Raw genomic sequence first — 111521 nt, 5'->3', positions numbered from 1 at the left:
GGAGACCTGCGAAGGCGAATACTTCTGGCTACCATCGGAGAGCCAGGCGTCGCCGTTGTCGCCCTTCACGATCTGATAAGGGACGAGCTTCTTGTCCTTCTCGACCATCGGGTCGTCGTAGCGGCGGCCGATCAGGCGCTTTACGGCGAAGAAGGTCTTTTCCGGATTGGTTACGGCCTGACGCTTCGCAGGCTGGCCAACGAGGCGCTCGCCGTCATTGGTAAACGCGACGATGGACGGCGTGGTGCGCGCGCCCTCGGCGTTCTCGAGAACTTTCGGCGTCGTGCCGTCCATGACGGCGACGCAGGAATTGGTGGTACCGAGGTCGATTCCGATGACCTTGGACATGGCTTACCTCTCATTTCCGGCAGGCCGACCGGGTCCTGATCAGGCACCCTGTGGAAACGGGTTTCGCACCGTTTCCCCTCGGCCCCCGCGTTGGGGATTTGCCGCGGTAATTCCCGCGGCTGTTCGCGAGGCATATAGGCAGGGGGCCTATATGCCGCAAGGCTTTCTGGCCCCTAAAGCTTGGTCGAATCCCGTCCCGGCCGGGGACGGTAAAGGGGAAGCGTCCAGCCCCAGACCAGCGTTCCGGCGCGCACAAGGAAGGCAACCAGAAACCCCGCCGTGGCCCCGGTCCAGAACGGCGCACCGGCCAGCGCCAGCAGGACGAAGGTCAGCGCCCCGGCAAAGGCGCAGGTGATGTAGAGGTCGCCCCGGAGAATGACGGAAGGCTCGCCCGCCAGCACGTCGCGAATCACGCCGCCGAAAGTCGCGGTCAGGATACCGAGCGCCAGCGCATCCGCCGCCGACGCGCCGACCGCAAGCGTCTTCGCTGCGCCCACCACCGCGTAGGCCGCAAGCCCGACCGCGTCGGCCCACAGCAGCACACGATAGCGCGACTCGAGCAGATGCGCGGTGAAGAAAACCGCGACCGACATTGCCAGCGGAATGGCGAGATACAGGGGATGCCGCACCCAGAACACAGGCACGTCGAGCAGAATGTCGCGAAGCGTGCCGCCGCCCAGCGCGGTGATGGTCGCAAAGAAGACAAAGGCCACGATGTCGAGTTGCTTGCGCGAAGCGGCGAGCGCGCCGGTCGCGGCGAAGAGGGCGATGCCGGTGTAGTCGAGAATCTGGAGAAACAGGGAAAGCTGGGTCATAGGCTCGAACGGAATTAGACGGCCAACCCATCGCTGGGTAGAAGGAAACGCGCGATGCGCGGGGACAATAGGGGCGGGATCGCATGAGCGCCAGCAGGCATCACTCGAAGGGACAGGAGGTCGTCGCCGGCCTGACCACGTTCGCGGCGATGTCCTACATCATGTTCACCAACCCGCTGATCCTGAAAGACGCGGGGATGCCGGCCGGCCCGGTATTCCTGTGGACCTGCATCACCGCCGCCGCCGCATCCTTCATGGCGGGCTGGCGGCTGAACACGCCGACCGCCATGGCCTGCGGCATGGGCCTCAATCTTTTCGTCGCGGACTACGCGATCAAGCGCGGCGTGCCCTGGCCCTATCTCCTGCTCACCTGCAGCCTTGTGGCAATCGCGGTGCTCGCGCTTTCGATCCGGCTGCAACGCGGGCAACCTTCATGGCGGCAGAAACTCATCACCGACATTCCCCCGGAAATCTTCGCCGCCATCAAGGGCGGCATCGGCGCGCTGCTGGCGGAGGCCGCGATCCGCGAGATCAAATCGCTGAGCGAGCGCGTCGAGTTCTGGAAGGTGATCCTCGCTTTCGCAGCCGGCGTGCTGGTGATCGTGGTGATGAAGTGGCTTTACGCCACGAAGGTCGATGCGCTGAAGCCCAGACAGCAACCGGGAAATGCTTTGCGGCTTCTCGATTCCGCGCCCTTCATCGTTTCCATCGCTGTGATGATCCCGTTCGCGCTGGCGCTGGGGCTGACGCAATCGCTTGCGCCGGAGCCGCAGCTTTACTGGGTATGGGGCGAGAAGGGACTCGGCTGGTTCGACAGAACGCCGGATCACCTGCTGGAGCTTTGCGTCGTGTTCGCGGCTGCTGCGTTCTTCGTGCTGCTGCTCGATATCGCGGGCAGCCCCTATGAGTATGTGACCTCGGAAGAAGAAGGGAAAAAGCTCTCCCCCGAAACGAAAGAAGCGATCATCGACCGCAGCCTGAAAATCGATTCGGTCGCCAACGTGCTGGCCCCGGTCGCGGGCGTGACGCCGCTCGTTTATTACGCCGAGAACCACGCAGGCTGGAAAGCCTACGGCAAGACCGGCCTTGTCGCGCAGGTGGCGGCGGCCTGCTTCGCCGTCTTCGCCATCATCGCGATCATCTCGATTTCGCTCGGACGCGGCATCACCGAGTTCATCCCGAAGTTCGCGATCATGCCGACGCTGTTCTTCATCGGCCTTCTGGTCACCGCGGAATCCTTCGTGCCGCCGGTGCCCACGCCCGGCTCAAAAGAAAAAAAGAAGAAAGAGACGCCGACGGGAAGGATTCTCTATTTCGTGCCCGCGGCGCTGACGGTCGTGATGGTTCCCGCCACGCGCTTCGACTATGCGCTCGCGGCGGGCATCCTCAGCCACGCCGTGATTTCGATTTTCCCCGAAAGCTATATCGGCACCAAGCGCGCGAGTTCGAACGCGCTGATCGGCATCTACATCGCCGCGTTCATCGTGCTGGTGCTCAGCCTGCGATAGCTGCTGCCTGTAGTTCTATTTGCGGCGCAGGATCAGAATATCGTCGATGACGGCAAGCTCGCGATACTTCGCGAGTTCGTTTGCCAGCGCCGCATCGGCGTTGGCCCATTTCAGCCAGTCGAAACGGATACGATCGACGAGGATGATGTCGGGCCGCTCGCGGGCAATGTCCTCGACCAGCATGGCGCGGTCGCGCGCCTCGAAGGATTTGAGCCGCGCGATTTCCGCGGCATCGTTCGTTTGCAGTTGCAGGATCAGCGAACCGGCCGCGATCCACTGGCTGCATACGCGCCCTACCCATTTTCCGTTCAGCGCCCTCGTCAGCGGATGGCCGACTGCGATGTCGGAGGAGATGGCGAGAATTTTCGGGTTCTTCACGTTCGCGCGGATGGGATCGAGCAGCGCGCGCGTATCCACATGGAAACTCATCCAGAGGAAGGCCGCGGCGGCAAGCAGCCCGGTCAGCGCCGCCGCGCCGAGGCGCTTGCCGCGTTCGCCGGGCGATTCTTCTTTCATGTCGAGCGGCCAGCGTTGCACGAAAGCAATCGCCACCGCTGCCACGATCAACGCCAGCATCGGGTACGAGTGATAGGCCCAGCCTTTCAACTGCGCGTAATACGAGATCGAGAAACCTGCCGCCGCGGCGAGCAGAACCGAATACGGCGCCGCGAGCATCGCGCGGCCCTTTAGCATCCAGATCGTCAGGAGCGCGAGCGCGAAAACCGGCGTCGCGAAATGAACCAGAAACTTCCAGAGTTCGGCGCGCACGGGAAGATAGATCGCGGAGACGAGCGGCAGCACGTCGGAAATGAATACCGGATACGCGAGCCAGACCAGCGTGGCGTAAGCGATGGCCATTGCGGCCGCGACCCAGTTTTCCGGAGCGAACAATACGCGCCAGTCGCGCGTCGAAGCCGCAGCAGCAGCGGACGCAAACACAATTCCGAATACGAGATGCGGCTTGATGACAACCGTGATGCCTGCGCCGACCCCTGCGATCAAAGCAAACATCAGCGCGGGAGATTTTCCCGCAGACCGGGCGGCATAGACCGCAAGCGCAGGCATGAAAGTGATCAGCGCCACATGCTCTCGCTGCGCGAAGGCCTGTGCGGGCAGAATCAAAAGGGCGGCAGCGAACAGCGCGGCCAGTCGCGAGGCTGCGTCTTCCGAAAACAGTTTCGCCTGCCGCGTGATCGCGCCCGCGATTAAAAGCGCGATGCCGGTACCGACGAACACCAGCGCACCGACAACAAACTCCGGCGAAAGATGCAGCAGCCGAGCGAGTGCGACCGCGGGCAGATAGATCAGGATCGAGGCGGGCGGATTGACTTCGAGAATGTCGCGGTAAGGCTGCGCGCCATCCAGCACCTTCTCGCCGACCGTAATCAGCCAGCTCACATCCGCGGTGGTCGGAAATATCGCGCGCACCAGCAATGCGATTACGAGAACCATGAGCAGCGGCGCATGGAGGCGGAAAAATCCGCGCAGCGATTCGATATTGCTTGCGGGCGCGGCCCGCACGCCACCCGTCGCGAGCGGCGGCATGGTCAGACCTCGCCGCAGGTCATGTATTGCGCGCCGAGCGGCGTCCACGAGAACGCGCGCTCGACGGCGCGCGCCGCGCGGTTGGCCCACGGCAACATCAGGAAGAAATCGGTCTCGATGTTCTTCAGCCCGGCTTCCTGCATGAGGCTCATGGTCTTGCTCGAACGCAGCAGGACCGCGTCGGCATCGAACTCGCAGCGATTCACCGCGATGCGGGTCAGCGGATTCCACGGATTATGCTCGATGATGCAGACGAGCCCGCCGGGGCGGATCACGCGCTTCATCTCGTTCATGAAACGCTGCCACTGCATCGGCGGAACGTGGTGCATCACGCAGATCGCGCTCACGAAATCGAATGACTTGTCCCAATAGGGAATCGCGGCGCCGTCATAGGAGACATATTCCACGTCGCGCTTCGCGGCCATCGCCTGTTCGATGCTTTTCGGCGAAATGTCCACGCCGCAGTAGCGCGTGAAGTATTGGCGCACATAGGGATGAAACGCGCCGACGCCGCAGCCGACATCGAGGCCGTCCGGCTTCGTATGCTCGCCGAAATGCGCGGCGATGCGCGCGCGCATCAGATCAGCCTTCGCCTGCAAGAAGAAATCGTGCTTCAGGCCGGAGAAGTCGATCGAGCCTTGCACGACCTGTCCATAGGAGCGGTCGTAATTGTCGAACAATTGGGTCATGCGGCCCTCACATCGTCGCGCGATGCTTTTTCTTCCGCGCGGAAGCCAACTTTCTTCGCGACGACATAGAGCGGGCGGCGCTTCACTTCCGCATGGATGCGGCCGACATAAAGACCGACCATGCCGGTCAGCAGCATGTTCAGCCCGCACAGGAACGAGACGATCACCACCGTCGAGGTCCAGCCGCGCACCACGCTGTCGCTGAACAGCCCGGCGAAGATCGAATAGACGCCGTAGAGCACCGCGAGCGCCGATACGGCGGCGCCGCACCAGATCGCGGCCTTCAGCGGCGCGTCGGAGAAACTCACCACGCCGTTCACGGCGAGGCGCACCATTTTCCAGAACGGATACTTTGTTTCGCCCGCTGCGCGCGCGGGGCGATGGAACGCGACTTCCGTTTGCTTGAAGCCGAGCCACGCGAACATGCCGCGCACGAAGCGGTCGCGCTCCGGCATTTCGCGGAACGCTTCCAGCACCTTGCGGTCGATCAGGCGGAAATCGCCAACGTCGCGCGGAATGTCGATCGAGGAAAGTTTGCCGAGCAGGCGATAGAAAATCGCCGCGGTTTTTTTCTTGAAGGCGCTTTCGCCGTCGCGCGAGAGTCTGCGCGCCTGCACGATGTCGTAGCCTTCCTTCCAGCGCGCGATCATCTCAAGGATCACTTCCGGCGGATCCTGCAGGTCGGCATCCATCACGATGATGGCGTCGCCGGCCGCGACATCCATGCCCGCGGTGATCGCGATCTGGTGGCCGAAGTTGCGCGAGAGGCGAATGAAGCGAATGCGCGGATCGTCCTTCGCCTTCGCTTCGAGTATAATGGAAGAAGTGTCGCGCGAGCCGTCGTCCACGAAGATTGCTTCCGCCTTCGCGTCGAGCTGCGCGAGCAGCGTGTTCAACCGGTGCAGCAACAAGGGCAGCACGGCTTCTTCGTTGTAGACGGGGATGACCAGGCTGTAGCGGACGCCTTCGGTCGGATTCGGGATCATCAGCGCGTTCCGGCTCGGGCGGCGAAGTTGCCCGAACTTAGTGAAGCGCCGTTAACAAGCTGTTTCGGAAAAGGACCGGAAAAACCGCCTGAAATCAGGCGGTTTTATCGACTTCGGCGCCTTCCGTGGGGGCGGCTTTCGGACCGCCCTTGGCGACCCCGACCATCGCCGGGCGCAGCACGCGCTCGCCGATGCCGTAGCCGGGCTGCACCACCTGCACCACCGTTCCGGCCGGAACCGACTCGTCGGGAACCTCGAACATGGCTTGGTGGAAGTTCGGATCGAACTTCTGGCCCTTCGGGTCGATGCGTTTCACGCCGTGCTTTTCGAGGGACTTCAGAAGCTCGCGGCCGGTAAGATCGACCCCGTCGAGGAGCGAGCGCAACGTGCCTTCGGCGGCCTCGCGCGCCATCGGATCGACCGCGTCGAGCGCACGGCCCAGATTGTCGGCGACATTCAGCATGTCGCGGGCGAAACCTGCGATGGAATAGTTGCGCGCATCCGCCACGTCGCGCTCGGCACGGCGGCGGGTGTTTTCCATTTCGGCATGGGCGCGCAGGTACTTGTCTTTCAGCTCCGCAGCCTGCGCTTCCAGTTTCACGACCTGCGCTTCGAGCTGGGTGCGCTCGTCGATATAGGCGCCCTGCGGCGCATTCTCGTTCGCCGCGCCGGGCCGCCCTTCAGCCGTATGTTCTGCCGGTTTTTTGGTTTCGTCCTGCATCGCCGGGTTCTGTAATTCGCGAGATATGGCCCGCATATCAGGTCGCGGGCCGGAAAAATCAAGTTTTCAAGCGCGGCTAATTGCCGAGGAGCTTGCTCACCACCTGCGCGGTGTAATCCACCATCGGGATCACGCGGGCATAGTTGAGCCGGGTCGGGCCGATCACGCCGAGCACGCCGACCACCCTGCCCTCGCTGTTGCGGTAGGGCGCAACGATGGTGGAGGAGCCGGACAGCGAGAACAGCTTGTTCTCGGAGCCGATGAAGATGCGTAGGCCCTCGGCTTCTTCCGCCTTGCCGAGCAAATCCGCGACCTCGCCCTTCTGTTCCAGATCGTCGAACAGAAGCCGGATGCGCTCCAGATCCTCTGCCGCCTTCAGGTCTTCCAGCAGCTTCGCGTGGCCGCGCACGATCAGGCGGCGCGAACCGGCGTCGCCGCCGGACCAGCTTGCCAGTCCCGCCGAAACGATGCGCTGCGTAAGTTCGTCGAGTTCGGCTTTCGCCGCCGTGAGCGAGCGCTCCAGTTCGGATTTCACCTCGCCGAGCGTGCGGCCGCGGATGCGGGCGCTGAGAAAATTGGTGGCCTCGACCAGCGCGGAATCCGGCACGTCCTTCGGCAGATCGAGCAGCCGGTTCTCGACATGGCCGTCCTCGGAAACCAGCACCGCGAGCGCACGGCCGCGATCGAGCCGCACGAACTCGATCTGCTTCAGGCGCGGATTGGTTTTCGTTGCGGTCACGACGCCCGCGCCGCGCGAGAGGCCGGAGAGCATGGTGGACGCCTGCCCCAGCACCTCGTCGAGGGTGCCGCCGCGCGCCGCCTTCACCTGCGCCTCGATCTTGTGGCGCTCGGTTTCGGCGAGGTCGCCGATTTCGAGCAGCGCATCGACGAAGAAGCGCAGGCCCCGCTCTGTGGGAAGGCGGCCCGCGCTGGTATGCGGCGAATAGATCAGTCCCGCGCCTTCGAGGTCCGCCATCACGTTTCGCACCGAGGCGGGCGAGAGCGTCATCGGGATGATGCGCGCAACATTGCGCGAGCCGACCGGCTCGCCGGTCGCGAGATAGGACTCGACGATGCGCTTGAAAATCTCGCGCGAGCGCTCGTCCAGCTCGCGCAGGCTCTGGCCGGCAGGGCGGATCGGGATTTCGGCGGACAAGCGCGGCTCCGGTTCCAAAACGCTAAAGTCTTGCCGAATCTGGCGCTTTCACAGGGTCGCGGCAAGGGCGAACTGCCTCTTTGCTTTCTTGTTTGCTTGCTTGCGCCCGCGCCCTGCCCCTACAAGGACCGCGAATCGAAACGGAGAGAAATCATGCGGCCGAGCGGGCGGGCGAACGACGAGATGCGGGCGGTATCCTTCGAGCGCGGCTATTCGCGCCATGCGGAAGGCTCCTGCCTCGTGCGCTTCGGCGACACGCATGTGCTCGTCACCGCTTCGCTGGAAGAGCGGCTGCCGCCGTGGCTGAAGGGACAGGGCCGCGGCTGGGTGACGGCGGAATACGGGATGCTGCCGCGCTCGACGCATGACCGCACGCGGCGCGAAGCGGCGGGCGGCAAGCAGTCGGGACGCACGCTGGAAATCCAGCGCCTGATCGGACGTTCGCTGCGCACCGTCACCGATCTCGTTGCTCTGGGCGAACGCCAGATCACGCTCGACTGCGACGTGATCCAGGCGGACGGCGGCACGCGCACCGCGTCGATCACCGGCGCATGGATTGCGCTCTACGACTGCATCGCGTGGATGAAGAAGCGCGGCATGATCACAAAGCCCGTGCTGACCGATCAGGTGGCGGCGATCTCCTGCGGCATCGTCGAGGGCACGCCGGTGCTCGACCTCAACTACGAGGAAGACTCCAGCGCCGAGACCGACATGAACCTGGTCATGACCGGCTCAGGCGGCATCATCGAGATTCAGGGCACCGCCGAGAAAAAACCGTTCACCAACGAAGAAATGAACGCGCTGATCGAACTGTCGCGGAACGGCATCCGCAAGCTGGTTGATCTCCAGAAGACGACGGTCGCGTAGCGAAATGGCGCGCAAACTTTCCGGACGAGTCGTGCTTGCGACCCACAATGCCGGGAAGCTGAAGGAAATGCGCGAACTGCTCGCGCCCCACGGCGTCGAGGTCGTCTCCGCCGGAGAACTGGGGCTGCCGGAGCCGGAAGAAAACGGCACGACATTCGAGGCCAACGCGCGCATCAAGGCGGAAGCCGCCGCGAAGGCCGCGAACCTTCCCGCCTTCGCGGATGATTCCGGCCTGACGGTGGACGCGCTGAACGGCGCGCCGGGGATCTACTCCGCGCGCTGGGCGGGATCGTCGAAGAATTTTTCGCAGGCCATGCGCATTGTCGAGGAAAAGCTGCACGAAGCGAACGCGAAGACGCCCGCGCAGCGCAAGGCCGCGTTCGTTTCCGCGTTGTGTGTCGCGTGGCCCGATGGCGAGACGGTTACGTTCGAAGGCCGCGTGGACGGCACGCTGGTCTGGCCGCCGCGCGGGACCGCCGGCTTCGGCTACGACTCGATGTTCCTTCCCGACGGAAAGGAAAAAACCTTCGGCGAGATGACGGCGGAAGAAAAACACGGCCTGCCGCCGCACGGCGAAGGGCTGTCGCATCGCGCGCGCGCGTTCCTCAAACTCGCGGAGGCGTGCCTTGGCTGATGCCTTCGGCGTCTACGTGCACTGGCCGTTCTGCCTCGCGAAGTGCCCGTACTGCGATTTCAACTCGCATGTGCGCCACGAGAAGCCGGACGAAGCGCGCTATGCACGCGCGATCGCAACCGAACTCGCCTACATAAAGCCGCGCACGGCCTCGCGCGAAGTAAGCAGTATTTTCTTCGGCGGCGGCACGCCCTCGCTGATGCAGCCCTCTACCGTGCAGCACGTACTCGACGAAATCGCGAAGCACTGGACGATTTCAAAGGACGTCGAGATTACGCTGGAAGCGAACCCGACCAGCGTGGAAGCGGAACGCTTCCGCGGCTATCGCGCGGTAGGCGTGAATCGCGTTTCGCTCGGCGTGCAGGCGCTCAACGATATTTCGCTGAAGAACCTCGGCCGCATGCATACGGCAAGCGAAGCGCTCGCCGCGGTGCAGGTCGCGCGCGAAAACTTCCCACGCATTTCCTTCGACCTCATCTATGCGCGGCCGGACCAGTCGCCGCAGGCTTGGCGCGACGAACTGGCGAAGGCGCTTACCTTCGCGCCCGAACATCTCTCGCTGTATCAGCTCACCATCGAGCCGGGCACGGCGTTCGAACTCCTGCATCGCGCAGGAAAACTGGTGACGCCCGACGCCGATACTTCGCGCGCCCTGTGGGACGTGACGCAGGAACTATGCGAAGCGCGCGCGATGCCGGCCTACGAGATTTCCAATCACGCCGTTGCCGGCGCGGAGTCGCGGCATAATCTCGTCTACTGGCGCTATCAGGAATATGCGGGCACGGGACCGGGCGCGCATGGACGGATCGGCGCCGATGGCGCGCGTATCGCGACCGCGACCGAAAAAAATCCTGAACGCTGGCTCGCGCAGGTCGAGCAGCAAGGTCACGGGCTGGTCGAGGAAGAAAAGCTCTCTCAACTCGAACAGGCCGACGAGATGCTGGTGATGGGCCTGCGGCTTGCGGAAGGCATCGACGTCGCGCGCTTCGAGAAGCTCACCGGCGTTTCGCTGAACGAGGAGCGCATGACGTTTCTGGAGAGCGAAGGCCTGATCGAGCGCGGCGCGAACGCAAGGCTGCGGGTAACGCCTTCGGGCTTTCCGTTGTTAGACGCAATAGTTGCAGACTTGGCAGCGTAGTTCGCTTTATTTTTGCGCGTGGCCTTATCCGAAAACCGGTATCCACTTTTCGGGGTCGCGCGCTGACGCGATCGTCGCCGATCTGGCCGCTTGAAAAATTAAAGTGCAGCGCTCGTATTGAAGTTCGGCGGCGCAGCCTGCACGGTGCGCGCGCCGCCGCCGCGGATTTCCATGATCGAGAGCGAGCGCTCGCAGGTGCCGTCGTTGCGGAAGCGGAACACGCCGTCCACGCCCGCAAAGCCGGAACGGCTGGTCAGCACATCCTCGGAAAAGCGATTGGGGCCTTGCGTCTTCACAAGCTGTGCCACCAGCGACACCGCGTCGTAGGCGAGGCTCGCGGTGCGCGCGGGCGCATTGCCGTAACGCGCCTGATAGCGTTGCGCGAAGCCGCGGAAACCCTCCGTCGCGGGCGCAGCAAACCACGCTCCTTCGAGGTCGCGGTTCGTAAATACATTCTGGTCGTCCCACAATCCGGTGCCGAGCATCTGCACGCGCTTCGTGTTGACGCCACTCGCATTCAGCGCCGCGACGATGGTGGCGGTCGCCTCCGCACCGTCGCCGATCAGGAACATGTCGGCCATGCGTGCGCTCGTGCTGGCGCGGCGCGCGGCCGCCTGCATTTCGGAAACGCTGTTCGGATAGCGCTGCAACGTGATGACGTTGATCTTGTACTGGCTGCCGTATTGCTTGATCGCACCTTCGACCACGTTGCCGTAGGCATTGTCGGGCACGAAGGCGATCATCGATTTCTTGCCGCGCGCGGCGGCATAGGAAATCACGCGGTCGACATCGTTCTCCGGCTGGAAGCTGAGCAGATAAATGCCTCGCGCCGCAACGTTGGTGTCGGTCGAGAACGCGATCATCGGCACGCTGCGATTGCGCGTGATCTGGCCGGCGGAAGCGACCGCGTGGCTGAACAGCGGGCCGAGCATGATCTCCGCGCCTTCGGAGATCGCGGCCTGCGCCGCATTCTGCGCGCCCTGCGCGGTGCCGCCGTCGTCCTTGACCATGAGCTGAATATTCGGATTGGCGAATTCGGCGAGCGCAAGCTCGGCGGCGTTGCGCATGGACTGCGCGGCGGCGCCCGCATTGCCGGAACCGCTCAGCGAAAGAATGAGTCCGACGCGGATATTGCCTTGCCCGATATTCTGCAGCGGCTGGACTTCGATCTGGTTATTGGTCGGGTTGGCATCTGCATTCGGCGACATCGGCGAGCGGTCGTCCATGATGCTCGACATCGTCGAGCAGCCGGTGACGAGCGCGGAAGCGCCGAGCAGCAACGCGGTACGGCGCGACAGCATGGCTGCGCTCCATTCCGGCCTGTTCGGGTCTGTCTTGTTCCGCACGCTACTCGCCTCTCGCCCGCTGCCAGGGGCAATCTGGGGGACGCTGGCGTCCCTGTCAAAAACCGCTTAAGCCTTGATAAGCCTGCGATTTATTGCCTCGTCAGGATCTCGGGCGGGATTCTCCGCGAAGCCGATTAAGAAATCATGCACCATGATGCGATGGGCGACAGACGCAGTTCCAAAGAGGCGGAAGTGAGACCGGCGGATACGGCGAAACCCGCCCGCCTTGCTCCTGGTCTTTATGTGGTCGCGACCCCGATCGGCAACCTCCGCGACATCACGTTGCGCGCACTCGATGTGCTGCGCGCGGCAAGCCTCGTGTTATGCGAGGACACGCGCGTCACGCGAAAACTGTTCGAGCGGCATCAGGTCAATACGAAGCTGCTCGCCTATCACGACCACAACGCCGAAAGCGTGCGGCCGCGCGTGCTGAAGGAGCTGGAGGAGGGCGCTGCCATCGCGCTCGTTTCCGACGCAGGCACGCCGCTCGTTTCCGATCCGGGTTACAAGCTGGTCGCGGCCGCAATCGAAGCGGGGCATAAAATATTTCCTGTGCCCGGCGCTTCGGCCGCGCTTGCCGCGCTGGTCGCGGCGGGATTGCCGACGGATCGTTTTTTCTTCGAGGGTTTTTTGCCGCCCAAATCCGGCGCGCGGAAATCGCGGCTTGTCGAGCTGCAGAAAATTCCGGCGACGCTGGTGTTCTACGAGAGCGGACCGCGGCTCGCAGAATCGCTTGCCGACATGAGCGCCACGCTCGGCGCGCGCGAAGCCGCGGTATGCCGCGAGCTGACGAAGGCCTTCGAGGAAATCCGTCGCGGCACGCTGGCCATACTTGCCGCGCATTACACTGAGACGGGCGCGCCGAAAGGCGAGATCGTGGTGATCGTTTCGCCGCCCGGCGAAGAAGCTGTCATCGACGACGCCGCCCTCGATGCAAAAATCGAATCCGCGCTGAAAAAGCTTTCGCTGAAAGACGCGGCGGCCGCGATTGCGGCCGAGACCGGCTTGCCGCGCAAGGGAATCTATGCGCGTGCGCTGGCGTTGGCCGAGAAAAAGAAATGACAACCCCGACGAGCGCGAAGCGGAACCCCGATACCAAGCGCAAGGACGCCTTCCTGCGCGGCGTCTCGGCGGAAGGGCGCGCTTCGCTTTATCTCGCGGCAAAAGGCTACCGCACGCTGGCGCGGCGTTGGAAAAGCCCGGCCGGCGAGATCGACCTCGTGGTGAAGCGCGGCAAGCTGATCGTGTTCGTGGAAGTGAAGACCCGCGCCACGCTCGATTCGGCAGCCGAGTCCGTGCTGCCCCGGCAGCGCAGGCGCATCACCGCCGCGGCAGAAGCCTGGCTGGCAACGCATCCCGGGCATACGAGCCATGATTTACGTTTCGACGTGGTGCTGATTGCACCGAAGCGGCTTCCGCGTCATATCGAGGCGGCATTCGAGGCCGAGTACTGAACGCGGAGGCGGATTTGGCACTGAAAGTCGCCGTCCAGATGGACCCGATCGAGCGGATCAAGATCGCGGGCGATTCCACCTTTGCGATGCTGCTGGAAGCCCAGAGCCGCGGCCACGCGCTCTCTTATTATACGCCGGACAGGCTCTCGCTTTCCGAGGGGAAACTTTACGCAGGCGTGCAGGCGCTCAGCGTGCGCGACAAGGCCGGCGATCATTTCACGCTGGGCGCGCCCGTGCGCACCCACCTCTCCACGTTCGACGTGATCCTGCTCCGGCAGGATCCGCCGTTCGACATGAATTACATCACGACGACGCATCTTCTGGAAAAGCTCGATCCCGGCACGCTGGTCGTGAACAACGCCGCTTCGGTGCGTAACGCGCCGGAGAAAATGTTCGTGATGGAATTCGGCGACCTCATGCCGCCGACGCTGATCACGCGCGACCTCGAGGAGATCAAGGCGTTCCGCGCGAAGCACAAGGACATCGTGATGAAGCCGCTCTACGGCAAGGGCGGCGAAAGCGTGTTCCGTGTCGCGCCGGACGACCTCAACTTCGGTTCGCTCTACGACCTGTTCTCGGTGACCTTTCGCGAAGCCTGGGTGGTGCAGAAATTCCTTCCCGAAGTGAAGGACGGCGACAAGCGCATCATTCTCGTCGACGGCGAATTCGCGGGCGCGGTGAACCGCGTTCCGGCGGAAGGCGACCTGCGCTCCAACATGGTGCGCGGCGGCTCGCCGAAGAAAACCGATCTCAGTCCGCGCGAACGCGAAATCTGCGACCGGCTCGGACCCGAACTGAAAAAGCGCGGCCTCATCTTCACCGGCATCGACGTGATCGCCGGCTGGCTCACCGAAATTAACGTCACGTCCCCCACCGGCATCCGCGCGATCAAGAACCTCGGCGGGCCGGATGTGGCGGCGATGCTGTGGGACACGATCGAGAACAAGCGCAAATGAACATGCAGAACAACACGGCGCAGGCCGCGCCCGCCGGGTTCGTCGAAATCCGTTTCGACTCGGTGGAAAACTTCATCACCCATACCGGCGCGCTATACGGCAAGCGCGACGGCGACAAACTGGTGCTCGGCTTTCGCGTCGCGCGTCATCATTGCAACATCGGCGGCGTGTGCCACGGCGGCATGTTGATGACCTTCGCCGACATGCTGCTCAGCCTCGGCGCGCGCTTCGAATCCGAGAGCGAGTTCGGCTTCATGCCGACGGTGAGCATGACCGCGGATTTCCTCGCACCCGCGCCGCTCGGTGCGTGGGTGGAAGGCCGCACAGATCTTCTGCGCGCGACCCGTAATTTCCTGTTCGTGCAATGCCTGATCACGTCGAACGGCGCGCCCGCGCTGCGCGCGAGCGGCATCATGAAAAGCGCCGGCGCTCCCGCGGAAGTAAAAGGGCTGCCGAACCTGCGCGCGCTCCTGAAGTAGCGGTTATTTCGGCGAAGCCCGCTCCAGCGCCGTGCGATCCCACTTTGCATCCACGGCAGCCGCTTCGTATGCCGATTGCAGAAAATCGAGGACGGCTTCGTCCGGCGACTTTGCAGCGCGCGCATCGTCGTAGGGCAGAAGAAACTGGCGCAGGTTCTCGTCGTAGTGGGCGGCGGCCGGTTTCACTTTCGTGCTCTTGAATCCTTCCGGCTCAGGATAGGCGTAGCAATAGAACGCCGCGCGGCCATAGCCGCCGTTGCCGGGCCAGAAACCGGCACTGCTCACTTCGTGCGAGTAGGCTTCCTGCATGACCCAGAGGCCGAGGTTCGGCGCGGTGTTCATCATCGGCGGCGCGGTGCGCCCCGAAAACCGCGTCACCGCGAGATCGAAACTGCCCCAGAAGAAATGCACCGGGCTGACCTTGCCGAGCCAGTGCGAGCGGAAAATGTTGAGCACGCGATCCGCCTGCGAAAGCTGCCGCCAGAATTTCGTGACCGCTTCCGCGTCATAGGATTTGTGTTCGTTATCGCGCTCGAACGGAATCGCTCCGGCGATTTCCACCGGCATGGTCCAGATGTGAACGTCCACGCCGAGCGCGCGCAGCTTCGCCATTACTTCGGCGTGGAAGTCCGCGACGCTGCGCGGCGCCAGCGCTATTTCATCGCCCTTGCCATCGCTACCGGTCAGTTTCAATTTATGGGCGAGGAAATCGAAATCGATCTGCACGAAACGCCCGCGATAGGGCATCGGCGAGGTCGTCAGTCCGCGCGACGTGACGTAGAGCGTCGAGTGCCACCAGTGGTTCACCGGTGCGGCGAGAGCCAGCCGGATCTTGCCGATCACCTGCGTCCAGAGATGCAGCGTGGCACAGGTATCCTTCCAGTCATCGTAGGCAAGCATGGGCCATTCGTTGGCCGGGCAATATGCGGTTGCCGGGACGGCAAGCTTCGGTTTTTTCTGCATAATTATGTTCACGAATTGTTCTTGTGTCCGGGTTGCGTCCAGCTTAGGCTATTCGCAGCAGGAGGGGGCATGGTTCAGCGGGTTGCGACCGTTGCATTCGAGGGCGTGGAAGCGCGGCCCATCGACGTGCAGGTGCAAGTCGCGCCGGGCCTGCCCGCATTCAATATCGTCGGCCTTCCCGACAAAGCGGTTTCCGAAGCGCGCGAACGGGTGCGCGCGGCACTGATTGCATCCGGCCTCGCGCTGCCTGCGAAGCGCATCACCATTAATCTCGCGCCCGCCGATTTGCCGAAGGAAGGCAGCCACTACGACCTGCCGATCGCGCTTGGGCTGATGGCCGCGATCGGCGCGGTTCCGTCCGATGCCGCGCAGGGCTTCATGGTGGTCGGCGAGCTTGGCCTCGACGGTTCGCTCGCGCCGGTGTCCGGCGTGCTGCCCGCGGCGGTCGCCGCCAATGGCCGCGAGCTTGGCTTGATCTGCCCTGCTGCCTGCGGCGCGGAAGCGGCGTGGGCTTCGCCGGAAATGGAAATCGTCGCGCCGCGTTCGCTCCTGCAACTCGTCAATCATTTGCGCGGCAAGCAGGTGTTGCAGCGGCCCGCGCCGAAGATCCGCGAGTTCGGCGACAGCCCGCTCGACCTTCGCGACATCAAGGGACAGGAAAGTGCGAAGCGCGCTTTGGAAATCGCGGCCGCAGGCGGACATAATTTGCTGATGGCGGGACCGCCGGGTTCGGGCAAATCAATGCTGGCCGCGCGGCTACCGACAATCCTGCCTCCGCTCTCGCCGTCCGAACTGCTCGAAGTCTCGATGATCGCGTCCATTGCCGGCGCAATCGAAGGCGGCGCGCTCACCAATCGCCGTCCGTTCCGCAATCCGCATCACTCGGCGAGCATGGCGGCGATGGTCGGCGGCGGCTTGCGCGCGAAGCCCGGCGAAGTCTCGCTGGCGCATCTCGGCGTGCTCTTTCTCGACGAATTTCCGGAATTCTCGCCGCAGGTGCTCGACTCGCTGCGGCAACCCCTGGAGAGCGGCGACGCCGTGATCGCGCGCGCGAACCATCGCGTGACCTATCCCGCGCGCTTCCAGCTTGTCGCCGCGATGAACCCCTGCCGTTGCGGCCACGCGACCGAACCCGGCTTCACCTGCAAGCGCGGACCGAACACGCGCTGCGCGGCGGAGTATCAGTCGCGCGTTTCGGGTCCGCTGCTCGACCGCATCGACCTGCATATCGAAGTGCCCGCGGTCTCCGCCGCGGATCTTGTATTGCCCGCGCCGGCGGAAGGCAGCCGCGAAGTCGCAGCGCGCGTGGCCACTGCGCGCGCAATCGCCATGGCCCGCTTCAAATCGCTCGGCCGCGAAGACCTCCGCACCAACGCGGAAGCCGACGCCAATCTGGTCGAGCGGCTCGCCGCGCCGGACGCCGCCGGTCTCGCGCTGCTGCGCGACGCCGCGGACTTAATGCGGTTGTCAGCGCGCGGGTATCATCGCGTGCTGAAGGTCGCGCGCACCATCGCCGATCTCGGCGGCGCGGAAACCGTGGGCCGCCCACACCTTGCGGAAGCACTCGCATACCGTGCCGCGCATGATCGCATCGCGCTTGCGGCGTAGGCGTTAACCTTCCCTTAACCAGCGAAGCATTTTCGCTTTGTAACGGCCGCGCTCTTCGCTCCCGTTAAGACGCAAAATGCCATCCTCGACGAAAGAGTAATGTGTCGAAGGAAATCCGCGTGCTGACCCCTTCCGCGTTCCGTTCCTCTCTTGTCATTGTGGCCGCCTCGCTCGCGGGTACGGTGCTGTTGCCTGCGGCAGCGCAGGCACAAGAACTCGCGCTTAGCGACAGCGAGCTTGGCTGGCTCGCGCTCGGCGGCATGATCGCGGGGGCCATCGGCATCGTGTTTGGCGTACTGAACCGCCGTTCGCTCGCGCTGAAAGAAAAAGTGCAGCGGTTGGAAAGCGAGATCGAATCGCGCGACGACCGCATCTGGACGCTGGAAGAACGCAACGCACATCTCACCGCGCTTGCCGACGGACAGGGCGATCTTGTCATCCGCGAGGACGAGCACGGCCGCATTACTCACGCGAACTGGGCGGTCTGCTACCTGCTCGGCAAGGAATTGAACGAAATGCTCGGCCGGCCGCTGCGGTTCGACGCGCTTGAAACCGGAGCAACCTCCTACCTGCCCGATGGCGGACGCGCCTATGACCAGCAGATCGTCATGCCGGAAGGCCCGCGCTGGATTGCGTGGAAAGAGATCACGGTGCGCGACGCTTCTGGTCACGTCGAAATCCAGCGCACGGGCCGTGACATCACCGCTCGCGTGCAGACCGAACGCGTACTGAACGATGCGCGCGAACAGGCAGAAGCGGCGAGCCGGGCGAAATCGCGTTTTCTCGCGGTGGTCAGCCATGAAGTGCGCACGCCACTGAACGGCATTCTCGGCATGACGCAACTCCTGCTCGACACCGCGCTGTCGCCGGAACAGCTCACCTATGCCAACGCCGTGAAATCTTCCGGCGACGCGCTGCTCGGTCTGATCGAGGAGATTCTCGACTTCTCCAAGATCGAAGCGGGTCGCATCGACCTTGATGCCGCGCCGTTCGATCTGCGCGAACTCGTAACCGACGTGGTCGAACTGCTCAGCCCGCGCGTACAGGCGCGCGGCACCGAAATCGCCGCGTGTTTCGACGAGCGGCTGCCGAAGATTGTCACCGGCGATGCCGCGCGGCTGCGCCAGGTGTTGCTGAACCTCGCAGGCAATGCCGTGAAATTCACCGAAACCGGCGGTGTCGCCGTGGAAGTGGAATTGCGCGAGCATCGCGTGCGCTTCTCGGTGCGCGATACCGGACCGGGAATTGATTCCGACGCACAGGCGCGCATTTTTCAGGAATTCGAACAGGGCGACGCCACGCTCGCGCGCCGTCATGGCGGCACCGGGCTCGGTCTCGCCATCGCCTCGCGGATCGTGGAACGTATGGGCGGCGAGATCGCACTGGTCAGCGGCAAGAACGGCGGAACGACGTTCTACTTCTCCATCGAACTGCCCGCAGTGGATGAAACGCACGAAGCGTTGCCAAATCTCGAAGGCGCGGATGTACTTCTGCTTTCGCCATCGCCCATCGTCGGGCCAATGCTGGCGCAGCAGCTCGCACAGTGGAATACGCGCGTTGCGATCGGCGATAGCCGCGAACTCGCGGAAGCGCTGCTAAGCGAACGCGACTGGACGCATGTCATCGTGGATCGCGCATTCGGTTTTGAAACTGCGTCGGCACTCGGCGAACTTGCGCGTCATCACGCGCAGCATTGTCACGTCCTGCTTGCGCCCGCGAACCGCGGCGAGATCGCGGCCTTCGCGAACAAGGGTGTCTCGAGCTATCTCATCAAGCCCGTGCGTCCGCATTCGCTGGCCGCACGTCTGGCCTCACCCGATACGCCGCCCGCCGCTGAAACCGCCACGGAAATGCAGGACAGTGCCTCGCGCGGTAACCTTTCGATTCTCGTTGCCGAGGATAACGACATCAACGCGCTGCTGGTGCAGGCGCTTTTGGCACGGATGGGTCATCGGGTGACCGTGGTCAGCGACGGCGCGGTCGCGGTGAACGCGGTCGCAAGCGCACACACCATGAACGCCGCTTACGATCTGGTCCTGATGGACCTGCACCTCCCCGGCATGGACGGGCTGGAAGCGGCGCGGCGCATCCGCGCACTGGGCGACCCTGCCGGTCGCATCCCGGTCGTGGCGCTCACCGCCAACGCTTTCGAGGAAGACCGGGCGGCGGCGCTGGCCGCGGGGATGAACGGCTTCGTGGTAAAGCCGGTCGAGCGGCGGGGGCTGGAAGCGGCCATCCGCGAGGCCTGCGGCATGAGCGCGGAAGCGGTCGAATCTGCCGCTTAGGGGTGGATTTCCCAGTAATCCTACATACTTAGATTACCGGATCGGGGCGACGGCGTTTGTCACGATGCCGTCGAATCCTTATGTTGTAAGCCTGCCCCATGGCGATTCACGAATTGCTTGCCGATCCAGTCGTTGTCGAGTCGGGGAAAGATCGAACGATGATCCGTCTGGAAGAAGCCTCCACCTCCCGCATCCTGTTCCCACGCCTGCGCGCCTATGGCGGCATCCGCGTGCGCGGAGCAAAGAGCGGAATCACGGAACCACTGGCGCGCGCCGGCGCGCTCGAAGTGCGACTCGCGAACAAGGCGCATGAAGTGCGCAGCGCGCAGCGGCTTCGCTATAACGTCTTCTACAAGGAAATGCAGGCGATCCCCGACAAGACCACGCTGCTTGCGCGGCGTGACATGGACGCTTTCGATCCTATCTGCGACCACCTGAACGTGGTCGATCACGAATGGCCGCGCAGCGTATTCGGCCTGCTCCGCCCGCGCGTGGTCGGCACCTACCGGCTGCTGCGTCAGGAAATCGCCGCGCGGCACGGCGGCTTTTACACGCAATCCGAATTCGACGTGGCCTCGCTGATTACGCGACGCCCCGATCTTCGTTTCCTTGAGCTGGGCCGCTCCTGCGTGCTGCCGCCCTATCGCACCAAGCGCACGGTCGAACTGCTCTGGCACGGCATCTCGCATTACGTCGCGCAGCACCGCTGCGACGTACTGATCGGCTGCGCGAGCCTTGAGGGCACGAACCCGGACAAGCTGGCGACCCAGCTTTCGTTCCTGCATCACTTCGCGCGTGCGCCGGAACAGTGGCGCGCGCAAGCGCTGCCTTCGCGCCATGTCGAGATGAACCGCATGCCGGTGCATGCCATCAACAAAAAGCAGGCGCTTCGCGAATTGCCGCCGCTGGTGAAAGGCTATCTCCGCCTCGGCGCGTTCATCGGCGACGGCGCGGTGATCGACCATCAGTTCGGCACGACCGATGTGCTGATCGTGCTGCCGATGGCGGGCATCAATGCGCGCTACATGGACAAGTTCGGCGTCTCCAACGAGACGCCCGAGCCGAAACTCGCAGCCTGAAAATCCGATTTAAAGTTTTCGCAGCGCGACCGCTTCGATGCGGTGATCTTCGCCCTTGCTGAGAATCAGGCTGGCGCGCTGGCGCGTGGGCAGGATGTTCTCACGCAGGTTCACCAGATTGATCCGGGTCCAGATTCCGAGCGCGATTTCCGCCGCCTCTTTGTCCGTCACCTGCGAGTAGCGGTGGAAGTAGGAGAGCGGATCACGGAACGCAGTCGAGCGCAGCGCGCGGAAGCGGTTGACGTACCACTTCTCCAGCACCGGCTCCTCGGCGTCGATGTAGACCGAGAAGTCGAAGAAATCGGAGACGTAAGGAATCGCCTTGCCGTCCTTCGGCGGGCGTCCCGTTTGCAGCACGTTCAACCCTTCCACGATGAGAATATCAGGACGATCGACCTCGATGCTTTCGCCGGGCAGCACGTCGTAGGAGACGTGGCTATAGATCGGCGCGCGCACCTTGCGGCGGCCTGCTTTCACGTCGTGCAGGAAGCGTAGCAGCGCGGGCAGGTCATAGCTTTCCGGAAAACCCTTGCGCTCCATCAGCTTTTCTTTTTCGAGCACCGCGTTCGGATAGAGAAAACCGTCGGTGGTGAGCAGCTCGACCTTCGGCATGTTCGGCCAGCGCGCAAGCAATGCCTGCAGCACGCGCGCGGTGGTCGATTTGCCGACCGCGACAGATCCGGCGATGCCGATGATGTAGGGCATCTTCGCACCGGACTCGCCGAGGAATTTCTGCTGGCCGTTGAAGAGATCCTGTGCCGCTTCGACATAGAGCGAGAGCAGGCGCGAGATGGGAAGATAAATCTCCTCGACCTCTTTCATCGACAGGCGGTCGTTCAGCGCCTGCAGATGAACGATCTCGTCCTGCGTGAGCGTCATCGGCGTGTTGGCGCGCCGCGCGGCCCACTCTTCTCTTGAGAAAGTGAGATAGGGGGAGATTTCGTCTTCGACGCGCTGTTCCATGACGGCTCAGCCTTTACGCAGGTTCCCGGTTGCGCGGCTTACTTGCTGCGCGACGCTTTTTCTTCGAGGCCGGATTGCGCGGTGCGCCGTTCCAGCTCCGCATAGATTTCGTTCAGTTCGACGCCGCGCGCCTTCAAGACCACAAGGAGATGATATAGCAAATCGCCGCTCTCCGCGATCACTTGCTCGCGCGTGCCGGCGGCCGCGGCGATCACGGTTTCGGTCGCTTCCTCGCCCAGCTTCTTCGCGCACTTCTCCACGCCGGCATCCAGCAGCTTGCGCGTATACGACTTCTCCGCGCTTTCTTGCGCGCGGGAAGCGATGATTTTCGCGAGGTCGTCGAGCGTGAAGTTCGCCATGAGGCGGATTTATCAGGCGTCGAGGCGCACGGGAAGTCCGGCGCGGGCCATGTGTTCCTTGGCCTGCCGTATGGTGAATTCGCCGAAGTGAAAGATCGAGGCGGCAAGGGCCGCAGTCGCGTGGCCGTCGCGGATTCCCTCGACCAGATGGTCGAGATTGCCAACGCCGCCGGAAGCGATCACCGGGACCTGCACCGCATCGGCAATCGCGCGGGTCAGCGGCACATCGTAGCCGATCTTGGTGCCGTCGCGATCCATCGAGGTCAGCAGAATTTCACCGGCGCCCAACGAGACCACTTCACGCGCATATTCGACCGCATCCAGCCCGGTCGGATTACGCCCGCCATGGGTGAAGATTTCCCAGCGCGGCGGCTCGCCATCCTTCGACACTTTCTTCGCGTCGATGGCAACGACGACGCATTGCTCGCCGAATTTCTCGGCCGCCTCGCCGACAAACGCGCGGCGATTTACTGCGGCTGTATTGATAGAAACTTTGTCGGCGCCGGACGCGAGCAGCACGCGTACGTCTTCTACGGTGCGCACGCCGCCGCCCACGGTGAGGGGCATGAAGCAGGCCTCCGCCGTGCGCTGCACGATATCGAGGAGCGTGCCGCGCCCTTCATGGCTTGCGGTGATGTCGAGGAAACAAAGCTCGTCCGCGCCTGCCGCGTCATAGGCTTTCGCGGCTTCCACCGGATCGCCGGCGTCGCGCAGGTTCACGAACTTCACGCCTTTGACGACTCGACCATCCTTCACGTCGAGGCAGGGAATGAGGCGGACCTTGAACATGCTTACGCGCTTTTCAGGAGTGCGAGCGCTTTTTTCGGGTCGATGCGTCCGTCGTAGAGCGCGCGCCCCGCGATCGCGCCCGCGAGCTTTTTCGCTTTCGGCTCCAGCAGCGCACGCACGTCATTGATGGACGCGAAGCCGCCCGACGCAATCACCGGAATCGAAACCGCTTCCGCCAACGCAATGGTGGAGTCGAGGTTGAGACCCTGCAACATGCCGTCGCGCTCGACATCGGTATAGATCAGCGCGGCGACGCCCGCGCCCTCGAACAGTTTTGCGACTTCGACGGCTTCAAGCTGCGTTTCCTCGGCCCAGCCGTGAATCGCGACCTTGCCGCCGCGTGCGTCGATGCCGATGGCGATCTTGCCCGGATATTTGCGCGCGGCTTCCTTCACGAACGCCGGTTCGCGCACCGCCGCGGTCCCGATGATGACGCGGGAGATGCCTTCGCTCAGCCAGGCTTCCACCGTTTTCATGTTGCGGATGCCGCCACCGAGCTGCACCGGCATTTTCACGGTCTTTAGAATCTGCGCGACCGCGAGTGCGTTCACGGGTTTGCCCGCGAAAGCGCCGTCAAGATCGACAAGGTGCAGCCATCCGAAGCCCTGTTCCTCGAACAGCTTCGCCTGCTTCGCGGGATTGGAGTTGAACACCGTCGCGCGCGCCATGTCGCCTTGTTGCAGGCGCACTGCTTCGCCGTTCTTCAGGTCGATGGCGGGAAAGAGGATCACGGTTTCCACCGCAGAAAGTTTGCGAGCAGGGCAAGTCCGAGCTTCTGGCTTTTCTCGGGATGAAATTGCGAGCCGGCAATGTTGTCGCGCGCGACCGCCGCCGTGATCGCGCCGGCATAGTCGGCTTCGGCGACGAGGTCGGCGCGGTCAGCGGGTTTCAGGTGATACGAGTGCACGAAGTAAGCGTGCAGCCCTTTGGGACCAAGCGCAACGCCGTCGAACAGCGGATGCTTGCGCTGCTCGTTCAGCGTGTTCCAGCCCATGTGCGGGATTTTCAGCGAAGGGTCGGAAGGCGCGATGCGATCCACTTCGCCGCGTACCCAGCCGAGGCCTTCCGTCACGCCATGCTCCAGACCGCGCTCGGCGAGCAATTGCATGCCGACGCAGATGCCGAAGAACGGCTTGCCGTCCTTCTTCACCGCTTCGGTGAGCGCCTCGACCATGCCCGGCACTTCGTCGAGGCCGCGCTTGCAATCGGCAAACGCACCGACGCCGGGCAGCACGACGCGCTCCGCCTTGCGCACCACATCGGGATCGTTCGTCACCATGATCTGCGCGTTGGTGCCGCCTTCACGCGCGGCGCGTTCCAGCGCCTTCGCCGCCGAGTGCAGGTTGCCGGAGCCGTAATCGATTACAGCGACCGTCATCGCGCGCCCGGATTGGGGAACAGGCCGATGACGCCGCTTTCGGTCGAAGCCGTTTTGATTTGCGGCTGCACGACAGGCGCGCTTTGCGGCGGATACGGATAGTCGGTCTTTAGCGGCGGCACGGATGGCTCCGCCGTTGTGGAAGATTGCCACGACTCGAAGAAATGCCGCTCGGCAGCATCCACGTTTTTCGCGTCGATGATAGCGGCTTCGCGATAGCCGCTGCGCAGCAGTTTCCGTGTCCGCAGGTTCGCGGCATCGAGCGCGAAGTAAAGCGACGGGAAGATCGACGCTGCAACCGCGCCCCAAGGCCCGTAACCCAGACGCGCGCCAAGCACGGTTACGCTAAGAAACGCGACCAGCCATAGGAGGAAGCCGAACCAGAGTTTCCAGCGCAGCAGCCAGAACGGCGTGAAGATGAAGGCTGGCCACGAAAACTTCTCGCGCACGAACACGACGCGCTCCGCCGCTTCCTGCGTGCGCGCGCCGTCTTTGGGTTCGAAAACGAGAAACGTGGCCACAACTTCGCTCCGGCTGGTTAAGCGCCCAAGCTACCCTTGGTCGATGGAATTTCCGTGGCGGCCGCGGGATCGATCGAAAACGCGATCCTGAGCGCCCGCGCCAGACCCTTGAAGCAGCTTTCCGCGACGTGGTGCGCGTTGTCGCCGTAAAGCGTCTCGACATGCAGCGTCACGCCCGCGTTCATCGCGAAGGCCTGAAAAAATTCGCGCACGAGGTCGCAATCGAACTCGCCGATCTTGTCGCGCGGGAAGGCGACCTTGAACACCAGCACCGGGCGGCCGGAAACGTCGATGGCGACGCGGGTCAGCGTCTCGTCCATCGGCATATAGAGGCTCGCATAGCGCGCGATGCCGCGCATGTCGCCGAGCGCCTTCTTCACCGCCTGACCAAGCACGATGCCGACATCCTCGGTCGTGTGGTGATAGTCGATGTGCAGGTCGCCCTTGGCCTTGACCGCCATGTCGATGCGCGAGTGCCGCGCCAGCAGGTCGAGCATGTGGTCGAAAAAGCCGATGCCGGTCGCAATCTCGCTCGAGCCTTTGCCGTCGAGATTAACCTTCACCGAAATTTCGGTTTCCTTGGTTTTGCGGGCGATTTCGCCGGTACGCATGAAAAGCTCCTCGGAAGGCGCGGGTCATAGCAGCCTCGGTCGGCCGCCGCTACACAATGCCGGGACGACCTTTCCGGATGGTTTGCAGAGCGCCGATCACGCCCTAGATAAGAGGCCGGAGGCTGTTTCACCCATGAGTACCCCCCATAAACCCGATATTTTCTACGCCACGACCATCGTGACGGTCCGCAAGGGCGGCCAGGTCGCGATTGCGGGCGACGGCCAGGTTTCGTTCGGCAACACCATCATGAAGTCGAACGCCAAGAAGGTCCGGCGCCTTTCCGGCGGCGACGTCATCAGCGGTTTCGCGGGCGCGACCGCCGACGCGCTGACCCTGTTCGACCGGCTGGAAGCCAAGCTGGAGCAGCACAAGGGCCAGCTTGCCCGCGCCTGCGTCGAACTGGCGAAGGACTGGCGCACCGACCGCTACCTGCGCCGGCTGGAAGCGATGATGCTGGTCGCCGACAAGGACATTTCGCTCCTCATCGCAGGCACCGGCGACGTGCTGGAGCCGGAGAACGGCATCGCCGCCATCGGCTCCGGCGGACCCTATGCGTTGTCCGCCGCGCGCGCGCTGGCGGATTCCTCGCACAGCGCCGAGGAGATCGCGCGCCGCGCGCTCGATATCGCCGCCGACATCTGCATCTACACGAACCGCAACGTCACCATCGAGACCATCGGATGATGGCGCCCGCTTCGCCCGCGGACCGGGACGAGGCCGCGCGGCGCACGCGGTTATTCCTGCTGCTCGCCGCCGCGATCGTGGCAGCGCAAGCAGCGACGCTCTACTGGCTCGGCCGTTCGCCGATCTGCACCTGCGGATACGTGAAGCTGTGGGAAGGTAACGCCTTCGGTCCCGGCAATTCGCAGCATCTGAGCGACTGGTATACGCCGTCGCACATCGTTCACGGCTTCATTTTCTATTTTTTCGCGTGGGCGGTGTTCCGGCGTTCCTCGGTCGCGTGGCGCTTTGCGTTCGCGGTCTTCATCGAGGCGGCATGGGAAGTGGCCGAGAACACGCCCTATGTGATCGACTATTATCGCAACAACACGGTGTCGCTCGGTTATGTCGGCGACAGCATCATCAATTCGGTGATGGACGTGGTGTGGATGTCGCTCGGTTTCCTCGTCGCTTGGCGCGCGCCGGTTTTGGTCACCATCGCGCTCGCACTGGCGCTGGAGGCCACGGCTGCCTATGTCATCCGCGATAATCTCACGCTGAACATCGTGATGTTCATTCACCCCTTCGAATCCATCAAGGCGTGGCAAACCGCCATCGGCCAGTAACCCAGAGTATCCATGTCCGATTTTTCGCCCCGCGAGATCGTTTCCGAACTGGACCGCTTCATCGTCGGCCAGCACGACGCCAAGCGCGCGGTCGCGATTGCTTTGCGCAACCGCTGGCGGCGGCTGCAACTCGACGACAAGCTGCGCGAGGAAGTGCTGCCGAAGAATATCCTGATGATCGGCCCGACCGGCGTGGGGAAAACCGAAATCTCGCGCCGCCTCGCCAAACTGGCCAACGCTCCCTTCCTGAAAGTGGAGGCGACCAAGTTTACGGAAGTCGGCTATGTCGGCCGCGACGTGGAGCAGATCGTGCGCGATCTGGTCGAGATCGGCATTTCACTGACCCGCGAGACCAAGCGCCGCGACGTGGAAGCGCGCGCGCATCTGCACGCAGTCGAACGCGTGCTCGACGCGCTGGTCGGTCCCGGCTCCAGCCCGATGACGCGCGACAGCTTCCGCAAGCGTCTGCTTGCGGGCGAACTCGACGACAAAGAGATCGAAGTCGAATTGCAATCCGGCGGCGGCAATCCGCAGATGCCGATGATCGATATTCCGGGCATGCCCGGCGCGCAGATGGGTGCCATCAACATCGGCGACATTTTCGGCAAGGCCTTCGGCGGCAAGCCGAAGACGCGGCGCGTCACCGTGAAAGAGGCGCATCCGCTGCTGCTCGCCGAAGAGTCGGACAAGCTGCTGGATCAGGATTCGGTCGTGCAGGAAGCGATCCGCAACGTCGAGAACAACGGCATCGTGTTCCTCGACGAGATCGACAAGATCTGCGCGCGCGAGGGACTGCGCGGCGACGTTTCGCGCGAAGGCGTGCAACGCGACCTGCTGCCGCTGATCGAAGGCACCACCGTGAACACGAAGTATGGTCCGGTGAAATCGGACCACATCCTGTTCATCGCATCCGGCGCGTTCCATGTGGCGAAGCCGTCAGACCTGCTCCCCGAATTGCAGGGCCGCCTGCCGATCCGCGTGGAGCTGGAGCCGCTGACCCGCGAGGACTTCCGCCGCATCCTGATCGAGACGGAAGCGAGCCTGATCAAGCAGTCGGTTGCGCTGCTGAAGACCGAGGAGGTCGAACTCGTCTTCACCGACGACGCCATCGATGCGCTCGCCGACGTGGCGGTAGAGGTGAATGCAAGCCTCGAGAACATCGGCGCGCGGCGATTGCAGACCGTGATCGAGCGCGTGCTCGACGAAATCAGCTTCACCGCACCGGACAAGTCCGGCGAGAAGATCACGATTGACGGCGCTTACGTGAAGAAGCGCGTGGCCGACCTCGCGAAGGACGCCGATCTTTCGCGCTACATTCTCTGAGGAAGCGGTAGTTACCGGCGGCGGCGGACGCGCACATAGAGCGCACCGGCACCGCCGTGCTGCTGCGCCGACTGCTCGAAACCCACGACCAGCGGGCGGAATTCCGGCAGCGAAAGCCATAGCGGCACCTGTCGTTTCAGCACGCCGCCTTCGCTAGACCAGCCATCGCTGTCGCGTTTGCCCTTGCCGGTAATCACCAGCACCAGCGCGTGCCCGCGCGTCTGCGCGGTTTCGAGAAAGCGGTGCAGCCGCGTCTTTGCTTCCGCCTGCGTGTGGCCATGCAGATCGAGGCGCGCATCAATCTCCGCGCTGCCGCGGGACAAGCGTTGCTTGAGGCGGCGGTCGATGGGAGCAAGCGGCGGTTGCGGCGGCGCTTTCGGCTCCACGCGCACGAGCGGACGCGGCGGCTTGTACGCGCCCTTTCTGGTTTGATCATCAACGCTCAGCGCTTCAGGTTCGTCGCCGATCTTGGTGCGGCGGCCGGGCAACGGCTTGATGGATTTCGCGATCTCTTCCCAGAGCGAGCGGTCCTCGCCGCTAAGCCCGCGTTTTTTCCCGCCGCCGCTCATTTTTTCTTCGCGCCTTTCGGCTGCGCTTGTGCCTTCGGCGGTTCTTTCTTTTCTTCTTTCTCCGATTTCGGGCGCGGTTCAGGTTCGGGAATATTCTCGCTCGCCGCGATCTTCACCGGGTCGATCTCGTTCGGAACGAGAAGAAAAAATTTCCCCGGATTGCGGATGCGGCCCGCGCGCGCACCGGCTTCCGCGCCGCCGCCGAAATAAATATCGGCACGCGCAACACCGAGAATCGCCGAGCCGGTATCCTGCGCGACCATCAGGTGATTGAACGCCTGCGGCTGCTTCGTGTTCTCGAAATGCAGGCTCGATTCGATCCAGAACAGCGAACCGTAGACGTGCAGCTTTTGATCGACCGCGATCGAGCGATCCTTCACCAGTGGAATGCCTTGCGCGCCAACTGCTTCCGATTCCGGCGGCAGGTTGTCGATCACGCGAAAGAACGTGAAGGCGCGGTTCATGCGCATCAGTTCGCGGCCTTCTTCCGGATTCTCCGCGATGAACATGCGGATGTTTTCCATCGAGAGTTCTTCGCGAAGCAGGATGCCCTTCTCCACCAGCGGGCGGCCGATGGCCGTATAGGGATGACCGTTATGCGCGGAATAGTTCACGCGCATCATGGTGCCGTCGGTCAGGCGAATGCGAGCCGAGCCTTGAATCTGGATGAAGAAGGCTTCCGCCGGGTCGCGTAGCCAGACGATTTCGAGGCCGCGGTTCGCAAGCGCGCCATCCTCGATCGCAGCGCGGTCGTGATAGTCCGTGAACTTGCCGTTCACGCGATGGCCTGCTCCTGCCGTGCTGGGAAAGCCGGGGCGGAAGTTGCGCAAACCAAGACGTGCTTTCGAAATCAATTCCGGCGGGCGGCGATAGAGCGGATACGTAAAACCTTTCGTCAGCTCGCGGCTGCCCTCGACTTCGGGTTCGTAATAGCCGGTAAGCAAGCCGGTGCCCTCGCCGAGTTTCGAGATCAGCACGGGCCGAAAGTTTTCTTCGAGAAACTTTTTTATCGTGGCCGCGTCCGCTTCCTTCGGCACGGCCAGCGCGCGCGGACACACCGCGCGCAGCGCTTTTTCCATTGGCCGGTCGCCGGGCTGGTCGCGGCCTTTGAGAATTCTTTCGCAACTTTTGCGAAAGCCCGCGAAGACCTGCGTGTGATCGTCCTCGGCCCAGCCGTTCAGTTCGGAGAAGGAGACAAACTGATATTCGGCGTCGGCGAAACCGAGCACGTTGGGATGCGCGGCGGCCGACATGGCACCGCCCGCGAGCAGAAGTAGGGAAAGAAGAAGACTGCGCTTGGCCGCGACCGGCGCCATGCGATTACGGCGCTTCGTTCTCGACGAGCTTCCAGTTCGGATCCGCGGCGGTTACGTCGCGCGCGAACGTCCACACATCGGCGGTTTCGGTCAGGCCGTCGGCGCTGCCGTCGACGATGTTGCCGTCCTTGTCGCGCGTGATCGAGACGAGGGTCGCAACGAAGCTGACCGTCACCTGCGCCTCGCGGCCTTCGAGCACGGCATTCGTCAGTTCCGCCTTGTCGAGCGAGACGAAGCGGGTTTCCATCTTCTGTCCCTTCGCTTCGCGATCGTTGAGCGCGGCGGCGAATTCTTCGAACAGGTCCTTGCCAAGCAGGTTGCGCAACGTCTTGCGGTCGCCCTGCGCAAACGAAGTGACGATCAGTTCGTACGCACCCTTCGCGCCTTCGAGGAAGGATTTTGCGTCGAAGCTGCGATCGACGGCAGCGATGGCGCTGAGACCGGCCGCGAGCGGCGTACCCGCGGCGGCAATGCCGGCCCAGCGGTCGCCGGTGATGGGTTCGCGCTCGGTTTCACGGCGGGCCGCGGTTTCTTCGGTGCGCGGCGAAGGAATCGGCTTATCCGGCGCAGTCGCCGGTTTGACCGTTTCGCGCGCGGAATACGGGTCGTAGGGCGGGCGCTCGCGGCCGGTTCGTGTACCCAGCACGCTGCGCAAGCGCAGGAAGATGAATACCGCCAGGGCGAGGAAGATGATCGTGTAGATGTCGAAGACGCCGTTCATCGCTTTATCGATCCCGCCAAAGCGGCCCTGGTTCGCGCTTTCCCGCCGGAATATGGGGGTTTTCGCAACGGTTTCCAGCCTCAGGCTGCGTTTCAACCCTGCGGCATAACCAACGGGGAGCGTAAACGATCCCCCTTGCCGCGCCAACAGACTGTATTTCGCAGGAAAGGGGCTTTCTTGTGCCCCATCGGGCCGCATGGTAGCGACCCGCCCTCACCCGGCGCGGCACGCAAGCGCCACAGCGGATGGATACGATGAGCGGACAGAACGGCGGTTCCGGCGAGACCAAGGCTCCCGGCCTCTTGATCCTCGGACAATATGTGAAGGATCTCTCCTTCGAGAATCCGAACGCGCCGCAATCGCTGATGGCACCGCCGCAGCAGCAGCCGGCCATCGACATTCAAATCAACGTGAACGCCAAGGCGCTCGCCGAGAACGATTTCGAGGTCGAGCTGAGCGTCGAGGTGAAGGCCGAGGACAAGACCGCGAAGCGTGTGCTGTTCGTGCTCGAACTGGTTTATGCGGGCGTATTCCGCCTGAGCAATGTGCCGAAGGAAAACGTGCAGCCGCTGGTGCTGATCGAATGTCCGCGGCAGCTTTTCCCGTTCGTGCGGCAGATCGTGGCGGAGTCGGTGTCCAGCGGTGGCTTCCCGCCGATCATGCTGCAGCCGGTGGATTTCGGCGCGCTGTATCAGGCCAAGATGGTTGGGGCCGCCGGCGCTCCCGGCGCAGCAAAGCCTTCGTAAATCTGAAAATCAGCGCGCGGTCTTCTTCGCGCCGTCCAGATAATCGAGCCAGACCGCCTTCTCGCCAAGGCCGCCGATGAAATTCGCGTGCGCTTCGGCTTCCGCATTCGAGAGTTTCGATTCTCGCGCCGCACGACGCGCAGACGTAGACACCACGGCCGTCGTCTGCGTAATGCGGACTTCCTCGACCAGATTGAAGCCGGCCTGACGGCCGCCGTTCAATTCCGCATAAACTTCCGCAAGCAACTCGGCGTCGAGCAGCGCGCCGTGCTTGGTACGGCGCGAATTGTCGATACCGTAACGCGCGCAGAGATCGTCGAGCTTGTTGCCGCCGCCGGGATGCTTGCGGCGCGCAAGCGCCAGCGTGTCGATCACGCGGTCGCGCGAGGGCACGGGTAGTCCACACTTCTTCAATTCGTATTCGATGAAGGTCATGTCGAATCCGGCGTTGTGCGCGATGAGTTTCGCGTCGCCGATGAACTCCAGAAACTTTTCCGCGACTTCGGCGAAGACTGGCTTGTCGGAGAGAAACTCCTCGCTCAGGCCGTGCACCGCCTCGGCCTGCGGGGGCATGTCGCGTTCGGGGTTGATGTAGGCGTGAAAGGTCGCGCCGGTGGGAATGCGGTTAAGCAATTCGACGCAACCGATCTCGACGATGCGGTCGCCGGTCGCCGGGTCGAAGCCGGTGGTTTCCGTATCGAATACGATTTCGCGCATCTAGTTTTCCTTCTTGCGCCAGCCGGGACGCAACACTTCCGAGAGCACTTCATTCACCCGGTTTCGGGCGAATTCGAGTCCCTGCCCCGTGTCGATCACGAAATCCGCGCGCGCGCGTTTTTCCGAATCGGGGGTTTGACGCGCAAGGATGGCCTCGAACTTTTCCGCCGTCATCCCCGGGCGCGCGAGAACGCGTGCCCGCTGCACGGCTTCCGGCGCACTCACCACCACGACCGCGTCGAACTTCGAGGGATCGCCGGTTTCAAACAGCAGCGGGATGTCGAGCAGCACGGCCTTTGCGCCGCCCGCTTTTGCCTGTTCCATGAATTGCGCGCGCAGCTTCCCGACCAGCGGATGCACGATCTTTTCGAGGCGCGTGAGTTCGGCGGGCTTGCCGACAACCTGCTTCGAGAGCGCTTCGCGGTCCACCGCACCGTTGTTCGTCGTGCCGGGGAATGCCGCCTCGATCAGCGGCGCGGCCTCTCCTTTATAGAGTTCGTGCACGGCGGCATCGGCGTCGAACACCGGCACGCCTGCTTCCGAAAACATCTGTGCGGTCGTGCTTTTGCCCATGCCGATGGAGCCGGTGAGGCCGAGAATCTTCATCTGGGGGCGTCTTTTTCGAGGTCGGCGACGATGAGCGCGCGCAGTTCTTTCGTCACTTGCGGCAATACGCCGAACCATTTTTCGAAGCCGGGCACCGCCTGGTGCAGCAACATGCCAAGGCCGTCGATTGCCTTCAGTCCGCGTTCCCTCGCCTGACTAAGCAGCGCGGTTTCGAGCGGCGCATAGACGAGATCATAGACGGCAGCAGTTTTTTTCATTGAAGAAAGATTTATTTCGAGCGGCGGCTGGCCCTTCATGCCAAGCGAAGTCGTGTTGACGAGAAGATCCGCGGAGAAAAGCGATGCTTCAACATCGTTGGAGTTTGCGATGTTCGCTTCGATTTTTATTTCGCGAACCAGTTGCTCCGCGCGCTCGCGCGAACGGTTTACGATGGTCAGCTTTTCGACGCCGCTTTCCTTCAAGCCGTAGGCCACGGCGCGGGCCGCGCCGCCCGCGCCGAGAATAACGGCATGTGTGGTTTGCTTCGCCCAGCCGGGAAGCGAGTCTTCGAGATGTGCGAGGAAGCCACGCACGTCGGTATTGTCGGCGCGCAGCATTCCGTTATCGAGCCACAACGTATTCGCGACGCCAAGCGCGCGCACGACAGGCGTCGATTCGATTGCGTGCCTTGCTGCGGCTTCCTTGTGCGGAATGGTTACGTTACAGCCGGCAAATCCGCTCGAGGAAAAATTCCGGAGAAACGCATCAATCTCGTCCGGCTTCACTTCATGGCGCACATATTCGCCGTCGATGCCGTGCTGCTTCAGCCAGTAGTTATGAATCAGCGGAGAGCGCGAATGCGCGATGGGATACCCGATGACGCAGGCGCGTTTCGTCACGACACGACCAGCCCGGCCTTGCGGCAATAGGCGAGCAGCGGCAGCAAGGGCATGCCGAGAATCGTGAAGTGATCGCCTTCGATCTTCTCGAAGAGATGCACACCGAAACTCTCCAGCTGATAACCGCCGACGCTCGACATCACACGCTCGCCCGAGCTCGCGAGATAGGCATCGAGAAAATTGCCGCTCATCGCATGTATGGTGAGGTGCGCCGTGGAGACGGTTTCAAACACCACGTCGCCGTCGCGCACCAGCGCAATCCCGGAGTGAAGCGCGTGGGTCTTGCCGGAGAGTGAAAGTAATTGCTCGCGCGCGCCGTCGAGCGATTTCGGTTTGGAATAGCGGCGCTCGCCGAGCGCAAGCGTCTGGTCCGCGCCAAGCACGAGTTTTCCTTTTTGCCGCCGCGAGGTTTCGCGCGCCTTTTCGCGTGCGAGCAGAAGTGCCGCGCCGTCGGGCTTCGCTGCTTCCCGCGGCGAAGCCGCTTCGGCTGCGCGTTCGTCGATGTCGGCGGGATCAATCACGAGCGGAATCCCCGCCGCTTCGAGCAGCATGCGGCGCGGCGCGCTTTTGGAGGCAAGCACCAGCGGTTCTGCGATCCAGAGCGTCATGTCGTGGGTGCGCCTTCGCGGCGGCGATCCTGCAACAACGAGATCACCGCGGCGGCGGTTTCCTCGATGGAGCGGCGCGTCACATCGATGATCGGCCAGTTGTGGGCCGCGCAGAGTTTTTTCGAGAGTGCGATCTCATCGGACACCGAGTGGCGGTCCACATAATTCGAGTCGGCCTGATGCGCGTTCAGGCCGAGCAGACGGTTCTGGCGGATCTGGACGATGCGCTCCGGGCTGGCGATCAGCCCGACCACCAGCGGCTTCTTTATATGGTCGAGTTCGGACGGCGGCTCGATCCCCGGCACGAGGGGCACGTTCGCGGTCTTGATGCCGCGGTTCGCGAGATAAATGCTGGTCGGGGTTTTCGAGGTCCGGGAAATCCCGATCAGCACCACGTCGGCTTCGTCGAGGTTTTCCACGTGCTGCCCGTCGTCATGCATCAGGGTGTAGTTGAGCGCGTCGATCCGGCGGAAATATTCGGCATTCAGCATGTGCTGGCCGCCCACGCGCGGGGTCGTTTCGGTTCCGAGATAAGCCTGAAACAGGTTCAATACGGGGCTTAGAATCGAGAGGCACGGAATACTTTTCTCCTGACAGAAGCTCTCAAGCCGGTCATTCAATACCGGGTCCACCAGCGTATAGAGCACGATACCGGGCCGGGCCTCGATATCGGCCAGCACCGGCTCGAGCTGCTTCACGTTCCGGATCAGCGGATACACATGCTCGATCGGCGAAACGGTCGAATATTGCGCCGAGGCCGCGCGGCCGACCGCCAGCAACGTCTCGCCGGTCGCGTCGGAAACGAGGTGGAGATGGAAATAGCTTTCCGTTTTCGACGTCACGGCGGAACATCCATCGAACTGTGAATTGCTGGGGAGAAGGCCACGCCGTTTTGCCCGGCGCAAGGGCGGCCGGGGATAGCGGCCGGTCAGGGCGGATAACTATTTCGCGCGCGTCAAAATTGACCCTGTCTGTGCACAACGGGAATTCGCTATGGAAGATGAGGAAGTACATGCAGGAGCGCGCTTCAAGGCGGTTGTGAACTGCGTGAATTGTTGAAGGGATGGAGAAGTCCGTGGAGGAAAGGTTTGTCCACGGATTCGAGGGGTCAATAAGACTCTACAAAAGATTCTAGAAAAGATTCTTTTCAGGGAAGGAAATCGCGACGTGAAGGGAAAGTTCCTCCGCGTTCTGGACGGCGAGAAGTTCGCGGTACCGCCGCTCTGGATGATGCGGCAGGCAGGGCGTTATCTTCCCGAATATCGCGCAACGCGTGCGCAGGCCGGCGGCTTCGTTGATCTTTGCCTCAATCCCGCACTTGCTTCCGAAGTGACGTTGCAGCCGATCCGTCGCTTTCAGTTCGATGCGGCGATTATTTTCTCCGATATCCTGATCGTTCCGTACGCGCTTGGTGCGAAGCTGTGGTTCGAGGAAGGCGAAGGCCCACGGCTGGAGCCGGTGAACGATCGCGCGTCGTTCGCGAGATTCGGCGAAGCGCTGGATCGTAATATCGTTGAGCGTGTCTATGAGGCGCTCGCACAGACGAAAGCGGCTTTGCCGGGCGAAACCGCGTTGATCGGCTTCTGCGGCGCGCCGTGGACGGTTGCGACCTATCTGGTGGCCGGACGAGGTACCGAAGATCAAGCGCCGGCGCGGCTGCTCGCCATGCAAGAGGAAGCGCTGTTTCAGGAAATCATCGACCGGCTGGTGAAGGCTTCCGCGCATCACCTGATCGGTCAGCTTCGCGCGGGCGCCGATGTGGTGCAGATTTTCGATACCTGGTCAGGCGTGCTGGATACCGTTTCGTTCGAGAAATGGTGCGTGAAGCCGGTTGCGGAAATCGCGCGGCTGGTTCGCGCGGAGGTACCCGGCGCGAAGATCATCGTGTTTCCGAAAGGCGCGTCGCTTGCGAACACAAAGAAGGTTGCCGAGGCGGCGCAGGCAACGGCAGTCGGTTTCGACTGGATTACGGATCGCAAGGAAATGGCTGTGAACTTCGGGGAGAAGCTCGCGCTGCAAGGAAATCTCGACCCTTTGGCGCTGATTGCCGGAGGTGAAGCGTTGGATAAGTCTGTCGATAATGTGTTGGCGGATTTGCGGGGAACGCGGCACATCTTCAATCTCGGCCACGGCATCCGGAAGGAAACGCCGGTCGAGAACGTGGAGCGGATGATCGCAAGGGTGAGGCGTGCATGATTCCGAAAAGTGGGAATCGGTTTTCGGATCAGATCATGCGCCAGGAAAGAATCTGAGCATGTATCTCTGGATCAAGGCCCTGCACGTCATCGCGGTCATCTCGTGGATGGCGGCGATGCTCTACCTGCCGCGCCTGATGGTCTATCACTGCGCGGCGCAGCGCGGCTCGATCCAGTCGGAAACCTTCAAGCTGATGGAGATGCGGCTCCTCAAGCTGATCGCGTTACCCGCCATGATCCTGACCTGGCTGACAGGCCTCTACCTGCTCTACGAAAGCGGCGCGTGGCGGCAGGGGTGGATGCACGGCAAGCTGCTGCTCGTGATCGTGCTGTCGGGCATGCACGGCATGCTGTCGCGCTGGGTCAAACAGTTCGCCGCCGATACGAACGAACGCCCCGAACGGTTTTACCGGATCGCGAACGAAGTCCCGACACTGCTCATGATCGGCATCGTTATTCTGGTGATCGTCCGCCCGTTCTGAGGGCCAGTTTTCCGGACTTGCGCGGCCGCCCCGTTTTCCCTATTTTCCGGCTGCCTTCCTACACAAGCAGGCTTTCCGCTCCCGCCGGGCATGTTTCGCATTCCGGCCGCGGCTCCGGGCAAAAATCCCTCCCCTAATCCCGGCAGACCTGCACATCCCCCGACTGCAATGACGGCGGCGTTGACCGCCGAAGAGGTATATCCCCATGCGGGAAATCAAACTCCAGGAACTCAAAGCCAAATCCCCCGTCGAGCTGCTCGCAGTCGCGGAGGAACTACAGGTCGAGAACGCCAGCACGCTGCGCAAGCAGGAGCTGATGTTTGCGATCCTCAAACAATACGCCGCCAAGGAAGTCGACATCGTCGGCGAAGGCGTCGTCGAAGTGTTGCAGGACGGCTTCGGCTTCCTGCGTTCGCCGGACGCGAATTATCTCGCCGGCCCGGACGACATCTACATTTCGCCGTCGCAGATCCGGCGCTTCTCGCTGCGCTCCGGCGATACGGTCGAAGGCCACATCCGTTCGCCGAAAGATGGCGAGCGCTATTTCGCGCTGCTCAAGGTCAACACGATCAACTTCGAAGACCCGGAGAAAGCACGCCACAAGGTGCACTTCGACAACCTGACGCCGCTCTATCCCGACGAGCGGCTGAAGATGGAAATCGACGACCCGACGCGGAAAGACAATTCCGCGCGCATCATCGATATCGTCGCTCCGCTGGGTAAAGGCCAGCGCGGTCTGATCGTCGCGCCGCCACGCACGGGTAAAACCGTGCTGCTGCAGAACATCGCGCACTCGATCACCAGCAATCACCCGGAGTGCTACCTGATCGTGTTGCTGATCGACGAGCGCCCGGAGGAAGTCACCGACATGCAGCGCTCGGTGAAGGGCGAGGTCGTGTCCTCGACCTTCGACGAGCCGGCGACGCGGCACGTGCAGGTCGCGGAAATGGTGATCGAGAAAGCCAAGCGCCTGGTCGAACACGGCCGCGACGTGGTGATCCTGCTCGACTCCATCACGCGTCTTGGCCGCGCCTACAACACCGTCGTCCCCTCGTCGGGCAAGGTGCTGACGGGCGGCGTCGACGCCAATGCGTTGCAGCGTCCGAAGCGCTTCTTCGGCGCCGCGCGTAACATCGAGGAAGGCGGCTCGCTCACCATCATCGCGACCGCGCTGATCGACACCGGCTCGCGCATGGACGAAGTGATCTTCGAGGAATTCAAGGGCACGGGTAACTCGGAAATCATCCTCGACCGCAAGGTTTCGGACAAGCGCGTGTTCCCGGCCATGGACATCACGCGCTCCGGCACGCGCAAGGAAGAACTGCTGGTGCCGCCGGATCAGCTCAAGAAGATGTATGTGCTGCGCCGCATCCTCAACCCGATGGGCACGGTCGATGCGATCGAGTTCCTTATCGACAAGCTGAAGCAGACCAAGAACAACGGCGACTTCTTCGAGAGCATGAATACCTAAGCCGCTCTCGAACGCAGAAAAAAAAAGCCCGGTGGAAACACCGGGCTTTTTTTATTTGGTTGCCGGAATGGCTATGCGCCTTGGCGCATTCTCCGCGCAGAATAAATCGCAAAGGCGGTCGCCGAGGCATACATCGCCAGCGTGTAGACGCCCGGCACGATGGATGCGGCGGAGTTGTTCAGCACGTTGAGCGCGATGTAGATCGCGAGCGCGGTGTTGTGGACGCCGATCTCCATGGCAATCGCGGTTGCCTGCCTGTCGGGCAGGTTCAGCGCACGCGGCAGGAAATATCCCGACGCCATGCTGACCAGGTTGAACAGGATGCAGGCGAGGCCGACCGCGATGATGCTGTCGAGGAGCGTGCGGCGCTCCAGCCAGATCGCTGCGAGGATCAATATGCCGAGGATCAGGACGGAGAACAGCTTGATCGGCTTCTCGGCCTTCTGCGCGAAAGCTGCCGAACGCGAGCGGACGAACATGCCGATGATCACCGGCACCAGAATGATCGCGCCGACCTCGATGATTTTCCTGAGCGGCGGCGGCACGTATTGGCCTGCGCCGAGGAAGTAGTCGAGCGAGAGGTTCAGCACGATCGGCAGCGAGATCAAACACAGGATGCTGTTCACGGCCGTCAGCGTGATGTTGAGCGCAACATCGCCCTTCGCAAGATGGCTGTAGATGTTTGCGGTCGCCCCACCCGGAGAAGCCGCGAGCAGCATCAGGCCGATCGCATGGTTGGGCGAGAGTTTCAGCGCGACCGCAATGGCAAAAGCCGCGAACGGCAGGATCACGACCTGCAACAGCAGCCCGAAGCTGACGGCGAGCGGATAGCGCGCGACGCGCTTGAAGTCTTCGAGCGTGAGGCTCAGGCCAAGCCCGAACATGATGATGCCGAGCGCGACCGGCAGCAGCAGGTCGGTCAGGATGGATGCTTGCATGACGTTCGCCCCCGCGAATTTGTTGCTGGCAGCAAGCTATGGAAAGCACGAATGCGAAGCAATCCGCAGTGCAGTAAGCGCGTGCTACGTCGCGAGCGCTTCCGCCAGTTTCGACGGGTGCGTGATCGGCAGCGAGCAGGTCTCTCCGCGGCAGATGAAAGCCGCGCCCTCGCCTTTCGCAGCGGCGACCTTTTCCCGCGCCGGATGACCGGCGGGAAGCGAGGACTCGTCCGGCGCGCGAAGCAACACGCTTGCAAGGAAGGATTGTACAAGCGCGGCCTTCGCGAATTCTTCCGCGCGGTTTCCGGTCACGACGATTTCGGTCAGCCGCAACCGCGAATCGAGCGCGGCCAGCAGCGCGGCATGGCCGAACAGGTTGGCGACCGCCAGCGGCAGCACGCCTTCGAACAGGCGGTCGGCTTTTTCTTTATAGGAATATTGTCCTGTTAGCGCGGCAAGGCGAATCAGGCTCTGCGCCATCCATGCATGGGGGTTCGGGATGGCATCGTCGCGGGTCGAGGCGGGGCGGAGGATCAGCTCGTTGCCGTCATCGGCGGTCAGGAAGTAGCCGCCGGTTTCCGGGTTGGCGTGGTGGCGCTCCAGCAGCCCCTCCCATTCGGCGGCACGTTCGAGGTAACCGTGCTCGCCCGTCGCGCGATGCAATGCGAGCGCGGCGCGGATCATCGAGCCGTAGTCGGACGACAGGCCGGGAAACAAAAGACCGCCTGCCCTGTACGAATGACCGAGGCGCGCCCCCTTCGCCATCGAGTCGGAGACGAAACGAAAAGCGCGCGCGCCTAAATCAATCCATGATGGCTCGTTGAACATCGCGCCGGCGTTGGCCAGCGCGGCAATCATCAGCCCGTTCCAGTCGGCGAGCACCTTGTCGTCGAGGCCGGGGCGGACTCGTTTTGCGCGTGCTTCGAGAAGTTTCGCGCGGAGCGGAGCGAGTTGCGTTTCCTCGTCATCGGAAGCGCTGCCGGAGAGCAGCCGGTTCGGAATGTTGTGGCCTTCGAAGTTGCCGCTCGGCGTAATGTCGTAGGCCTTCGCGAAGGCGGCGGCGTTTTGCGCACCGAGCACGCGCTCCACCTCGGCCAGCGACCAGACATAGAACTTGCCTTCCTCGCCTTCGGAGTCGGCGTCCAGGCTGGAGGCAAAACCGCCGCCCTCGACGATCATCTCGCGCTTCAGCCATTCGACGGTTTCGCGCGCGCGTCGGCGGAACAGGTCGTCTTTGGTCCTCTGCCATGCGAGCGCGAGCAGCTCGAGGAGCTGCGCGTTGTCGTAGAGCATCTTCTCGAAATGCGGGACCAGCCAGCGGTCGTCGACCGAGTAGCGCGCGAAGCCGCCGCCGAGGTGATCGTAGATGCCGCCCTCGCACATTTGCCGTAGCGAGACGATGACCGCGCTGAAGAATGGTTCGGAGGCGGTACGTTCGCTTGCCCGCTCCCCTGCTCGCCAGAGCATTTCGAGAATCGCGCTTTGCGGAAACTTCGGCGCGCCGCGGATGCCGCCCTTCTCCATGTCGAACAGGTTGAGAAACTGGTTCGCCAGGTGGTTCAGTTCCTCGACGCCGATGGTCACCTTCCCCGCCGGCCGCGCTTTTTCGCGAAGCGCGCGCACGAGCGCGTCGCGGTTCTTGCCGACCTTCTCCGGCTCCTCGCGATAGATGCGCGAAATCTCGCGCAGGACGTCGGTGAAGCCGGGCCGCCCGTATTGCGCAGTCTTCGGAAAGTACGTGCCGCCCCAGAACGGCTTGCCGTCCGCGTCGAGAAACATGGTGAGCGGCCAGCCGCCCTGTTCGCCGAGATGCTGGAGCGCACTCATGTAGATCTCGTCGACCTCGGGACGCTCCTCGCGATCGACTTTGATGTTCACGAACAGATTGTTCATCACCGCCGCGGTCGCCTCGTCCTCGAAGCTCTCGTGGGCCATTACATGGCACCAGTGGCACGCGGCGTAGCCGATGGAGAGCAGGACGGGCTTGTTCTGGCGCTTGGCTTCGGCAAATGCTTCCGGGGACCATGGCCACCAGTGAACCGGGTTATCCTTGTGCTGGATCAGGTAGGGACTGGTCTCGTTTGCGAGGCGATTTTCGGACATGCGATTTTCTAACACGACGATCTGGAGAGCGTTCGCGTGAGCGAGGATACGATTTATGCGCTTTCAAGCGGGCGGCTTCCGGCGGCCATAGCGGTCGTAAGAATCAGCGGACTCAACGCTCGAGTCGGACTCGAAACATTCGACGTGAAATTACCGGAGCCGCGCCGCGCCGCGCGCGCGCGCCTCATCGACCCTGATTCACGTGAAACAATCGACGACGCACTGGCGCTCTGGTTTCAGGGACCGCGCAGCGAGACCGGCGAGGACATGGTCGAGCTGCATCTGCATGGCGGCCGCGCCATCCTCGCGCGGGTTTTTGCGGTGCTGGGGACATTGCCCGGCTTTCGCCCCGCCGAAGCCGGAGAGTTCACGAAGCGCGCGGTGCTGAACGGCAAGATGGACCTTTCTCATGCAGAGGGTCTTGGCGATCTCGTCTCCGCGGAGACGGAAGCACAGCGCCGTCAGGCCATGCGTCAGTACGAAGGCGCGCTGTCGAAGAAGGTGGAGGCGTGGCGCGAGCGGCTCATCGAGGCGATGGCGCTGATCGAAGCGAACTTGGATTTTTCCGACGAAGCAGATGTGCCGGAGAATCTGATCGCTCCCGCTGCGGAGGCCGGGCGGGCAATGCTCTTAGAGATCGAGGCGGCGCTTGCCGATGCGCGCCGTGGCGAGCGTCTGCGCGAAGGTTTTTCCGTTGCGATCACTGGGGCGCCGAACGCAGGCAAGTCGACGCTCCTGAATGTGCTGGCGCAGCGCGATGTGGCGATTGTCTCCGATATTCCGGGCACGACCCGCGACGCGCTCGAAGTAGCGCTCGATCTGAACGGCGTGCCGGTGGTGCTGGTCGATACGGCGGGCATCAGGGATACGGCTGATCCCATAGAGCAGGAGGGCGTACGCCGCGCGATGAAGCGCGCGGAATCGGCAGATCTCGTTCTGCTGCTCGAGGCTGCGAATGGTGAAACAATTTCTCTTACCGCGCAGCCGCATCAAACGATCTGGCGTATCCGGACCAAAGCCGACCTGATCGATTCAGACTCGAAACGACCCTTGAGTCCGCAGGGTTCCCTTTCGATTTCCGCAAGGACCGGCGCAGGAATCGACGAGCTGCTGCGGCGGCTCTCCAAAGAAGCCGAACGCTTCGCCGGCGAGCCTGCGCTGGTGACGCGCGAGCGCCAGCGCGTTGCCTTGCGTGAAGCAGCGGAGCGGATTTCTTCCGCGCTTTCGTTGGCCAAGCCGGGCCAGGAAGAACTCTTTGCCGAGGAACTGCGGCTCGCCGCCCGCGCGCTCGGCCGCATCACGGGGCGGGTCGACGTCGAAGACGTGCTCGACAAGATTTTCAGTTCTTTCTGTATTGGTAAATGAAAGGTTAACGCGCGCCACGCGCGCGGCATGAGGGTGTTTCACGTGAAACACGCCTTTGACGAGTCTTCGATCCGCGCTAGAGGACTCGGCCTATGCAGACATTCGACGTCATCGTTGTGGGAGGCGGGCACGCCGGCTCTGAAGCCGCGAGCGCTTCCGCGCGCATGGGTGCGAAGACCGCGTTGGTCACGCACAAGTTCGCAACCATCGGCGCGATGTCCTGCAATCCTGCGATCGGCGGTTTGGGCAAAGGCCACCTCGTTCGCGAAGTGGATGCACTCGACGGGCTGATGGGTCGCGTCGCGGATGCGGCAGGTATTCAGTTTCGCGTTCTGAACAAACGCAAAGGGCCTGCCGTGCGTGGTCCTCGTGCGCAGGCGGACCGCAAGCTCTATGCGGCGGCGATGCAGCGCGCGTTATCCACGCAGGACAATCTCACTATCATCGAAGGCGAGGCCGACGACCTCGTTCTTGTGAGCGGAAAGATCGGGGGCGTGCGCCTTGCGGATGGCCGCGAGATCGCCTGCGGTGCGGTGGTGCTCACCACCGGCACGTTTTTGCGTGGCCTCATCCATATCGGCGAGCAACAAATCCCTGCGGGCCGCGCCGGCGAGGCGCCCGCGCTCGGACTTTCGAAAACGCTCTCTGCTTTCGACATCACGCTTGCGCGGCTAAAGACCGGCACGCCGCCGCGGCTCAATGGCAAAACCATCGACTGGAAGTTGCTGGAGATGCAGCCCGGCGACAATCCGCCGGAGCCGTTCTCGATGCTGACGGCGCGCATCGAAAACCGTCAGGTCGAATGCGGAATCACCCGCACGACCGAAGCAACGCACCGGGTTATTCGCGACAACATCCATCGCTCGGCGATGTATTCGGGACGCATCGAAAGCCGCGGCCCGCGCTACTGCCCGTCGATCGAAGACAAGATCGTGCGCTTCGGCGAGCGCGACGGGCACCAGATCTTCCTGGAGCCGGAAGGACTCGACGACGACACCGTCTATCCGAACGGCATTTCCACTTCGCTTCCCGAAGACGTGCAGCAGGCCTTGCTCGCGACCATTCCGGGCCTCGAAAAGGTGGTCATGAAGCGCGCGGGCTACGCGATTGAATACGACCATGTCGATCCGCGCGAACTCACCGCATCGCTTGAGACGAAGAAAATCCCGGGGTTGTTTCTCGCCGGCCAGATCAACGGCACCACCGGCTACGAAGAAGCGGCGGCACAGGGTCTGGTCGCAGGTCTCAATGCAGCGCGGCGCGCGGGTGGAGGCGACGCCATCACGTTCGACCGCGCGGAAGCTTATCTCGGCGTGATGATCGACGACCTGATTACGAGGGGAGTCACGGAGCCGTACCGGATGTTCACGTCGCGCGCCGAATACCGGCTTGCGCTGCGTGCCGACAATGCGGACCAGCGGCTGACGGCAAAGGGCATCGCGATTGGCTGCGTCGGTACCGAGCGCGCCGATGCGTTCGGGAAGAAACTCTCCGCACTGGAGGCCGCGCGCGCGGAAGCAAACTCGGTATCGGTGACGCCGAACGAAGCCGATCGATTCGGTATCGTTCTGAACCGCGACGGACAACGGCGCACGGCCTTCGACCTGTTGTCCTATCCGAACATTACCAGTGCGCAGGTCGCGAAAATCTGGCCGGGCCTCGCGGTGCTCGAACCCGCCATCGCGGAACAGCTTGAGATCGATGCGAAGTATTCGGTCTATCTCGACCGCCAGCGCGAGGACGCCGACCGCTTCCGCCGCGACGAGGCAATGGCATTGCCGGAGGCGATGGACTTCGACGCCATCCCCGGCCTCTCGAACGAGCTTCGCGCGAAGCTCCACACGGTGCGTCCGCGCACGCTCGGCCATGCGAACCGCATCGAAGGCATGACGCCGGCGGCGCTCGGCCTGCTCGCGCTTCATGCACGCCGCAAGGCCGGATGACTGAAGAGAAAAATCTCGCGAAGGATCGCGAGGCCGCGCTTCGGCTCACGCCCGTTTCACGTGAAACACAGGAACGGCTGGAGCGCTTCGCCGAACATTTCCTGAAATGGCAGCGCGTGGTGCAGCTCGTCGCGCCTTCGACGCTCGATACGCTCTGGACGCGGCACATCGCGGACAGCCTGCAGCTGCTGCCCTACATCGAAGACGCGAAAGAAATTGTGGATGTCGGCAGCGGCGGCGGCTTTCCGGGGCTCGTGCTCGCCATCGCCGCGCCGGACAAAAAATTTCATCTCGTCGAGAGCGACACGCGCAAGGCTTCGTTCCTTCGCGAGGCCGCGCGCATCTCGAATGCGTCCGCGGACGTTTATGCGGAAAGGGTCGAGTCGGTAGCGAAACGGATAGCCACACGAATTCACAGGATCACCGCGCGCGCTTTCGCGCCATTGCCTAAGTTGCTGGAGCTATCGGAAGAGTTTCTGAAAGCGGGTGCAAAGGGCGTATTCCTCAAGTCCCAAGATATAGATGAAGAATTGACTACAGCCGCTAAATCTTGGAACGTTAAGCATCACTTAAGAAACAGCCTGACCGATCCGCGTGGTAGAATCCTCCTGATCGACAAGGCAGAGCGGCGCTAGCGCGCCAACGGATGCGGCCATGACCACACTCACTCGTCCCCGGGTACTTTCCCTCGCCAACCAGAAGGGCGGGGTCGGCAAGACCACGACCGCTATCAACCTCGGCACGGCGCTGGCCGCCATCGGCGAGCGGGTGCTGATCGTGGACCTCGATCCGCAGGGCAACGCCTCCACCGGCCTCGGCATCGACCGCAAGGCGCGGACCCGCTCGACCTTCGACGTGCTGGTCGGCGACGCGCAGATGTCCGAGATCATTTTGCAGACCGCGGTGCCCGGCCTGCACATCGCGCCGTCCACGCTCGACCTCTCCGGCCTCGAACTTTCGCTGGCGACGGCGCGCGACCGTGCGCACCGGCTGCGGAACGCGATAGGAAAACTTTCCCGTCCCAGCGTCGGCGCGGACGGCAAGCTCGCCGGTGACGGGTACTCTTATATTCTCGTCGACTGCCCGCCTTCGCTGAACCTGCTCACCATCAACGCCATGTCAGCGTCCGACGCAGTGCTGGTTCCGTTGCAATGCGAGTTCTTCGCGCTCGAAGGCCTGTCGCAACTCCTGAAGACGGTTGAGCAGGTGAAGGTGAACCTTAATCCCTCGCTCACCATCCACGGCGTCGTGCTCACCATGTACGATGCGCGCAACAATCTCTCCGACCAGGTGGTCGCGGACGTGCGCCAGTTCATGGGCAAGAAAGTTTTCGACACCGTGATCCCGCGCAACGTGCGCGTCTCGGAAGCGCCGTCCTACGGCAAGCCGGTGTTGCTCTACGACCTTAAGTGCGTCGGCAGTCAGGCGTACCTGAAACTCGCATCCGAAATCGTGCAGCGCGAACGTGCGCTGGCGGCCGCGTAAGCAAGTGACGCGGGAACAGCGGTAATGGCGATGGCGGAAGAACGCTCCCGGTTAGGACGTGGACTTGCGGCGCTGATCGGCGATGTCGGCGACGAGTCGGCCGCGATCGAACGCGCGCGCGGACAGAAGCGCGTTCCCATCGAATTCCTGAAGCCGAGCGCGAAGAACCCGCGCAAGCAGTTCGACTCGGAAGAACTCGACAATCTCTCCGCCTCGATCCGCGAGAAGGGAATCCTGCAGCCGATCCTGGTTCGTCCGGTCAGCGGCAAGAAAGACCAATACGAGATCGTCGCCGGCGAGCGGCGCTGGCGGGCGGCGCAGCGCGCTGGCGTGCATGACGTTCCGGTCACGCTCCTTGAAATCAACGACAAGGAAGCGCTCGAAATCGCCATCGTCGAGAACGTGCAGCGTTCCGACCTCAACCCGCTGGAAGAAGCGGCGGGTTACGAGAACCTGATCGAGCAATTCCACTACAGCCAGAACGATCTTGCGAAGGTGGTCGGCAAGAGCCGCAGCCACATTGCGAATACGATCCGGCTTCTGAAATTGCCGTCGAGCGTGAAAAAATATCTCTCCGAGGGCAAGCTGACCGCGGGCCATGCGCGCGCGCTGCTCACCCACGACAATCCGGAGAAGATGGCGAAGGCCATCGTCGAAGGCGGCATGAATGTTCGCGACGTCGAGGCGCTGACGCCGGAACGCTCCAGCACGAAGGCCAAGTCGGCGAAGTCGAAGGCATCGAAGACTGCGGACGTGCGCGCGCTGGAGCGCAAGCTGACCGATCATCTCGGCCTGTCGGTCGCGATCAACAATCGCGGTTCGCGCGGCGACATCAAGATCAATTACAAGACGCTGGAACAGCTCGACGCGATCTGCCGCAAGCTCGGCGTCCGCTCGTAGCTTCAGAAGTCCTTTATTTTCAGGCTGAATCGCGCGGCTAGGCGGCGCGCGATTTTCCGCGTTCGGCAAGCGAGAGGATCGCACGCTCGACGATGCTGTCGGAGAGGTGCGCGGAGCGGCGGCTTTCCAGTTCGGCTTCGCCGAGCGCAACCAGCACCTTCTCCAGCGGGAGCGAACCGAAGCGCTTCAGCGCGCGCTTATAGGCGTCCGAGCGGCGAAAAAACACGCGCGCGCGTTTCAGGAGTTCGTCGACATTTCGCTCGCCTGCTTCCATCTGTAGCGCGATGCGATGCAGTTGCGAGACATGGCGGATCGCGGCGTTGAGCAACGAACCGGCGGAAGTGCCCGCTTCGCGCGCGCGGGCAAGCGCGCGGAGTGCGGCCTTTGCGTCGCCGGCGGCCGCGGCATCGACCACGTCGTCGATGGCGAGTGCGGAAGCGTCCGCCACGACCGCGCGCACATCGTCGAGTGTGATGCGGTTTGCGTCGCCTACATAAAAGATGAGTTTCTCGATCTCCGCGCGGGTCGCCAGCCTGTCGGCGCCGACAAGGCTCAGCAGCGTTTCGCGCGCATCGCGGTCGATGGCTTTTCCTTCACGCAGGAGCGAGCTGTCGATCAATGCGCCGAGCTGGCGCGCGTCGTCTTCGTAGCAGGGGATGACCGCGCATTTCGGTGAGGCTTCGCATAGCGAACGGAGCGGCGCGTTCTTCGCGAGGTCGCCCCCTTCGATCAGTACGAATGTTTCGGAGGGCACATCAGCGAACAGCGCTTTCAGCGAATCGGCGAACGAGCGCGAACCGGCGCGGACATGCAGCGCGCGCTTGCCGCCGAACAGGCCGATGCTGCGGGTCTCGTCCGCGAGCCGTCCGGGATCGGAAGCGAGCGCATCGCCTTCCAGCACGACGACCTCGCTGTCCTTGCCGAAGTTGGCACGCACGCTCGCGAGCAGCGTTTGCACGCGCTCGCTGACCAGCCCGCGGTTCGGGCCATAGATCAGCGCCACCGGATAACGCGGGTCGGGATCCTGGCAGAAGGTGTCGAGTTCGTTGGAGCGCAGCGCGACCATCGAACCGATTGTATCAGGTGCGGGTCAGGAAATAAGAGGCGAGGCGCGAGCGGATCTGCTCGGCGACGATCTTCGCCGCGCGGTTCTGCGCATCGCGGAGCGCGCGCACGGCGGCGAAGCGCTGCTGCGAGCGGTCGATGGTGACGCGGGCGAGCGCCTTCTCGGTCAGCAGGATGCGGTTGTTGTTGGTGGAGTCGCGCAGCTGGTACTGCACGTCGAGGGAAATGATCTCGGAGAGCGCGCGGCCGGAGACGACATCGACCTGCGGAATCTGGCTGCCGGAGGTCAGCACCATCACCAGCTTGTAGGGCGCGCCTTTCGGATTGCCCTCGCCGCCGGTCAGTTCGAAGATCAGGTCGTTGCGCAGTTCCTGTCCGAGGCGGCCTTTGATCTCGACCACCTCGACGTCGCGGAGGGCATCGCGCAGCGACGGGCCGGTGCCGATCAGGGTCGATTGGCCGTACATGGGCTGGAAGCAGCCGGCGAGCGTGCCCGCCAGCAGGGCGAGCGCCGCGAAGCGGGCCAGAACCTTGGATTTCGTCAGGTTACGCAACGACATTCACAATTCTCTGCGGAACCACGACGATCCGCTTCGGGGACTTTCCGCCAAGGGCCGACTGTACCGCATCCAAAGCTAACACGGCCTTTTCGACTTCCGCGGGGGCGGCATCGCGGGAAACCGTGACATCCGCCCGTTTCTTGCCGTTGATCTGGACGGGGAGGGTGATGGTGTCCTCCACCAGAAGCCCCGCCTCGACCGCCGGCCAAGGCTGTTCCGCGATGAGATTTTGATGTCCCAGCGCCGCCCAGCACTCCTCCGCCAGATGCGGCATCATCGGGGCGGAAATACGGATGAGGATTTCGGCCGCTTCCCGGAACGCCCAGGCCATGTCGGGCGAGGGGTTCTTGTTCGCGTCCGCCGCGGTGCCGATGGCGTTCGCGGCCTCGTAGATGTGCGCGACGCAACGGTTGAAGCGCAGCTTCTCGATGTCTTCGCCGACGCGGGCGAGCGCCTGATGCGCGGCCTTGCGAACGGAAGTCGCGGCGTCTGAAAACTGCGCGGGCTTTGTGGTGCCCGGCTTCGCGCCGATGGCGGCAAGTTCGTTCGCGATACGATACAGCCGCTGCACGAAGCGCGATGCACCCTGCACGCGATCTTCGGTCCATTCCACGTCGCGCTCTGGCGGCGAGTCGGAAAGCATGAACCAGCGCGCGACATCGGCGCCGTAGGTTTCCATGATGTCGTCGGGATCGACGGTGTTGCGCTTCGACTTCGACATCTTCTCGATCGGGCCGATGGTGACCGGCTCGCCGTCCGAGAGCAGCACGGCCTTGCGCTTGTCGCCGTCGAGTTCGATTTTCACTTCAGCGGGCGAAACGAAGGTGCCGTCCTTCTTCTGGTACGTCTCGTGGACGACCATGCCCTGCGTGAACAGCCCCTTGAACGGCTCGTCGATGTTCGCGTGATGGGTCTTCTTCATCGCGCGCGTGAAGAAGCGCGAGTAGAGCAAATGCAAAATCGCGTGCTCGACGCCGCCGATATACTGATCGACAGGCATCCAGTGTTGCGCGGCCTTGAGGTCGGTCGGCGTCGGCGCGTCGGGCGCGGTGAAGCGCAGGAAGTACCAGGACGAATCGACGAAGGTGTCCATCGTGTCGGTCTCGCGCCGCGCGCTGCCGCCGCATTGCGGGCATGACACTTTCGTCCACGTCGGATGACGGTCGAGCGGATTGCCGGGACGGTCGAACTCGATGTCTTCGGGGAGTGTGACGGGAAGGTTCGCGTCCTTCTCCGGCACGACACCGCACTTCTCGCAGTGGATCACCGGGATCGGGCAGCCCCAGTAGCGCTGGCGCGAAATGCCCCAGTCGCGAAGGCGGAACTGCACGCGGCGCTGCGCGACGGGACGGTTGCCGATGCTTTGCTTTTCGAGCCTGCCCGCGACTTCCTGCTTCGCCTGTTCGACGGTCATGCCGTCGAGGAAGCGCGAGTTCGCGATCCTGCCGTCCTCGACATATGCCTCGTCGCCGACTTTGAAAGTTGCAGGATCGCTGCCTTCCGGCACGACCACGGGAAGCACGGGAAGCCCGTATTTACGGGCGAAATCGAGGTCGCGCTGGTCGTGCGCGGGACAGCCGAAGATCGCGCCCGTGCCGTAATCCATCAGCACGAAGTTTGCGATGTAAACGGGAAGCTGCCACGTCTCGTCGAACGGATGCTTCGCGCGAAGGCCGGTGTCGAAGCCGAGCTTCTCGGCCTTGTCGATTGCTTCCTGCGCGGTGCCGATCTTCTTGCACTCGTCGATGAACGCGACCGCTTTCGGGTCGCGTGCCGCAATCGCCTTGGCAATCGGATGATCGGGCGAGATCGCAACGAAGCTCGCGCCGAACAACGTGTCGTGGCGCGTGGTGAAGACTTCGACTTCGGAGAATTCGCCTTCGGGCTTCGTCAGCATGAAGCGGCACAGCAGTCCTTCCGAACGGCCGATCCAGTTCTTCTGCATGAGCCGGACTTTTTCAGGCCAGCGATCCAGCGTATCGAGCGCGTCGAGAAGTTCTTGCGAGTAATCAGTGATTTTAAAGAACCACTGCGTCAGCTCGCGCTGTTCTACTTCCGCACCGGAGCGCCAGCCCTTGCCGTCGATGACCTGCTCGTTGGCGAGCACTGTCATGTCGACCGGGTCCCAGTTCACTTTGGAAATCTTGCGCTCGACGAGTCCCGCTTTCCAGAAATCCAGAAACATCTTCTGCTGGTGGCGGTAATAGCTCGGATCGCAGGTCGCGATTTCACGGCTCCAGTCAAGGGACAGGCCCATCGACTTGAGCTGCTTCTTCATGGTGTCGATGTTTTCGTAGGTCCACTTTTTCGGGTGAACCTTGTTCTGCATCGCCGCGTTCTCGGCCGGCATGCCGAACGCGTCCCAGCCCATCGGATGCAGCACGTTGTGGCCCTTGGCGCGCTTGTAGCGCGCGACCACGTCGCCCATCGTGTAGTTGCGGACGTGACCCATATGGATGCGCCCCGACGGATAGGGGAACATCTCAAGCACGTAATATTTCGGGCGCGGGTCGTCGTTCTTCGTTTTGAAGATTTCGCGCTGGTCCCAGATCTTCTGCCAGCGAGGCTCGGCCTCGCGGGCGTTGTAACGCTCGGCGCTCATTGAATCGGCAGTCTTTCCAGTGTGTTCGGCGCGGACGGAACCACGGAAACGCAATCCGGGTCAACGTCCGGGAGCGTACAGGAACCATAGCCAAATCAAGGGGTTAATCCTTGAAATACAAGGAGAAACGCCATGAACAAGTTCGAAATCAAGGAACACATGGAAGTGCTGGGCTCGGACGGCGAGCATCTCGGCACGGTCGACCATCTGGAAGGCGCGGACAAGATCAAGCTGACGAAGTCCGACGCCGCCGACGGCAAGCACCATTTGATCCCGCTGTCGTGGGTAGAGCGCGTCGATGAACACGTTCACCTGAACAAATCGACGCAGGAAGCGAAGCAGCAATGGAAAGCGGCGGCCTGACACGCCGCACTTCGCATAAACTCAAAGCCCGGCATTTCATTCGGAATGCCGGGCTTCTTTCTGCCGGTCTCGATGCTTGACGGCGCGGCGCGTATCGCGATGCTGGCCGCATGAATGCCGTCAGTGGACTGGAAGAAGTCAGGAAGCAGATCGCGCGCGCGTGCAGAGACGCAGGGCGCGAGAGCGCATCCGTGAACCTGCTCGCGATTTCCAAGACATTCGATGCGCCGGAAATCCTGCCCGTGATCGAAGCGGGGCAGAAGTTGTTTGGCGAAAACCGCGTGCAGGAAGCGAAGGGCAAGTGGCCCGCGTTGCGCGAGCGCTTTCCCGGCATCGAACTGCATTTGGTAGGCCCGCTGCAATCGAACAAGGTGAAGGAAGCTCTCTCGCTGTTCGACGCAATCCATTCGCTCGACCGGCCGAAGCTTGCCGCCGAGCTTGCAAAAGAAATCCAGAAGACGAGAAAGCCGCCGCTTCTGTTCGTGCAGGTCAATACCGGCGCGGAGCCGCAAAAAGCCGGTGTGTTGCCCGAGCAGGCGGATGCCTTTATCCGCGAATGCCGAGAAGTTTACACGCTTCCCGTCGCGGGCCTCATGTGCATTCCGCCGGTCGAGGAAGCGCCCGCGCCGCATTTTGCCTTGACGAAGAAGATTGCGGAGCGCAACGGGCTGAAGCTGCTCTCGATGGGCATGAGCGCAGACTTTGCCTCCGCCATCGCGCTTGGTGCGACCCATGTACGGGTAGGAAGCGCGATCTTCGGCAGCCGTCCCAGGGCGGCCTGATTTCTCATCGCGTTTTTATGTGGCTTCGCTACGACAGGCAGGCCGTGGACGGGCCACTTGCGATGTGCAGATAATCCCGCGGAAACGGGGCGTTGAGGGCTTTCATGATTGCGTTCAGGGCTGGCGCGTGCGCGGTGCTGGCCGTTTTCTTCGCGGCGTTGTCATCGAATGACGCGAAAGCAGCGGGCACCGCTTACAACGTCGATACGTCCGAAGTGGCAGACGGCTGCAAGCTCGAAGCATGGACGTCTCTCGCGCGAAACCGCGACATGCTCGCGTCGTTCAGTCCATCCTGTTCGCTCGCGCTGTATCGTCCGACCGAGTTTGCCGTGCAGTTCGACCGTACGCGCGCCGACGGTGAATATGCGAGCGCGTTTACGCCCAAGATCAAGGTCAAGCTGAAAGACAGCGGCGTTGGTGAGTTCGGTCTTGCCATCACCACGAACGCGACCTTCGATGCCGCGACCGGCGAGAACACGCAGGTCACGGTGCTGGTGCCTGCGACGATGCGCTTTTCCAATGTGGCGCGGTTGAACCTCAACGCAGGCTGGACGCATGACAAGACGCTGGATCGCAATTTCTTCGCTTACGGCGCAGGCATCGACGTGCGCACGCCGGACAACATGTGGATCGTGACCGCGGAAGTGTTCGGCTTTACTGGCAACGGCATCGACATCCCGCCGAGCGTATTGCGTCCGCGCGGACAACTAGGCCTGCGCTGGCGGCCGGTCGAAGCATGGAGTGCGGATATTATTCTTGGGCGTAATCTCGCGGGCGAAAATTCGCGCTGGATTACGTTCGCAACCGCGTATCGCTTCTCGCTCGGCAACTAGACGCGTTCAGTAAATCTCGATCCGGCAATCGCGCGCGAGGAGCGCGAGCAGCTTCTGCAAGTCGCCGCGTTTCAGCGCGACGCAGCCCGCGGTCGGCGTGAATCCCCTGCGCGCGAAATGGATGAACACGGCACTGCCGCGATAAGGCACGCGGGGCCGCGTGTTGTGGTCCAGCTCGACGATCAGATCGTAGAGATGATCGTCGCGCCATAGCCGGTCGGCCGTGCTGCCGGGAGCGAGCTTGACGGGGCGGTTGTAGTTGCGGTCGCGCGGGTCCTCGCACCAGCCATCATTCTTTCCGATTCGGCGAAGGGGGAGTTTCGTGCGTGGACGGGGCATGCGGTCGGGGCGCCACCAGATTCGCAGAAGGCGGAAGCGGCCGCGCGGAGTACCGCCGTCGCCCTCACGTTTATTTGCGAGGATGCCGCCCCGGCCCAGAGCGACCGGAAAAACGTGGTTTCCGGCGCTCAGATGCCCACGCGTGCGGGTTCCCGCCGCCGCCGCGACCCGGATTGTGCCGACTCCGGTGTCCTTCACCACGTTTCCCCGTCTCGTTCCGCCCGCACACAAAAGCGTGTAATGTCAAACTCTTGAATAGCAAGGCGCAGTTCGTTACTCCCGCGCCAACAATAATTGATCACGGGTTCTCAACCGTCATGGCCAGTGCACGCACCCTTGTCATCGTGGATGATGACGCCGAATTGCGCGATACGCTGATTGAACAGCTCGCCCTCCATCAGGAATTCACGACCGAAGCGCTCGACAATGCGCAGGCCGCGATCGAACGCATGAAGAAGGGCCACGTCGACCTTCTCATCATGGATGTCGGGCTGCCCGACATGGACGGCCGCGAGGCGGTCCGCCTCATGCGGAAAAACGGCTTCAAGTCGCCCGTCATCATGCTGACAGGCCACGACACGGATTCCGACACCGTGCTCGGCCTCGAATCCGGCGCCAACGATTATGTCACCAAGCCGTTCAAGTTCGCGGTGCTGCTCGCGCGTATCCGCGCGCAACTGCGCAGCCACGAAGCGAGCGAGGACGCGATCTTCCCGGTCGGCCACTATTCTTTCCGTCCCGGCGCGAAATTGCTGGTGGATGAAAAAGGCAAGAAGACGCGGCTCACGGAAAAGGAAACGGCGATCCTTCGCTACCTGTATCGCGCCGGCAAGACGCCGGTGTCGCGCGAAGTACTGCTCACGGAAGTATGGGGCTACAATTCCGGCGTGACCACGCACACGCTGGAAACGCACATCTATCGTCTGCGCCAGAAGATCGAACTCGATCCTTCGAACGCGGCGCTGCTCGTGACCGAGGCCGGCGGCTACAAGCTGGTGCCGTAACGCTTCATGGCGCTCGACGACGACATCGCCCTCCTGCGCCGAATCCCGACTTTCCGCGCGCTCGGTCCGGATGGACTGCGCGTCATCGCGATCAGTGCGGAGCAGATGCATCTGCGTTCCGGCGACACGTTGTTCGAGGAAGGCGAGCCTGCGGACTGTGCCTATGTCGTTGCAGCAGGCGCAATTCGTTTGCGCAAGGCGGGATCGAAAGCGGACGAGCCGAACATCGTGCGCGCGGGCAGCATGATCGGCGAAATGGCGTTGATGATCGAAACCGACCGGCCCGCACAGGCGACAGCACTGGAGCCGTCTACGCTGATCCGCATTACCCGCGGCGTATTCATGCGCATGCTGGAAGGCGAGCCGAAGGCGGCTGCGTTGTTGCAGCAATTCTTGCGGGAGAGAATCGGCGCAGCGGTGCGCGATCTCGACGTGGTGCTGCCGCGCTTCGAGCAGCCGCTTTCCTGAATCTCAGACCTCGAAGGCCGCGATCACCGGCACGTGGTCGGACGGCTGTTGCCAGCCGCGCGCGGGCCTGAACACTTTCATTTCGCGCGCAGCGCCTTCGAGCGCCGGACTGGCCCAGATGTGGTCGAGCCGGCGGCCTTTGTCAGCGGCGGCCCAGTCGGGCGCGCGATAGCTCCACCAGGTGTAGAGCTTCTGGTCCGCGGGAACGAAGGAGCGCATCACGTCAATCCATTGACCGGCCTTTTGCGCGACACCCATCTTTTCGGTTTCGACCGGCGTGTGACTGACGATCTTCAGCAGCTGCTTGTGGCTCCAGACGTCATGCTCCAAAGGCGCGACGTTCAGGTCGCCGACCAGAATGGAACGCGCGCCGCGCTTCGAATCCTTCGCGATCGAGCAACTAGCCAGTTCGTCGAGGAAGCGCAGCTTGTGCTCGAACTTCTCGTTCAGCTTCGGATCGGGAATATCGCCGCCGGCCGGAACGTAGAAGTTATGAACGGTTAGCGGCTTTGCGAGCTTCGCCTTGCGCTCGAAGGTCACCGAGATATGGCGCGCGTCGTTTTTGCCGCAGAAAAAGTTTCGCGTCTGGTCCTCGAACGGAAGTTTCGAGACGACAGCGACGCCGTGATAGCCCTTCTGGCCGTGGATTGCGACGTGCTCGTAGCCGAGCTTCCTGAACTGATCGGCGGGGAAGAATTCTTCCGGCGTCTTGATTTCCTGCAAGCATAAAACGTCCGGCGCGAAGCGGGTGAGAAACCGTTTCACTTGCGGAAAGCGCAAACGGACGGAATTGATGTTCCAGGTCGCGATCGAAAGCGGCACGAATTATTGCCGGTAGGTCGTGTAGTCGATCACGAACAGCGAAGGGTCGGGGCGTTTCTTGGTGTTAAGGTCGTAGATCGCGACCGTGGTGTCGAGACCCTGCGGATCGGTCACGGTCCACTGCTTCAACTGGTAGTCCTTCGCGCCGAACATCAGCATCAGGCGATGCGTGCCGGCCAGCGCCGACTTCTCGTTGATGACGACTGTGACGAAAAGCTCGTCGCGGAATACGGCAGTGACGTTGCTGTCTTTCAGCAGGTCGATCCGTTCCGCCAGCAGAAAGCGAAGCGGCGTCTGGCCGATGGGATAGAGATCCTGCGTCGCGAGATTGCGGTCACGCACCGCTAGCGACGAGCCGTCGGCGATCAGTTCGATCGGGCTGGGGTCGTCATACTGGAAACGCATGCGCCCCGGCCGTTGTAAGTAAAACTGGCCTTCGGTCTTCGCGCCGTTGGGGCCAACCTGATGGAACTTGCCGCTCAGGATCATCGTCGAATTGAAAAACTTGTTCACGCCTTCGAGCGATGCGCGCTGCGCTTCGTCGAACTGGCCGGCGGGCGCATTCTGGGTCTGTTGTTTCGGGGCCTGCGCGGTTGCGGGCGCGGCGAAACTGAACGCGAGCAGCGCGCCGGAAAGAAGAAGGGTGAGGCTTCTGGAGTTCATGCCGCGATCCGAATCATGCCGCCCGACGTTTCCGCGATTTGTACCTGTAATCTCGTCCCCGGCGGAAGCGCAGGCAGGGCACCGGACATCAAAACTTTTCGTACGCTGACGTAGGGTTCGGATATGGCGATTTGGCGACGTTGCGGGGGCGGTTATTCGCCGCCGCCCGCGAGGATTTCACGTTTTCCGGCGTGGTTCGGGGCGCTGATGACGCCCTCCATTTCCATCCGCTCGATCAGCGTGGCGGCTCGGTTATAGCCGATTTGTAGACGGCGCTGGACGTAGCTGGTCGATGCCTTTTTATCGCGCAGCACGATGGCGACCGCGCGCTCGTAGAGGTCGCCGCCCTCCTCGCCCATGCTGCTCTTGTCGAACACCGCGCCGCCGTCCTCACCTTCCGGCTCGGCGGTGATTTCTTCAAGATATTCCGGCACGCCCTGTTCTTTCAGGTGGCGTACCACGCGCTCGACCTCGGCGTCGGAGACGAACGGGCCGTGCACGCGCGACACGCGCGAGCCGCCGGCCATGTAGAGCATGTCGCCCTGACCGAGCAGTTGTTCCGCGCCCTGCTCGTTCAGGATGGTGCGGCTATCGATCTTCGACGACACCTGGAAGGAGATACGGGTCGGGAAGTTGGCCTTGATGGTGCCGGTGATGACGTCGACCGAAGGGCGCTGCGTCGCCATGAGCAAATGGATGCCAGCCGCGCGCGCCATCTGCGCGAGGCGCTGGATCGCGCCTTCGATGTCCTTGCCCGCGACCATCATCAGGTCGGCCATTTCGTCGACCACGACGACGATGTAGGGCAGCGGTTCGAGCGACATTTCCTCGGTTTCGTAGATCGCTTCGCCGGTCTCGCGGTCGAAGCCGGTCTGCACCGTGCGTTTGATGGTCTTGCCCTTCGCCGCAGCGTCCGCGACCGATTCGTTGAAGCCGTCGATGGAGCGCACGCCGAGCTTCGACATCTTCTTGTAGCGGTCTTCCATTTCGCGCACGGCCCATTTCAGCGCGATCACAGCCTTGCGCGGGTCGGTCACGACCGGCGAGAGCAAATGCGGAATGCCGTCATAGACGGAGAGTTCGAGCATCTTCGGGTCGACCATGATCAGACGGCATTCTTCCGGGCGCAGCCGGTAGAGCAGCGAAAGGATCATGGTGTTGATCGCGACCGATTTGCCGGAGCCGGTAGTGCCCGCGATCAGCAAATGCGGCATGCGCGCCAGATCGACGATCACCGGCTCGCCGCCGATGGTCTTGCCGAGACAGATCGGAAGTTTCGCGGGCGTGTCGCGGAAGTCTCTCGATTCGAGTTGCTCGCGCAGGAAAACCTTTTCGCGTTTTGGGTTCGGCAGTTCGATGCCGATTGCGTTCTTGCCGGGAATAACCGCGACACGAGCGGAGACCGCGCTCATCGAGCGCGCGATGTCGTCGGCGAGGCCGATTACGCGCGACGATTTGATGCCGGGCGCAGGTTCGAGTTCGTAGAGCGTAACCACCGGGCCGGGGCGTGCGTTGACGACCTTGCCCTCGACGCCGAAGTCTTCGAGCACGGCTTCGAGGCCGCGCGAGTTTTCCTCCAGCGCCTTGTCGGAAAGCGCCGGCGCGCGCGAGCCGGTATGCGCCGTGAGGAGATCGAAGCCGGGGAGTTTGTGCGAGCCGCGCCGCCGCGGCGCCGACTTCTTGATGGTCGAGGGCCCGCGCGCACGGCGCGGTTCGTCTTCTTCGTCCTCGTATTCGTCTTCCTCATATTCTTCTTCGTTATCGTCGCGCGCGTCGGCGCCGCGGCCCGGCACCAGCGTCGGCTCCTGCCGCTTTCTCGACGGAGTGATTTCCGGATCGCCGGAGAACAACGCGGCAAGGCGTTCGCGCCACGAGCGCTTCACGCGCGGCGGACGGCGGCCCGCAAGTCGCGTGCGCAATGCATAGACCATGTGCGTGATCGCACCGAAGAACGCAGAGATGCGGCCGAAGAAGCCCATGCGCGGAGACGCTGCATCGGCATCGTCTTCTTCACTCTCGTCTTCGTCGGCCGCGACTGACGGTTCGTCGCGGAAGCCCGCACCCATTGCAACGGCAAGCGTGAAAACCATCGGCATTCCGAAGACAAGGCCGAGCAGGATGCGGCTTGCGTTCGCGCTCGACCCGATCACGAGCGCGGGAATCGCAAGCAGGGTTTCGCCGATCGAACCGCCAAGGCCATTCGGAAGCGGCCAGCTTGCCGGCGATTTGAAGCAGGCAAAAAATCCGCAAGCGAGCAGGATGCCGCCGAGCCAGAATGCGATGCGCAGCTTCCAGCGCGGGGCCGCGCGGTGGGTCAGCATCAGCCAGCCCCACACGGCGAGCGGCAGTACGATGGCAAGCGAAGCGAGGCCGAACACCTGCATCGTGAAATCGGCAAAGGCCGCGCCGGGACGGCCGAGCAGGTTCTTCACCTTGCCGTCGATCGCGAAGTTGAAGTTCGGATCCTGTGCCGACCACGTTGCAAGTGCGGCGACGGCGAGCGCGGCGACGCCGATCAGCGCGAGGCCGCGCAGTTCTTCGAGGCGGCGGCGGAACGCGCTCATCACTTCCTCGGGAAACAAATCGGCGCTGCGGGTGGAAGACTGTCGCATGTTCAAATCCGTTACTTCCGGAAACTGGCGAGGCGCGTAAGCGCTTCTTTTGTCGTTTTCACATCGTCGACGAGTGCGACGCGGATATAGCCCGCGCCGGGATTGGCGCCGTCCGCGCCGGTGCGCGCAAGATAGGAACCGGGCACGACTCGCAGCCCCGCTTCGGTCCAGAGCGCACGTGCCGCGGTCTCGTCGTCGCCGATCTCGGAGACGTCGAGCCAAAGGAAGAACCCGCCATCGGGACGGCGGTGGCCGAAACGGCTTCCCAGCAGCTCATCGGCGAGGTCGAACTTCTCGCGATAGAGCTTGCGCGTATCGTCGACGTGATATTCGTCGGAATAGGCGGCGACGCCGACTTCTTGCAGCGGTTCCGGCACTTGCGGCGCTGATACGTTGCGCAGTTCGCCGAAGGCCGTGATGAATTTCTCGTCGCCCGCGGCGAAGCCGCAGCGCAGTCCCGGCAGGTTCGAGCGCTTCGAGAGCGAATTGAAGGCGATCACGTTGTCGAAACGCTCGCCACAGGATTCGAGCGCGCCGGCGGGCTTGTCCTCGCCGAGCCAGATTTCCGAATAACATTCGTCGGCAAAGACGAAGGTACCGGCCTTGCGCGCGCGCGCGATGACTTTCGAGAGCGTTTCGCGCGGCAGCACCGAACCTTGCGGGTTCGCGGGCGAGCAGAGATAGATCGCGAGCGCACGCGCGAGCGTTTCGTCGGAGAGCGCGTCGTAATCGGGAATGAAATTGGTTTCGCGCGTTGCGGGCAGCGCGATCAGTTCGCATCCGGCGGCTTCCGCGCCCGCGCCATAGGCCGGATAGAACGGGTTGGGCACGATCATCGCGGGTTTGCCGCCGCGACTTCCGAGCAGGCGCTTGGCTGCGAGCGCTGCGAGAAAAAGACCCTCGCGGCTGCCGTTCAGCACCAGCACTTCTTTCGTGGGATCGATTGCGCGCGGCAAGCGGTAACGGCGCCCAAGCCAGTTCGCGGCGGCCTGCCGGAAGCGGTCGGTGCCGCGCAGCATCGGGTATTTGCCGAAGCCACTTATATGTGTGGCGAGTACGGGCGCGACGAAACTCGGAACCGGGTGACGCGGTTCGCCGACCGAAAGATTGATCGGTGCTTTTCCTGGCTGCGCCGTGCCGAGCAGTTCGGTCAGCCGCACGAACGGCGAGCGCAAGCTCGCACGCTGATCCCGCCCGGCCAGTTCGCTTCCCGCCATGCCCGCCTCGAAGCCTTCGATTGCAGGCACCGACATTAGGAATCGGCGGTTAAGACGCGTTTAACCATCGGAAGAAGTGCCATGGCGGCAAAGAAAAACCCCGGCTCGCGAGAGCCGGGGTTTCCTTACTTTTGTAAGGAGGGCCGGGATTTCGTCCCGGCCCGCCAGACTTAGTTGTAGGCGCGTTCGCCGTGATCGGTGATGTCCAGACCTTCGCGCTCCTGATCCGGGGTCGGACGCAGGCCGATGGTGAACTTCACGATGTAGAACAGGATCGCGGAACCGATGCCCGACCAGACGATGGTCACGAGCACGCCCTTGATCTGCGCGAGCACCTGGGTCGCCATGTCGTAGTCGGCAACCTTGTTGATCGTGTAGTCGAAGATACCGGTGCCGCCGAGGTACGGGGCGACAACGATGCCCGTGCCGATGGCGCCGACGATACCGCCGACCGCGTGGATGCCGAACACGTCCAGTGCGTCGTCGTACTTGAAGATGTTCTTCACGACGGTGCAGAAGAAGTAGCAGACCACGCCGGCGACGAGGCCGAGTACGAGGACGCCCATCGCGCCGCCGAAACCGGCAGCCGGAGTGACGGCCACGAGACCCGCGACGATGCCGGAGACAAGGCCGAGCAGGCTGGGCTTACCCTTGGTCAGCCATTCCGCGATCACCCATGAGAAGGCGGCCGCAGCGGTGGCAACGAAGGTGTTGACGAAGGCGACGATCGCCGAGCCGGCTGCTTCGAGGTTGGAGCCGGCGTTGAAGCCGAACCAGCCGAACCAGAGCAGCATGGCGCCGATGTAGGTCATCACCAGCGAGTGCGGAGGCATCAGCTCCTTGCCGTAGCCGAGACGCTTGCCGACGATGATCGCACCAACGAGACCGGCGATACCGGAGTTGATGTGAACGACCGTGCCGCCCGCGAAGTCGATCGCGCCGAGCTTGAAGATGAAGCCTGCATCCGCGCCGAGAGCGTCGAGCGCTTCCTGCGCCTTCGCCTTGGCATCGGGAGCAGCCGCGGCAAGAGCCTTCACCGCGTCAACGGTCGCGTCCGGACCAGCCCAGTACCAGACCATGTGCGCCATCGGGAAATAGACGAACGTGACCCAGAGCGGGATGAACACGGCGACCGCCGCGAACTTCATGCGCTCGGCGACCGAGCCGAGCAGGAGGGAGGCGGTGATGGCGGCGAAAGTCGCCTGGAACATCACGAACACCAGTTCCGGAATCGCGACGCGATCCGTGAAGGTGCCGCCGAGGCTTTCCGCGGTTACGCCGGAGAGGAAGGCCTTGGTGAAGCCGCCGATGAATTCGGAACCGCCGGTGAAAGCCAGCGAGTAGCCGTAGATCACCCAGATCAGGATGACGATACAGACCGTGTAACCGATCTGCATGAGCATCGAGAGCATGTTCTTCGAGCGGACGAGACCGCCGTAGAACAGGGCGAGGCCGGGAACGGTCATCACCAGCACGACGATGGTCGCAACCATCATCCAGGTCGTGTCGCCCTTGTTAACCGTCGCGGCCTGCGCAAACGCCGGATCGGCAACGAAGACCGCTGCCGCCAGCGCGAGAAGGCCCGCGCTAATGAGTTTCTTGAACGTCATGGGAGAATTCTCCATCACATAGCTGAGATTGTTACGGGGATCAGAGCGCATCGGCGTTCTGTTCGCCGGTGCGGATCCGCACCGCTTGATCGATCGAGAAGACGAAAATCTTTCCGTCGCCGATCTGGCCGGTCTTGGCGGCCCCGGTGATCGCGTCGATCACCTTCTTCACTTGGTCAGTAGCAACCGCGACTTCGACCTTGAGCTTCGGCAGGAAATTCACCGCGTATTCAGCGCCGCGATAAATCTCGGTGTGACCCTTCTGCCTTCCGTAGCCCTTGACCTCGGTAACGGTCAGTCCGTGTACGCCGATCCCGGTGAGGGCATCGCGCACCTCCTCCAGTTTGAACGGCTTGATGATGGCCATGACGATCTTCATTTGGTTCCTGTCCCCCAGTGGTGCCGGAGACAAGGACTGCCGCCGGACGTGCTGATCGGACTCCGCCCATGGGAAATGGCTCCCGCAGGCGAGTCGGCTGCTCTCTAATCAAGCCTCGTGCCAGACTCGGGTGCAGTGCAGGATTCAGTGGAGTCTCAAGGGTTTGGCTGACTCAAAAACAGGCAGCCCACGGCACTCGCCACGGGGTTGCCGCAAACAGGCGATTTTCCGCCTAAAATGAAGGCATCACGGGAAGGCGTGATTAAAAATAAAGCAGTCAACAAAAACGCGCGGCAAACCAATACCGCGCGTTCTTTTTTCGTCCGATTTGGCCCGAGGCGGCCGGTTCAGGTGTGAACCGACTCGCCGTGCTGCGTGATGTCGAGACCCATCCGCTCATGTTCGTCGCTGACGCGCAGGCCCACGAGCAGATCGATGGCCTTGAGAATCACCCAGGTCGCGACCGCGCACCACACGAAGCAGATCGCGACGCCGATGCACTGGGTCAGAAGCTGCGTAGCGTTGCCTTCCAGCAATCCCTGCTGGCCTTGCGGCAATTCCTTGGTCGCGGTGAATGCGCCGACCGCGAACACGCCCGTCAGGATGGTGCCGAGAATGCCGCCGATGCCGTGGATGCCGAATACGTCGAGCGAGTCGTCGTAGCGCAGACGCTCTTTCAGCCAGGTGCAGGCCCAGAAGCAAAGCAAGCCAGCCACGAGGCCGATGATCACGCCATGCCACGGCAGGATGTAACCCGATGCGGGCGTGATCGTGCCGAGGCCGGCGATGGCACCGGAGATAATACCGAGCACGGACGGTTTTTTCCGCGTCCACCATTCCATGAACATCCAAGCCAGCGCGCCCGCGCAGGCCGCGAGATGGGTAGCGAGGATCGCCATGGTTGCGCGCGAACCCGCGCTCAGCGCCGAACCGCCGTTGAAGCCGAACCAGCCAACCCAAAGAAGTGCGGTGCCGATCACGGCCAGCGTCAGATCGTAGGGCGAAAGATTCTCCGTGCCGTAACCGCGCCGCGCGCCGAGCACATAGGCGGCGACAAGGCCTGCAACGCCGGCATTCAAATGCACGACGATGCCGCCGGCGAAATCCATCACGCCCATGCTTGAGAGAAATCCGCCGCCCCAGATCCAGTGCGCGCTCGGCACGTAGACCACGAAGAACCACGCGATCATGAACAGGATGAAGGCCGAGAAGCGCATCCGGTCCGCGACCGAACCCGCGATCAGCGCGCAGGTGATGACGGCAAACGTCATCTGGTAGGTGGCGAACAACGATTCAGGAATGTTCGACGCGGCCGCATTGACCGATTGCAGCCCTATGCCCGCGAGCAACAGCTTGTCGAGATTGCCGAGCCACGCACCGTCGCCGGAGAAAGTCAGCGAATAGCCGGCGAGGAACCATAGGATGGAGATGAACATCACCGCAGCGAAGCTCTGCGCCATCGTGGCGAGCAGATTCTTCTTGCGCACGAGGCCCGAATAAAAGAGCGCGAGGCCCGGTATCGTCATCAGCAGCACCAGCGCGGTGGCTGCGATCATCCATGCGGTGTCGGCGGCGTTGATGGCGTTGCCTTGCGCGAATGCGGGCGTTGCGGTGAGCGCCGCGCAGGCTGTGGCAGGAATCCAAAAGCGTTTCATGAATAGCCCCCTCGTAATTTTATGAAGCGCGCAATTTTTCATTGCGCATGATCCGATCCGAAACCCTGCGCTAAAGCGCGTTGTTGTCGGTTTCGCCGGTGCGGATCCGCACGGCGCGCTCCAGCGGCGTCACGAAAATCTTGCCGTCGCCGATCTGTCCGGTCTTCGCGGATTTCACGATGGCGTCGATCACGCGCGGGACGGTCTCGGACGGCACAGCGATTTCGAGTCGCATCTTGGGAAGAAAATGAATGGCGTACTCGGCGCCGCGATAGATCTCGGTGTGGCCCTTCTGGCGGCCGTAGCCCTTGACCTCGGAAACGGTGATGCCCTGCACGCCCATGGCGGCAAGTGCGTCCCGCACCTCCTCGAGCTTGAAGGGTTTGACGATGGCAATGACGAGTTTCATGAGCGCTCCCCTGCTGCCGGTTGTTTGGAGAGGCGTGATCCGGCAGTCGCGCCGCTTAAAAACGAGGCGGCGTTATCTGCACAGATTATCGGCGTTCAGCCGGAATTTTAAGCGGGACGGGAAGGGGGCGCCGCTTTTTAGGCAGGCCGGGAGTGGAAACGGATTTTCCGGTTTCCGGACCCGAATCTAGGTTTTTTTCTTCTCGAAGTTCGGATCCTTACGCCGGATCAGCCCTTCCTGGGCGACGGAGGCGACCAAAGTGCCATCGCGGGTGAAAAACTGGCCGCGGGAGAAGCCGCGGGCGTTATTCGCGTTCGGCGAATCCTGTGAATAGAGGATCCATTCGTCGGCCCGGAACGGCCGGTGAAACCAAAGCGCATGGTCGAGGCTGGCGGGCTGGATCGAGCGGGAAAACACAGAGCGCCCGTGCGGGATGAGCGAAGCGTCCAGCAATCCCATGTCGGAGGCGTAGGCCAGTACGCAGCGGTGGATCACCGGGTCGTCGGGCAGCGGCGCGATCGACTTCATCCAGACATTGAATTTCGGCTCGCGGTAATCCTTCGAGAGATAACGCATGTACTCGACCGGACGCAGTTCGATCGGCCGTTCGCGCTGATAATATTTGCGCACGGCTTCGGGCAACATCGGCATCACCTTCTCGCGGATCTCTTTCTCGCTCGCGAGTTCTTCGGGCATCGGCACCTTCGGCATTTGCGCCTGATGCTCGTAGCCATCTTCCACTTTGTGAAACGAAACGCCCATCGAGAAGATCGCTTCGCCGTGCTGGATCGCTTTCACCCAACGCGTGGTGAAGCTGCCGCCGTCGCGGATGCGGTCCACTTCGTAAATGATCGGCGCTTTCGGATCGCCGCCGAGCAGGAAGTATGCGTGCAGCGAATGACACTGGCGGTCCGGCACGGTGCGATAGGCGGCGACCAGCGCCTGCCCGATCACCTGTCCGCCGAATACGCGGACGAACGTATCCTTCGGCGAATAGCCGCGAAACAGATTCACCTCGAGCGTTTCGAGATCGAGGATTTCGAGGAGCGTCTGGACCGATTTTTCCATCGGTAAACCTTCATGCATACTGCGGGTTGCCGCGCGAGCGCTTAACCTACATATCTTCGGGCCATGAACAAGCAAACGCGGGATAAGCCGCTGGACGTCGCGATTGCGGGGGCGGGAATCGCCGGGGCCGCGCTTGCGGTCGCGCTTGCGCGTAATCTGGGGGCTTCGTTCCGGGTCGCGCTGTTCGACCCGACGATTGGCCGCGAGCCGCCTAAAGACGACCGCGTGGTCGCCATTGCCGAAGGTGCGCGGCATTTGTTCGAGGCGCTCGGCGTCTGGGAACGGCTCGGCGCGGTGCAGCCGATCCGCGCCATGACCATCACCGACAGCCGCTTGCAGGACGCAGTGCGCCAGCCGTTTCTTGATTTTGCGCAAGGCGAGGAAGACGAGCCGCTCGCGCACATGGTGGAGAACCGCGCGCTGATTGCCGCGCTGCGCGATGCAGCAACGGAAGAAGGCATTGCGCAATACGCGGAAGCGAATGCCGCGTTCGAGGCGGGCGAGGGCACGGTTTCGTTCGGCGCCCATCGCGCGCGGTTGCTGGTCGCGGCCGACGGCGTGCAGTCGAAACTGCGTGCGGCCGCGAATATCCGCTCCTCGACCAGCAGCTACGGGCAATCGGGCATCGTCGCGACCATCGGCCATGCGCGCCCGCATGACGGCAAGGCCGTGCAGCATTTTCTTCCCCACGGTTCGTTCGCGATCCTCCCGCTCACGGGAAACCGCTCGTCGATCGTGTGGACCGAAACGGGCGAGGAAGCGGCTCGCATCGTCGCGTTGCCCGCGGAAGAATTCCTCCGCGAACTGGAACTGCGTTTCGGGTTGCAGTTCGGCGCGCTGGAAGTGCTCTCGAAGCCACGCGCCTATCCGTTACAGATTTCGATTGCGCGCACGTTCGTCGCGGAGCGCTTCGCACTGCTCGGCGACGCCGCGCATGTGATCCATCCGCTCGCGGGGCAAGGGCTGAACATGGGCCTGCGCGATGTCGCGGCGCTTGCGGAATGTATCGCGGATGCGGCACGGCTCGGCCTCGATCCGGGCGCGCGCGAAGTGCTCGCGCGTTACGAGCGCTGGCGGCGTTCGGACACGGTGGCGATGGGCTTTGCCACCGACTCGCTGAACCGCCTGTTCTCGAACGATTGGACGGTGCTGCGCCACATGCGCGATCTCGGTCTGGGGCTGGTGGACCGCGCGCCGGCGCTCAAAAAATATTTCGCCCGCGAGGCGGCCGGCCTCACGGGCGATGTACCGAAATTGCTTCGGGGCGAATTGATCTAAGACGCGTTTTCCAGCGGGCGCGCTTCTTCAGGCAGCATGATCGGGATGCCGTCCCGGATCGGGTAGATGAGCTTCGCCGTGCGCGAAACCAGAACCTGCTTTTCGCTGTCGTATTCCAGCGGACCCTTGCTGACGGGGCAGACCAGAATTTCAAGCAGCTTGGGGTCGATGGTGTTGCGGTCGGTGTTCATGACGTCTCCAGCGTTTCAGGCGCGGCTTCTATAACCGCGATCCTACTGCAAGGTTCCGGTTTCTTCGCCGTCTCCGGCGGCCAATGCAATCTCGGTCGCTGCGACAAGAAGCTCCGCCCGCGTGCGCAGGTCGGCGGCTTCGAGGAGCGCCTGCTTTTCGCGGACGCCGAACGGCGACATCAGCGAAAGGCCGTTCACCAGCGCTTCGGTCGGCGCTTCGGAGATGCCGTTCCAGTCCGCTTCGATGGAATTCGCGGCGAGGTAGTTGGAAAGCGTTTTCAAAAGCTTTTCGCGGTCAACCTCGTCTTCGCCGAGTCGCGGCACCAGATCGTCCTCGAACGGCGAGAAATCCACCTTGCAGCGGCGATAGGGCTGCATGCCTTCGACTTCTTCCTTAAGGCGAAAGCGCGACACGCCGGTCAGCACCACCTGATAGCGGCCGTCGCCGGTCTCCGCGAACTGCGTGAGGCGGCCGACGCAGCCGATGGAATAGAGCGAGGGCGTTTGCGTGGAGCCTTCCTTCGTTTCGTCCGGCTGGATCATGCCGATCAGGCGGTCGCCGCGCAGCGCATCGTCGATCATGGCGAGATAGCGCGGCTCGAAAATGTTGAGCGGCAGCTCGACGCGCGGCAGCAGCAGCGCGCGCGGCAGCGGGAATACCGGAATTGTTTCCGGCAAATCCTGCGGGCTGCCATAGGGCGCGTTCATCGCCATCGTCATCACCTTGCGGACTAGCCGCCGTTACGAGAACAGAAGGACGGAAAGTTTCTTGCGGGCATCGACGGTGGCCTCGTCCATCGGTCCCCATGCATCGAAGAACTGGAGCAACTGCTTGCGTGCGGCTTCATCGTTCCACTTGCGATCCTTCTTGATGATCGCGAGCAGGTGTTCGGCTGCTTTCGCCTTCTCGCCTTTGGCGCTCAGCGAAATCGCGAGGTCAAGGCGGGCCTGATGATCGTCCGGGTTGGCGTTTACCTTCGCTTCGAGGTCGCCGCCTTCGCTCGAAACTTTTCCTGCCTGTTCGGCGAGGTCGAGCGCGGCCTTCGCCGCGGTGATGGCGGGCGCGGCGGTTTTATCCTTGGAAGCGTCGGCGGGAATCATCGCGAAGGTTTCCTGCGCCTGTTCGAGATCGCCCGCCGCGATGTGGCAACGCACGAGGCCCGCGAGTGCGCGCGCGTTCGCGGGATCGTCGGTCAGCACTTCGGCGTAGAGCGAAGTGGCTTCGTCGAACTCGCCCGCCGCAAGTTTCGCTTCCGCCTCATTGAGCAATTCGGTCGAGGGATTCGCCTTGCCGGTGAGGCGTTCGATGAACGCGGTCACCTGTCCTTCGGGCAATGCGCCGACGAAGCCATCGACCGGCTGGCCCTTGTCGAAGGCGAACACGGCCGGGATCGACTGGATGCCGAGCTGCCCCGGAATCTGCGGATGCTTGTCGATGTCCATCTTCACGAGCTTCACCGCGCCGCCCGCCGCCTTCACCGCCTTTTCCAGAATGGGCGTGAGCGATTTGCAGGGGCCGCACCATTCGGCCCAGAAATCGACCAGCACCGGACGCTTCCGCGATTCCTCGATCACGTCCTTCATGAAGGTCTGGGTCGTGGTGTCGGAGATGAGGTCGCCGGCGTTGAGCGCCGCGGCTGCGTTCCCCTGATTCAATTCCATGCGTCGCTCCGGGCGGGTCGTTTCGAGGCTGTTACGGACAAACGCGGCCGGACCAGCCTCGTTTCAGGGACCATAGATGGGGTCCATGGCCACCGAAAGCAAATCCGGGCCGCCCCGGAGGCGGCCCAAGGCGCGGTTAATGCTCGCAATTTTCAGGTGTTGCGTCGCTCAAGGCTTTTGCCTAGAACCCCCGCTTACCCGGCGGGGCCAGTACCCGCCATTCCGGATGCGGGTGTAGCTCAGGGGTAGAGCACGACCTTGCCAAGGTCGGGGTCGAGGGTTCGAATCCCTTCGCCCGCTCCAATTTTCTCCCAGACCAGAGAATCAGTCGCCGATCGCGTGCAGCACGATCTCGCGCGTGTGCGGGCGCGCGCGATGCTCGAACAGGTAGATGCCCTGCCATGTGCCGAGCGCCATGCGGCCGCCGGTGACCGGGATGCTCAGGCTGGTCTGCGTCAGCGCGGCGCGCAGGTGCGCGGGCATGTCGTCGGGGCCTTCCGCGGAATGGATGTAGCGCTCCGACTCCGGCGCGATTTCCGCGAAATAGTTTTGCAGGTCCGTCTGCACGTCCGGGTCGGCGTTCTCCTGTATAAGAAGAGAAGCCGAGGTGTGGCGGCAATAGACCGTGAGCAGCGCGGTCTGGAATTTCTCCTGCGCGAGCCATGCCGCGACTTCGCGGGTGAACTCGATCAGGCCGCGGCCCTTCGTTTCAATCCGCAGCGATCCGGCTGCCTGCCGCATGTCCGCTCCTTACGTTTTCCTTACTCAGTAGCCGCCCGCGAGCGCGCCGAGATAGCGCCGGTCGGCCGCACCGGACCAGCCTTCCTGCACGCGAAGGATCGAATTCGCGCTGCCGGTGCCGGTGCCGATCTGCACATTATGTCCGCGCTCGCGCAGGATTCTAAGAACGCGGTCGGGCAGGCCGGGTTCGGTCGAGAGTACGTCCGGCTGCCACTGATGATGAAAGCGCGGCAGCGCGATGGCTTGCGCGATGTCGAGGTCAAAATCGACGACGCCGGTCACGACGCGCAACACGGTGGTGATGATGCGGCTGCCGCCCGGCGAGCCGGTAACGAGAAACGCCTTGCCGTCCTTCACCAGAATCGTAGGCGTCATGGAGGAAAGCGGTTTCTTGTTCGGACCCGGCGCGTTCGCTTCGCCACCGACAAGGCCGTAGGCGTTCGGCACGCCGGGCGCGAGCGCGAAATCGTCCATCTCGTTATTCAGGAGGACGCCGGTGCCTTCCGCGACGAGGCCGAGGCCGTAGCTGAAATTGAGTGTAACGGTCGCGGCGACCGCGTTGCCGTCGCGGTCGACCACCGAATAATGCGTGGTGTTGTCGCCGCCTTGTTTCGGCGCGGCGCCGGCGCGGATTTTTTCCGACGGGGTCGCGACCTTCAGGTCGATGCCCGCGCGCAGCTTCTCGGCATATTCCTTCGAGAGCAGCGTCGTGAGCGGCACCTTGACGTAGTCGGGATCGCCGAAGAATTCCGCGCGGTCGGCAAAGGCGCGCTTCATCGCCTCCACCATGACGTGAATGGTGTCGGGCGAATCGCGGCCCATCTTCCGGAGATCGAAGCCCTCCAGGATGTTGAGAATCTGGATCAGCAAACCGCCGCCGGAAGAAGGCGGCGGCATGGAAACGATGTCGTAGCCCCGGTAGGTGCCGCGCACGGTTTCGCGAATGTCCGCGCGGTAATTCGCGAGGTCTTCCACGGTCATCACGCCGCCCGCGTCCTGCACGGCGCGCGCAATGCGCTCCGCGATGACGCCGCGATAAAAAGCCTCCGGGCCTTTTTCCGCAATCGCCTGCAAGGTCGCGGCGAGGTCGCGCTGCACGAGCCTGTCGCCGCGCTGCAATGGCTTGCCGTCGCGGAAGAAAACCTTCTGCGACGAAGGCCAGCGTCCAAGCAGTTGCTGGTAGCGTGTAATCGAAATCGCGAGGTCGTTCTCCAGCGGCACGCCTTCATTCGCGAGCTTGATCGCGGGCGCGAGCAGGTCGGCGAGCGTGAAGCGCCTGGAGCCGTATTTTTCCAGCGCGAGGGCGAGGCCCGCGACCGTGCCCGGAACGCCGGTAGCAAGCCCGGTATGAAGCGACTTGTGCGGATCGGGTTTGCCGTTTGCGCCGAGGAAGCTGTCGCGGCGGATCGCGGCGGGCGCGACTTCGCGAAAATCAATGGCGATGGATTGCTTCGCCTCCGCGAGCCAGATCACGAAGAAGCCGCCGCCGCCAAGATTGCCCGCGCGTGGCAGTGTCACGGCCAGCGCGAAGCCGACCGCGACCGCCGCATCCACGGCGTTGCCGCCCTTGTTGAGAATCTCGACGCCGATGCGCGTGGCGAGGGCTTCCTGCGAGGAAACCATGCCGTTCGGTGCAAGTACCGGCTTCGTGCCCGGATCGACGGTGGCGCGGTTGGTCGCGACCGGGTCGAACGGTTGTTGCGCAAAGGACGGCGCTGCAAGCGCGGCCGCGAGCAGCAACGCGATTGCACGGAACGCCAGATGGCGAATGGCGGACGGCAAAATCTTCAACGCGCCATCGCGTAATATTCGGCGTTCGGTTCGTTGCCGCTCGCGGTGGCGAGGCGGTTCGACATGTTAAAGAACGCCGCGACCGCCGCGATGTCCCAGATGTCGCGATCCGAGAAGCCGTGCTTGCGCAATGCCGCGCGGTCTTCCTCGCCGACTTCCCACGGCGCTTCGGTCAGCTTCCACGAGAAATCGAGCATCGCGCGGGTGCGCGCATCGAGCGCCGCTGCGCGGTAATTCATGACGATGGTGTCGGCAAGCTGGATGTCGCCGGTGAGTTTGCGCAGCACCGCGCCGTGGGCGATCAGGCAGTAGTGGCAGTGATTGGCGGAGGAAACCACGACCGCGATCATCTCGCGCTCCGCTTTCGAGATGCCGGATTTGCCGAGCATCAGGTCGTCGGACATGGCGACGAAGGCTTTCAGCTTCGCCAGATCGAACGAATAGGCCGTCAGCACGTTCGGAATGAAGCCGAGCTTTTCCTGACATTTGGCGAAATAGGCTTTCATCGCCTCGTCGAGTTCGCCGGGGGTGAGATCGAGCGCGAGGATTTTTTCCTCTTTTTGCGGAGCCGCAGCGGCGGCCTGATTTGCCGGTTTCATGGGCCTGTCCTTTTTCCGGGGTAAGGCGAACCTAACAGCCGGTTGGTGCGGCTGAAAACCACTCCCCTCGACAGCGGCAGGGGAGCGGCAGAAACTGGCGAAATACCGGCAGCAGCGAAAACAGCCGGATTGCGGGGCAGGGAGGACAGACATGAATGTCGCGAGCCGGCTTGCCTCGGGCGAAGCCTTGCAACTGGAAAAATTGCTCGGCGAGGCCGCGAAGCTGGCGTCCGCCGGCAACAAGGTGCCGGCAGATTTCGTCGCCGCGCTGTTCGGCGGCGCAGCACCGGAAGATGTCGCGAATTACTCACCGGGCGAACTGGCCGCCATCGCGCGGAGAAGTTTCGAACACCTGCGCACGCGCCCCGCAGGCGCCGCCGATATCCAGATCTATAATCCCGCCGCCGTGGAGAACGGCGGCATGTTGTCCGCAATCACGATCATCGAGATCGAGAACGAGGACATGCCGTTTCTGCTCGATTCGGTGACGGCGGAACTGGTGGAGCAGGGCCTGACCGTGCGGCTCGCGGCACACCCGATCTTTTCAGTGGAGCGCGAAAGCAACGGGACGCTCGCGGAATGGCGCGGGCTTGCGGACGGCGGCAAGAAAAAGAAGCGCGAGAGCTTCATTCACCTGCATGTCGCGCGCATCGACGAAGGACGGCACGGCGGCATCGCCGGGGCGTTGCAGGCGGTGCTCGAGGACGTGCGGCTTTGCGTCGAAGACTGGCCGAAAATGAAAGAATACGCCGACGACGTGATCGACGGCTTGCAGAAGAAATCGCATCCGCTGCCGGAAGACGAGATCGAGGAGGCGGTCGCGTTCCTGAAGTGGCTGCGCGACGACCATTTCACGTTCCTCGGCTGCCGCGACAATGTGCTGATGGCGAGCGGCGATTCCGTGCTGGAGCCGGTGTTCGATTCCGGTCTTGGCATCCTGCGCCGCCGCGACATTCGCGTGCTGAGCCGCGCGGGCGAGCCGGTCTCGACCAGCCAGGAACTGCGCGAGTTCCTGAAACTGCCGCTGCCGCTGATCGTGACGAAAGCGAACCTGCGCTCGCGCGTGCATCGCCGTGCGCACATGGACTACATCGGCATCAAGCGCTTCGACAAGAACGGCAAGCTGACCGGCGAGCGCCGCATCGTCGGCCTGTTCACGTCGCCGGTCTATCGCGATTCGGTTTTCAAGATTCCGTTTCTGCGGCGCAAGGCGGCCTTCGTGCTCGACCACGCGGGATTTTCGAGCGAGAGCCATTCGGGCAAGGCGCTGGCGAACGTGCTGGAGAGCTATCCGCGCGACGACCTGTTTCAGGTGGACCGCGAGACGCTGCTCGGTTTTGCGAAGACCATCCTGCAACTCGACGAGCGGCCGCGCGTGCGCGTGCTGGCGCGGCGCGACCGTTTCAACCGCTTCGTTTCGGTGATCGTGTTCGTGCCCCGCGAACGCTACGACAGCGCGGTGCGCGTGCGCATCGGCGCATATCTCGCGGAAACCTATCAGGGCCGGGTTTCGGCGTTCTATCCATTCTTCCCCGAAGGCCCGCTGACGCGCGTGCATTTCATCATCGGGCGCGACGCGGGAGAAACGCCGAACCCTGCGCGCGAGAAACTCGAAGCGGATATTACGGCGATCGTGCGCAACTGGCAGGACCGCTTCGCCAAGGAACTGAGCGGCGCGTTCGATCCCGACAAGGCGCAGGCCGCGGAGACGAAGTACCGCAACGCGTTCTCGGCGGCTTACCGCGAAGCCTACGGCGCGGACGTCGCGGTCGAAGACATCAGGATCATCGACAATCTTTCGTCCGCGAAACCGCTCGCCATCAATTTCTACCGGCGCGGCGGAGAAGCGCAATCGCTCAACCTGAAGGTCTGGAATTGTGAGCGGCCGATGCCGCTTTCCGAGCGCGTGCCGCTGCTGGAAAACATGGGCTTCAACGTCATCGACGAGCGCACTTACACGTTGGAGCGTTGCGCGGCCGACGGCGGCTCGGTGTGGCTGCACGACATGACGCTTGCGCGTGCCGACGGCAGCGGGATCGACGCCGAGGCTATGGACGCGCGGCTCGAAGCCGCGCTGATGGCGGTGTTGCAGGGCCGTGCCGAGAACGACGGCTTCAATGCGCTCGTGCTGAACGCAGGCATGCCATGGCGCGACGTGACGCTGGTGCGCACGCTCGCGCGCTATCTGCGGCAGGCCGCGATTCCCTATAGCCAGGATTATCTCTGGACGACGCTGAACCGGCACGCGCAAGTTGCGCGCGACCTGGTCGCGCTGTTTCACACGCGCTTCGATCCGCGCTTCGACGGCACGCCGGAGCAGCGCGAGGCAATTCAGGCGGAGCTTCGCGCAAGCATCGAAACCGCGCTTGGCGCGGTGCAGAGCCTCGACGAGGACCGCATCCTGCGCCGCTTTACGAATCTAATCGGCGCGGCGGTGCGCACGAATTACTACCAGATCGCGAAGGACGGCGGGCCGCGGCCCACCATTGCGATCAAGTTCGAGAGCCGCAAGATCGACGCGCTACCGTTGCCGCGTCCGCTGTTCGAGATTTTCGTGTACGCGCCGCGCGTCGAGGGAGTGCACCTGCGCTTCGGCAAGGTTGCACGCGGCGGCATCCGCTGGTCCGACCGTCCGCAGGATTTCCGAACCGAAGTGCTGGGCCTCGTCAAAGCGCAGCAGGTGAAGAACGCGGTGATCGTGCCGGTGGGTGCGAAGGGTGGTTTCGTCCCGAAGCTGATGCCCGCCAATCCGTCGCGCGAAGCGTTCATGGCGGAGGGCACGGAAGCCTATAAAATCTTCATCCGTTCGCTCCTCGACATCACCGACAATCTCTCGGCCGAAGGCGCGGTGATCGTGCCGGAGAATACGGTGCGACACGACGCGGACGACCCGTATCTCGTGGTCGCAGCCGACAAGGGCACGGCGACATTCTCGGATACGGCAAACGCGCTCGCCATCGAGCACGGCTTCTGGCTCGGTGATGCGTTCGCTTCGGGTGGGTCGGCCGGTTACGACCACAAGAAGATGGGCATTACCGCGCGCGGCGCGTGGGAAGCGGTGAAGCGCCACTTCCGCGAGATGGATGTCGATATTTCAAGGACGGCGTTCACGGTGGCAGGCGTCGGCGACATGTCGGGCGATGTGTTCGGCAACGGCATGCTGCTGGAAAAGACCATCAAGCTGATCGCGGCCTTCGATCACCGCGACATCTTCTTCGACCCGTCGCCCGATCCGGAAAAAAGTTTCAACGAGCGGGCGCGCATGTTCGCGTTGCCGCGCTCCTCCTGGCAGGACTACGACAAGTCGTTGCTTTCGAAGGGCGGCGGCATTTTCCCGCGCAGCCTGAAGGCGATTCCGCTTTCGCCGGAGATGCAAGCCGCGCTCTCGCTGGAAAAGAGCGAAGCAACGCCCGCGGAAGTGATGAATGCGATCCTGAAAATGCCGGTGGACCTGCTCTGGTTCGGCGGCATCGGCACTTATATTCGCGCTGCTTCCGAAAGCGACGCCGGTGTCGGCGACCGCGCCAATGATGCAATCCGCATCAGCGGCGCGGAAGTGGCGGCGAAGGTGGTGGGCGAGGGCGCTAACCTCGGCATGACGCAACGCGGACGCATCGAGGCGGCGCGCAAGGGCGTGCGGCTCAACACCGACGCCATCGACAATTCCGCGGGCGTGAACTCGTCGGACGTGGAAGTGAACCTGAAGATCGCGCTGTCCACGCCGGTACGGGCGGGGAAACTTTCGCTCGAAGACCGCAACAAGCTGCTCGCGGCCATGACGCCGGACGTGGCCGCGCTGGTGTTGCGCAACAACTATCTCCAGACGCTCGCGATCTCGCTGGTCGAGCGCGATGCCGCGAACGACACCGGCTTCGAGATCGAGCTGATGCGTAATCTCGAGCGGCGCGGGCTGCTCGATCGAGGCGTCGAATATCTGCCGTCCGACATTGAGCTTGCGGAACGGCAGGCCAAGGGCCTCGGCCTCACGCGGCCCGAACTCGCGGTTACGCTCGCCTATGCGAAGCTCACATTGTTCGACGATCTGGTCGCATCGGACGCGCCGGACGAGCCGTATTTCAACGAAGAACTGCTGCGCTATTTTCCGGACGCCGTTCCGGAGCGCTTCCCCGACGCAGTCGAGACACACCGGCTGCGGCGCGAGATCATCGCAACGCGGCTCGGCAACTCGATCATCAACCGCGGCGGCCCGGCTTTCGTTACGCGCATTGCCGACGAGACCGGCGCATCGGCCGCGCTCATCGCAAAAGCCTATGCGGCCGTCCGCGACGGCTACCGGCTGACCGATCTCAACAAGGCTATCGACGCGCTGGACGCAAAAATTCCGGGCGTAGCACAACTCGCACTTTATGAAACGGTGAAGAACCTGCTGCTCGAACGCGTGGTGTGGTTCGTGCGCAATGCCGACTTCTCGCAGGGCCTCGCAAAACTCATCGCGCATTATCGCGAAGGCATCGACACCATCGAGCAGAACATCGAGGCGATCCTGCCGAAGGAACGCGTCGCGCTGTTGCAAGCCCGCACGGCGGAGGCGGTGGCGAAGAACGTGCCCGAAGTGTTGGCCGCGAAGCTTGCGCGTCTTCCCGAACTCACCGCCGCCAGCGACATCGTGCTGATCGCGGGCATGAGCGGACAAAAGACCCGCGCGGTCGCGGAAACCTATTTCGCGGCGGAAGATTATTTCCGGCTTGATCGCGTGCTCGCGGCGGGCGCGAGCGTGAAGCTCACCGACCATTTCGATCGGCTTGCGTTCGATCTGGCGTTGTCGCGGATTTCCGCGAGCCAGCGGCGCATTGTTTCCGCGGCGCTGCAAAGCGGGAAATGCGGCGCCGCCGCCATCGAGGCATGGGCGGGCGCGCACAAGAGCAATGTCGAACGCGCACGGCGCGGCGTGCAGGAGATCGCAGACTCCGGCCTGACGCTGGCGAAACTAACGGTCGCGGCGAACCTGATCGGCGAGCTGGTATCCGAAGCGTAAACAGGGAGCGCTTTGGCTTCCGCCTGCGGCGTGGTCTTATCCGCCGGGGATTTTCGGGATCATGCTTCCATGACTGAAGCGCCGCGCCGCGCGATTTTCGGCTGGGTGTTGTTCGACTGGGCGTGCCAGCCGTTCTTCACGCTGGTTACCACCTTCATCTACGCGCCGTATTTCGCTTCCGCCGTCGCGGGCGATCCCGCGCGCGGGCAGGCGTTGTGGGGATTTGCGACCGCGGCCGCGGGCATCGTGATCGCGTTCACTTCGCCTTTCGTCGGCGCGGTCGCGGATGCAACCGGACGGCGCAAGCCATGGATCGCGGCGTTCGGCTCGCTCCTCATTCTTGGTTCGCTCGGATTGTGGCTCGGCACGCCCGGCGGCGAGAGCACGATCCTTGTTGTTCTGATCGCATTCGCGATTGCCACCATCGGCGTCGAGTTCGCGACCGTGTTCAACAACGCGATGATGCCCAATCTCGTGCCGCCGCATAAAATCGGCTGGCTGTCGGGGCTGGGCTGGGCGACGGGCTATCTCGGCGGCCTTGTTTCGCTGGCGTTCGCGCTTTTGTTTCTCTCGACCAATCCGCATACGGGGCTGACGTTGCTCGGTACGCCGCCCGCGTTCGGACTGGATGCAATGGCGCGCGAAGGCGACCGCGCCGTGGGTCCGTTGACCGCACTCTGGTTCGTCGTGTTCGTGACGCCGATGATGCTGTTCACGCCGGACGGAAAACGCGCACTGAAACTCGGGCCGGCACTCAGCGCGGGATTTCGCACTACGCTGCAAACGTTGCGCGAAGCACGGCAGCACAAGAACATCGGCACGTTCTTGCTTGCGAACATGATCTACACCGACGGACTGGTGGCGCTGTTCGCGTTCGGCGGAATCTATGCGGCGGGGACGTTCGGCTGGGGCGCGATCCAGCTTGGCGTGTTCGGAATCCTGCTCACCATCACCGGCACCGCGGGCGCGCTGCTCGGCGGCTGGCTGGACGACAAGCTCGGCGCGCGGCCGGTCATCCTCGCGTCGCTTTTGATCTTGTTCGTTTCCTGCATCGCGATCCTTTCCATCGGACGCGATCATATTTTCTTCTTCGTGCCGGCCACGCCCGCCGTCAGCGGCGCAGGGTTGTTCTCCAGCCTGCCGGAAAAACTCTATATCGGGATCGGGTTGTTCATCGGCCTTGCGGCCGGGCCGTTGCAGGCGGCATCGCGCACGATGCTGGTGCGGCTTGCGCCGCGCAACCAGCTTGCGCAGTTCTTCGGACTGTTCGCGCTGTCCGGGAAACTGACTTCGTTCATGGGGCCGTTTCTGGTCGCGACCGTGACCGCGCTGACCATGAGCCAGAAGGCGGGCGTCTCGGTGCTGGTCGTCTTCTTCGCAATCGGCGCGTTTTTGCTGCTGCGGGTCGTGGTGGTTAGTGGCGGAAGTGGCGCACGCCCGTAAACACCATCGCGATGCCCGCCTTGTCGGCGGCGGCAATCACCTCGTCGTCGCGGATCGAACCGCCGGGCTGGATCACCGCCGTCGCGCCCGCTTCGATCACGGATAGCAGTCCGTCCGCGAACGGGAAGAAGGCGTCCGATGCGGCGACGGAATTCTTGGTGAGCGTTTCGCTTAAGTTTGCGGTCTTCGCCGCGTCCTCGGCCTTGCGTGCGGCGATGCGTGCAGAATCGACGCGGCTCATCTGTCCGGCGCCGATGCCAACGGTTGCGCCGTTCTTCGCGTAGACAATCGTGTTCGACTTCACGTGTTTCGCGACGCGGAAAGCGAAGCGCAGATCGTTCATTTCAGTGGCGGACGGCGCGCGTCTGGTCACGACCTTCAGTTCGAGATCGTCGGCGACCGCGTTGTCGCGCGACTGCACCAGCATCCCGCCCGCGACCGACTTGAAGGTGAGGCCCTTCGCGCGCGGATCTGGCAAGGAGCCTGCGAGCAGCAGGCGAAGGTTCTTCTTCGCGCCGATGATCTTGATGGCGTCTTCGGTCGCGTCCGGGGCGATGATGACTTCGGTGAAGATCTCCACCATCGCCTTTGCCGCGTCGGCGTCGAGGGTGCGGTTTGCCGCGATGATGCCGCCGAAGGCGGAAACCGGGTCGCACAGAAGCGCTTTCTGATACGCCTCGAGCAGCGTGTCGCCTTCGGCGACGCCGCACGGGTTCGCGTGCTTCACGATCACGATGGCGGGCAAGCGCTTCGGATCGAACTCGGCGACGCATTCATAGGCAGCATCGGTGTCGTTCAGGTTGTTGTAGGACAGTTCCTTGCCCTGCAACTGCTTTGCGGAGAGTACGCCGGGGCGCGCTTCGCCGCCTTTGTACGATGCGGCCGACTGGTGCGGGTTTTCGCCGTAACGAAGTTTCTCCACGCGTTTGCCGCCGAACGAGCGCCACACCGGCGCGTCGTCCTTGAGTTCGTTCGCGAACCAGTTCGAGATCGCGGAATCATAGGCCGCGGTGCGCGAGAAGGCCTTGGCGGCGAGGCGCTTGCGGAAGCCGAGCGTGGTGCCGCCATGCGCGCCGATCTCGCGCAGGATTTCCGCGTAGTCCGCGGTATCGACCACGATGGCGACGTCGCCATGGTTCTTCGCCGCCGCGCGCACCATTGCGGGACCGCCGATGTCGATGTTCTCGATGCAGTCGTCGTAGCCAGCACCCTTTTCGACCGTGCTTTCGAACGGATAGAGATTGACCACGACGAGGTCGATCGGTGCGATCTTGTGTGTCTTCATCGCGTCCGCGTGCTCGCGGTTGTCGCGGATCGCGAGGATGCCGCCGTGCACGTTCGGGTGCAGCGTCTTGACGCGGCCGTCCATCATTTCCGGAAAGCCGGTGACTTCGGAAACGTCGAGGACTTTCAGCCCGGCGTCGGCCAGCGCCTTGCGGGTGCCGCCGGTCGAAACCAGTTCGGTGCCGTGTTGCGTCAGCGCGCGGGCGAAATCGATCAGGCCGTCCTTGTCGGAAACGGAAAGCAGCGCGCGGCGGATTGCGCGAACGGAGTCGGACATCGGAAAAATCCCGTGCGGCGAGGCTTGCGAAAGAGGGTCTGGCGATAGCACGGGCCAAAGGCTGCGAAAACCGGGGCTAAAGTTTATCCCCTTGCCGCCTCAGTCGATCGGCAGGCGGGGGCTTTCTTCCTCGACGCGCTTCGGCGGCTCCGGCACGTCGGCGCGCACGAAGGTCCACACCACGCGCGGACACTCCTGTACCGTGTCGTAGATCACGATCTGGCTGGTGCGGCGAGGACCCTCGCTGGCGCTCAGGAAAATGCTTTCCTCCAATTCGACCCGCGCATTCGGCGCGGTGAACAGCCAGCTTTCGCGCCCCGGAAGGATCAGCAGCACGCTGCGGCCTTCCTTGATGCGGCTTGCCTTGACCGAAGGATGCAGGTGGAAGCGCACGGCGTAGTCGCCGGGCGCCCCGGCTGGCAGTTCGTCGCGGCGGACAGGGAGGAAAACATCCTCGCCATCGAGGCGGTTGCCTTCGTTCGTCAGCCGCCACGAACGCTGGTGGATCACGCCGTAGCGCGAGGCGTAGCCGTCATGGGAGGTGCGGATCATGAACTCGCCGTCGCGCTCGGTGCGCGCGACCTGCACGCGGCGCGGCCCTTCGACGATGGCCGCGCCGAGCACGCGATTGGCGCGCTCGCCTTCGAGAAATTTGCACGACGATGAATCGTGGAACGTGGCGGTGGAATGAGCGGCGGTCGAGCGCGCGGCTTGCAGCCAGGCTTCCTTGTTTTGCTGCGGCACGCCGCAATTGACCACGATGCGGTTGCGTTTGGCCGAGAACTCGAATGAGAGGCAGCCCGCGTGCGCGGTATGGCTCACCTGCATGACTGGTGCGCGTCCGGTGTCGGCGATGACAACGCTGTTTCCCAATTCGAAGCGCTGATAGCCGGAATGTTGAGCATCCATGACCGGTGCGCCGCGGGCATCGTCGTAGGAGAGCGCGGTTGCAAGCAGGTCGGTGGGTGTCGCGCCCATGCCGTTGAATTGCGCGAACGAGCCGTCGCCGTGCCGGAAGAAACGCAGCATCGGCATCATGCGGTCGATGGCGCTGCGCAGCAGTGACGGCACCGGAGCGCCGCGTGCTTCGAAGGCTTGTTGCAGCGGCAGCAGGTCGATCAGGAGTTCGATCAGCACGCCCGGATTGCGGCTGACATGTCCGCCATCGGGCAGAATCTGGCGGCGCAGTTCCGTGATCAGCCGCTTCACGCCGCTGCGCAGGATTCGCTTTTCGCCTTCCATGCAGAGTCCGGCCTGCGTCAGCGCGATCGCGACGAGGAGACGCGGATAGCCTTCGCGCGTCACCGGATAGATACGGCGCAGGTAACGCACCTGCTTGCCGAGGCTCTTCATGAAGGTGCGATAGAAGGCGTGATCGACGCCGGCGAGGATCATCGGCGAATGGGTGAGCCAGGAGAGTACGCGCCGCGCGGTAATCTCCGCTTCCCAAGACAAGTTCTGCGATTTGCCGAGGATCGAAATCCAGTCCGCGACGAGGGCGCGGGCGTTGCGCTTCGAGAGCGCATGGCCGGCCGAGCGCAGATGGCGCAGCCAGCCGAAGCCGAGCAGTTCTTCCGCCCATTCGCGCGTAGGCGGCTTGATCTCGAACGGCGATTTGCCTTCGCTGGAAACCGATTTTCCCGCGAACGCGAACAGGCCGCTGTAGATGTCGGTTGCAATGGTGGGGTCGCCGGTGCGCAGGTCCTGCGGCGCAATCAGCAGGCGCCCCGGAATCTTGAGTCCCAGCCGCCAGCGATATGCCGGATTGGCAGCCGCGCGCGCCCACCACTGACGCCAGCGCTGCTTTGTAATCAGCAGCGCGAGCCGCATTCGCTCTGCCATTTCAGCGTTTGCCTTCCCTCAACCGCCGGCTCGCGCGCCGGCCCGTAACCCTCAGAACCCCGGCCCAAGATAGCCAAGGCGGCACGGCTGTCTAGGCGGCCAAGATCACGCCTGCTTGCGCAACCGGGCCGCGAAGAAGCCGTCGCAGCCCGAAAGGCGAGGGTCTTCGTGGGTGAAATGGAAGGGCAGCGTGCGCAATTCGCCCTTTTCGGTGAGCGCGGTGGTATCGCCTGCTTCTTCACGGCGGACCGGATCGCGAACAAGGTCGGTGCGCTTCGCGAGCAGGTCCGCGACCTGCGCTTCTCCTTCCTCCGGCTCCAGCGAACAGGTGGAATAGACCAGCACGCCGCCGGGCTTCAGCAAATCCGCTGCGCGGCCGAGCAGGCGCGTTTGCAGGCGGACGAGCGCTTCGAGGTCTTCGGGCTGTTTCTGCCAGAGGATATCCGGATGGCGGCGCACGGTGCCGGTGGCGGAGCAGGGGGCGTCCAGCAGGATCGCGTCGAATGGCTCCGCTTCATACGTGGTGGTGTCGGCGACGACGACCTCGGCTTCGAGTTTCAGCCGCGCGAGGTTCTGTTCCAGCCGCTTGAGGCGCGAAGCGGAGCGGTCGATCGCGACGACACGCGCGCCATTGTTCGCGAGCTGTGCGGTCTTGCCGCCGGGCGCCGCACAAAGATCGGCGACGCGCTTGCCCTTCACGTCGCCGAGCAGTTGCGCGGGGATCGAAGCGGCGGCGTCCTGTACCCACCAATCGCCTTCGTCGTAGCCGGGAAGCCGCGACACCGCGCCCTTGCTCGCCACGCGCACGCTGCCGGTCGGCAGCACGAAGCCTTGCAGCATCGCAGCCAGCGCTTCGGGATTTTGCTTGGCGGTGATGTCGAGCGGCGGCTCCACGCGATGCGCGAGGCAGATGGCGCGCAAGGCATCTTCGCCATAGGCCGCGAGCCAGCGCGCGCGCATCCATTCCTGCGTGTCTACTTCCGGCTGCAAGGTCGCGAGGATTGCGGGACCTTCCGCAACCGTTCGCCGCAATACTGCGTTGACCAGACCGGCGTAGCGCTTGTTGCGGATTTCCTTCGCGAGATCGACCGAGAGATCGACCGCAGCATGATCCGCGACTTCGAGAACCAGAATCTGCGCGGCGGCGGAAAGCAGGATCGAATGCACGCGCACGTCGTCGGGCCAGCCCTGGAGCAGGAAACGCTCCAGCACTGCTTGCAGGCTTCCGGCACGCCGCAGCGCGGTCGCGACGATCATGCGCGCGAGCGCGCGGTCGCGTTCTTCCAGCGCGCGGAATTGCATCCCCGTTTCGCCGTGTTCGAACACATCCTCCAGCGCGCGGCGGCCATGCAGGATTGCGAGCAGCGCGTCCGCAGCAAAGCGCCGGGCGGTGAGGCCCGGCGCTTCGTCTTCGTTCTTGAAATGCTTTTGTTTCTTCAACCGTGCCTAGCCCCAGGGGCCTCGCGGCTGTGCGCGCGGGCCGGTGGGAGAACTACCACGGGGCGCGGCGGAAGGCATTGCACCCATTTCGGACGCGATCTGCTGCAACTGCGCGATCCGGTTCTCGGTCGCCGGGTGGGTGGAGAACAGGTTGTCCATCCGCGCGCCGGAGAGCGGGTTGATGATGAAGAGGTGCGCGGTCGCGGGGTTATGCTCGGCCGCGTCGTTGGGGATGACGTGGGCTGCGCCCGCGATCTTGTTCAGCGCGGAGGCGAGCGCCATCGGGTTGCCGGAGATTTCCGAGCCCATGCGGTCGGCGGCATATTCGCGCGTGCGCGAAATCGCCATCTGCACCAGCATCGCGCCGAGCGGAGCGAGGATGACCATGAGCAGCGTGCCGATCACGCCGAAGCCGCTGTTGTTGTTGCGGTTGCCGCCGAACAGCATGCCGAAGTTCGCGACCATGGAGATCGCGCCCGCGATGGTGGCGGTGATGGTCATGATCAGTGTGTCGCGGTTCTTCACATGGGCAAGCTCGTGCGCCATCACGCCCGCGATCTCGTCGCGGTTCAGCATCTGCAACAGGCCGGTGGTCGCGGCGACGGCTGCGTTTTCCGGGTTGCGGCCGGTCGCAAACGCGTTCGGCTGCGGGTTGTCCATCAGATATACTTTCGGCATCGGCAGGCCGGCGCGCGTCGAGAGTTCGCGCACGATCTGGTGCAGCTCCGGCGCGGTGCGCTCGTCCACTTCCTGCGCGCCGTGCATCGACAGCACCATCTTGTCGGAGTTCCAGTAGCTGAACAGGTTCATGCCGGCCGCGACGACGAGCGCGATCAGCATGCCCTGCTGGCCGCCGATGGCGGCGCCGATCGCCATGAACAGCGCGGTCATGCCGGCAAGCAAAATCGCGGTTTTCAGGTAGTTCATCTCTCTCCTCCGGTGGTGGCGGCTTCCCTTCCGCCTCGTACCTGGCTGAAAAATGGGGTGGTGGAACCCGCCGCGCAAGGCCGGGTTTCTACGAGCGGCTTGACGCGCGGGCGCCGCGGTTGTTCCTGACGGGCATGAAAGAAAAGCAGATACCGGAAGCGGCGAAGCGCGCGCTGAAAGAGGCGGAGGCGCGCCGCGCCGAGATCGACGCGGCGGCCGCGAAGCTGCCCGAAGAGAAAGGCGCGAAGCGCGAGAAGGAGCCGTCGCGTTACGGCGACTGGGAGAAGAAGGGCATCGCCAGCGATTTCTGATGCGCCGCTTTCTCCGCTGGCTGTTCGCGCTTGTGTTCGTTGCTCTCGCAGGCGCCGCCGTGTTCGTGGCGTTCAATGCCGAGCGGCTGCTGGACCGTTACGCGCCGTTCGAGCTGCGCGAGCAGCCGGACTGGCTGACACGGTTTCACCTCTATTACGTCCGCGCCAATCCGGAAAAATGCTTCGCGGTGCTGGCGCGCAGCGAAGTGCAGTTCTCGCGCCAGCAATTTCCGCTCAACGACCGCGGCTGCGGCTTCGATGACGGCGTGCTGCTGACGAAGCAGAGCGTGAGCTACGGCGGCGGCGTATTGCTGCGCTGCCAGACCGCCGTTTCGCTCATCCTGTGGGAGCGCCATGTCTTGCAGCAGGAAGCGGAGCGCGTGCTGAAGAAAAAAGTCCGCGCGGTGCAGAGTTTCGGCACCTTCTCCTGCCGCAACGTGAACCATCAAAAGCAGGGCCGTCTGAGCCAGCACGCCACGGCGAACGCCATCGACATCGCCGGTTTCACGTTTGAGGACGGGTCAAACGCGAGCGTGCTGAAAGACTGGGACAAGGACGAGCGGGGTGCGTTTCTCCGCGCCGTGCGCGATGGTGCGTGCCGTTTCTTCGCTGGCGTGCTGTCGCCGGATTACAACGCGGCGCACGCCAACCATTTCCATTTCGATATGGGACGGTGGGGGACTTGCCGGTAATCCTCATGGTGAGGAGCGCGAGCAAAGGCGAGCGCGTCTCGAACCATGAGCGACCTCATCCTTCGAGACGCTGCTTCGCGGTTCCTCAGGATGAGGGAGCTATCGCGTGACGATCACCGGCGTGCCGACGCGCACGCGCGCAAACAGATCGGCGATGTCGTCGTTATACATCCGGAAACAACCATAGGACGCAAACTGGCCGACCGATTTCGGCCGGTTGGTGCCGTGGATGGCGTATTCGCCACCACTCAGGGTCAGCGCGCGATTCCCCATCGGGTTATTCGGCGCGCCGCCTTCGATCACGTCGGGCATGTTCGGAAAGTCGCGCTTCACTTCCGGCGGCGGCGACCATGCCGGGTTCATGTACTTGCCGTCGATGTAGCGCGTGCCGAACCACTGCATGCGGCGTTGGCCGACCGCGACCTTGTAGCGGAGCGCGCGGCCATCGCCGAGCGTGAGGTAGAGCGCGCGCTCGTTGGTCTTGATGATGATGACGCCCGCGGGCGCGTTGTCGAACGCAACCAGCTCCCGCGCGTTTGCCGTGAGAATGACCGCGAACAGGAAAGCGAGGGCGAGCGCCGCCTTGACCAGATGCTGCATGGGCCATTCATAGGCTTGGCTCACGCCGCGCGGTGGAAATTAACGAAGTATCGTGAACGCAAACAAAAAGCGCGGGCGTTGCGGCCCGCGCTTCTTTCTTGTGCCGGAAATTAACTACGCGCTTTTGCGGTTCTGGCGGTTGTTCACCAGATCGTCGACCACCGCGGGATCCGCGAGGGTCGAGGTGTCGCCAAGGCTTTGGTATTCGTCCTCGGCGATCTTGCGCAGGATGCGGCGCATGATCTTGCCGGAGCGCGTTTTCGGCAGGCCCGGCGCGAACTGGATGAGATCGGGCGATGCGATCGGACCGATTTCCTTGCGCACCCAGCCGACCAGCTCCTTGCGCAAATCCTCGCTCGCCGCTTCGCCCGCCATCAGCGTCACATAGGCATAGATGCCCTGACCCTTGATGTTGTGCGGATAGCCGACGACGGCCGCTTCCGAAACTTTCGGATGCGCGACCAGCGCGCTTTCGACTTCCGCAGTGCCCATGCGGTGACCGGAGACGTTGATGACATCGTCGACGCGGCCGGTGATCCAGTAATAGCCGTCCTCGTCGCGGCGGCATCCGTCGCCGGTGAAGTATTTGCCCTTGTAGGTCGAGAAGTAGGTTTGCACGAAGCGCTCGTGATCGCCGTACACGGTGCGCATCTGGCCGGGCCAGCTATCGGTGATGCAGAGGTTGCCGGAGGTCGCGCCTTCGAGAACCTTGCCGTCGGCATCGACAAGTTGCGGCTGTACGCCGAAGAACGGCAGCGTCGCCGAACCCGGCTTCTGTCCGATCGCGCCGGGTAGCGGCGTGATCATGATGCCGCCGGTTTCGGTCTGCCACCAAGTATCGACGATGGGCGAGCGCGAGTCGCCGACCACGCGGTAGTACCACTCCCACGCTTCCGGATTGATCGGCTCGCCGACCGAACCGAGCAGGCGGAGCGAAGCGCGCGAAGTTTTCTTCACCGGGTCGTCGCCCGCCTGCATCAGCGCGCGGATCGCGGTCGGCGCGGTGTAGAAGATGTTGACCTTGTGCTTGTCGATCACTTCCCAGAAGCGCGACATCGACGGGTAGTTCGGCACGCCTTCGAACATCAGCGTGATCGCGCCGTTCTGCAGCGGGCCGTACACGATGTAGCTGTGGCCCGTGACCCAGCCGACGTCGGCCGTACACCAGTAGATGTCGCCTTCGTGATAGTCGAAGACGTATTCGTGCGTCATCGCGGTGTAGAGCGCGTAGCCGCCGGTGGTGTGCAGCACGCCCTTCGGTTTGCCGGTCGAGCCTGACGTATAAAGAATGAACAGCGGGTCCTCCGCGTTCATTTCCTCGCAGGGGCAGTCGGCGGAGACGGTCTTCGCCACGTCGTCGTAATAGACGTCGCGCCCCGCCTTCATGCTGACCGGCGCATTGGTGCGCTTCACGACGATCACGGACGCAACGCCGCCAGCCTTGTCGCAGGCGGCGTCGGTGTTCACCTTGAGCGGGATCTTGCGCCCGCCGCGGATGCCTTCGTCCGCGGTCACGACGATGTTCGATTTGCAGTCCTCGATGCGGCCCGCGAGGGAATCCGGCGAGAAACCGCCGAACACGACCGAGTGGATCGCGCCGATGCGCGCGCAGGCGAGCATGGCGTAAGCCGCTTCGGGAATCATCGGCATGTAGATCGTGATGCGGTCGCCCTTCTTGGCGCCCTGCTTTTTCAGCACATTCGCCCAGCGGCAGACTTCCGCGTGCAGTTCTTTGTAGGTGATCTTCTTGTCGTCGGTCGGCTCGTCGCCTTCCCAGATGATTGCGACCTGGTTGCCGCGCTTTTCAAGGTGACGATCGACGGCGTTGTAGCAAATGTTCGTGGTGCCATCCTCGAACCACTTGATCGAGACATCGCCATCAAACGAGGTGTTCTTCACCTTCGTGAAGGGCTTGAACCAGTGGAGGCGCTTTTTCGCCTCATCGCCCCAGAACTTCTGCGGATCCTTGATCGAGGCCGCATACATTTCCTTGTATTTGGCCTCGTCGAGCCACGCCCGTTTCTTCCATTCCGGCGAAACGGCATACATTTTATCGGACATTGAATTCCTCCTTAGACCCTCTTGGCGAGCGGGCTTCAAGCCCGTCTCTTTGTTCTGTGGACAGTATGCGCCGGGGGAAAGTGGCGCTTCAAGGCGCGCGGGTTCCGACTTTGGTCAGGAGCCGGGCGAAAAACCCGGAAATGCAGGCCAAAAAGCCACTGCCGGGACCGAAGCGGGCCGCGTCATTCAGTCTTTCAGCGCCCATACCTTCGTGCGCTTGATCTCGGCGTCTTCGAGATCGCGGATCACAGGCACTTCGTATTCGGCAAGCACCGTCATTTGCTCTTTCGGCAGATAGGAGCGGCCCGGATCGCCGACCAGCGTCAGCGCGCCCTGCGTTTTCATGCGCTGCAAAAAAACGAATGCGCGGGCGGCGGTGTCGCGTTCGTAAAAAATATCCCCCGCGAGCACGGTACCGAACGGTTCGCTCGCCGTCGCCGGATCGAGCCGGTCCATGGTTTCCGTAGCGACCGTGACGTTATTGGCCGTGGCATTCAGAGCGATGGCGGGTATCGCGAACGGGTCGATGTCGTTTGCGACGGCGCGCGTTGCCCCCGCTTTCATCGCGGCAATCGCGACGAGGCCAGAGCCGCTCGCCAGATCGAGCACGGATTTGCCGCGCACGGTTTGCGGATGATCGAGGATATAGCGCGCCAACGCCTGACCGCCCGCCCATGCGAAGGCCCAGAACGGCGGCGGCAATCCCATTTCACCCAGTTCTTCTTCCGTCTTCTGCCAAAGCGGGACCGCTTCGTCGGCGACGTAGAGCGAGATTTCAGGGACGTGTGGCACGGGCCGAAGCCGCGTGTTCTCGCGGATGAATGTTTCCGCGCTTGAAACCGTCAGGGCTTCACGCCGCCCAGCTTGCAGACCGTGGTCCATTCCTCGGCGGTAACAGGCTGCACGGAGAGACGCGAGAGTTTTATCAGCGCCATGTTTTTCAGCTTCGCTTCGGTTTTCACCTGCGCGAGCGTCACGGGGGTCTTGAGCGCCTCTTTCGCCTTCACATCGACGGCGACGAATTTTTTCGTTTCGTCGGTGGGGTCGATGTAGTGTTCGCGGATGACTTCCGTGATGCCGACGATCTGCTTGCCTTCATTGGAATGGTAGAAGAAGCAGCGGTCGCCCTTCTTCATCTTCATCAGGTTCAGCTTGGCGGAATGGTTGCGGACGCCGGTCCATTCCGTGCCCTTTGCTCCCGCTTTCACCTGCTGGTCCCAGGACCAAGTGTCCGGTTCGCTTTTGATCAGCCAGTACGCCATTTCGTTACAACGGCGTGCCGATCACCCAGCGCCAGGGGCGAATCTCGACCTTCGAGAAAAGGTGGACCTTCTTGTACGGGTCTTCGGCGAGAATGGCTTCGGCGGCTTCGCGGTTCGGCGCATCGAGGATCAGCATGGAGCCGATCATCGTCTCGCCGTCGTCGGCGAGCAGCGGGCCGCAGGTGCGGATCGTCTTGGCGTGTGCGCGCAGATAATCGAGATGTGCCGCGCGGTTGGCGAGGCGGAGTTCGAGGCTGTCCGTCTTATCGAGGCAGATCGCAACGAAATGCATAGGCAATATCCGGAAGGGCGAAGGCGTCTAACATTAAACCCAAGGCTTCACCAGCGATTGCACGATAGATTGCCACTCAACCTTCTTCGCGCAATGGCCGGGCGAGCAATCCGGTAATCGCGGAACCGATGTCCAGTTTGCCCGCGAGCACGGCGGCAACCGCTTCTGCGATGGGCATTTCCACGTTTCGCGCGCGCGCGGCCTCGACCAGAACCGGTGCGGTGTAGACGCCCTCGGTCAATCGCTTTCCGTGAACGTCAACGGCACCTTTTGTGCTGCCAAGCGAAATGCCGAATGCATAATTGCGCGATTGCGGAGACGAGCAGGTGAGGATCAGGTCGCCGAGGCCGGAGAGGCCAGTCAGCGTTTCCGCGCGTGCGCCATAGGCACGGGCGAAGCGCATGAGTTCCGCGAATCCCCGCGTGGTGAGCGCAGCTTGCGCGCTCGCGCCGAGCTTTCTTCCGGCAACGATACCGGCAGCGATTGCGAGTACATTCTTTGCCGCGCCGCCGATCTCGACGCCGCGCACGTCGGTCGAATGATAAAGACGGAAGGTCTGCGAGCTGAGCGCTTCCGCGAGATCGAGCGCCAGCCGCTCATCATGTGCGGCAAGCGTCACGGCGGTCGGCAGTCCGCGCGCGACATCTTCCGCAAAACCCGGTCCCGACAGGATGCCGGGCGCGGCCTGCGGCAATACTTCCGCGATGACTTCGGTGACGAATTTCTTCGTACCGATCTCGATGCCCTTCGAGCAGGCAATGACGGGCGTGTTGTCACGCACAAGCGGCGCAAGCAGCTTTGCGTTCTCGCGAACCGATTGTGTTGGCGTGACCAGCAGAATCGCTTGCGCGGTGGCGGCGCGTGCAAGATCGGTGGTCGCTTCGATATTTTTTTCGAGTTTGATGCCGGGAAGATATTTTTCATTCGCGCCTGTCGCGCGGATCGCCTCGATCAACGAAGGATCGCGGCCGTGCAGAATGACTTCGTTGCCTGCGCTTGCGGCTGCATTGGCGAGCGCGGTGCCCCATGCACCCGCGCCGATGACGCCGACGGTTCTCATCCGGCGGCAAGCGGCCAGCGCGCGCGCGGGGCGGCGTCCAGCGTATCCTGCATGCCGCGCGCGAGGCGCTCGGCTCCCGCCCATGCGATCATTGCGCCGTTGTCGGTGCAGAGTTCCTGTGGCGGTACGATCAGCGGCGTCTTGAGACGGTCGGTTTCCTTCTCCAGCGCGGCGCGGATCGACTTGTTCGCGGCGACGCCGCCCGCGACGACGAAAGCGGTCGGCCGATAAACGCTATCGCGCAGCATGCGTAGTGCTACGTTGGTGCGGTCCGCGATCACATCGATGACGGCGGCCTGAAAGCTCGCGCAAAGGTCGTTCACGTCCTGCTCGGAAAGCGGCGCGATGCTTTCCGCCTCGATGCGCAGCGCGGTCTTCAGTCCGGAAAGAGAAAAGTTCGGCTCCGGCCGCCCGAACATCGGGCGCGGCAATTCGAAACGCTGCGGGTCGCCATCGAGCGCGCGGCGCTCTACTTCGGGTCCGCCGGGATAGGGCAGGCCGAGCATCTTGCCCGCCTTGTCGAAGGCTTCGCCGATGGCGTCGTCCACGGTACCGCCGATCTTGCGATAGCGGCCGATGTCTTCGACGAGAACGAGTTGCGTGTGCCCGCCGGAAGCGAGCAGCAGGAGATAGGGAAAATCGACGCGGTCGGTGAGACGCGGGCTGAGCGCATGCGCTTCCAGATGGTTGATCGCGAGAAACGGTTTCTTCGCGACCAGCGCGAGGCCTTTCGCGTGGGTCAGGCCAACGATCACGCCGCCGATCAGACCGGGGCCGGCCGCGGCGGCGATGGCATCGAAGTCGCCGATCTTGTTGAGCGAGTCGGCCAGCGCCTTTTCGATGATCTTGTCGAGCACCTCGACATGGGCGCGCGCGGCGACTTCCGGCACCACGCCGCCGAAATCCTTGTGCTCCGCGATCTGCGAATAAACGATGTTGGAGCGGATATGGCCCTTGCCGTCCGCGCCGCGCAAAACGACAGCGGCGGCGGTTTCGTCACAGGTGGTCTCGATACCCAGTACCAGCATGGGCCGGAAATAGCAGGATTTCGCGGAAGCGCCCATAGTGCTAAGCGCTCGCCGTCAATCGCCGGTGAATGAAGGATGAAAGCAAGATTGCGGATCGGTACCCGGGGCAGCCCGCTCGCGCTGGTGCAGGCGGAGGCGGTACGCGCCGCGTTGATGGAAGCGCATGGCTACGGCGCGGATGCGGTCGAGATCGTGGCGCTCAGGACTACCGGGGATATGGAGCGCAACCGGCCGTTCGCGGAATCCGGCGGCAAGGGCATTTTCACGAAGGAGATCGACGAGGCGCTGCTCGGCGGCCATGTAGATCTCGCCGTGCATTCCGCGAAAGATGTGCAGACGATTCTGCCGCCGGGTCTTGTCATCGCTGCGTCGCCGCCGCGCGCCGATCCGCGCGATGCATTTCTCTCGGCGCTCTCTCTCAGGCTTGCCGACCTGCCGGAACGCGCGACGCTCGGAAGCGCCTCGGTGCGGCGGCAGGCGCTCGCATTGCGGCTGCGGCCCGACCTTCGTATTTCGCTTCTTCGCGGCAATGTGCAGACGCGGATGGACAAGATGCGCGCCGGGGAATGCGACGCGACCATTCTCGCCTATGCGGGTTTGCAGCGGCTCGGCTTGCAGGATCGTGCAGCGGAAGTTCTCGATCCGGTAGTTTTTCCGCCCGCGGTCGCCCAGGGCATCATCGCTATCGAAGCGCGCGAAGACGACGCAGAGACGCGCGGGCTACTCGCGGCGATCGATCACGCCGAGACGAGCGCCGCGCGGAACGCGGAGCGTGCGTTCCTGTTGGCGCTCGACGGCTCGTGCCGCACGCCGATTGCCGGTCACGCGAGAATCGCAGGTGGTCGGCTCGCGTTCTCCGGGCTGGTGATTACGCCGGACGGAAAAGAGTTCGCGGAAGTATCGCGCGAAGGCTTGGCGGCGGACGCAGCGAAGATCGGCGCGGAGGCGGGCGCGGATTTGCTCGCACGCGCGCCGGCCGGTGCTCTGGCCGGCTGATTCCCGATGCTTGTCCTCGTCACGCGCCCAAGGTTCGATGCCGAAAGGACTGGAGTGAAGCTCGCGGCGTTTGGACACGAAGCGCTGATCGGCCCTGTCATCGAGATCGAAATGCTGCCGTTCGTGTTTCCGCAAGAAAACTACGATGCGCTGGTTTTCACGAGCGCGAATGGCGTTCGCGCGCTTCCTTCGCAAGTTGAAGCGTCATGGCTCGCGTTGCCGGTATTTGCGGTTGGAAGAAGCACGGCGGAAGCCGCGCGTGAATATGGCTTCCGCAACGTCGAAAGCGCGGAGGGCGATGTGAATGCGCTTGCTGCGTTGCTGGCGAAGCGTCTCGCTAAACCTTCACGCATTCTGCATCTGGCGGGCGAGGATCGTGCCGGTGATCTGCCGGGAATGCTGGCGGCGCACGCCATTCGCCTCGATGTGCTGCCCGTCTATAAGGCGCGGGCACGAACCGCGCTGGAAGCGGAAACGATTGCAGCCTTCACGCAAGGCAAGATCGGCGCGGTGCTGCACTACTCGCCGCGCAGCGCCGAAGCATTCGTAAATCTCGCAGACGCGGCAGGAATTCGCGAAGCGATGCTTCAGGCACAGCATCTGTGCATTTCGGAAGCGGCGGCTGCGCCGCTCCGGGAACTTGACGCGAAGATCGCGGTCGCGAGCGCGCCGGACGAAGCGTCGCTTCTCGCCTTGCTCGCTTAAAGGAGACTTTTTCGCAGAAACAGGATGTCGCCGTGCTTGCGCGGACGTTGCATCGCCATGAAGCCCTGTTCGCGCAGGAATGCGTTCAGCTCGCCGAACAACACGCCGCCTTCATAAAACTTTTCCGTCGAGGCCTCCGTGATAACGGCCTTGACTTCGGCGAGCACTTTCTTTCCACCGCGCAGCACCAGCAATTCCGCGCCCTGCACGTCGACGGTGAGGAGATCCGGCATCGCGAAACCTTCGCGCGCGGCGATCTCGTCCAGCGTGGCGGAGATCACGGTTTCGCTTTCACCCGTGTGTTCGACGTGCGGCCATTTCTCGCGGTGCACGTCTCCCATGCGAAAGATGGAGCCGGATGCGCCCGCGTTCGACGTGCCGTGCAGCTCTACGCTTTCTCCGGCGCGGTCGGTGAGCAGCGCGTTGACCGCGACATGGCGGCCGTAGAGCTTGCCCGTCGCGCGCTCGGCATCGAGCGACGCCTGCAATTGCGCAAAGATGGATGGCGAACCTTCGATCCAGAGCACCTCGCGCGCACCAAGTTCGCGATAGCGCACGCGCTCCTGTCCAAGGTGCGCGCCGACATGGATGACGCTACCGATCTCGAATCGCCCGCGCGCGAGGCAATGCAGGAACTCGAACGGCTTGCGCCGGAAAAACGGTTGCAGGATCGGGAGCAGCAGCTTCAACATCAGGTCAGTCCGAGCGGCCGGCGGGCGCGCACGGCGAGGCGCTAATTAAGTAGTTTCGGCGCAGGATGAAAGCCTGAAAGCGGGCGAGCGGCTGGAAGACGACGCATATCCGCAGGTTCGCCTTGATTTTCGCCGCTTCGCACCGGATATGCTGAAGCAGGATTTTGCACGGGAAACATGCCGGGCCGGGAATGACAGACAATCCCAATTCGCCGGACGAACCGAATGCCGCGCGTCCGCGCAAGCGGCCGACCGTGATCGAAGGCGAGGCCAAGGACGTCACGCCCCAGCAGCAGGCGCACGAGAAGATTCAAGAGAAGGCGGAAGAAAAGCCGCAACCGAAGGCCGAAGCCAAAAGCGAAGCCAAAGCAGAGCCGCAGCCGGAACGCGAGCGCGCGCCCGCCGCTGCCGTGCCGCCGAAAACTTCCGCGGGGTCGCTGCCGCAGATTGCGGGCGCGGCAATTCTGTTTCTCATGGCCGGCGCGGGCGGCTGGTTCGCGAATTCCTATTTCTCGGCGCCCGCCGCTCCTGCCGCGCCGGTGACGGTTACTTCGCCGCCCGCCGATACGCAGGCGCTCGCCGCATTGAAAGAAGAGATCGCGCGGCTTTCGGCGCGACTCGAAAAACAGGAGACGCCGAAACCTCCCGCAGACAATACCGCTGCGAATGAGCGCACCAGCAAGTTGGAGCTTTCGCTCGCGGAACTGCGCAAGGAATTGTCCGAGTGGCGGCGCTCGCTCGACACCAAGCCGCAATCCGAAGCCGAGTTCGAGGCGCTGCAAAATCGCCTGCTCGGCATCGAACAGAAAATTACTTCTCTCACCGAAAAGCCCAAGGAAGAAGTGCAGGCCTCCGCGGGAATCGCCGCGCTCGGCGCGTTGCGCGATGCGCTGGCCTCCGGTGCGCCGTTCGCGCGCGAGCTTGAGCTGGTCCGCACTTTGCTGAAAGAGCGCGCGGCTCCGCTAGCCGCTCTCGACACTTATGCCGCGAAGGGACTGCCGACCGTTGCCCAGCTTGCCCGGCAGTTTGAGGCGCTGGCGGGCCAACTGGCGCAATCGCCGCAGCCGGAAGGCGGCATCGTGCAGCGGCTCTGGAACAATGCGGGCCGCCTGATCGAGGTGCGCCCCGTGGGCGAACCGAAAGGTAACCAGCCCGGTGCTATCGTGGCGCGCATGGAAACAAAACTTGCGCGTGGCGATCTCGTGGGCGCACTGGAAGAGTCGAAGGCATTGCCCGCTGCTTCGCGTGACCTTGCGAAGGACTGGTTCGCACAGGCCGAGCGCAGGCGCGATGCCGAGGTTGCGGTGAAGACGCTGCTCGACGTGGTACTCGCCGCCGCAAGCGCGGAGCGCAAGAAGTGATCCGCATTGTCGTCTTCCTGCTGGCGGTCATCGCGCTCGCGCTGGGCGCGACCTGGATTCTGGAGCGGCCCGGCGAGATCGTGCTGACCTGGCAGGGCTGGCGCGTGACGACCAGCATCACGGTCGCGCTGATCGCGCTGGCCTCGGTCGTCGTCGTTTCCATTCTCCTGTGGTCGCTGTTTCGTTTCCTCGTCACAGCGCCCGGCAATGTCTCCGAGTTTTTCCGCGAGCGCCGCGAGGCACGCGGCTGGCGGGCGCTCTCGCGCGGCATGATCGCGGTCGGCGCGGGCAACCTGTTGCTGGCGAAGCAATCCGCGAGCGAGGCGCAACGCATCCTCGGTCAAGAGCCGCTCGCCTTGTTGCTGGCTGCGCAGGCTGCGCAACTCGACGGCAATTCGGAAAAAGCGGAAAGCGAATTCCGCGCGATGCTGGGCCAACCGGAAACGCGGATGCTCGGCCTGCGCGGTCTTTATCTCGAAGCGCGCCGCCGCGAAGATCCGGCAGCCGCGCGCGCAGTCGCGGAGGAAGCCGCGAACTCCGATACGCAGGTGTTGTGGGCGTCCGAAGCGTTGCTCGAATACCAGAATCTTTCCGGCGAATGGGAAGCGGCGCTCGCGACGGTCGAACGCGAGTGGAAAGCCGGTACCATCGAGAAGCCGCTCTATCGCCGCCGCCGCGCGGTGCTGCTCGCTGCACAGGCGCTTGGTCTTGAACACAGCGATGCCGACAAGGCACGCGAGATGGCGCGCGAAGCGGTGAAGCTCGCGCCATCGCTGGTGCCCGCGGCTGCGCTCTCCGCGCGGCTTGAAGCGAAGGCGGGCTCGCTGCGCCGTGCACTGCGTCTCGTCGAGCGTACGTGGGCTGCCAACCCGCATCCGGAACTTGCCGAAACCTATGCGCGGCTGCGGGGCGACGACACGCCTGCCGTGCGCCTGAAACGGATTCAGGGCCTTGCGCGCCGCACGCCCGATCAGCCGGAAGCCGCGCTTGCGGTCGCGCGCGCCGCAATCGAAGCGCACGACTATGCGGCTGCGCGCGAAGCGCTGGAGCCATTCGCGGGCGCGCCGACGCAGGCCATGTGTCTGCTCATGGCGGAGCTGGAAGCTACCGAGCATGGCGATCACGGCAAGGCGCGCGAGTGGGCTGCACGCGCGCTTCGCGCGAAGCGCGATCCGGTGTGGATCGCCGGTACGTTCGTTTCGGAAGTCTGGTTGCCCGCGTCGCCGCTGACCGGCCAGATCGACGCGTTTGCGTGGCGCGAACCGCCAGCCGCGGCGGGCGGACCGATTCTCGAGCATGTCATCGAGCGCGGTTTCCCGCGTGCGGAAGCGGCGTCTCCCGCGCCACCGGTGCCCGCGCCCGTGAAGCCCACGGAAGACCTGCTGTTGGTACCGGAAGATGCTCGTCCGCGCGCCATCCCCAGGAAAGTACCGGCAATTGCCCCCGTGATTGCAGAGCCGCCGCGGCCGGACGATCCGGGTCTGGAGCCGGATGTAGACGAGGATCTGGAGGCTTCCCGCAGCCAGCCGCGCCGTCCGGGCTGGCTCGGCGGTTCGGCTTGAAAAGGCCGCCTCGGGTCTATATCAGGTCGCGCGAAGCGAGATCGCCGCAATAGCTCAGCTGGTAGAGCACGTCATTCGTAATGACGGGGTCACAGGTTCGAATCCTGTTTGCGGCACCACTTCCTTCCCGTCATTTCTTCTTTCGTGCGCGGGGTTTCGCGCGCGAAGCGTATTTCTCCCAGTCGTGTTCCAGCATGCGCAGGCGGCTGGTGACGGAGAGCAGGAACGCGCTCGACCAGCCGAGCAGCAAAAGACCGTTTACGCCTTCGATGGAACTGAAGATGCGCCACGGCTCGCTCGCGACCACGTCGCCGAAGCCGAGGGTGGAATAGGAACTGGCGGAGAAGTAGATCGCGGTCTGCAGGTTCGGCACCGCGCCGAGCCAGTAATAGACCAGCGCATAGAGCCAGATTTCCACGCCGTGCACGGCGAAGACGCCGAGCGTGACGCACACGATCAGGAGGCCCTGCCGCAGGAATCCGGCAGTGCTGTTGCGGGCTGCGTGGTGGGCGTTGCCGCGCAGAAAACGTATCAGCAGCAAGAGGCCAAGCAGGTGGATGATGACGGTCGCCGATACCATAATCGCCGACATGCCGAGATTGAGAAACATGCATTCCGTCCATGTGCCGGTCACGCATTTGCCGCGTCCGGCTTGAATCATGCTAATTCGTTCTTCGCGGATCTTACAATCGGGTTGCGATGCTACAGGCTCTTTCGGATCTGATCGGCGGCTTCTCCCGCGGCGGCGAGACCAAGCGCTTCGACGAAAGCGATTACCGGCTTTCCGCCGCGGCGCTGATGGTGCATGTAGCGATCTCGGACGACAATTTCGACGACGATGAATGGACTGCGCTGCACGACGCGCTGACGCAGCGCTTCGGGATCGACTCCGACGATGCGGCGGCATTCATCGAGTCCGCTACCGTCGCCGACCGCGAAGCAATCGACCTCTACCAGTTCACCAGCCAGCTTAACCGCAGCCTCGACGAGGACGCCAAGCGCAAGCTGATCGAGGTGCTGTTCGCCATCGGTTATGCCGACGGCAAGCTCAGCGAGTTCGAGGACAACATCGTTTGGCGCGCATCCGAACTGCTGCACGTCTCGCCGGAAGACCGGGTGGAAATCCGCCGCCGGATTCGCGCAGCGAGCGGAGATCGCGGATGAGCGAAGCGGTTACGGTTGTCACCGGCGCATCCGGTGGCATCGGCGAAGAGCTTGCTTATTGCGCGGCGAAAGCGGGGCGCAAGGTCGTGCTGGTCGCGCGCTCCGCGGACAAGCTCGCGGCGGTCGCGGCTAAGATCGAAGCGGCGGGCGGCAAGCAGGCGGTGGCGATAGCGGCCGATCTCTCGGACAGGCAGGCGGGCAACGCGCTTGCTGCCGCGCTGAAAGAGCGCGATTTCAAGGTCGCCGAACTCGTCAACAACGCGGGATACGGTCTTACCGGGCGCATCGAGAAACTCGATGCCGCGGACCAGCTTGGCATCGTCGACCTGAACTGCCGCACGCTGACCGATCTCACCCTGCGTTTCCTGCCGGAGATCATCGCGGCGAAGGGCGGCGTGCTGAACGTCGCTTCCACCGCCGCATTCCAGCCCGGCCCGAACATGGCGGTCTATTACGCGAGCAAGGCCTATGTGCTCTCGTTTTCGGAAGCGATCTGGTTCGAACTGCGCGGCCGTGCGCGCGTCACCGCGCTTTGTCCCGGTCCGGTGCCGACCGGCTTCGCCGCACGGGCGACCAAGGGCGAAACCATCGGGCTGATGAAACTCTCGATGACCGATGCGGGCTATGTCGCGGAGACGGGGTGGCGCGCATTCGAGCGCGGAAAGCGGGTCGTCATCCCCGGCCTGCTCAACAAGTTCGCGGCGTTCGGCACGCGCTTCGCGCCGAAGTCCCTGCTGCTCGGCATCGCGGCGAGGTTTTCGCGGGCGGAAAGGCAGCCATGACGTGCGGCGTTCTTGAACGCGCCACGGTTCCGTGCGACCGCTCGTTCCCAGCATGAGCGAGCCGAAAAAGATCCTCACGATCCTTCATCAGGAGCACTCCAATCCCGGCCGGGTCGGGCGGCGATTGATGGAACGCGGTTTCGTGCTGGACATCCGCAAGCCCTGTCTCGGCGACCCGCTTCCTGAAACGATGGAAGATCACGTTGGCGCAGTGATCTTCGGCGGGCCGATGAGTGCGAACGACGACAACGAAGGCATCAAGCGCGAGATCGACTGGTGCGAAGTGCCATTGAAAGAAGACAAGCCGTTCTTCGGCATCTGTCTTGGCGCGCAGATGCTGGCGAAGAAGCTCGGCGCGAAAGTGGATTACCATCGCGAAGGACTGACCGAGATCGGCTACTACCCGATCGTGCCGACGGACGAAGGCCGCAGGTTCGTCGAGTGGCCGAGCCATATGTACCAGTGGCATCGCGAGGGCTTCGACCTGCCGTCCGGCGCGACGCGGCTGGCATCGAGCGACACCTACGAAAACCAGGCGTTCCGGTTCGGCCGCGCGGCGTTCGGCGTGCAATTCCACCCCGAAGTCACGCACCGCATGATGTGCCGCTGGACCACCATGGCGGCGCACCGGCTGGAATTACCCGGCGCGCAGGGCCGCGAAGATCATTTCTCCGGGCGCTACCAGTTCGACCGCGGCGTGCTGGCATGGCTGGAGCATTTTCTGGATCGCTGGACTGCGCTGATGAATTCGCCCGGCGAAGATTCGCAAAATGCGAATTCGCTCGCGAAATGCGAAGCCCCGCGCTGAACGCGGCGGCGAGATTTCTCAATCTCTAGAGTCCATGGCGGTTTGCGTGCTGCATCTTGTGGCGATGGCGCGCGAAAACAACTGGCAACGCAGTTGCTGAGAGAATGCCAGCCGGATGTCAGGTTTTTGCGTAACCGGCTTCATCGTGTACCGGGGGACGGCAACTTATGACCCCTAGCTGCCGTCCCTCACTCCACGCTCTTCCTTATTATTCCGCGCCTGTTGCAACTGCACGATCATCGCTGCTGCGAGAATCGCTGCGCACCCTGCGGCGCTGAGCGGCGTTAACCTCTCGTTAAGGAACAGCCACGCCCCGAACGCTGCGAACAGCGTTTCCGTCATCACCAGAATCGCGGCTTCGGCTGGCGACGTTGCGCGCAGCGCCATCGTAAGGATCGTGAAGGTGAGCGCGGTCGAGAGCACGCCGACATAAAGAATGTCGGGCGCGGCGGCGCGCAGTCCTTCCAGCGTAATGGATTCGGCTACGAGCGCCGCGATCAGTGCGGTAACGCCCACCACAGCGAACTGAATCACGGAAAACAGAACCGGACGGTTCAACGGCGCGGCGGCGCTTGCGATCACGAGATGCAGTGCCCAGAAGAACGCGGAAGCCGCGACCAGCCAGTCGCCGAGGCCAAGTCCGCCGAGCGTGCCGCCGCCAAGCAGCCAGGTGCCGGCGAAAGACAATCCGACCGCGGTCCAGATGGGAAGCGACACCGCTTGCCGCGTGAATGCAAAACTGATGAACGGCGTTGCCACCACATAGAGCGCGGTGAGGAATGCGGTGTTCGTTACCCAAGCTGTCTTCAGGCCCGACTGTTGCAGGAACGAAGCAACGACGAAGGCCATGCCGGCCACGATGCCGATGAAGACGACCGGTTTGCCCGGCGCGGCCTTCGCGTTGCGTTGTTCGAGCAGCGCAAGTGGCAGCAGGACGAGCGCTGCAAGCAAGCCGCGCGCAGCGACGAAAGTAAGCGGGCCGATATGGGCCATCGCGGATTTCTGGAACAGGAACGCGAATCCCCAGATCGCGGCGCAAGCGAGCAGCAGCAGGTCGGCGCGGATGCGGGTCATGGGGAAATCTTGCGGACCGCTGGTGGAGCCGAGGGGAGTCGAACCCCTGACCTCTGCAGTGCGATTGCAGCGCTCTCCCAACTGAGCTACGGCCCCGGTCCGGCGAGGCGGCATCTAGGGCGTGGGCCTTGGGGGTGTCAAGAACGGCGCCGGGAACGCGCTTTCGCGGCACCTTTCCCTTCTTCGCCGTGGCGGCTATGCAGGAAACCGACGGATTCGGAGACGCGCCTTGGTCCTCACCATCGTTCAGATTCTTCAGTTCCTGATCACGGTTTACATCTACGTGCTGATCGCGGCCGCGATCCTGTCGTGGCTGATCGCGTTCGATATCGTCAACCGCTACAACCAGTATGCGCGCATGTTCTCGGTCGCGCTGTACCGGCTCACCGAGCCGCCGCTTAGGCCGATCCGGAACCTGCTGCCCAATCTCGGTGGCCTCGATATTTCGCCGGTCATCCTCATCATCGTTCTCATCATCATCCGCGACATCCTGCTGCCGAAGCTGGTCTGATGCCCGGCAAGCCGTGGCGGCCCGCGGCTGACGGCGTGAGCCTCGATGTGCGCGTGACGCCGAAAGCGTCGCGCGACGGCATCGACGGCGTGGAGACGCTCGCGGACGGCCGCGCGATTTTGAAACTGCGCGTGCGCGCGCTGCCGAGCGAAGGCGAGGCCAACGAAGCGGTGATTGCGCTGCTCGCGAAATCGTTGCGGCTGCCGAAATCTTCGCTCGTGCTTGAGCGTGGAGCGGGGTCCCGTATAAAGACGCTCAGGATTTCCGGCGATGCGGCGGCGCTGGTCGCCGCGCTGGAAGCGGCGGTGACGAAGACGCAGGAGAAGCGGTGAGCGCGAAAATTCTCGACGGCAAGGCGCTCGCGGACGAAGTCCGCGCGAAAGTCGCGGCGGCGGTGCCGGGCATTGCCGCGAAGCTGGGGCGCAAGCCGGGCTTTGCCGCCGTGCTGGTCGGCGAAGATCCCGCGAGCCAGACCTACGTGCGCAGCAAGGAGAAGGCGACGCTGGAAGCCGGGATGGCTTCGTTCGAGCATCGCCTGCCGGAAGGCACTTCGGAAAAAGATTTACTCGCGCTGATCGCGAAGCTGAACGCCGACGAAAGCGTGGACGGCATCCTCGTGCAGTTGCCGGTGCCGAAGCACATCGACACCGCGCGCGTGATCGAGGCGATCGACCCGGCGAAGGACGTCGATGGATTCCATCCGGTGAATGTTGGACGGCTGGCGGCGGGCCTGCCCGCGCTGGTTCCGGGCACGCCGCTGGGCTGCATCCTGCTTGCGAAGAAAGCGCATGCTTCGCTCGCGGGCATGGAGGCGGTGGTGCTGGGCCGCTCCAACATCGTCGGCAAGCCGCTCGCGCAACTGTTGCTCGCGGAGAATGCGACGGTGACCATCGCGCATTCGAGGACGAAGAATATTGAAGAAGTTTGCCGCCGCGCGGACGTGCTTTGCGTCGCAATCGGCAAGCCGCAATTCGTGAAGGCGGACTGGATCAAGCCGGGCGCGACCGTGATCGACGTCGGCATCAATCGCGTGGCGGGCGCGGACGGCAAGAGCAAACTGGTCGGCGATGTCGCCTTCGACGAAGCGAGCAAGGTTGCCGGATGGGTCACGCCGGTGCCGGGCGGCGTCGGGCGGATGACGGTCGCGTGCTTGCTGGTGAATACGTTGCGCGCGGCTTGCGCGCGTGCGGGGATCGAAGCGCCGAAACTCTAATTCAGCGCGCCCAGCCGAAGGCGACCTTGTCGAGCACCTTGTTGCCGAAGCGCTCGGTGGAGCGCGCGACCGGCTTGCCGCCGAGTGCCTTGTAGAAGTTCACGGCTGCTTCGTTGCCGGAGAGCGCCCACACCACGAGGCTGGTCTGGCCCGACTGGATGAGGTCGCGGCGGGCGGTGGCGAACAGGCGGCTGCCGAAGCCGAGGCCCTGATATTCGGGCTTCAGGTACAGCTCATAGATTTCGCCGGTATAGGGCAGGCTTTTCGCGCGGTTGCGGCCGTAGTTGGCGTAGCCCGCGATCTCGTCGCCGAAGTTGAACAGCACGATCCGCGAGCCGCGCCGAATCGCCGCATCCCACCACGAAGCGCCGCGCCGCTGCACGAGCTTCTCGAGTTCGGGGCCGGGGATGAGGCCGCGATAGGCGCTCATCCAGGCTTCGTCGTGGGTTTCCGCAAGCGCCGCAGAGTCTTCGGTGCGGGCACGGCGGAGTTCGATCAGGACCGTACTCATGACCCTAATCGAAACAGGGCTTTGCCCCGCTTTCAAGCGTTTCGTTAATGAGGGGTTAACTTATCCGAAGAGGCGCGGCGGAACGGCCACACCCCTCTCTGTAACTGTGCCAAAATGAATCAAGGCGGCGCAGTTTCAGGCGCTCACGCCGAAGGTGTCGCGATAACCGAGCGCGGCGGGATCGAAGATGATGTCGGCGGGCCGCAGCGGCCGCGCCAGCGCGAGACCGTTCAGCGATCTGCACCGGCTCAACGCGACATAGGTTTGTCCGTGCGCGAACGCACCGCGCGCGAGATCGAGATAGACGTTGTCGAGCGTCATGCCCTGACTTTTATGAATCGTCAGCGCCCATGCGAGGCGGAGCGGGAACTGGTGAAACGATCCCGTGACCTTCTGCACGATGGCGTTTTTCTTCTCGTCGTATTCGTGACTGATCTTCTCCCATGCCGCGCGTTCGATCTCGTATTCGACGCCGCGGATTTTCATCCACACTTTGCCGTTCGCGATCTCCGAGATGACGGCGACGGTGCCGTTGACCCAGCGTTTCGCCGGATCGTTGCGGAGAATGACCACCTTTGCGCCCGGCTTCAAGCGTAGCGAAGCATCGGTCGGGTAAGACCCTTCGTCGAACGTGCCTTTCACCTCGGCCTCGAATACGTGCGGCTCTCCCGTGAGCGCGCGGAGGAAGCGGTTGTTCAGATCGAAAACGGTTTCGTTGTCGGGCGCGAGGATCACGAAATCCTCGCGGTTGGCGAGTTGCTCGAACGGCTTCACGAGGCCGTTCAGCGCGTCGAGCTGGAATTCGTCGATGGTTCGCGTCGCCACGCAATCGAGCAGGCTGGAGAATGCGGGGTCGGTCTGGCGGAATTTCTTGGTGAGTTCGACGTAACCGAAGCCGCTTTCCCGGAACGCGGGCGCGTTGAAGAAATACGCGCCGCCATAGGTCGTGTTCAGGTAGCGGAGAATTTCCTTGTCGGAAACGACGGGAGGAAGCTGATGCAGGTCGCCGAACATGATGGTGCAGACGCCGCCGAACGGCTCGCTCGGCCGGTTGCGGTTCATGCGGAGCGTGAGGTCGATCGCATCCATCAAATCGGCGCGCACCATCGAGACTTCGTCGATGATGAGGAATTCGAGTTTCTTCAGGATCGCCGCGTTGCGACGCGGCTTGATGTCCTGCGGCTGGATCAGCCGTGGCGGCAGCCTGAAGAAAGAGTGGATGGTCTGGCCGCCGACATTCAGCGCGGCAATGCCGGTGGGCGCGACCACGGCTGCATTCGCGCAACCGCTACGAAGATGGCGCAGCAGCGTGGACTTCCCGGTGCCCGCGCGGCCGGTGACGAACAGGCTGCGGCGGTTCTGCTTCACCTGCCGCAGCGCGTTCTCGAACTCGCCGGTAATTTCGATTTCGCCGGAACGGCTCGACACCGAAGATTTCAGGCGCGCACCGTGCCTGCTCCCGCTTCATCCGCGGAGAGCATAGCAGCGCGCGGACGCGCAGCAATCGTCAGGCGGCGTTCTCGGCTTCGCGCTTGCGCTCCTCGCGCTTGCGGTCGTTCGGATCGAGCAGGATCTTGCGCAGCCGGATCGACTTCGGCGTGATCTCGACCAGTTCGTCCTCGCCGATATAGGCGAGCGCCTTTTCCAGCGTCATGCGGATCGGCGGCGTGAGGCGCACCGCTTCGTCCTTCGACTGCGTGCGGATGTTGGTGAGCTTCTTGCCCTTGAGCACGTTCACTTCGAGGTCGTTGTCGCGGTTGTGCTCGCCGATGATCATGCCGCGATACACCTTCCAGCCCGGCTCGATCATCATCGGGCCGCGCTCTTCGAGGTTCCACAGCGCATAAGCGACCGCTTCGCCCTGATCGTTCGAGATCAGCACGCCGTTACGGCGGCCCGGAATGTCGCCCTTGTAGGGTGCGTATTCGTGGAAGATGCGGTTCAGTACGGCGGTGCCGCGCGTGTCGGTGAGCAGTTCGTTCTGGTAGCCGAGCAGGCCGCGCGTCGGCACGTGAAATACGAGGCGCAGGCGATTGCCGCCGGACGGGCGCATGTCCATCATCTCGCCGCGGCGCTCGGAGAGTTTCTGCACGACGACGCCGGAATGTTCCTCGTCGACGTCAATCACGACTTCCTCGATCGGCTCCATCATTTCGCCGGTCGCTTCGTCCTTCGAGAGCACGACGCGCGGACGCGCCACCGAAAGCTCGAAGCCTTCGCGGCGCATGGTTTCGATCAGGATGCCGAGCTGTAATTCGCCACGGCCCGCGACCTCGTAAGAATCCTTGCCGGAGCTTTCGGAAATCTTGAGCGCGATGTTGCCTTCGGCTTCGCGGAACAGGCGGTCGCGGATCATGCGGCTTGTGACCTTGTCGCCTTCGGTGCCCGCGAGCGGGGAATCGTTGACGCGGAAAGTCATCGCCAGCGTCGGCGGGTCGATCGGCTGCGCGGGGATCGCTTCCATCACGTTCGGCGAGCAGATGGTGTCGGCGACGTTGGCCTGCGTCAGGCCGGCGATGGCGACGATGTCGCCCGCTTCGGCTTCCTCGACCGGCTGGCGCTCAAGGCCACGGAACGCGAGCACTTTGGTCACGCGGCCGTTTTCGAGCAGCTTGCCGTCGCGCGAGAGCACTTTCACGGTCTGGTTCGGCTTCACGGTGCCGGCGGTGATGCGGCCGGTGAGGATGCGGCCGAGATACGGGTTCGCTTCGAGGATGGTGGCAAGCATCTTGAACTCGCCTTCCTCCACCTTCGGCGCGGGCACGTGCTTCACCACCAGATCGAACAGCGGCTTCATCGAGTCCTTCGGGCCTTCGAGCGAAGGGGCCATCCAGCCTTGCTTCGCCGAACCGTAGAGGATCGGGAAGTCGAGCTGTTCCTCGGTCGCGTCGAGCGCGGCGAACAGATCAAAAACTTCGCCCGCGACTACGTTGGCGCGGGCGTCCGGACGATCGACCTTGTTGATGGCGACGATGGGCTTCAGCCCCATCTTGAGTGCTTTGGACACCACGAACTTGGTCTGCGGCAGCGGACCTTCGGCGGCATCGACCAGCACGATCACGCCATCGACCATGTTGAGGATGCGCTCGACCTCGCCGCCGAAATCGGCGTGGCCCGGCGTATCGACCACGTTGATGCGGATGTCGTTCCACAGGATCGAGGTCGCCTTCGCGAGAATGGTGATGCCGCGCTCGCGCTCCAAGTCGTTGGAGTCCATGGCGCGCTCGGTGACCTTCTCGTTTGCGCGGAAGGTACCGGCCTGTTGCAGGAGACGGTCGACCAGCGTGGTTTTGCCATGGTCGACGTGCGCGATGATCGCGATGTTCCGGAGATTCATTGTATGGGTCCAAAAAACATGACGCGGGCGCTTCGAGCAGCCCGCGGGATTCGCGCCCGTATATGGCGCGGCTTGGTGCTTTGCAACCGCGCGGTTACGGCTTCACGAAACGGTCTTAATTGGCCTTCCGCGACCAGGGTCCGGCGAAGGTTTGGGGCCGGGCGGCGTGAACCAGCATCATCTCGCCGAGGTTCTCGGCGGTCAGCAGCCCGGCAAGGCGGCCCGCGCCATCGACCACGCCGACCGCGGGCGCGCCGGATTCGGTCAGCGCCTTGATCGCGGCTTCCAGCATGGCGCGCGCGGGAACGACCGGAATATCGGCCTGCATCGCCTCCAGCACCGGGGCATCCGGCCCCTTTTCCTTGAGCGCTTTAATCATGGCGTCGCGGGTCAGCACGCCGCGCAACGTCCCCGCACCGTCGACCACGGGAAATTCCTTCTGCGTGGTGTGGATCAGCGCTTCGACGGCGTCGTTGATGGTGGACTGCGTGTTGAGCGACTGGAACTGCGTGATCATGGCGTCGGCCACGACCGCGCCGCGCGAGACGTCGCGAAGCTGCGCCTGCCCGGTTTCGGCGGACGCGGCGAGGAACACGAACACCGCGATCACGAGCAGCATGGGATTCGTGAAGATGCCGAGGATGCCGAACAGCACGGCAAAGGCCTGACCGACCATCGCGGCGATTTCGGTGGCGCGCGCGAAGGAAAAGCGCGTGGCGAGCAGCGCGCGCAGCACGCGGCCGCCGTCCATCGGGAAGGCGGGAATGAGATTGAACAGCACCAGAAAGATGTTCGCGCCCGCCAGCTTCACGATCATCGAGGTCTTGGGATCCTCGATGCGCGCCAGCGATTGCACGTCCACGCTGGTGAAGCCGAGATATGCGATCAACGCGGCGGCGATGGCGACGTTCACCAATGGCCCGGCGATGGCGACCACGAATTCCTGCCATGGCTTGTCGGGAATGCGTTCCAGCGAAGCAATGCCGCCGAACGGCCAGAGCGTGATGTCCGGCGTCTTCACGCCGTAACGGCGCGCGGCGAAGACATGGCCGAACTCATGCAACAGCACGCAGAAGAAAAGCAGCGAGACGAAGATCACGCCTTCCCACGCGGCGCTCGTGCCGCCCTGCCGGTAATAGGCGTACCAGATCCAGACGAGGAACAAGAGAAACGTGACGTGGATACGGACGGCGGTGCCGTAAACGCGCGCGACGGTCAGCGACCACATGCCGGTTTCTCCCGTTGTGAACGCCTAAGATAGGGCAGAACGCGCGCGGCGCAATCGGGCCGTCAGCCTGCGATGCGGCGGCCCAGCTTGAAGATGCCGAAACCGATCGCAAAGCCCACTACGATCATCAGGATCAGAATGATGCGGCCTTCCCAGCCGCCCGTCTCCTGCGCATTCCAGTACGCGCCGGCGAGCACGATGCCGGGAATGGAAAGCGCGAAGCCAAGCAGGATGCCGAAGACGGCGACTAGAAATCCCACGATCTTGCGTGGCGTGACCGCGGGACGTGCGCCGTTATCGCTCACGCGGAAGGCTCACTTCTTCTTGTTGCGCTGGCCGAGCGTGCGCAGGCGGAGCGCGTTCAGCTTGATGAAGCCTTCGGCGTCCTTCTGGTCGTAGGCGCCCTTGTCGTCCTCGAAAGTAACGAGCGTGGACGAGTAGAGCGACTTCGGCGAGACGCGGCCGGCCATCAGCACGTTGCCCTTGTAGAGTTTCAACGTGACTTCGCCCTCGACATGCTCCTGGCTCTTGTCGATCAACGCCTGCAACATCTCGCGCTCCGGCGAGAACCAGAAGCCGTTGTAGATCAGCTCCGCATAGCGCGGCATGATCTCGTCTTTGAGGTGCGCCGCGCCGCGGTCGAGCGTGATGCTTTCGATTGCTCTGTGTGCCGCGAGCAGGATCGTGCCGCCGGGCGTTTCATAGACACCGCGCGACTTCATGCCGACGAAACGGTTCTCGACGAGATCGAGGCGGCCGATGCCGTTGTCGTGGCCAAGCTGGTTGAGCTTGGTCAGCAGCGCAGCGGGAGAAAGTTTCTGGCCGTCGATGGAAACGGCGTCGCCCTTCTCGAAACCGATCTTTACCGTCGTCGCCTTGTCGGGCGCTTCCATCGGCGAGATGGTGCGCTGGTAGACGATATTCGGCGCTTCGACGTTCGGGTCTTCCAGCACCTTGCCTTCGGACGAGGAGTGCAGAAGGTTCGCGTCTACCGAGAACGGCGCTTCGCCTTCCTTGTCCTTCGTGATCTGAATCTGGTGGTTGCGCGCGAAGGTGAGCAGTTCCTCGCGGCCCTTGAACTCCCATTCGCGCCACGGCGCGATGATCTTGATGCCGGGTTCGAGCGCGTAATAGCCAAGCTCGAAGCGCACCTGATCGTTGCCTTTGCCGGTGGCGCCGTGGGAAACCGCGTCGGCGCCGGTCTTGCGCGCAATCTCGATCTGCTTCTTCGCGATCAGCGGGCGCGCAATCGAAGTGCCGAGAAGATAGAGACCCTCATACTGCGCATTGGCGCGGAACATCGGGAAGACGTAATCGCGCACGAATTCCTCGCGCACGTCCTCGATGAAGATGTTTTCTTCCTTGATGCCTGCGCGCAGCGCCTTCTCCCGCGCGGGGGCAAGCTCGCCGCCTTGGCCGAGATCGGCGGTGAAAGTCACGACCTCGCAGCCGTAGGTCGTCTGTAGCCACTTCAGGATGATCGAGGTGTCGAGACCGCCGGAATAGGCGAGCACGACCTTCTTTACGCTCTTGCTCATTTGTCGCCCGTGGTAGGGGGAATTTTCGCTGTTATAGGCGGCTTATTGCCGTTCGCAAGGTTGTCGCGTTCGTGCTCGCAGATGGGCCTGATAGCGCTATTCTGTCGGCAGAATCAGACCGCTCGCGATGGCCACGCTCGACTTCTTCTACGAATTCGCCTCGACCTATTCGTATCCCGCCGCAATGCGGATCGACGACCTCGCGCTCGATTACGACTTGGAGGTGAACTGGCGGCCGTTCCTGCTCGGCCCGATCTTCAAGGCGCAGGGCTGGGACACTTCGCCCTTCAACGTCTATCCGGACAAGGGCCGCTACATGATCCGCGACCTGGAGCGGATTACTGAAGCGCAGGGCCTGCCGAAGTTCAAAATGCCGAAGACGTTTCCGGCGCATACGCTTTTGCCCGCGCGCGCCGCGCTCTGCCTGCAAGGCGAGATGCGCGCGGCGTTCTCGCGCGCGGTCTATGACGCGGAGTTCGCCCATGGCGCGGACATCGCCGATCCGAAGGTGATCGGGAAAGTCCTGCAATCGCTCGGCGAGGACGCCGCGAAGATTTTCGAGAAGGTGAATACGCAGCCGGTGAAGGATTTGTTGCGGGAGCAAACCGAAGCCGCGCAGCAGTTGAAAGTCTTCGGCGCGCCCGCGTTCGTCACCGGAGGCGGCGAATTGTTCTGGGGCAACGACCGGCTGGAAATGGCGCTGGAGTGGGCGGCGCGCGCTTAGATCAGATCGCGCGGGTTTTCCATTTGCCCGCACCGCGTCCGGCAATCAGCCAATACACGAAGCCGGCGATGATGCCCGCGACCGCGACCAGCCGCAGTTCTTTCAGGATTGGCTGCACGGTGCCGGTGCCGGCGAAGTGCGCGGTGGGGTCGCTCAGCATGTAGCCGAGCACGCCGCACAGGCCGCCCGCGATCAGATAATAAAGAACCGAGCGGAAGTTGAAGGTTTCCGCGAGCGCGATTGCGAGAAACGCGGGCGCGAAAATGAAGAACGGCGTGATGATGCCCGCGACCGCCGCGACGAACCAGAACAGGGTCCAGATTTCCGGCTGCGACGGATCGGCCGTTCTGAGTTCGGGCATCAGGAGGCCATAGGCGACGACCGCCGCGGCCGCGGCGCAGGCGCAGAGAAATCCGAACGCGATCACGAAGAAACGGAGAAAGAGCGACACGGCGTCAGTCCGTCATCGCCATTGCACGGAGCGCCATGCGTTCGCGCGCGGTGAGCTTCTGCGTTTCGGATTTTAGTTGCCCGCAGGCGGCGAGGATGTCGCGGCCGCGCGGCGTGCGCACCGGGCTGGCGTAGCCCGCGTTGAACACGATGTCGGAGAACTTCTCGATGGTTTCCCAGTCCGAGCACTCATACTTCGTGCCGGGCCATGGATTGAACGGAATGAGATTGATCTTGGCCGGGATGCCTTTCAGGAGGCGCACCAGTTCTTTCGCTTCCGCGGGCGAATCGTTCACGTCCTTGAGCATCACGTATTCGAACGTGATGCGGCGCGCGTTCGAGGCGCCGGGATACGCGCGGCAGGCGTCGAGCAATTCCTTGATCGGGTATTTCTTGTTGAGCGGCACCAGTTCGTCGCGCAGATCGTCGCGGGTCGCGTGCAGGGAGATCGCGAGCATCGCGCCGACATCATTTCCGAGCGGCTCGATCATCGGCACGACGCCGGAGGTGGAAACCGTGATGCGGCGCTTGCCGATGGAGATGCCCTGATCGTCGGAGATGGTAGCGATCGCGGTTTTCACGCCGTCGTAATTATAGAGCGGCTCGCCCATGCCCATGAAGACGAGATTGGTGACGAGGCGCGGGGCGTCCTGTTCGCTCGCCGTGCCTTCGGCGCGCGTCATGCCGGGCCACTCACCGAGCCGGTCGCGGGCGATCATCACTTGCGCGACGATTTCATGCGCATGGAGATTGCGGACAAGACGCTGCGTGCCGGTGTGGCAGAACGAGCAATTCAGCGTGCAGCCGACCTGCGACGAGATGCAGAGCGTGCCGCGGTCGCTTTCGGGAATGTAGACGGCCTCGATGTCGTGCGGCTTCTCGCCCGGCGTGTCGGCGGGCAGGCGGATCAGCCATTTGCGGGTGCCGTCGGAGGAGACCTGCTCGACCACGACTTCCGGGCGATCGAGCGTGAAGTGTTCGGATAGTTTCGCGCGCAAATCCTTCGAGACGTTGGTCATCGCCTCGAAGTCGCGCACGCCGCGGAAATAAATCCAGTTCCAGAGCTGCGATACGCGCATTCTGCGTTCACGCTCGGACACGCCGATCTCGCCGAGCGCTTCGGAGAGCGCTTCGCGATCAAGGCCTGCGAGGGAACGCTTCATCGACATTCTCAGGGGCACTCTTTGGCGACGCGGTCGAGCGCCTGCGGGAAGCCGGAGAGCGAATAGCGGTCGGTCGTGGCCGCGCCGCTCGCGGGCGTCAGGCGCAGCGTGAGTTCTTTTTCTTTCTTCATCGCGTCGAGTAACTTTGCTTCGTCGGCGGGATCCTTGATCCACAGACCTTGTTTGCGCACGAACATCGCGAAGTTGGTGCCCGCGCCCACAGCTGCATTCACGGCGGTGCCTTCTTTCTGGTCGAAGCCGACCAGAATGTTCACTTCGTTGACGAGTTTCTCTTCCGGCTTCGTGGTCACGAAGAAATAGGCCGGGTTGCGTTTCACGTTCGCGGGCTGACGCTCTTTCGGTTGCGAGAGTGCGAAGCAGGTCTTCGCGGCTTTATTGACGTAAACGCCCCAGTCGCCGAACTGCGCGACCAGCGTGGGCGAGCCGGCGGAAGATTTTTTCTGCTCGGTCTTTTTCGGCTCGGCTTTCTTTTCCGATTTCGGCTGCGCTTTTGGCTCGGCCTTTTTCTGCGGGGCTTTCTGCTGGGTTTTCTTCTGCGCATCCTGCGCAGCGGAATGGGTCGCCGGTAAAACAGCGAGAAGTGATGCCAGCAGGCATACGGACAAACGCGCGATCATCGAATTTCCTACGGTCCGGGGCTT

At 63.2% G+C, this 111521-nt stretch carries 112 protein-coding genes and 3 tRNA genes (1 of these 115 cut by a window edge); 46 read left to right on the top strand and 69 right to left on the bottom strand.

All coding sequences use genetic code 11. The annotated features are described in order from the left end of the window. Together dnaK and KF794_14955 are read right to left on the bottom strand one after the other, a co-directional pair. Window positions 1-348, bottom strand: the 5' end (the start) of a protein-coding gene (gene dnaK / locus KF794_14960; protein ID QYK45025.1) for a molecular chaperone DnaK. The gene continues 1575 nt to the left of window position 1, outside the view; 348 of the gene's 1923 nt are visible here — the first part of the coding sequence; its start codon is at window positions 346-348; the stop codon falls past the left edge of the window. A gap of 173 nt (window positions 349-521) precedes the next feature. After that, window positions 522-1163 (bottom strand): trimeric intracellular cation channel family protein, encoded by a 642-nt coding sequence (locus tag KF794_14955; GenBank protein QYK45024.1) that lies wholly within the window; start codon window positions 1161-1163, stop codon window positions 522-524. An 83-nt stretch (window positions 1164-1246) separates the two neighbouring features. Here KF794_14955 and KF794_14950 point away from each other — a divergent pair, with 83 nt between their 5' ends. Beyond that, window positions 1247-2671: a hypothetical protein gene (locus KF794_14950; protein QYK45023.1), complete on the top strand. Its 1425-nt coding sequence runs from the start codon at window positions 1247-1249 to the stop codon at window positions 2669-2671. Between the two features lie 15 nt (window positions 2672-2686). On the opposite strand, the gene KF794_14945 is transcribed toward KF794_14950, so the two are convergent. The 5 genes from KF794_14945 to hrcA all read right to left on the bottom strand — a co-directional run bounded on the left by KF794_14945 (window position 2687) and on the right by hrcA (window position 7768). After that, complete coding sequence (locus KF794_14945) at window positions 2687-4216, bottom strand: hypothetical protein (GenBank protein ID QYK45022.1); 1530 nt, start codon at window positions 4214-4216, stop codon at window positions 2687-2689. A gap of 2 nt (window positions 4217-4218) precedes the next feature. Then, window positions 4219-4905, bottom strand: coding sequence for a class I SAM-dependent methyltransferase (locus KF794_14940; GenBank protein ID QYK45021.1), 687 nt, complete (start codon window positions 4903-4905; stop codon window positions 4219-4221). After that, the gene (locus KF794_14935; protein QYK45020.1) at window positions 4902-5891 is read right to left on the bottom strand and encodes a glycosyltransferase family 2 protein; all 990 of its coding nucleotides are present in this window, start codon (window positions 5889-5891) and stop codon (window positions 4902-4904) included. Before KF794_14935 ends, KF794_14940 begins: the two co-directional genes overlap by 4 nt. Window positions 5892-5985: 94 nt before the next feature. Beyond that, complete coding sequence (gene grpE / locus KF794_14930; protein ID QYK46729.1) at window positions 5986-6612, bottom strand: nucleotide exchange factor GrpE; 627 nt, start codon at window positions 6610-6612, stop codon at window positions 5986-5988. A gap of 76 nt (window positions 6613-6688) precedes the next feature. Beyond that, on the bottom strand, window positions 6689-7768 hold the full coding sequence (gene hrcA, locus KF794_14925; GenBank protein ID QYK45019.1) for a heat-inducible transcriptional repressor HrcA: 1080 nt from the start codon (window positions 7766-7768) through the stop codon (window positions 6689-6691). A gap of 153 nt (window positions 7769-7921) precedes the next feature. Here hrcA and rph point away from each other — a divergent pair, with 153 nt between their 5' ends. From rph to KF794_14910, 3 genes are read left to right on the top strand one after another with little or no spacing between them, the layout of a single operon-like run. Then, window positions 7922-8635: a ribonuclease PH gene (gene rph / locus KF794_14920; GenBank protein QYK45018.1), complete on the top strand. Its 714-nt coding sequence runs from the start codon at window positions 7922-7924 to the stop codon at window positions 8633-8635. Between the two features lie 4 nt (window positions 8636-8639). Beyond that, window positions 8640-9269, top strand: a complete 630-nt coding sequence (gene rdgB / locus KF794_14915; GenBank protein ID QYK45017.1) for an RdgB/HAM1 family non-canonical purine NTP pyrophosphatase — start codon at window positions 8640-8642, stop codon at window positions 9267-9269. Beyond that, window positions 9262-10407, top strand: a complete 1146-nt coding sequence (locus KF794_14910; protein ID QYK45016.1) for a coproporphyrinogen III oxidase — start codon at window positions 9262-9264, stop codon at window positions 10405-10407. The genes rdgB and KF794_14910 overlap by 8 nt, the downstream gene beginning before the upstream one ends. 98 nt (window positions 10408-10505) lie before the next feature. Here the strand turns inward: KF794_14910 and KF794_14905 are convergent, their stop codons facing one another. Further along, complete coding sequence (locus KF794_14905) at window positions 10506-11708, bottom strand: penicillin-binding protein activator (GenBank protein ID QYK45015.1); 1203 nt, start codon at window positions 11706-11708, stop codon at window positions 10506-10508. Window positions 11709-11912: 204 nt separating this feature from the next. Between KF794_14905 and rsmI the strand changes: the two genes are divergently transcribed. The 4 genes from rsmI to KF794_14885 are packed head-to-tail and all read left to right on the top strand — an operon-like array spanning window position 11913 to window position 14642. Next, window positions 11913-12815, top strand: a complete 903-nt coding sequence (gene rsmI, locus KF794_14900) for a 16S rRNA (cytidine(1402)-2'-O)-methyltransferase (protein QYK45014.1) — start codon at window positions 11913-11915, stop codon at window positions 12813-12815. Beyond that, window positions 12812-13207 (top strand): YraN family protein, encoded by a 396-nt coding sequence (locus tag KF794_14895; GenBank protein QYK45013.1) that lies wholly within the window; start codon window positions 12812-12814, stop codon window positions 13205-13207. Before rsmI ends, KF794_14895 begins: the two co-directional genes overlap by 4 nt. A 14-nt stretch (window positions 13208-13221) precedes the next feature. Continuing rightward, on the top strand, window positions 13222-14163 hold the full coding sequence (gshB, locus tag KF794_14890) for a glutathione synthase (protein QYK45012.1): 942 nt from the start codon (window positions 13222-13224) through the stop codon (window positions 14161-14163). 2 nt (window positions 14164-14165) lie between these two features. Continuing rightward, window positions 14166-14642 carry a PaaI family thioesterase gene (locus KF794_14885; GenBank protein ID QYK45011.1) on the top strand — a complete coding sequence of 159 codons (477 nt, stop codon included), beginning with the start codon at window positions 14166-14168 and terminating at the stop codon, window positions 14640-14642. A gap of 3 nt (window positions 14643-14645) precedes the next feature. On the opposite strand, the gene KF794_14880 is transcribed toward KF794_14885, so the two are convergent. Continuing rightward, on the bottom strand, window positions 14646-15542 hold the full coding sequence (locus tag KF794_14880) for a hypothetical protein (protein ID QYK45010.1): 897 nt from the start codon (window positions 15540-15542) through the stop codon (window positions 14646-14648). Window positions 15543-15674: 132 nt separating this feature from the next. Here KF794_14880 and KF794_14875 point away from each other — a divergent pair, with 132 nt between their 5' ends. The 3 genes from KF794_14875 (at window position 15675) to KF794_14865 (ending at window position 20577) form a co-directional block, all read left to right on the top strand. Then, entirely contained in the window at window positions 15675-17213 is a 1539-nt protein-coding gene (locus KF794_14875; GenBank protein QYK45009.1) for a YifB family Mg chelatase-like AAA ATPase, read from the top strand. Between the two features lie 101 nt (window positions 17214-17314). Then, window positions 17315-19498, top strand: coding sequence for a response regulator (locus KF794_14870; GenBank protein QYK45008.1), 2184 nt, complete (start codon window positions 17315-17317; stop codon window positions 19496-19498). Between the two features lie 98 nt (window positions 19499-19596). After that, entirely contained in the window at window positions 19597-20577 is a 981-nt protein-coding gene (locus KF794_14865) for a GNAT family N-acetyltransferase (GenBank protein ID QYK45007.1), read from the top strand. 9 nt (window positions 20578-20586) lie between these two features. Here KF794_14865 and coaA read toward each other — a convergent pair whose 3' ends face one another. The 7 genes from coaA to hisB are packed head-to-tail and all read right to left on the bottom strand — an operon-like array spanning window position 20587 to window position 25198. Then, window positions 20587-21540: a type I pantothenate kinase gene (gene coaA, locus KF794_14860; protein ID QYK45006.1), complete on the bottom strand. Its 954-nt coding sequence runs from the start codon at window positions 21538-21540 to the stop codon at window positions 20587-20589. A 38-nt stretch (window positions 21541-21578) separates the two neighbouring features. Beyond that, entirely contained in the window at window positions 21579-21899 is a 321-nt protein-coding gene (locus tag KF794_14855) for a phosphoribosyl-ATP diphosphatase (protein QYK45005.1), read from the bottom strand. A gap of 12 nt (window positions 21900-21911) precedes the next feature. Then, window positions 21912-22688: an imidazole glycerol phosphate synthase subunit HisF gene (gene hisF, locus KF794_14850; GenBank protein QYK45004.1), complete on the bottom strand. Its 777-nt coding sequence runs from the start codon at window positions 22686-22688 to the stop codon at window positions 21912-21914. A gap of 2 nt (window positions 22689-22690) precedes the next feature. Next, on the bottom strand, window positions 22691-23428 hold the full coding sequence (gene hisA, locus KF794_14845) for a 1-(5-phosphoribosyl)-5-[(5-phosphoribosylamino)methylideneamino]imidazole-4-carboxamide isomerase (GenBank protein ID QYK45003.1): 738 nt from the start codon (window positions 23426-23428) through the stop codon (window positions 22691-22693). After that, window positions 23416-24066 (bottom strand): imidazole glycerol phosphate synthase subunit HisH, encoded by a 651-nt coding sequence (gene hisH / locus KF794_14840; protein ID QYK45002.1) that lies wholly within the window; start codon window positions 24064-24066, stop codon window positions 23416-23418. Before hisH ends, hisA begins: the two co-directional genes overlap by 13 nt. Next, the gene (locus KF794_14835; protein QYK45001.1) at window positions 24063-24587 is read right to left on the bottom strand and encodes a DUF2628 domain-containing protein; all 525 of its coding nucleotides are present in this window, start codon (window positions 24585-24587) and stop codon (window positions 24063-24065) included. Before KF794_14835 ends, hisH begins: the two co-directional genes overlap by 4 nt. A 17-nt stretch (window positions 24588-24604) precedes the next feature. After that, window positions 24605-25198, bottom strand: a complete 594-nt coding sequence (hisB, locus tag KF794_14830) for an imidazoleglycerol-phosphate dehydratase HisB (GenBank protein ID QYK45000.1) — start codon at window positions 25196-25198, stop codon at window positions 24605-24607. 133 nt (window positions 25199-25331) lie between these two features. On the opposite strand from hisB, the gene hslV reads away from it, so the two are divergent. From hslV to hslU, 3 genes are read left to right on the top strand one after another with little or no spacing between them, the layout of a single operon-like run. Continuing rightward, window positions 25332-25883, top strand: coding sequence for an ATP-dependent protease subunit HslV (hslV, locus tag KF794_14825; protein ID QYK44999.1), 552 nt, complete (start codon window positions 25332-25334; stop codon window positions 25881-25883). Then, the gene (locus KF794_14820; GenBank protein QYK46728.1) at window positions 25883-26485 is read left to right on the top strand and encodes a DUF2585 domain-containing protein; all 603 of its coding nucleotides are present in this window, start codon (window positions 25883-25885) and stop codon (window positions 26483-26485) included. The genes hslV and KF794_14820 overlap by 1 nt, the downstream gene beginning before the upstream one ends. A gap of 12 nt (window positions 26486-26497) precedes the next feature. Next, window positions 26498-27808 (top strand): ATP-dependent protease ATPase subunit HslU, encoded by a 1311-nt coding sequence (gene hslU, locus KF794_14815; GenBank protein ID QYK44998.1) that lies wholly within the window; start codon window positions 26498-26500, stop codon window positions 27806-27808. An 11-nt stretch (window positions 27809-27819) separates the two neighbouring features. Here hslU and KF794_14810 read toward each other — a convergent pair whose 3' ends face one another. From KF794_14810 to KF794_14800, 3 genes are read right to left on the bottom strand one after another with little or no spacing between them, the layout of a single operon-like run. Further along, a complete protein-coding gene (locus tag KF794_14810) occupies window positions 27820-28377 on the bottom strand; it encodes a Smr/MutS family protein (protein ID QYK44997.1) in 558 nt (185 codons plus the stop codon). Beyond that, window positions 28374-29693, bottom strand: a complete 1320-nt coding sequence (locus KF794_14805) for a murein transglycosylase A (GenBank protein ID QYK44996.1) — start codon at window positions 29691-29693, stop codon at window positions 28374-28376. The genes KF794_14810 and KF794_14805 overlap by 4 nt, the downstream gene beginning before the upstream one ends. Before the next feature lie 4 nt (window positions 29694-29697). After that, window positions 29698-30414 (bottom strand): Tim44 domain-containing protein, encoded by a 717-nt coding sequence (locus KF794_14800; GenBank protein ID QYK44995.1) that lies wholly within the window; start codon window positions 30412-30414, stop codon window positions 29698-29700. Between the two features lie 254 nt (window positions 30415-30668). On the opposite strand from KF794_14800, the gene secB reads away from it, so the two are divergent. Further along, complete coding sequence (gene secB, locus KF794_14795) at window positions 30669-31160, top strand: protein-export chaperone SecB (GenBank protein ID QYK44994.1); 492 nt, start codon at window positions 30669-30671, stop codon at window positions 31158-31160. Window positions 31161-31169: 9 nt separating this feature from the next. Here the strand turns inward: secB and dnaQ are convergent, their stop codons facing one another. Genes dnaQ through KF794_14770 form a run of 5 tightly spaced genes read right to left on the bottom strand, consistent with a single transcriptional unit; the run spans window position 31170 to window position 34772 of the window. Continuing rightward, window positions 31170-31877 (bottom strand): DNA polymerase III subunit epsilon, encoded by a 708-nt coding sequence (gene dnaQ, locus KF794_14790; protein ID QYK44993.1) that lies wholly within the window; start codon window positions 31875-31877, stop codon window positions 31170-31172. Beyond that, entirely contained in the window at window positions 31878-32483 is a 606-nt protein-coding gene (gene coaE / locus KF794_14785; GenBank protein ID QYK44992.1) for a dephospho-CoA kinase, read from the bottom strand. Beyond that, window positions 32480-33322 (bottom strand): shikimate dehydrogenase, encoded by an 843-nt coding sequence (locus KF794_14780; GenBank protein QYK44991.1) that lies wholly within the window; start codon window positions 33320-33322, stop codon window positions 32480-32482. The genes coaE and KF794_14780 overlap by 4 nt, the downstream gene beginning before the upstream one ends. Continuing rightward, entirely contained in the window at window positions 33319-33918 is a 600-nt protein-coding gene (locus KF794_14775) for a Maf family protein (GenBank protein ID QYK46727.1), read from the bottom strand. The genes KF794_14780 and KF794_14775 overlap by 4 nt, the downstream gene beginning before the upstream one ends. 8 nt (window positions 33919-33926) lie before the next feature. Beyond that, on the bottom strand, window positions 33927-34772 hold the full coding sequence (locus tag KF794_14770) for a kinase/pyrophosphorylase (GenBank protein ID QYK44990.1): 846 nt from the start codon (window positions 34770-34772) through the stop codon (window positions 33927-33929). A gap of 325 nt (window positions 34773-35097) precedes the next feature. Between KF794_14770 and hemE the strand changes: the two genes are divergently transcribed. The 3 genes from hemE to rho all read left to right on the top strand — a co-directional run bounded on the left by hemE (window position 35098) and on the right by rho (window position 38078). Next, entirely contained in the window at window positions 35098-36126 is a 1029-nt protein-coding gene (gene hemE / locus KF794_14765) for a uroporphyrinogen decarboxylase (GenBank protein ID QYK44989.1), read from the top strand. A 58-nt stretch (window positions 36127-36184) separates the two neighbouring features. Next, complete coding sequence (gene hemJ, locus KF794_14760; GenBank protein ID QYK44988.1) at window positions 36185-36607, top strand: protoporphyrinogen oxidase HemJ; 423 nt, start codon at window positions 36185-36187, stop codon at window positions 36605-36607. Between the two features lie 205 nt (window positions 36608-36812). Then, complete coding sequence (gene rho, locus KF794_14755) at window positions 36813-38078, top strand: transcription termination factor Rho (protein QYK44987.1); 1266 nt, start codon at window positions 36813-36815, stop codon at window positions 38076-38078. A 71-nt stretch (window positions 38079-38149) separates the two neighbouring features. On the opposite strand, the gene KF794_14750 is transcribed toward rho, so the two are convergent. Together KF794_14750 and KF794_14745 are read right to left on the bottom strand one after the other, a co-directional pair. Next, a complete protein-coding gene (locus KF794_14750) occupies window positions 38150-39016 on the bottom strand; it encodes a bile acid:sodium symporter family protein (GenBank protein ID QYK44986.1) in 867 nt (288 codons plus the stop codon). Window positions 39017-39100: 84 nt separating this feature from the next. Continuing rightward, on the bottom strand, window positions 39101-41119 hold the full coding sequence (locus KF794_14745; protein QYK44985.1) for a thioredoxin domain-containing protein: 2019 nt from the start codon (window positions 41117-41119) through the stop codon (window positions 39101-39103). A gap of 21 nt (window positions 41120-41140) precedes the next feature. On the opposite strand from KF794_14745, the gene mnmE reads away from it, so the two are divergent. From mnmE to KF794_14720, 5 genes are all read left to right on the top strand, one after another. After that, on the top strand, window positions 41141-42484 hold the full coding sequence (mnmE, locus tag KF794_14740; GenBank protein ID QYK46726.1) for a tRNA uridine-5-carboxymethylaminomethyl(34) synthesis GTPase MnmE: 1344 nt from the start codon (window positions 41141-41143) through the stop codon (window positions 42482-42484). Between the two features lie 92 nt (window positions 42485-42576). Further along, window positions 42577-44427: a tRNA uridine-5-carboxymethylaminomethyl(34) synthesis enzyme MnmG gene (gene mnmG / locus KF794_14735; GenBank protein QYK44984.1), complete on the top strand. Its 1851-nt coding sequence runs from the start codon at window positions 42577-42579 to the stop codon at window positions 44425-44427. Continuing rightward, window positions 44424-45062 carry a 16S rRNA (guanine(527)-N(7))-methyltransferase RsmG gene (gene rsmG, locus KF794_14730; protein QYK44983.1) on the top strand — a complete coding sequence of 213 codons (639 nt, stop codon included), beginning with the start codon at window positions 44424-44426 and terminating at the stop codon, window positions 45060-45062. The genes mnmG and rsmG overlap by 4 nt, the downstream gene beginning before the upstream one ends. A 19-nt stretch (window positions 45063-45081) precedes the next feature. After that, window positions 45082-45912: a ParA family protein gene (locus tag KF794_14725; GenBank protein ID QYK44982.1), complete on the top strand. Its 831-nt coding sequence runs from the start codon at window positions 45082-45084 to the stop codon at window positions 45910-45912. A gap of 30 nt (window positions 45913-45942) precedes the next feature. After that, the gene (locus KF794_14720) at window positions 45943-46812 is read left to right on the top strand and encodes a ParB/RepB/Spo0J family partition protein (GenBank protein ID QYK46725.1); all 870 of its coding nucleotides are present in this window, start codon (window positions 45943-45945) and stop codon (window positions 46810-46812) included. A gap of 37 nt (window positions 46813-46849) precedes the next feature. Here KF794_14720 and KF794_14715 read toward each other — a convergent pair whose 3' ends face one another. From KF794_14715 to leuS, 3 genes are read right to left on the bottom strand one after another with little or no spacing between them, the layout of a single operon-like run. After that, window positions 46850-47878, bottom strand: coding sequence for a DNA polymerase III subunit delta (locus KF794_14715; protein QYK44981.1), 1029 nt, complete (start codon window positions 47876-47878; stop codon window positions 46850-46852). Between the two features lie 13 nt (window positions 47879-47891). Next, window positions 47892-48437 carry a hypothetical protein gene (locus KF794_14710; protein QYK44980.1) on the bottom strand — a complete coding sequence of 182 codons (546 nt, stop codon included), beginning with the start codon at window positions 48435-48437 and terminating at the stop codon, window positions 47892-47894. Further along, entirely contained in the window at window positions 48424-51039 is a 2616-nt protein-coding gene (leuS, locus tag KF794_14705; GenBank protein QYK44979.1) for a leucine--tRNA ligase, read from the bottom strand. Before leuS ends, KF794_14710 begins: the two co-directional genes overlap by 14 nt. A 132-nt stretch (window positions 51040-51171) precedes the next feature. Between leuS and KF794_14700 the strand changes: the two genes are divergently transcribed. The 3 genes from KF794_14700 to KF794_14690 all read left to right on the top strand — a co-directional run bounded on the left by KF794_14700 (window position 51172) and on the right by KF794_14690 (window position 53017). Further along, window positions 51172-51402 carry a DUF2171 domain-containing protein gene (locus KF794_14700; protein QYK44978.1) on the top strand — a complete coding sequence of 77 codons (231 nt, stop codon included), beginning with the start codon at window positions 51172-51174 and terminating at the stop codon, window positions 51400-51402. Between the two features lie 110 nt (window positions 51403-51512). Continuing rightward, entirely contained in the window at window positions 51513-52184 is a 672-nt protein-coding gene (locus KF794_14695) for a YggS family pyridoxal phosphate-dependent enzyme (protein QYK44977.1), read from the top strand. Window positions 52185-52288: 104 nt separating this feature from the next. Then, the gene (locus tag KF794_14690; protein ID QYK44976.1) at window positions 52289-53017 is read left to right on the top strand and encodes a hypothetical protein; all 729 of its coding nucleotides are present in this window, start codon (window positions 52289-52291) and stop codon (window positions 53015-53017) included. Window positions 53018-53023: 6 nt separating this feature from the next. On the opposite strand, the gene KF794_14685 is transcribed toward KF794_14690, so the two are convergent. Next, entirely contained in the window at window positions 53024-53554 is a 531-nt protein-coding gene (locus KF794_14685) for a L,D-transpeptidase family protein (protein QYK46724.1), read from the bottom strand. Between the two features lie 119 nt (window positions 53555-53673). On the opposite strand from KF794_14685, the gene KF794_14680 reads away from it, so the two are divergent. Both KF794_14680 and KF794_14675 read left to right on the top strand, forming a co-directional pair. After that, window positions 53674-54360: a response regulator transcription factor gene (locus KF794_14680; protein ID QYK44975.1), complete on the top strand. Its 687-nt coding sequence runs from the start codon at window positions 53674-53676 to the stop codon at window positions 54358-54360. Between the two features lie 6 nt (window positions 54361-54366). After that, window positions 54367-54828 (top strand): Crp/Fnr family transcriptional regulator, encoded by a 462-nt coding sequence (locus tag KF794_14675; GenBank protein QYK44974.1) that lies wholly within the window; start codon window positions 54367-54369, stop codon window positions 54826-54828. A gap of 3 nt (window positions 54829-54831) precedes the next feature. Here the strand turns inward: KF794_14675 and KF794_14670 are convergent, their stop codons facing one another. The 9 genes from KF794_14670 to tesB form a co-directional block, all read right to left on the bottom strand. Beyond that, window positions 54832-55650: an exodeoxyribonuclease III gene (locus tag KF794_14670; protein ID QYK44973.1), complete on the bottom strand. Its 819-nt coding sequence runs from the start codon at window positions 55648-55650 to the stop codon at window positions 54832-54834. Window positions 55651-55653: 3 nt separating this feature from the next. Continuing rightward, entirely contained in the window at window positions 55654-56313 is a 660-nt protein-coding gene (locus tag KF794_14665; GenBank protein QYK44972.1) for an outer-membrane lipoprotein carrier protein LolA, read from the bottom strand. Window positions 56314-56465: 152 nt separating this feature from the next. Next, window positions 56466-58925 (bottom strand): DNA translocase FtsK 4TM domain-containing protein, encoded by a 2460-nt coding sequence (locus KF794_14660; protein ID QYK44971.1) that lies wholly within the window; start codon window positions 58923-58925, stop codon window positions 56466-56468. An 11-nt stretch (window positions 58926-58936) separates the two neighbouring features. Continuing rightward, on the bottom strand, window positions 58937-60142 hold the full coding sequence (locus KF794_14655; GenBank protein QYK46723.1) for an aminotransferase class I/II-fold pyridoxal phosphate-dependent enzyme: 1206 nt from the start codon (window positions 60140-60142) through the stop codon (window positions 58937-58939). A gap of 170 nt (window positions 60143-60312) precedes the next feature. Beyond that, window positions 60313-61752 (bottom strand): ammonium transporter, encoded by a 1440-nt coding sequence (locus KF794_14650; protein QYK44970.1) that lies wholly within the window; start codon window positions 61750-61752, stop codon window positions 60313-60315. 40 nt (window positions 61753-61792) lie between these two features. Then, on the bottom strand, window positions 61793-62131 hold the full coding sequence (locus KF794_14645; protein ID QYK44969.1) for a P-II family nitrogen regulator: 339 nt from the start codon (window positions 62129-62131) through the stop codon (window positions 61793-61795). A 347-nt stretch (window positions 62132-62478) separates the two neighbouring features. Next, window positions 62479-63786: an ammonium transporter gene (locus tag KF794_14640; protein ID QYK44968.1), complete on the bottom strand. Its 1308-nt coding sequence runs from the start codon at window positions 63784-63786 to the stop codon at window positions 62479-62481. A 70-nt stretch (window positions 63787-63856) separates the two neighbouring features. Next, window positions 63857-64195, bottom strand: coding sequence for a P-II family nitrogen regulator (locus KF794_14635; protein ID QYK44967.1), 339 nt, complete (start codon window positions 64193-64195; stop codon window positions 63857-63859). 186 nt (window positions 64196-64381) lie between these two features. Then, a complete protein-coding gene (gene tesB, locus KF794_14630) occupies window positions 64382-65263 on the bottom strand; it encodes an acyl-CoA thioesterase II (GenBank protein QYK44966.1) in 882 nt (293 codons plus the stop codon). A gap of 63 nt (window positions 65264-65326) precedes the next feature. Between tesB and KF794_14625 the strand changes: the two genes are divergently transcribed. Further along, window positions 65327-66541 carry an FAD-dependent monooxygenase gene (locus KF794_14625; protein QYK44965.1) on the top strand — a complete coding sequence of 405 codons (1215 nt, stop codon included), beginning with the start codon at window positions 65327-65329 and terminating at the stop codon, window positions 66539-66541. Here the strand turns inward: KF794_14625 and KF794_14620 are convergent. Genes KF794_14620 through trxA form a run of 3 tightly spaced genes read right to left on the bottom strand, consistent with a single transcriptional unit; the run spans window position 66538 to window position 68394 of the window. Then, entirely contained in the window at window positions 66538-66732 is a 195-nt protein-coding gene (locus KF794_14620; protein ID QYK44964.1) for a Trm112 family protein, read from the bottom strand. The two genes, KF794_14625 and KF794_14620, sit on opposite strands and share 4 nt — an antisense overlap. A gap of 42 nt (window positions 66733-66774) precedes the next feature. Further along, complete coding sequence (locus KF794_14615; GenBank protein ID QYK44963.1) at window positions 66775-67446, bottom strand: LON peptidase substrate-binding domain-containing protein; 672 nt, start codon at window positions 67444-67446, stop codon at window positions 66775-66777. A gap of 27 nt (window positions 67447-67473) precedes the next feature. Then, entirely contained in the window at window positions 67474-68394 is a 921-nt protein-coding gene (trxA, locus tag KF794_14610; protein ID QYK44962.1) for a thioredoxin, read from the bottom strand. A gap of 228 nt (window positions 68395-68622) precedes the next feature. Here trxA and KF794_14605 point away from each other — a divergent pair. Continuing rightward, window positions 68623-68697, top strand: a tRNA-Gly gene (locus KF794_14605). A 21-nt stretch (window positions 68698-68718) separates the two neighbouring features. Here the strand turns inward: KF794_14605 and KF794_14600 are convergent. From KF794_14600 to KF794_14590, 3 genes are read right to left on the bottom strand one after another with little or no spacing between them, the layout of a single operon-like run. Continuing rightward, window positions 68719-69135, bottom strand: coding sequence for a secondary thiamine-phosphate synthase enzyme YjbQ (locus KF794_14600; GenBank protein ID QYK44961.1), 417 nt, complete (start codon window positions 69133-69135; stop codon window positions 68719-68721). 24 nt (window positions 69136-69159) lie between these two features. Then, a complete protein-coding gene (gene ggt, locus KF794_14595) occupies window positions 69160-70917 on the bottom strand; it encodes a gamma-glutamyltransferase (protein ID QYK46722.1) in 1758 nt (585 codons plus the stop codon). A gap of 5 nt (window positions 70918-70922) precedes the next feature. Then, window positions 70923-71525 carry a peroxidase-related enzyme gene (locus tag KF794_14590; protein ID QYK44960.1) on the bottom strand — a complete coding sequence of 201 codons (603 nt, stop codon included), beginning with the start codon at window positions 71523-71525 and terminating at the stop codon, window positions 70923-70925. A 151-nt stretch (window positions 71526-71676) separates the two neighbouring features. Here KF794_14590 and KF794_14585 point away from each other — a divergent pair, with 151 nt between their 5' ends. After that, window positions 71677-76521: an NAD-glutamate dehydrogenase gene (locus tag KF794_14585; GenBank protein ID QYK44959.1), complete on the top strand. Its 4845-nt coding sequence runs from the start codon at window positions 71677-71679 to the stop codon at window positions 76519-76521. A gap of 69 nt (window positions 76522-76590) precedes the next feature. Beyond that, a complete protein-coding gene (locus KF794_14580; protein ID QYK44958.1) occupies window positions 76591-77964 on the top strand; it encodes an MFS transporter in 1374 nt (457 codons plus the stop codon). Here KF794_14580 and purH read toward each other — a convergent pair. From purH to htpX, 4 genes are all read right to left on the bottom strand, one after another. Then, window positions 77936-79525: a bifunctional phosphoribosylaminoimidazolecarboxamide formyltransferase/IMP cyclohydrolase gene (purH, locus tag KF794_14575; protein QYK44957.1), complete on the bottom strand. Its 1590-nt coding sequence runs from the start codon at window positions 79523-79525 to the stop codon at window positions 77936-77938. The genes KF794_14580 and purH overlap by 29 nt on opposite strands. Window positions 79526-79624: 99 nt before the next feature. Beyond that, window positions 79625-81367 carry a heparinase II/III family protein gene (locus KF794_14570; GenBank protein ID QYK44956.1) on the bottom strand — a complete coding sequence of 581 codons (1743 nt, stop codon included), beginning with the start codon at window positions 81365-81367 and terminating at the stop codon, window positions 79625-79627. Window positions 81368-81472: 105 nt separating this feature from the next. Continuing rightward, the gene (locus KF794_14565) at window positions 81473-82807 is read right to left on the bottom strand and encodes a methyltransferase domain-containing protein (GenBank protein QYK44955.1); all 1335 of its coding nucleotides are present in this window, start codon (window positions 82805-82807) and stop codon (window positions 81473-81475) included. A gap of 6 nt (window positions 82808-82813) precedes the next feature. Next, a complete protein-coding gene (gene htpX, locus KF794_14560; GenBank protein QYK44954.1) occupies window positions 82814-83734 on the bottom strand; it encodes a zinc metalloprotease HtpX in 921 nt (306 codons plus the stop codon). A gap of 134 nt (window positions 83735-83868) precedes the next feature. Between htpX and KF794_14555 the strand changes: the two genes are divergently transcribed. Continuing rightward, window positions 83869-84045, top strand: a complete 177-nt coding sequence (locus tag KF794_14555) for a DUF1674 domain-containing protein (GenBank protein QYK44953.1) — start codon at window positions 83869-83871, stop codon at window positions 84043-84045. After that, the gene (locus KF794_14550; GenBank protein QYK44952.1) at window positions 84045-84737 is read left to right on the top strand and encodes an extensin family protein; all 693 of its coding nucleotides are present in this window, start codon (window positions 84045-84047) and stop codon (window positions 84735-84737) included. Before KF794_14555 ends, KF794_14550 begins: the two co-directional genes overlap by 1 nt. A 99-nt stretch (window positions 84738-84836) precedes the next feature. Here the strand turns inward: KF794_14550 and KF794_14545 are convergent, their stop codons facing one another. From KF794_14545 to tsaD, 7 genes are all read right to left on the bottom strand, one after another. Continuing rightward, window positions 84837-85337: a L,D-transpeptidase gene (locus tag KF794_14545; GenBank protein QYK44951.1), complete on the bottom strand. Its 501-nt coding sequence runs from the start codon at window positions 85335-85337 to the stop codon at window positions 84837-84839. 114 nt (window positions 85338-85451) lie between these two features. Continuing rightward, window positions 85452-87398 carry an acetate--CoA ligase gene (acs, locus tag KF794_14540; GenBank protein QYK44950.1) on the bottom strand — a complete coding sequence of 649 codons (1947 nt, stop codon included), beginning with the start codon at window positions 87396-87398 and terminating at the stop codon, window positions 85452-85454. A gap of 186 nt (window positions 87399-87584) precedes the next feature. Then, the gene (locus KF794_14535) at window positions 87585-88280 is read right to left on the bottom strand and encodes a methyltransferase (protein ID QYK44949.1); all 696 of its coding nucleotides are present in this window, start codon (window positions 88278-88280) and stop codon (window positions 87585-87587) included. Then, window positions 88241-88660: an EVE domain-containing protein gene (locus tag KF794_14530; protein QYK44948.1), complete on the bottom strand. Its 420-nt coding sequence runs from the start codon at window positions 88658-88660 to the stop codon at window positions 88241-88243. The genes KF794_14535 and KF794_14530 overlap by 40 nt, the downstream gene beginning before the upstream one ends. 4 nt (window positions 88661-88664) lie before the next feature. Then, window positions 88665-88952, bottom strand: coding sequence for a YciI family protein (locus KF794_14525; protein QYK44947.1), 288 nt, complete (start codon window positions 88950-88952; stop codon window positions 88665-88667). 76 nt (window positions 88953-89028) lie between these two features. Next, window positions 89029-90012, bottom strand: coding sequence for an NAD(P)-dependent glycerol-3-phosphate dehydrogenase (locus KF794_14520; protein ID QYK44946.1), 984 nt, complete (start codon window positions 90010-90012; stop codon window positions 89029-89031). Next, window positions 90009-91040, bottom strand: a complete 1032-nt coding sequence (gene tsaD, locus KF794_14515; protein ID QYK44945.1) for a tRNA (adenosine(37)-N6)-threonylcarbamoyltransferase complex transferase subunit TsaD — start codon at window positions 91038-91040, stop codon at window positions 90009-90011. Before tsaD ends, KF794_14520 begins: the two co-directional genes overlap by 4 nt. Before the next feature lie 75 nt (window positions 91041-91115). Here tsaD and hemC point away from each other — a divergent pair, with 75 nt between their 5' ends. After that, window positions 91116-92036, top strand: a complete 921-nt coding sequence (hemC, locus tag KF794_14510) for a hydroxymethylbilane synthase (protein QYK44944.1) — start codon at window positions 91116-91118, stop codon at window positions 92034-92036. A gap of 6 nt (window positions 92037-92042) precedes the next feature. Then, window positions 92043-92741: a uroporphyrinogen-III synthase gene (locus tag KF794_14505; GenBank protein ID QYK44943.1), complete on the top strand. Its 699-nt coding sequence runs from the start codon at window positions 92043-92045 to the stop codon at window positions 92739-92741. Here KF794_14505 and KF794_14500 read toward each other — a convergent pair. Beyond that, window positions 92738-93433 carry an FkbM family methyltransferase gene (locus KF794_14500; GenBank protein QYK44942.1) on the bottom strand — a complete coding sequence of 232 codons (696 nt, stop codon included), beginning with the start codon at window positions 93431-93433 and terminating at the stop codon, window positions 92738-92740. The genes KF794_14505 and KF794_14500 overlap by 4 nt on opposite strands. 191 nt (window positions 93434-93624) lie before the next feature. On the opposite strand from KF794_14500, the gene KF794_14495 reads away from it, so the two are divergent. The 3 genes from KF794_14495 to KF794_14485 all read left to right on the top strand — a co-directional run bounded on the left by KF794_14495 (window position 93625) and on the right by KF794_14485 (window position 96475). After that, window positions 93625-94794: a hypothetical protein gene (locus KF794_14495; protein ID QYK44941.1), complete on the top strand. Its 1170-nt coding sequence runs from the start codon at window positions 93625-93627 to the stop codon at window positions 94792-94794. Continuing rightward, complete coding sequence (locus KF794_14490; protein QYK44940.1) at window positions 94791-96356, top strand: heme biosynthesis protein HemY; 1566 nt, start codon at window positions 94791-94793, stop codon at window positions 96354-96356. Before KF794_14495 ends, KF794_14490 begins: the two co-directional genes overlap by 4 nt. 43 nt (window positions 96357-96399) lie before the next feature. Then, window positions 96400-96475, top strand: a tRNA-Thr gene (locus KF794_14485). Between the two features lie 11 nt (window positions 96476-96486). Here KF794_14485 and KF794_14480 read toward each other — a convergent pair. Then, complete coding sequence (locus tag KF794_14480) at window positions 96487-97017, bottom strand: two pore domain potassium channel family protein (GenBank protein QYK44939.1); 531 nt, start codon at window positions 97015-97017, stop codon at window positions 96487-96489. A 38-nt stretch (window positions 97018-97055) separates the two neighbouring features. On the opposite strand from KF794_14480, the gene KF794_14475 reads away from it, so the two are divergent. From KF794_14475 to KF794_14465, 3 genes are read left to right on the top strand one after another with little or no spacing between them, the layout of a single operon-like run. Further along, complete coding sequence (locus KF794_14475) at window positions 97056-97520, top strand: TerB family tellurite resistance protein (GenBank protein QYK44938.1); 465 nt, start codon at window positions 97056-97058, stop codon at window positions 97518-97520. Beyond that, on the top strand, window positions 97517-98302 hold the full coding sequence (locus KF794_14470) for an SDR family oxidoreductase (GenBank protein QYK44937.1): 786 nt from the start codon (window positions 97517-97519) through the stop codon (window positions 98300-98302). Before KF794_14475 ends, KF794_14470 begins: the two co-directional genes overlap by 4 nt. Before the next feature lie 52 nt (window positions 98303-98354). Further along, window positions 98355-99110: a glutamine amidotransferase gene (locus KF794_14465; protein QYK44936.1), complete on the top strand. Its 756-nt coding sequence runs from the start codon at window positions 98355-98357 to the stop codon at window positions 99108-99110. Between the two features lie 174 nt (window positions 99111-99284). On the opposite strand, the gene KF794_14460 is transcribed toward KF794_14465, so the two are convergent. Together KF794_14460 and KF794_14455 are read right to left on the bottom strand one after the other, a co-directional pair. Beyond that, window positions 99285-100184, bottom strand: a complete 900-nt coding sequence (locus KF794_14460) for a DMT family transporter (GenBank protein ID QYK44935.1) — start codon at window positions 100182-100184, stop codon at window positions 99285-99287. Between the two features lie 20 nt (window positions 100185-100204). Further along, window positions 100205-100280 (bottom strand) — tRNA-Ala (locus tag KF794_14455). A 133-nt stretch (window positions 100281-100413) separates the two neighbouring features. Here KF794_14455 and KF794_14450 point away from each other — a divergent pair. The 3 genes from KF794_14450 to folD are packed head-to-tail and all read left to right on the top strand — an operon-like array spanning window position 100414 to window position 101908. Further along, window positions 100414-100695 (top strand): YggT family protein, encoded by a 282-nt coding sequence (locus KF794_14450; GenBank protein QYK44934.1) that lies wholly within the window; start codon window positions 100414-100416, stop codon window positions 100693-100695. After that, window positions 100695-101027, top strand: a complete 333-nt coding sequence (locus KF794_14445) for a DUF167 domain-containing protein (protein ID QYK44933.1) — start codon at window positions 100695-100697, stop codon at window positions 101025-101027. The genes KF794_14450 and KF794_14445 overlap by 1 nt, the downstream gene beginning before the upstream one ends. Beyond that, window positions 101024-101908: a bifunctional methylenetetrahydrofolate dehydrogenase/methenyltetrahydrofolate cyclohydrolase FolD gene (gene folD, locus KF794_14440; GenBank protein ID QYK44932.1), complete on the top strand. Its 885-nt coding sequence runs from the start codon at window positions 101024-101026 to the stop codon at window positions 101906-101908. The genes KF794_14445 and folD overlap by 4 nt, the downstream gene beginning before the upstream one ends. A gap of 1 nt (window position 101909) precedes the next feature. On the opposite strand, the gene KF794_14435 is transcribed toward folD, so the two are convergent. From KF794_14435 to KF794_14410, 6 genes are all read right to left on the bottom strand, one after another. After that, on the bottom strand, window positions 101910-102419 hold the full coding sequence (locus tag KF794_14435) for a GNAT family N-acetyltransferase (GenBank protein ID QYK44931.1): 510 nt from the start codon (window positions 102417-102419) through the stop codon (window positions 101910-101912). A 135-nt stretch (window positions 102420-102554) separates the two neighbouring features. Then, entirely contained in the window at window positions 102555-103826 is a 1272-nt protein-coding gene (locus KF794_14430) for an AAA family ATPase (protein QYK46721.1), read from the bottom strand. A 100-nt stretch (window positions 103827-103926) separates the two neighbouring features. After that, window positions 103927-105756: a translational GTPase TypA gene (typA, locus tag KF794_14425; protein ID QYK44930.1), complete on the bottom strand. Its 1830-nt coding sequence runs from the start codon at window positions 105754-105756 to the stop codon at window positions 103927-103929. A 115-nt stretch (window positions 105757-105871) separates the two neighbouring features. After that, window positions 105872-106984, bottom strand: a complete 1113-nt coding sequence (locus KF794_14420; GenBank protein ID QYK44929.1) for a site-2 protease family protein — start codon at window positions 106982-106984, stop codon at window positions 105872-105874. Window positions 106985-107046: 62 nt separating this feature from the next. Then, window positions 107047-107289, bottom strand: coding sequence for a hypothetical protein (locus KF794_14415; protein ID QYK44928.1), 243 nt, complete (start codon window positions 107287-107289; stop codon window positions 107047-107049). 9 nt (window positions 107290-107298) lie between these two features. Further along, window positions 107299-108522, bottom strand: a complete 1224-nt coding sequence (locus KF794_14410) for an argininosuccinate synthase (protein ID QYK44927.1) — start codon at window positions 108520-108522, stop codon at window positions 107299-107301. 127 nt (window positions 108523-108649) lie between these two features. Here KF794_14410 and KF794_14405 point away from each other — a divergent pair, with 127 nt between their 5' ends. After that, window positions 108650-109246 carry a 2-hydroxychromene-2-carboxylate isomerase gene (locus KF794_14405; protein QYK44926.1) on the top strand — a complete coding sequence of 199 codons (597 nt, stop codon included), beginning with the start codon at window positions 108650-108652 and terminating at the stop codon, window positions 109244-109246. A 1-nt stretch (window position 109247) separates the two neighbouring features. On the opposite strand, the gene KF794_14400 is transcribed toward KF794_14405, so the two are convergent. From KF794_14400 to KF794_14390, 3 genes are read right to left on the bottom strand one after another with little or no spacing between them, the layout of a single operon-like run. Beyond that, window positions 109248-109697 carry a hypothetical protein gene (locus KF794_14400; GenBank protein QYK44925.1) on the bottom strand — a complete coding sequence of 150 codons (450 nt, stop codon included), beginning with the start codon at window positions 109695-109697 and terminating at the stop codon, window positions 109248-109250. A 4-nt stretch (window positions 109698-109701) separates the two neighbouring features. Continuing rightward, on the bottom strand, window positions 109702-110865 hold the full coding sequence (gene rlmN, locus KF794_14395) for a 23S rRNA (adenine(2503)-C(2))-methyltransferase RlmN (GenBank protein ID QYK44924.1): 1164 nt from the start codon (window positions 110863-110865) through the stop codon (window positions 109702-109704). A 2-nt stretch (window positions 110866-110867) separates the two neighbouring features. Continuing rightward, the gene (locus KF794_14390; GenBank protein QYK44923.1) at window positions 110868-111497 is read right to left on the bottom strand and encodes an Invasion associated locus B family protein; all 630 of its coding nucleotides are present in this window, start codon (window positions 111495-111497) and stop codon (window positions 110868-110870) included. Window positions 111498-111521 lie beyond the last annotated feature (24 nt).

It is taken from the genome of Xanthobacteraceae bacterium, assembly GCA_019454205.1.
Classification (GTDB): Bacteria; Pseudomonadota; Alphaproteobacteria; order Rhizobiales; family Xanthobacteraceae.
The sequence above is the reverse complement of the archived record's forward strand: the minus strand, read 5'-3'. Positions and strand labels throughout refer to the sequence as shown.

What these genes read in the sequence shown, in the direction of transcription:
- KF794_14955 (QYK45024.1), bottom strand. Translation starts at nt 1,163, where the DNA reads ATGACCCAGCTTTCCCTGTTTCTCCAGATTCTCGACTACACCGGCATC.
- KF794_14950 (QYK45023.1), top strand. Translation starts at nt 1,247, where the DNA reads ATGAGCGCCAGCAGGCATCACTCGAAGGGACAGGAGGTCGTCGCCGGC.
- KF794_14945 (QYK45022.1), bottom strand. Translation starts at nt 4,216, where the DNA reads ATGCCGCCGCTCGCGACGGGTGGCGTGCGGGCCGCGCCCGCAAGCAAT.
- KF794_14940 (QYK45021.1), bottom strand. Translation starts at nt 4,905, where the DNA reads ATGACCCAATTGTTCGACAATTACGACCGCTCCTATGGACAGGTCGTG.
- KF794_14935 (QYK45020.1), bottom strand. Translation starts at nt 5,891, where the DNA reads ATGATCCCGAATCCGACCGAAGGCGTCCGCTACAGCCTGGTCATCCCC.
- grpE (QYK46729.1), bottom strand. Translation starts at nt 6,612, where the DNA reads ATGCAGGACGAAACCAAAAAACCGGCAGAACATACGGCTGAAGGGCGG.
- rph (QYK45018.1), top strand. Translation starts at nt 7,922, where the DNA reads ATGCGGCCGAGCGGGCGGGCGAACGACGAGATGCGGGCGGTATCCTTC.
- rdgB (QYK45017.1), top strand. Translation starts at nt 8,640, where the DNA reads ATGGCGCGCAAACTTTCCGGACGAGTCGTGCTTGCGACCCACAATGCC.
- KF794_14905 (QYK45015.1), bottom strand. Translation starts at nt 11,708, where the DNA reads ATGCTGTCGCGCCGTACCGCGTTGCTGCTCGGCGCTTCCGCGCTCGTC.
- rsmI (QYK45014.1), top strand. Translation starts at nt 11,913, where the DNA reads ATGGGCGACAGACGCAGTTCCAAAGAGGCGGAAGTGAGACCGGCGGAT.
- KF794_14895 (QYK45013.1), top strand. Translation starts at nt 12,812, where the DNA reads ATGACAACCCCGACGAGCGCGAAGCGGAACCCCGATACCAAGCGCAAG.
- KF794_14885 (QYK45011.1), top strand. Translation starts at nt 14,166, where the DNA reads ATGCAGAACAACACGGCGCAGGCCGCGCCCGCCGGGTTCGTCGAAATC.
- KF794_14880 (QYK45010.1), bottom strand. Translation starts at nt 15,542, where the DNA reads ATGCTTGCCTACGATGACTGGAAGGATACCTGTGCCACGCTGCATCTC.
- KF794_14875 (QYK45009.1), top strand. Translation starts at nt 15,675, where the DNA reads ATGGTTCAGCGGGTTGCGACCGTTGCATTCGAGGGCGTGGAAGCGCGG.
- KF794_14865 (QYK45007.1), top strand. Translation starts at nt 19,597, where the DNA reads ATGGCGATTCACGAATTGCTTGCCGATCCAGTCGTTGTCGAGTCGGGG.
- coaA (QYK45006.1), bottom strand. Translation starts at nt 21,540, where the DNA reads ATGGAACAGCGCGTCGAAGACGAAATCTCCCCCTATCTCACTTTCTCA.
- KF794_14855 (QYK45005.1), bottom strand. Translation starts at nt 21,899, where the DNA reads ATGGCGAACTTCACGCTCGACGACCTCGCGAAAATCATCGCTTCCCGC.
- hisF (QYK45004.1), bottom strand. Translation starts at nt 22,688, where the DNA reads ATGTTCAAGGTCCGCCTCATTCCCTGCCTCGACGTGAAGGATGGTCGA.
- hisH (QYK45002.1), bottom strand. Translation starts at nt 24,066, where the DNA reads ATGACGGTCGCTGTAATCGATTACGGCTCCGGCAACCTGCACTCGGCG.
- hisB (QYK45000.1), bottom strand. Translation starts at nt 25,198, where the DNA reads ATGCGTACCGGCGAAATCGCCCGCAAAACCAAGGAAACCGAAATTTCG.
- hslV (QYK44999.1), top strand. Translation starts at nt 25,332, where the DNA reads ATGAGTACCCCCCATAAACCCGATATTTTCTACGCCACGACCATCGTG.
- KF794_14820 (QYK46728.1), top strand. Translation starts at nt 25,883, where the DNA reads ATGGCGCCCGCTTCGCCCGCGGACCGGGACGAGGCCGCGCGGCGCACG.
- hslU (QYK44998.1), top strand. Translation starts at nt 26,498, where the DNA reads ATGTCCGATTTTTCGCCCCGCGAGATCGTTTCCGAACTGGACCGCTTC.
- KF794_14810 (QYK44997.1), bottom strand. Translation starts at nt 28,377, where the DNA reads ATGAGCGGCGGCGGGAAAAAACGCGGGCTTAGCGGCGAGGACCGCTCG.
- KF794_14805 (QYK44996.1), bottom strand. Translation starts at nt 29,693, where the DNA reads ATGGCGCCGGTCGCGGCCAAGCGCAGTCTTCTTCTTTCCCTACTTCTG.
- KF794_14800 (QYK44995.1), bottom strand. Translation starts at nt 30,414, where the DNA reads ATGAACGGCGTCTTCGACATCTACACGATCATCTTCCTCGCCCTGGCG.
- secB (QYK44994.1), top strand. Translation starts at nt 30,669, where the DNA reads ATGAGCGGACAGAACGGCGGTTCCGGCGAGACCAAGGCTCCCGGCCTC.
- dnaQ (QYK44993.1), bottom strand. Translation starts at nt 31,877, where the DNA reads ATGCGCGAAATCGTATTCGATACGGAAACCACCGGCTTCGACCCGGCG.
- coaE (QYK44992.1), bottom strand. Translation starts at nt 32,483, where the DNA reads ATGAAGATTCTCGGCCTCACCGGCTCCATCGGCATGGGCAAAAGCACG.
- hemJ (QYK44988.1), top strand. Translation starts at nt 36,185, where the DNA reads ATGTATCTCTGGATCAAGGCCCTGCACGTCATCGCGGTCATCTCGTGG.
- rho (QYK44987.1), top strand. Translation starts at nt 36,813, where the DNA reads ATGCGGGAAATCAAACTCCAGGAACTCAAAGCCAAATCCCCCGTCGAG.
- KF794_14750 (QYK44986.1), bottom strand. Translation starts at nt 39,016, where the DNA reads ATGCAAGCATCCATCCTGACCGACCTGCTGCTGCCGGTCGCGCTCGGC.
- KF794_14745 (QYK44985.1), bottom strand. Translation starts at nt 41,119, where the DNA reads ATGTCCGAAAATCGCCTCGCAAACGAGACCAGTCCCTACCTGATCCAG.
- mnmG (QYK44984.1), top strand. Translation starts at nt 42,577, where the DNA reads ATGCAGACATTCGACGTCATCGTTGTGGGAGGCGGGCACGCCGGCTCT.
- rsmG (QYK44983.1), top strand. Translation starts at nt 44,424, where the DNA reads ATGACTGAAGAGAAAAATCTCGCGAAGGATCGCGAGGCCGCGCTTCGG.
- KF794_14725 (QYK44982.1), top strand. Translation starts at nt 45,082, where the DNA reads ATGACCACACTCACTCGTCCCCGGGTACTTTCCCTCGCCAACCAGAAG.
- KF794_14720 (QYK46725.1), top strand. Translation starts at nt 45,943, where the DNA reads ATGGCGGAAGAACGCTCCCGGTTAGGACGTGGACTTGCGGCGCTGATC.
- KF794_14715 (QYK44981.1), bottom strand. Translation starts at nt 47,878, where the DNA reads ATGGTCGCGCTGCGCTCCAACGAACTCGACACCTTCTGCCAGGATCCC.
- KF794_14710 (QYK44980.1), bottom strand. Translation starts at nt 48,437, where the DNA reads ATGTCGTTGCGTAACCTGACGAAATCCAAGGTTCTGGCCCGCTTCGCG.
- leuS (QYK44979.1), bottom strand. Translation starts at nt 51,039, where the DNA reads ATGAGCGCCGAGCGTTACAACGCCCGCGAGGCCGAGCCTCGCTGGCAG.
- KF794_14700 (QYK44978.1), top strand. Translation starts at nt 51,172, where the DNA reads ATGAACAAGTTCGAAATCAAGGAACACATGGAAGTGCTGGGCTCGGAC.
- KF794_14695 (QYK44977.1), top strand. Translation starts at nt 51,513, where the DNA reads ATGAATGCCGTCAGTGGACTGGAAGAAGTCAGGAAGCAGATCGCGCGC.
- KF794_14690 (QYK44976.1), top strand. Translation starts at nt 52,289, where the DNA reads ATGATTGCGTTCAGGGCTGGCGCGTGCGCGGTGCTGGCCGTTTTCTTC.
- KF794_14680 (QYK44975.1), top strand. Translation starts at nt 53,674, where the DNA reads ATGGCCAGTGCACGCACCCTTGTCATCGTGGATGATGACGCCGAATTG.
- KF794_14675 (QYK44974.1), top strand. Translation starts at nt 54,367, where the DNA reads ATGGCGCTCGACGACGACATCGCCCTCCTGCGCCGAATCCCGACTTTC.
- KF794_14665 (QYK44972.1), bottom strand. Translation starts at nt 56,313, where the DNA reads ATGAACTCCAGAAGCCTCACCCTTCTTCTTTCCGGCGCGCTGCTCGCG.
- KF794_14660 (QYK44971.1), bottom strand. Translation starts at nt 58,925, where the DNA reads ATGCGACAGTCTTCCACCCGCAGCGCCGATTTGTTTCCCGAGGAAGTG.
- KF794_14655 (QYK46723.1), bottom strand. Translation starts at nt 60,142, where the DNA reads ATGGCGGGAAGCGAACTGGCCGGGCGGGATCAGCGTGCGAGCTTGCGC.
- KF794_14650 (QYK44970.1), bottom strand. Translation starts at nt 61,752, where the DNA reads ATGACGTTCAAGAAACTCATTAGCGCGGGCCTTCTCGCGCTGGCGGCA.
- KF794_14645 (QYK44969.1), bottom strand. Translation starts at nt 62,131, where the DNA reads ATGAAGATCGTCATGGCCATCATCAAGCCGTTCAAACTGGAGGAGGTG.
- KF794_14640 (QYK44968.1), bottom strand. Translation starts at nt 63,786, where the DNA reads ATGAAACGCTTTTGGATTCCTGCCACAGCCTGCGCGGCGCTCACCGCA.
- KF794_14635 (QYK44967.1), bottom strand. Translation starts at nt 64,195, where the DNA reads ATGAAACTCGTCATTGCCATCGTCAAACCCTTCAAGCTCGAGGAGGTG.
- tesB (QYK44966.1), bottom strand. Translation starts at nt 65,263, where the DNA reads ATGGAAAAATCGGTCCAGACGCTCCTCGAAATCCTCGATCTCGAAACG.
- KF794_14625 (QYK44965.1), top strand. Translation starts at nt 65,327, where the DNA reads ATGAACAAGCAAACGCGGGATAAGCCGCTGGACGTCGCGATTGCGGGG.
- KF794_14620 (QYK44964.1), bottom strand. Translation starts at nt 66,732, where the DNA reads ATGAACACCGACCGCAACACCATCGACCCCAAGCTGCTTGAAATTCTG.
- KF794_14615 (QYK44963.1), bottom strand. Translation starts at nt 67,446, where the DNA reads ATGGCGATGAACGCGCCCTATGGCAGCCCGCAGGATTTGCCGGAAACA.
- trxA (QYK44962.1), bottom strand. Translation starts at nt 68,394, where the DNA reads ATGGAATTGAATCAGGGGAACGCAGCCGCGGCGCTCAACGCCGGCGAC.
- KF794_14600 (QYK44961.1), bottom strand. Translation starts at nt 69,135, where the DNA reads ATGCGGCAGGCAGCCGGATCGCTGCGGATTGAAACGAAGGGCCGCGGC.
- KF794_14590 (QYK44960.1), bottom strand. Translation starts at nt 71,525, where the DNA reads ATGAAACCGGCAAATCAGGCCGCCGCTGCGGCTCCGCAAAAAGAGGAA.
- KF794_14585 (QYK44959.1), top strand. Translation starts at nt 71,677, where the DNA reads ATGAATGTCGCGAGCCGGCTTGCCTCGGGCGAAGCCTTGCAACTGGAA.
- KF794_14580 (QYK44958.1), top strand. Translation starts at nt 76,591, where the DNA reads ATGACTGAAGCGCCGCGCCGCGCGATTTTCGGCTGGGTGTTGTTCGAC.
- purH (QYK44957.1), bottom strand. Translation starts at nt 79,525, where the DNA reads ATGTCCGACTCCGTTCGCGCAATCCGCCGCGCGCTGCTTTCCGTTTCC.
- KF794_14570 (QYK44956.1), bottom strand. Translation starts at nt 81,367, where the DNA reads ATGGCAGAGCGAATGCGGCTCGCGCTGCTGATTACAAAGCAGCGCTGG.
- htpX (QYK44954.1), bottom strand. Translation starts at nt 83,734, where the DNA reads ATGAACTACCTGAAAACCGCGATTTTGCTTGCCGGCATGACCGCGCTG.
- KF794_14555 (QYK44953.1), top strand. Translation starts at nt 83,869, where the DNA reads ATGAAAGAAAAGCAGATACCGGAAGCGGCGAAGCGCGCGCTGAAAGAG.
- KF794_14550 (QYK44952.1), top strand. Translation starts at nt 84,045, where the DNA reads ATGCGCCGCTTTCTCCGCTGGCTGTTCGCGCTTGTGTTCGTTGCTCTC.
- KF794_14545 (QYK44951.1), bottom strand. Translation starts at nt 85,337, where the DNA reads ATGCAGCATCTGGTCAAGGCGGCGCTCGCCCTCGCTTTCCTGTTCGCG.
- acs (QYK44950.1), bottom strand. Translation starts at nt 87,398, where the DNA reads ATGTCCGATAAAATGTATGCCGTTTCGCCGGAATGGAAGAAACGGGCG.
- KF794_14535 (QYK44949.1), bottom strand. Translation starts at nt 88,280, where the DNA reads ATGGACCACGGTCTGCAAGCTGGGCGGCGTGAAGCCCTGACGGTTTCA.
- KF794_14530 (QYK44948.1), bottom strand. Translation starts at nt 88,660, where the DNA reads ATGGCGTACTGGCTGATCAAAAGCGAACCGGACACTTGGTCCTGGGAC.
- KF794_14525 (QYK44947.1), bottom strand. Translation starts at nt 88,952, where the DNA reads ATGCATTTCGTTGCGATCTGCCTCGATAAGACGGACAGCCTCGAACTC.
- KF794_14520 (QYK44946.1), bottom strand. Translation starts at nt 90,012, where the DNA reads ATGAGAACCGTCGGCGTCATCGGCGCGGGTGCATGGGGCACCGCGCTC.
- tsaD (QYK44945.1), bottom strand. Translation starts at nt 91,040, where the DNA reads ATGCTGGTACTGGGTATCGAGACCACCTGTGACGAAACCGCCGCCGCT.
- hemC (QYK44944.1), top strand. Translation starts at nt 91,116, where the DNA reads ATGAAAGCAAGATTGCGGATCGGTACCCGGGGCAGCCCGCTCGCGCTG.
- KF794_14505 (QYK44943.1), top strand. Translation starts at nt 92,043, where the DNA reads ATGCTTGTCCTCGTCACGCGCCCAAGGTTCGATGCCGAAAGGACTGGA.
- KF794_14500 (QYK44942.1), bottom strand. Translation starts at nt 93,433, where the DNA reads ATGTTGAAGCTGCTGCTCCCGATCCTGCAACCGTTTTTCCGGCGCAAG.
- KF794_14495 (QYK44941.1), top strand. Translation starts at nt 93,625, where the DNA reads ATGACAGACAATCCCAATTCGCCGGACGAACCGAATGCCGCGCGTCCG.
- KF794_14480 (QYK44939.1), bottom strand. Translation starts at nt 97,017, where the DNA reads ATGATTCAAGCCGGACGCGGCAAATGCGTGACCGGCACATGGACGGAA.
- KF794_14475 (QYK44938.1), top strand. Translation starts at nt 97,056, where the DNA reads ATGCTACAGGCTCTTTCGGATCTGATCGGCGGCTTCTCCCGCGGCGGC.
- KF794_14470 (QYK44937.1), top strand. Translation starts at nt 97,517, where the DNA reads ATGAGCGAAGCGGTTACGGTTGTCACCGGCGCATCCGGTGGCATCGGC.
- KF794_14465 (QYK44936.1), top strand. Translation starts at nt 98,355, where the DNA reads ATGAGCGAGCCGAAAAAGATCCTCACGATCCTTCATCAGGAGCACTCC.
- KF794_14460 (QYK44935.1), bottom strand. Translation starts at nt 100,184, where the DNA reads ATGACCCGCATCCGCGCCGACCTGCTGCTGCTCGCTTGCGCCGCGATC.
- KF794_14445 (QYK44933.1), top strand. Translation starts at nt 100,695, where the DNA reads ATGCCCGGCAAGCCGTGGCGGCCCGCGGCTGACGGCGTGAGCCTCGAT.
- KF794_14435 (QYK44931.1), bottom strand. Translation starts at nt 102,419, where the DNA reads ATGAGTACGGTCCTGATCGAACTCCGCCGTGCCCGCACCGAAGACTCT.
- typA (QYK44930.1), bottom strand. Translation starts at nt 105,756, where the DNA reads ATGAATCTCCGGAACATCGCGATCATCGCGCACGTCGACCATGGCAAA.
- KF794_14420 (QYK44929.1), bottom strand. Translation starts at nt 106,984, where the DNA reads ATGTGGTCGCTGACCGTCGCGCGCGTTTACGGCACCGCCGTCCGTATC.
- KF794_14410 (QYK44927.1), bottom strand. Translation starts at nt 108,522, where the DNA reads ATGAGCAAGAGCGTAAAGAAGGTCGTGCTCGCCTATTCCGGCGGTCTC.
- KF794_14405 (QYK44926.1), top strand. Translation starts at nt 108,650, where the DNA reads ATGGCCACGCTCGACTTCTTCTACGAATTCGCCTCGACCTATTCGTAT.
- rlmN (QYK44924.1), bottom strand. Translation starts at nt 110,865, where the DNA reads ATGTCGATGAAGCGTTCCCTCGCAGGCCTTGATCGCGAAGCGCTCTCC.
- KF794_14390 (QYK44923.1), bottom strand. Translation starts at nt 111,497, where the DNA reads ATGATCGCGCGTTTGTCCGTATGCCTGCTGGCATCACTTCTCGCTGTT.